84 protein-coding genes and 2 tRNA genes (2 of these 86 running past the window's edge) are annotated in these 115,343 nt (G+C 56.0%); 58 read left to right on the top strand and 28 right to left on the bottom strand.

What is annotated here, in order from left to right; all coding sequences use genetic code 11:
• On the bottom strand, positions 1 to 3,035 hold the 5' portion of the coding sequence (locus THTE_RS15090; protein ID WP_168175870.1) for a carbohydrate binding domain-containing protein. It extends 1,903 nt beyond the left edge of the window; the window shows 3,035 of its 4,938 coding nt (coding positions 1-3,035); it begins with the start codon at positions 3,033 to 3,035; the stop codon falls past the left edge of the window.
• Between the two features lie 322 nt (positions 3,036 to 3,357).
• Here THTE_RS15090 and THTE_RS15095 point away from each other — a divergent pair, with 322 nt between their 5' ends.
• Both THTE_RS15095 and lpxA read left to right on the top strand, forming a co-directional pair.
• A complete protein-coding gene (locus tag THTE_RS15095; RefSeq protein WP_168175871.1) occupies positions 3,358 to 5,067 on the top strand; it encodes a flagellar basal body P-ring protein FlgI in 1,710 nt (569 codons plus the stop codon).
• Positions 5,068 to 5,390: 323 nt separating this feature from the next.
• Complete coding sequence (gene lpxA / locus THTE_RS15100; RefSeq protein ID WP_095416214.1) at positions 5,391 to 6,260, top strand: acyl-ACP--UDP-N-acetylglucosamine O-acyltransferase; 870 nt, start codon at positions 5,391 to 5,393, stop codon at positions 6,258 to 6,260.
• A gap of 74 nt (positions 6,261 to 6,334) precedes the next feature.
• Here the strand turns inward: lpxA and thpR are convergent, their stop codons facing one another.
• A complete protein-coding gene (gene thpR, locus THTE_RS15105; protein ID WP_095416215.1) occupies positions 6,335 to 6,910 on the bottom strand; it encodes an RNA 2',3'-cyclic phosphodiesterase in 576 nt (191 codons plus the stop codon).
• Between the two features lie 279 nt (positions 6,911 to 7,189).
• Positions 7,190 to 8,539: a phosphoglucosamine mutase gene (gene glmM / locus THTE_RS15110; RefSeq protein ID WP_095416216.1), complete on the bottom strand. Its 1,350-nt coding sequence runs from the start codon at positions 8,537 to 8,539 to the stop codon at positions 7,190 to 7,192.
• Positions 8,540 to 9,443: 904 nt separating this feature from the next.
• On the opposite strand from glmM, the gene THTE_RS15115 reads away from it, so the two are divergent.
• Positions 9,444 to 11,267: a phospho-sugar mutase gene (locus THTE_RS15115; RefSeq protein ID WP_095416217.1), complete on the top strand. Its 1,824-nt coding sequence runs from the start codon at positions 9,444 to 9,446 to the stop codon at positions 11,265 to 11,267.
• A 73-nt stretch (positions 11,268 to 11,340) separates the two neighbouring features.
• Here the strand turns inward: THTE_RS15115 and THTE_RS15120 are convergent, their stop codons facing one another.
• On the bottom strand, positions 11,341 to 12,714 hold the full coding sequence (locus THTE_RS15120; protein WP_095416218.1) for a PFL family protein: 1,374 nt from the start codon (positions 12,712 to 12,714) through the stop codon (positions 11,341 to 11,343).
• A gap of 127 nt (positions 12,715 to 12,841) precedes the next feature.
• Positions 12,842 to 14,203, bottom strand: a complete 1,362-nt coding sequence (locus THTE_RS15125) for a Gfo/Idh/MocA family protein (RefSeq protein WP_157732143.1) — start codon at positions 14,201 to 14,203, stop codon at positions 12,842 to 12,844.
• A 192-nt stretch (positions 14,204 to 14,395) separates the two neighbouring features.
• On the opposite strand from THTE_RS15125, the gene THTE_RS18080 reads away from it, so the two are divergent.
• The 10 genes from THTE_RS18080 (at position 14,396) to nuoE (ending at position 31,387) form a co-directional block, all read left to right on the top strand.
• The gene (locus THTE_RS18080; RefSeq protein WP_157732144.1) at positions 14,396 to 14,836 is read left to right on the top strand and encodes a hypothetical protein; all 441 of its coding nucleotides are present in this window, start codon (positions 14,396 to 14,398) and stop codon (positions 14,834 to 14,836) included.
• A 377-nt stretch (positions 14,837 to 15,213) separates the two neighbouring features.
• The gene (locus THTE_RS15130) at positions 15,214 to 16,800 is read left to right on the top strand and encodes an efflux RND transporter periplasmic adaptor subunit (RefSeq protein ID WP_095416220.1); all 1,587 of its coding nucleotides are present in this window, start codon (positions 15,214 to 15,216) and stop codon (positions 16,798 to 16,800) included.
• A gap of 17 nt (positions 16,801 to 16,817) precedes the next feature.
• Positions 16,818 to 18,470, top strand: a complete 1,653-nt coding sequence (locus THTE_RS15135; protein WP_095416221.1) for an efflux RND transporter periplasmic adaptor subunit — start codon at positions 16,818 to 16,820, stop codon at positions 18,468 to 18,470.
• Between the two features lie 61 nt (positions 18,471 to 18,531).
• Positions 18,532 to 21,843, top strand: coding sequence for an efflux RND transporter permease subunit (locus THTE_RS15140; RefSeq protein WP_095416222.1), 3,312 nt, complete (start codon positions 18,532 to 18,534; stop codon positions 21,841 to 21,843).
• Positions 21,844 to 22,165: 322 nt separating this feature from the next.
• Positions 22,166 to 23,455, top strand: coding sequence for a TolC family protein (locus tag THTE_RS15145; protein ID WP_168175872.1), 1,290 nt, complete (start codon positions 22,166 to 22,168; stop codon positions 23,453 to 23,455).
• Positions 23,456 to 23,598: 143 nt separating this feature from the next.
• The gene (locus THTE_RS15150) at positions 23,599 to 25,071 is read left to right on the top strand and encodes a sulfatase family protein (protein WP_095416224.1); all 1,473 of its coding nucleotides are present in this window, start codon (positions 23,599 to 23,601) and stop codon (positions 25,069 to 25,071) included.
• Between the two features lie 156 nt (positions 25,072 to 25,227).
• Positions 25,228 to 26,505 (top strand): Gfo/Idh/MocA family protein, encoded by a 1,278-nt coding sequence (locus THTE_RS15155; protein WP_157732145.1) that lies wholly within the window; start codon positions 25,228 to 25,230, stop codon positions 26,503 to 26,505.
• A gap of 258 nt (positions 26,506 to 26,763) precedes the next feature.
• Positions 26,764 to 28,947 (top strand): NADH-quinone oxidoreductase subunit NuoF, encoded by a 2,184-nt coding sequence (gene nuoF / locus THTE_RS15160; RefSeq protein WP_207651728.1) that lies wholly within the window; start codon positions 26,764 to 26,766, stop codon positions 28,945 to 28,947.
• Positions 28,948 to 29,051: 104 nt separating this feature from the next.
• On the top strand, positions 29,052 to 30,821 hold the full coding sequence (locus THTE_RS15165; protein WP_095416226.1) for an NADH-dependent [FeFe] hydrogenase, group A6: 1,770 nt from the start codon (positions 29,052 to 29,054) through the stop codon (positions 30,819 to 30,821).
• A complete protein-coding gene (gene nuoE, locus THTE_RS15170; protein ID WP_095416227.1) occupies positions 30,818 to 31,387 on the top strand; it encodes an NADH-quinone oxidoreductase subunit NuoE in 570 nt (189 codons plus the stop codon). Before THTE_RS15165 ends, nuoE begins: the two co-directional genes overlap by 4 nt.
• 56 nt (positions 31,388 to 31,443) lie before the next feature.
• On the opposite strand, the gene THTE_RS15175 is transcribed toward nuoE, so the two are convergent.
• Positions 31,444 to 32,325 (bottom strand): hypothetical protein, encoded by an 882-nt coding sequence (locus tag THTE_RS15175; RefSeq protein ID WP_157732146.1) that lies wholly within the window; start codon positions 32,323 to 32,325, stop codon positions 31,444 to 31,446.
• A gap of 502 nt (positions 32,326 to 32,827) precedes the next feature.
• On the opposite strand from THTE_RS15175, the gene csrA reads away from it, so the two are divergent.
• The 3 genes from csrA to THTE_RS15195 all read left to right on the top strand — a co-directional run bounded on the left by csrA (position 32,828) and on the right by THTE_RS15195 (position 40,111).
• Complete coding sequence (csrA, locus tag THTE_RS15180) at positions 32,828 to 33,067, top strand: carbon storage regulator CsrA (RefSeq protein WP_095416229.1); 240 nt, start codon at positions 32,828 to 32,830, stop codon at positions 33,065 to 33,067.
• 378 nt (positions 33,068 to 33,445) lie between these two features.
• Positions 33,446 to 36,562, top strand: a complete 3,117-nt coding sequence (locus tag THTE_RS15185) for a flagellin N-terminal helical domain-containing protein (protein ID WP_095416230.1) — start codon at positions 33,446 to 33,448, stop codon at positions 36,560 to 36,562.
• Positions 36,563 to 36,985: 423 nt separating this feature from the next.
• Positions 36,986 to 40,111 (top strand): flagellin N-terminal helical domain-containing protein, encoded by a 3,126-nt coding sequence (locus THTE_RS15195; RefSeq protein ID WP_095416232.1) that lies wholly within the window; start codon positions 36,986 to 36,988, stop codon positions 40,109 to 40,111.
• 78 nt (positions 40,112 to 40,189) lie between these two features.
• Here THTE_RS15195 and THTE_RS15200 read toward each other — a convergent pair whose 3' ends face one another.
• Both THTE_RS15200 and THTE_RS15205 read right to left on the bottom strand, forming a co-directional pair.
• Positions 40,190 to 40,687, bottom strand: a complete 498-nt coding sequence (locus tag THTE_RS15200; RefSeq protein WP_095416233.1) for a hypothetical protein — start codon at positions 40,685 to 40,687, stop codon at positions 40,190 to 40,192.
• Between the two features lie 102 nt (positions 40,688 to 40,789).
• Positions 40,790 to 41,068 (bottom strand): ferredoxin family protein, encoded by a 279-nt coding sequence (locus THTE_RS15205; RefSeq protein ID WP_095416234.1) that lies wholly within the window; start codon positions 41,066 to 41,068, stop codon positions 40,790 to 40,792.
• Between the two features lie 302 nt (positions 41,069 to 41,370).
• On the opposite strand from THTE_RS15205, the gene THTE_RS15210 reads away from it, so the two are divergent.
• The 6 genes from THTE_RS15210 to uvrA all read left to right on the top strand — a co-directional run bounded on the left by THTE_RS15210 (position 41,371) and on the right by uvrA (position 51,238).
• Positions 41,371 to 41,607, top strand: coding sequence for a hypothetical protein (locus THTE_RS15210; RefSeq protein ID WP_095416235.1), 237 nt, complete (start codon positions 41,371 to 41,373; stop codon positions 41,605 to 41,607).
• A 208-nt stretch (positions 41,608 to 41,815) separates the two neighbouring features.
• A complete protein-coding gene (locus THTE_RS15215; protein WP_157732147.1) occupies positions 41,816 to 42,871 on the top strand; it encodes a serine hydrolase domain-containing protein in 1,056 nt (351 codons plus the stop codon).
• A 68-nt stretch (positions 42,872 to 42,939) separates the two neighbouring features.
• Positions 42,940 to 44,889 (top strand): YgiQ family radical SAM protein, encoded by a 1,950-nt coding sequence (locus THTE_RS15220; RefSeq protein ID WP_095416237.1) that lies wholly within the window; start codon positions 42,940 to 42,942, stop codon positions 44,887 to 44,889.
• Positions 44,890 to 45,296: 407 nt separating this feature from the next.
• A complete protein-coding gene (locus THTE_RS15225) occupies positions 45,297 to 46,850 on the top strand; it encodes an Hsp70 family protein (protein ID WP_095416238.1) in 1,554 nt (517 codons plus the stop codon).
• Between the two features lie 547 nt (positions 46,851 to 47,397).
• Entirely contained in the window at positions 47,398 to 48,258 is an 861-nt protein-coding gene (gene trxA / locus THTE_RS15235) for a thioredoxin (protein WP_095416240.1), read from the top strand.
• 94 nt (positions 48,259 to 48,352) lie between these two features.
• Complete coding sequence (gene uvrA / locus THTE_RS15240) at positions 48,353 to 51,238, top strand: excinuclease ABC subunit UvrA (RefSeq protein WP_095416241.1); 2,886 nt, start codon at positions 48,353 to 48,355, stop codon at positions 51,236 to 51,238.
• Positions 51,239 to 51,379: 141 nt separating this feature from the next.
• Here the strand turns inward: uvrA and THTE_RS15245 are convergent, their stop codons facing one another.
• From THTE_RS15245 to THTE_RS15270, 6 genes are all read right to left on the bottom strand, one after another.
• Positions 51,380 to 52,360, bottom strand: coding sequence for a DUF1559 domain-containing protein (locus THTE_RS15245; protein ID WP_095416242.1), 981 nt, complete (start codon positions 52,358 to 52,360; stop codon positions 51,380 to 51,382).
• A 61-nt stretch (positions 52,361 to 52,421) separates the two neighbouring features.
• Complete coding sequence (locus THTE_RS15250) at positions 52,422 to 52,889, bottom strand: hypothetical protein (protein ID WP_157732148.1); 468 nt, start codon at positions 52,887 to 52,889, stop codon at positions 52,422 to 52,424.
• 291 nt (positions 52,890 to 53,180) lie between these two features.
• A complete protein-coding gene (locus THTE_RS15255) occupies positions 53,181 to 57,401 on the bottom strand; it encodes a hypothetical protein (RefSeq protein ID WP_095416244.1) in 4,221 nt (1,406 codons plus the stop codon).
• A 616-nt stretch (positions 57,402 to 58,017) separates the two neighbouring features.
• Positions 58,018 to 58,869: a succinate dehydrogenase iron-sulfur subunit gene (gene sdhB / locus THTE_RS15260; protein WP_095416245.1), complete on the bottom strand. Its 852-nt coding sequence runs from the start codon at positions 58,867 to 58,869 to the stop codon at positions 58,018 to 58,020.
• Positions 58,870 to 59,033: 164 nt separating this feature from the next.
• Positions 59,034 to 61,004, bottom strand: coding sequence for a succinate dehydrogenase flavoprotein subunit (gene sdhA / locus THTE_RS15265; protein ID WP_095416246.1), 1,971 nt, complete (start codon positions 61,002 to 61,004; stop codon positions 59,034 to 59,036).
• A gap of 213 nt (positions 61,005 to 61,217) precedes the next feature.
• Positions 61,218 to 61,976, bottom strand: coding sequence for a succinate dehydrogenase cytochrome b558 subunit (locus THTE_RS15270; protein WP_095416247.1), 759 nt, complete (start codon positions 61,974 to 61,976; stop codon positions 61,218 to 61,220).
• Positions 61,977 to 62,373: 397 nt separating this feature from the next.
• Here THTE_RS15270 and THTE_RS15275 point away from each other — a divergent pair, with 397 nt between their 5' ends.
• The 28 genes from THTE_RS15275 to sucD all read left to right on the top strand — a co-directional run bounded on the left by THTE_RS15275 (position 62,374) and on the right by sucD (position 91,681).
• Positions 62,374 to 62,757 carry a response regulator gene (locus THTE_RS15275; protein ID WP_095416248.1) on the top strand — a complete coding sequence of 128 codons (384 nt, stop codon included), beginning with the start codon at positions 62,374 to 62,376 and terminating at the stop codon, positions 62,755 to 62,757.
• A gap of 383 nt (positions 62,758 to 63,140) precedes the next feature.
• Complete coding sequence (locus THTE_RS15280; protein ID WP_095416249.1) at positions 63,141 to 63,389, top strand: hypothetical protein; 249 nt, start codon at positions 63,141 to 63,143, stop codon at positions 63,387 to 63,389.
• A gap of 75 nt (positions 63,390 to 63,464) precedes the next feature.
• On the top strand, positions 63,465 to 64,034 hold the full coding sequence (gene nusG, locus THTE_RS15285) for a transcription termination/antitermination protein NusG (RefSeq protein ID WP_095416250.1): 570 nt from the start codon (positions 63,465 to 63,467) through the stop codon (positions 64,032 to 64,034).
• Positions 64,035 to 64,489: 455 nt separating this feature from the next.
• Positions 64,490 to 65,236 (top strand): sugar transferase, encoded by a 747-nt coding sequence (locus THTE_RS15290; RefSeq protein ID WP_237260158.1) that lies wholly within the window; start codon positions 64,490 to 64,492, stop codon positions 65,234 to 65,236.
• Between the two features lie 12 nt (positions 65,237 to 65,248).
• A complete protein-coding gene (locus THTE_RS15295) occupies positions 65,249 to 66,142 on the top strand; it encodes an XrtA system polysaccharide deacetylase (protein WP_095416252.1) in 894 nt (297 codons plus the stop codon).
• Positions 66,139 to 67,335: a TIGR03087 family PEP-CTERM/XrtA system glycosyltransferase gene (locus tag THTE_RS15300; RefSeq protein ID WP_095416253.1), complete on the top strand. Its 1,197-nt coding sequence runs from the start codon at positions 66,139 to 66,141 to the stop codon at positions 67,333 to 67,335. Before THTE_RS15295 ends, THTE_RS15300 begins: the two co-directional genes overlap by 4 nt.
• Positions 67,336 to 67,397: 62 nt before the next feature.
• Positions 67,398 to 68,216, top strand: coding sequence for a glycosyltransferase family 2 protein (locus THTE_RS15305; RefSeq protein ID WP_095416920.1), 819 nt, complete (start codon positions 67,398 to 67,400; stop codon positions 68,214 to 68,216).
• Between the two features lie 52 nt (positions 68,217 to 68,268).
• Positions 68,269 to 69,564 carry an O-antigen ligase family protein gene (locus tag THTE_RS15310; RefSeq protein ID WP_095416254.1) on the top strand — a complete coding sequence of 432 codons (1,296 nt, stop codon included), beginning with the start codon at positions 68,269 to 68,271 and terminating at the stop codon, positions 69,562 to 69,564.
• Positions 69,551 to 70,579: an ABC transporter permease gene (locus THTE_RS15315; protein WP_095416255.1), complete on the top strand. Its 1,029-nt coding sequence runs from the start codon at positions 69,551 to 69,553 to the stop codon at positions 70,577 to 70,579. Before THTE_RS15310 ends, THTE_RS15315 begins: the two co-directional genes overlap by 14 nt.
• 62 nt (positions 70,580 to 70,641) lie before the next feature.
• Positions 70,642 to 71,877: an ABC transporter ATP-binding protein gene (locus tag THTE_RS18085; RefSeq protein ID WP_157732149.1), complete on the top strand. Its 1,236-nt coding sequence runs from the start codon at positions 70,642 to 70,644 to the stop codon at positions 71,875 to 71,877.
• Entirely contained in the window at positions 71,877 to 72,512 is a 636-nt protein-coding gene (locus THTE_RS15325) for a class I SAM-dependent methyltransferase (protein WP_095416256.1), read from the top strand. The genes THTE_RS18085 and THTE_RS15325 overlap by 1 nt, the downstream gene beginning before the upstream one ends.
• An 85-nt stretch (positions 72,513 to 72,597) precedes the next feature.
• Positions 72,598 to 73,821, top strand: a complete 1,224-nt coding sequence (locus tag THTE_RS15330) for a glycosyltransferase (protein ID WP_157732150.1) — start codon at positions 72,598 to 72,600, stop codon at positions 73,819 to 73,821.
• Positions 73,822 to 73,836: 15 nt separating this feature from the next.
• Positions 73,837 to 74,745 (top strand): glycosyltransferase family 2 protein, encoded by a 909-nt coding sequence (locus THTE_RS15335; protein ID WP_095416258.1) that lies wholly within the window; start codon positions 73,837 to 73,839, stop codon positions 74,743 to 74,745.
• Between the two features lie 4 nt (positions 74,746 to 74,749).
• The gene (locus THTE_RS15340; protein WP_095416259.1) at positions 74,750 to 75,667 is read left to right on the top strand and encodes a sulfotransferase family protein; all 918 of its coding nucleotides are present in this window, start codon (positions 74,750 to 74,752) and stop codon (positions 75,665 to 75,667) included.
• A gap of 85 nt (positions 75,668 to 75,752) precedes the next feature.
• Positions 75,753 to 76,658: a glycosyltransferase family 2 protein gene (locus THTE_RS15345; RefSeq protein WP_095416260.1), complete on the top strand. Its 906-nt coding sequence runs from the start codon at positions 75,753 to 75,755 to the stop codon at positions 76,656 to 76,658.
• 43 nt (positions 76,659 to 76,701) lie between these two features.
• A complete protein-coding gene (locus THTE_RS15350) occupies positions 76,702 to 77,916 on the top strand; it encodes a glycosyltransferase (RefSeq protein ID WP_095416261.1) in 1,215 nt (404 codons plus the stop codon).
• Positions 77,898 to 78,833, top strand: coding sequence for a glycosyltransferase family 2 protein (locus THTE_RS15355; RefSeq protein ID WP_095416262.1), 936 nt, complete (start codon positions 77,898 to 77,900; stop codon positions 78,831 to 78,833). Before THTE_RS15350 ends, THTE_RS15355 begins: the two co-directional genes overlap by 19 nt.
• Positions 78,834 to 78,923: 90 nt before the next feature.
• Positions 78,924 to 79,544: an acyltransferase gene (locus THTE_RS15360; RefSeq protein ID WP_095416263.1), complete on the top strand. Its 621-nt coding sequence runs from the start codon at positions 78,924 to 78,926 to the stop codon at positions 79,542 to 79,544.
• Positions 79,545 to 80,102: 558 nt separating this feature from the next.
• Positions 80,103 to 82,232: a hypothetical protein gene (locus THTE_RS15365; protein WP_168175873.1), complete on the top strand. Its 2,130-nt coding sequence runs from the start codon at positions 80,103 to 80,105 to the stop codon at positions 82,230 to 82,232.
• An 81-nt stretch (positions 82,233 to 82,313) separates the two neighbouring features.
• Positions 82,314 to 82,907: a YqeG family HAD IIIA-type phosphatase gene (locus THTE_RS15370; RefSeq protein ID WP_095416265.1), complete on the top strand. Its 594-nt coding sequence runs from the start codon at positions 82,314 to 82,316 to the stop codon at positions 82,905 to 82,907.
• 53 nt (positions 82,908 to 82,960) lie between these two features.
• Entirely contained in the window at positions 82,961 to 83,908 is a 948-nt protein-coding gene (locus THTE_RS15375; protein ID WP_157732152.1) for a UbiA family prenyltransferase, read from the top strand.
• Positions 83,909 to 83,911: 3 nt separating this feature from the next.
• A complete protein-coding gene (locus tag THTE_RS15380) occupies positions 83,912 to 85,033 on the top strand; it encodes a glycosyltransferase (RefSeq protein WP_095416267.1) in 1,122 nt (373 codons plus the stop codon).
• 100 nt (positions 85,034 to 85,133) lie between these two features.
• Positions 85,134 to 86,336: a glycosyltransferase gene (locus THTE_RS15385; RefSeq protein ID WP_095416268.1), complete on the top strand. Its 1,203-nt coding sequence runs from the start codon at positions 85,134 to 85,136 to the stop codon at positions 86,334 to 86,336.
• A gap of 179 nt (positions 86,337 to 86,515) precedes the next feature.
• Positions 86,516 to 87,508, top strand: a complete 993-nt coding sequence (locus THTE_RS15390; RefSeq protein WP_095416269.1) for a GTPase — start codon at positions 86,516 to 86,518, stop codon at positions 87,506 to 87,508.
• A 111-nt stretch (positions 87,509 to 87,619) separates the two neighbouring features.
• A complete protein-coding gene (gene polX / locus THTE_RS15395) occupies positions 87,620 to 89,350 on the top strand; it encodes a DNA polymerase/3'-5' exonuclease PolX (RefSeq protein WP_338064583.1) in 1,731 nt (576 codons plus the stop codon).
• Between the two features lie 135 nt (positions 89,351 to 89,485).
• On the top strand, positions 89,486 to 90,679 hold the full coding sequence (gene sucC / locus THTE_RS15400; protein ID WP_095416271.1) for an ADP-forming succinate--CoA ligase subunit beta: 1,194 nt from the start codon (positions 89,486 to 89,488) through the stop codon (positions 90,677 to 90,679).
• Entirely contained in the window at positions 90,679 to 90,816 is a 138-nt protein-coding gene (locus tag THTE_RS18090) for a hypothetical protein (protein WP_157732153.1), read from the top strand. The genes sucC and THTE_RS18090 overlap by 1 nt, the downstream gene beginning before the upstream one ends.
• Complete coding sequence (gene sucD / locus THTE_RS15405; protein WP_095416272.1) at positions 90,800 to 91,681, top strand: succinate--CoA ligase subunit alpha; 882 nt, start codon at positions 90,800 to 90,802, stop codon at positions 91,679 to 91,681. The genes THTE_RS18090 and sucD overlap by 17 nt, the downstream gene beginning before the upstream one ends.
• Before the next feature lie 62 nt (positions 91,682 to 91,743).
• Here the strand turns inward: sucD and THTE_RS15410 are convergent, their stop codons facing one another.
• A complete protein-coding gene (locus tag THTE_RS15410; RefSeq protein ID WP_095416273.1) occupies positions 91,744 to 92,598 on the bottom strand; it encodes a sigma-70 family RNA polymerase sigma factor in 855 nt (284 codons plus the stop codon).
• 533 nt (positions 92,599 to 93,131) lie between these two features.
• Between THTE_RS15410 and THTE_RS15415 the strand changes: the two genes are divergently transcribed.
• Positions 93,132 to 93,219: transfer RNA gene (locus tag THTE_RS15415), tRNA-Ser, on the top strand.
• Here the strand turns inward: THTE_RS15415 and THTE_RS15420 are convergent.
• The 7 genes from THTE_RS15420 to THTE_RS15450 all read right to left on the bottom strand — a co-directional run bounded on the left by THTE_RS15420 (position 93,185) and on the right by THTE_RS15450 (position 100,779).
• A complete protein-coding gene (locus tag THTE_RS15420) occupies positions 93,185 to 94,564 on the bottom strand; it encodes a tyrosine-type recombinase/integrase (RefSeq protein WP_095416274.1) in 1,380 nt (459 codons plus the stop codon). The two genes, THTE_RS15415 and THTE_RS15420, sit on opposite strands and share 35 nt — an antisense overlap.
• A 238-nt stretch (positions 94,565 to 94,802) precedes the next feature.
• Complete coding sequence (locus tag THTE_RS15425; protein ID WP_095415426.1) at positions 94,803 to 96,629, bottom strand: phage major capsid protein; 1,827 nt, start codon at positions 96,627 to 96,629, stop codon at positions 94,803 to 94,805.
• 3 nt (positions 96,630 to 96,632) lie between these two features.
• Positions 96,633 to 97,022, bottom strand: coding sequence for a hypothetical protein (locus tag THTE_RS15430; RefSeq protein ID WP_095415425.1), 390 nt, complete (start codon positions 97,020 to 97,022; stop codon positions 96,633 to 96,635).
• A 335-nt stretch (positions 97,023 to 97,357) separates the two neighbouring features.
• The gene (locus THTE_RS15435; protein ID WP_157732154.1) at positions 97,358 to 97,921 is read right to left on the bottom strand and encodes a hypothetical protein; all 564 of its coding nucleotides are present in this window, start codon (positions 97,919 to 97,921) and stop codon (positions 97,358 to 97,360) included.
• A 204-nt stretch (positions 97,922 to 98,125) separates the two neighbouring features.
• A complete protein-coding gene (locus tag THTE_RS15440; protein WP_095416276.1) occupies positions 98,126 to 99,619 on the bottom strand; it encodes a hypothetical protein in 1,494 nt (497 codons plus the stop codon).
• Positions 99,616 to 100,434, bottom strand: coding sequence for a bifunctional DNA primase/polymerase (locus THTE_RS15445; protein ID WP_157732155.1), 819 nt, complete (start codon positions 100,432 to 100,434; stop codon positions 99,616 to 99,618). Before THTE_RS15445 ends, THTE_RS15440 begins: the two co-directional genes overlap by 4 nt.
• Before the next feature lie 120 nt (positions 100,435 to 100,554).
• The gene (locus THTE_RS15450; RefSeq protein WP_095416278.1) at positions 100,555 to 100,779 is read right to left on the bottom strand and encodes a helix-turn-helix domain-containing protein; all 225 of its coding nucleotides are present in this window, start codon (positions 100,777 to 100,779) and stop codon (positions 100,555 to 100,557) included.
• Between the two features lie 750 nt (positions 100,780 to 101,529).
• On the opposite strand from THTE_RS15450, the gene THTE_RS15455 reads away from it, so the two are divergent.
• On the top strand, positions 101,530 to 102,870 hold the full coding sequence (locus THTE_RS15455; RefSeq protein WP_095416279.1) for a BNR repeat-containing protein: 1,341 nt from the start codon (positions 101,530 to 101,532) through the stop codon (positions 102,868 to 102,870).
• A gap of 147 nt (positions 102,871 to 103,017) precedes the next feature.
• On the opposite strand, the gene THTE_RS15460 is transcribed toward THTE_RS15455, so the two are convergent.
• The gene (locus tag THTE_RS15460; RefSeq protein ID WP_095416280.1) at positions 103,018 to 104,070 is read right to left on the bottom strand and encodes a glycosyltransferase family 2 protein; all 1,053 of its coding nucleotides are present in this window, start codon (positions 104,068 to 104,070) and stop codon (positions 103,018 to 103,020) included.
• Positions 104,071 to 104,224: 154 nt separating this feature from the next.
• On the bottom strand, positions 104,225 to 104,350 hold the full coding sequence (locus THTE_RS18555) for a hypothetical protein (RefSeq protein WP_257789933.1): 126 nt from the start codon (positions 104,348 to 104,350) through the stop codon (positions 104,225 to 104,227).
• A 487-nt stretch (positions 104,351 to 104,837) separates the two neighbouring features.
• On the opposite strand from THTE_RS18555, the gene THTE_RS15470 reads away from it, so the two are divergent.
• Entirely contained in the window at positions 104,838 to 105,302 is a 465-nt protein-coding gene (locus tag THTE_RS15470) for a DUF1844 domain-containing protein (RefSeq protein WP_095416282.1), read from the top strand.
• 195 nt (positions 105,303 to 105,497) lie between these two features.
• Here THTE_RS15470 and THTE_RS15475 read toward each other — a convergent pair whose 3' ends face one another.
• Complete coding sequence (locus THTE_RS15475; protein ID WP_095416283.1) at positions 105,498 to 106,130, bottom strand: response regulator; 633 nt, start codon at positions 106,128 to 106,130, stop codon at positions 105,498 to 105,500.
• A 357-nt stretch (positions 106,131 to 106,487) separates the two neighbouring features.
• Between THTE_RS15475 and THTE_RS15480 the strand changes: the two genes are divergently transcribed.
• The 4 genes from THTE_RS15480 to THTE_RS15495 all read left to right on the top strand — a co-directional run bounded on the left by THTE_RS15480 (position 106,488) and on the right by THTE_RS15495 (position 110,714).
• Positions 106,488 to 107,900 (top strand): sigma-54-dependent transcriptional regulator, encoded by a 1,413-nt coding sequence (locus THTE_RS15480; RefSeq protein WP_095416284.1) that lies wholly within the window; start codon positions 106,488 to 106,490, stop codon positions 107,898 to 107,900.
• A 272-nt stretch (positions 107,901 to 108,172) separates the two neighbouring features.
• Positions 108,173 to 109,372: a prenyltransferase/squalene oxidase repeat-containing protein gene (locus THTE_RS15485; RefSeq protein ID WP_095416285.1), complete on the top strand. Its 1,200-nt coding sequence runs from the start codon at positions 108,173 to 108,175 to the stop codon at positions 109,370 to 109,372.
• A gap of 57 nt (positions 109,373 to 109,429) precedes the next feature.
• Complete coding sequence (locus THTE_RS15490) at positions 109,430 to 109,717, top strand: gamma-butyrobetaine hydroxylase-like domain-containing protein (RefSeq protein ID WP_095416286.1); 288 nt, start codon at positions 109,430 to 109,432, stop codon at positions 109,715 to 109,717.
• Positions 109,718 to 109,865: 148 nt separating this feature from the next.
• Complete coding sequence (locus tag THTE_RS15495; RefSeq protein WP_095416287.1) at positions 109,866 to 110,714, top strand: glutamine amidotransferase; 849 nt, start codon at positions 109,866 to 109,868, stop codon at positions 110,712 to 110,714.
• Positions 110,715 to 110,742: 28 nt separating this feature from the next.
• Here the strand turns inward: THTE_RS15495 and THTE_RS18095 are convergent, their stop codons facing one another.
• A complete protein-coding gene (locus THTE_RS18095) occupies positions 110,743 to 110,880 on the bottom strand; it encodes a hypothetical protein (protein ID WP_157732156.1) in 138 nt (45 codons plus the stop codon).
• 666 nt (positions 110,881 to 111,546) lie between these two features.
• On the opposite strand from THTE_RS18095, the gene THTE_RS15500 reads away from it, so the two are divergent.
• A tRNA-Asp gene (locus THTE_RS15500) sits at positions 111,547 to 111,620 on the top strand.
• A 191-nt stretch (positions 111,621 to 111,811) separates the two neighbouring features.
• Here THTE_RS15500 and THTE_RS15505 read toward each other — a convergent pair.
• Together THTE_RS15505 and THTE_RS15510 are read right to left on the bottom strand one after the other, a co-directional pair.
• Positions 111,812 to 113,932 carry a PPC domain-containing protein gene (locus tag THTE_RS15505; protein ID WP_095416288.1) on the bottom strand — a complete coding sequence of 707 codons (2,121 nt, stop codon included), beginning with the start codon at positions 113,930 to 113,932 and terminating at the stop codon, positions 111,812 to 111,814.
• 267 nt (positions 113,933 to 114,199) lie between these two features.
• Positions 114,200 to 115,343 carry the 3' portion of a DUF1501 domain-containing protein gene (locus tag THTE_RS15510; RefSeq protein ID WP_095416289.1) on the bottom strand. 221 nt of this gene lie beyond the right edge of the window, so 1,144 of the gene's 1,365 nt are visible here — the last part of the coding sequence; its start codon lies off the right edge, out of view; it ends in the stop codon at positions 114,200 to 114,202.

Raw genomic sequence — 115,343 nt, forward strand, 5'->3', positions numbered from 1 at the left:
TCCAGGCCGCACCATCGGACGGTCGGCGCCCCCGCGTAGCGGTCGCTGGGAATATATTCCAGTCGAGGCGGAAGTAGGGTGGCGCTGCCGCGCCAATCGCGGAGGTGCTGCTCGCTGAGTCCTTTCAGGACGGGGTGGTCAGGTACCCGCGGAAACACCTGACGCAGTCCATATTCGGCGATTCGAAAGCCCAAGCGCTTTTCCATGACTTCGGCCGTCTGTTCGAAGACGAGCACCCTCAAGCCGTCGCGGACAGCCCGGATTGAGGGCGCGGGTCCATCCACGGTAAGGGCCTTCTTTCCGATGATCAGCAGATCGAGTGCCGAGGGATCGTCGTCTGCCGAAATCGTCTGAAATCCAATTCCGAGGCGTTTCAAAAGCTCACTCGTCTCTCCCACCGGGTCAAACACCCCGATCTTTGCCCCTTTTGCTTTCATTTCGTTTGCCAGGGTTTGCTTTTCTGGTGATGGAATCACCTCCAGTGGAAACACGTCAGTTTGACGCTCGCCGGTGCTGAAAATAAACTCGGCAGAAAGGAGATAAGGTCCAGGGGGTGACGTTGGCGGGAGGGACACCTCAACAGATTGACGACTCTGGCGGCCGGTCTCAATCTCCACCTCACCCGATTGCTCCGTGTGGAACACAGAGCCGACCGCCGCGCTGTTGCTGGGACCGTCCGATTGCGGGCCGGAGAGTGCCCATCGCCACTTGCAGGTGACTTTTTGCCGGCAGTTGTTGATGATAACGAGCTGTTTGCGCAGGGTTTCTCCGGGACTAAACACGTGGTCCCGACTGGTCACTGAGGATTGGGGACCCGCGATATACGCAAGCAGAGGCATATTGTTCCGATACATCGCCTCAGCGGCCAGGGTGGGCACCCAATCCTCTCTACCGTACGCGAGGTCCATTCGCTCATAGCGATCTTCCAGATAATCAGGGCTGTAGCCTGGTCGCTGAAGGTTCTCCCAATCGGTGGGAAGCTCTGTGCGTTTATTACGGTCCAGGCCGGGACGCATTTTCCAGTAGATGTGGTGCTCCCATGGGGAAATGGCCGACAGCTCCCAGGTCCGAAACGCGCGCCAGGCATCTTCCAGATACTTGGCCAGAATTGGGTACCGTTCATCAAAATCGCTGGATCCAAGCTGGTGGGGATAATCCCAACGATGCCACAACCGACCCTCTCGGAATTGCCGAGCTTCCCACCGGAGATTCCGTTTTTCCTGTTCGCTGATTTGGTAGGCACGGTCGCCAAGAAACTGAGCGTTCCATTCGGCAAGACAGATATCCCATGGTACAACAGCGCTACCAAATTCGCGTTGACCTTTGTACCATCCTCGATACATGGCCCAGTCCCACGTGAAGGGAGCCCCGTATTCACACGCGAAGAACGGCTTCACCCCTGTGGTGGACCAGTGCTCGAACCAGTCGCAAAGCTCCTGAATGGGTACCCAATTGGGGTAAAAGTTGCTGGTGTGCATGGTGCCCAGATTACCCGAGGAATGGTGGTAAACTGGGCGAGTGGGATCCAGCTCCCGAATAATCGCCTCGGCCCGCAGTGCCCGTCGCGCGTTGTTGAGTGACCAACCGTCGCGTGGATCGTGAATGCCGTCGATAAGGTCGGGATTCATATCCTCGTTGTAGCCCGTCGCGTTGTGACTGGTAGCGTACATCACAACGGAGGGATGGGAGCCCGCCACGCGGGTATAGAATTCCGCGTGCTGGCGATATCCGTTTGTCTTTTCAGCGTCGGGCGATTGCCAATCGTAATGGGAAAAATGCGGTTGAGAGAGCGCCACCAGCATTCCCACATCGTCCGCCGCCCGGAGAAGCTCCTCGAAACTCAGGTGGGAGCCCGGTAAACAGTCGTAATTGTGAGTATAAACAAAGTTGATGCCAAAGCTCTTCAAACGACGAAGGCTTTCACAGGCTGCCTCGTAGGTACACCATGCCGCACCCACCTGGGCGTTGTCGAGCGGGACGGCCGACAGAAAGATTCGCGTTCCATTGAGATAAAAATCCCGCCCGTCAATCCAGAATTCACGGAATCCCCAGCGCATGGGCCACCACTCGTCAAGCACCGTGTTGTGCTCGTCGAGCAGCGATAGCCCCACATCGTACTGATTTTGAGGTGTGTGGATGTCCCATACTTTGCTCGGCCGCCACATGTCGTCGAAAGCAAGAAGGTTGTTATCGAGCTGTGCGGCCTGGAAAAGTGGTGAAAGGGCCTCGTGCACCGTCTCGCCGCCATCTCGGTAAACAACCTTAATGCGGTACTGCTGATCGCGGTTGGGACGCTGCACGGAGGCCACCACGCGAACGCTTCCATGTCGGTAGGAACTCTCAAGCCGGGCGAATCGAATGATCGGACCCCTGGGACGGCTCACCAAAAAAACGTCGCCGCACAGTCCGCGGCGAGCGACACTCCCCCGGACCTGCCTCGCCGCGTTGCTGTCTGTGTAGGCCATTAACACTCCCTTGAGAGGTATCGCCTCGACAAGGATGGAGAGCGTGTAAGTTTTTCCGGGCTCGCAGAACTGGGTGAGGTTGACTTCCCCGCCCGGAAAAACAATCTCATCTACTTTTTGGCCGTTAATGAAAACTGTGGCCAAGGAGTTGACGTATTCCGCTTGAAGTACGATCTCGCGATCGACCCACTCTGTGGGGATTGTGAAAGTTCGCTGGTACCAGGCCGCGGCAATATCCCGCAATCGGACGTTGGCCCATCTCGGATGCGGATACACTACTTGGCAGTCCTTCTGCATGTAATCCGTGATCCCAGGCCAGGGGCCGGGAACCTTAAAATAGCCCCACCCTTGGGTAGGGACGCTTTCCGCGGTTCCTGTTGCCGGTTGCCATTGCCATAGACCGTTGAGAGAAACCCGTTCGCGAGTTGCCGTATTCTGCTTGTAAGCCTTTTCGATATCCCAGACCGCTTTGACCCCCGGAGGGAGCACTGCGACTTCCGCTTTCCCCAGGCAAACACCGACCCCGAGCAGAGAAATAATGACTGGCCAGAGAACGTGCCGGGACGCCATGGAAGACCTCCTTCGAAGGACCATCTGGTGTGTTGCGGCGAGATAGCGGCGAGAACGTCAATCTGCCCAGTTAAGCTAACCTCCGGATTGTGTTCACACAACTGGTACCACGCGGTGGCAATTTTCTAAAGGCGACTTGGGTGAGTGGGTGAACGTCAAAGCAATTGGCATTGAAAGAAAAACAGCCGCACGTTTACAATGACGTCCTGTCATCGGGAGGGGAATTGAGCACTTCACGCAAACCTAAACGCAAACGCTGAGGGAAGCCAACACCCCGACTTTAGATGGGCGGGGCCAATGACACCCTGGCATGGATGCCGTTATGAGAACTCGTTCGTTGTGGTTCATCATGGCAATTCCGGTGATTATGGGGTTGGCCCCCTGCATCATCGGATGCTCTCTCTGGATGACGGGGTCAAAAACTCCCGTGCTCGGTGAAACAGCCGAGGTCAAAACCCCGCGACTGGTGGGGGACCTTGCTGTTCCCTACGGGCTGCATTCGATCGTCGTGGAGGCGATCGGTCTGGTGACCGGTCTCAATGGAACCGGGAGCGATCCCTTACCGTCGCCTGAGAGACAGTTTTTGCTGGCAGAAATGCAACGCCGCGGCGTGCAAAATCCCAACACGGTGCTGGCTTCCAAGAATACATCGCTCGTTTTGGTTCGGGGTTACCTCCGGCCGGGGATCCAAAAAGGGGACGTGTTCGACGTCGAAGTCCGGGTGCCTTCGCGTAGCGAGACCACCAGTCTTCGCGGAGGGTTTCTACTCGAAGTTCCTCTCCGAGAAATGATGATTCTTCGCGGAGCTGTTCGGGAGGGCCACATCCTGGCCAAGGCGTCCGGGCCTGTGCTTGTGGATCCCTCCGCCGATCCCGAGAAGGATCCGGTTTATGCGACGCGCGGACGGATTCTGGGTGGCGGCGTGGCTGAACGCTCGCGGACTCTCGGGCTGCTGCTGAAGCCCGAACACCACTCGGTGGCCAATGCAGCCCGGATTGAAAGTGCCATCAACCGCCGTTTTTATATCGTGCAGCGGGGGCTTCAGGAAGGTGTGGCCAGGGCAAAGACGAACGAATATGTGGAGCTGAAACTTCATCCGCGATATAAGAATAACATTCCTCGATATGTGGCGGTTGTCCGGGCGATTCCCTTGCGTGACAACGAACAAATTCGCCTTCAGCGATTGCGGGAGCTTGAGTCCGAGTTGCTCAATCCGGCCACCGCATCACAGGCAGCGCTGGAACTGGAGGCACTGGGGGGACCTGCGGTCGATGTTCTCAAAAAGGGCCTCACCGCCTCGTCGCCGGTTGTACGATTCCACGCAGCGGAAGCACTTGCTTACCTGGACTGTCCGGAAGCAGCGCCTGTTTTGGGGCAGATCGCACGGGATGAACCCGCGTTTCGGGTGTACGCCCTTGCCGCTCTGAGCGCACTCAACGATTTGGAATCGGTGGAGATCCTCCGTGAACTGCTTAAATCTCCCAGTGCGGAAACCCGTTACGGCGCTTTCCGGGCGCTTGTCGAGTTGAATCCCAACGACGCGGCCGTCGCTGGCGAGAAACTGGGAGATCAATTCTGGTATCATGTTGTGCGGACGGAAGGGCCGCCGATGGTCCATGTGACGAAGAATCGCCGGGCTGAGGTGGTCCTTTTTGGGGACAACATTCGTCTGAAAGGACCATTTGCGGTGGAGGCGGGCAACCGCATCATGGTCACCAGCCAGGAACCCGGAAAGGTTACCGTTTCCCGATTTGCCGTCAATGAAGCGGATCAGAAACGATTTGTTAGCGATAGCCTGGACGAAATCATTCGGGCTGTCGTGGAATTGGGGGGCACGTACCCCGACGTCGTCCAGATGCTTCAGGAAGCCCGTGTGGCAGGAGCCTTGGAGGCACGCTTCGAAGTGGACGCTGTGCCGGAAGCAGGACGACGGTATGAAGAAAAAAATGCTCCCAACGAGTCGGACGTTGCCCCCAGCACGGTCGCCGACCATGACGTGAGTGATGACGATTCTGGTGGCACAGGTGGTTAAAACGGCGGAAGAGACGGCAATACAAAAAAGCTATTGTTGGCCAAGGGTGAGGTGGTTCTGAGAGAAGTCGAAAAGCGACCATCGACCAACGGGTGGAGTCGGACTGACGGCTCAAGCGGTGACAAGCCAAGACGTGGAGATTGTGGCGAAAATGTCAAAAGAGGTCGGAACTAGACTGAACTACGCAGGGAGGCCAATCCGATACATTCTCACGAGACCCTACAATCGATACTTTCGGTAAGCTTGGATGCGATCGGATCGGCATCCCTATCGCCGAGGAATAGTTCACGGCCCACCGGGATCGGGAGGACACGGAGGTCAACATGGCAACACGGATACACCCAACAGCGGTGATCAGCCCGCTGGCTGCGATCGGCTGCGACGTGGAAATAGGTCCTTTTTGCGTCGTGGAGGAAGACACCCAAATCGGCGACGGTTGCCGACTGGAGGCGCGGGTTACAATCAAGAAAGGCACCGTCCTCGGCGATAACAACTGGATCTTCGAAGGTGCGGTTCTCGGCGGGATCCCGCAGCATGTTCACATTCCGGAGCGGCCGGGTAAGGTGATTATTGGCTCCGGCAATGTGATTCGCGAGAATGTCACGATTCACCGCGCGCTCGACGAAGAAGATGCAACTTTGGTGGGCGATAATAATCTCCTTATGGTCAACGTCCATATCGCCCACGATTGTCGCATCGGTAACAACACCATTTTCGCCAACAACGTCATGCTCGCTGGACACGTTACCGTGGGCGATCGGGCCTACGTTTCCGGCGCGGTGGCCGTCCACCAGTTTTGTCGCATCGGCTCGTTCGCCATGGTTGGCGGACAGGCCCATATCAACAAAGATGTGCCTCCCTATGTCACGGTGGACGGTTTGAGCAGCTACGTTGTGGGGCTCAATCAGATTGGCCTTCGACGGGCGGGGTTCTCCACGGAGGCCATCGAGGAGCTAAAACGAGCCTATCGCGTTATCTATCGAAGTGGGCTACTCTGGAACGACATCCTGGAACAGTTGCGGATCAACTTTTCCACCGGTCCGGCTGCCCTCTTCTATCAATTCCTGGCGACGACCACCCGGGGGATCATTCCCGAGCGGCGGACGCCCACGGGGGCAACCCTGAAGTTGCACAGGGCGGACGATCAGGCCGATGAAGACGAAGGCCAGCGGCGAATCCGGGTGACAGGCTGATTGCTGTAAACTGCCGGCACGGAGTTGACGCACCCACGGCGGAGCCCGAGCCTGCTTCATTCAGCCCAATTCTGTTAGCCTCTCAACTCCGCGTGGCCCATCGGTTCGTAGACCGGACCCGTCGGAAGGAGTTCACTCGAGAAGATCACCAGTTGATCGACGGTGGTGGGACCGAATTCCACGTCCTGGTACTCGCGGAGCATGGCGACCAGGTGTTCCACTGCCCGCCCACTCTTGCGGACGCGTCCCAGAGTGAGATGGGCATGAAACTTTCTACCTTCGCGGGGGAAACCGATTGCACTCAGAGCAGACTCGACCCGCTCATTGAGGGCCTCCATCTCCGCGGCACCGAGATCCACCCCAAGCCAGATGACCCGCGGCCGTTCCAGTGATGGAAATGCACCCACGCCCCTAATTTCCACGGTGAACGGCTCCACGGTGGCCACGCACTCTTCCACGGCCCGGCACACGTGATAGACATCCCGGTAGTCCACGTCACCCAAAAACTTGATCGTCAAATGCATGTTTTCGGGGGCGACCCACGTCACGTCTGCTCCCGATTGTCGAAGCTGCTTGATCAACTTCGACGCGCGGCTGCGGACTCCCTCGTCCACTTCCACTGCAATGAAGGTCCGAACTTTGCTCTTCATTGACGTTGTGCCCTCCTCGCTTGACGCCGTAGGCCTCTCCAAAACGGTAAAATTTCACCTCATGCGGCTTTCCAAAAGCTCTATTTTCACTCCACCCTCACCGTGCAAATGCTCGGCGGTTTGCCTTAGTTACTCCATTTGAGGTGGAACATACTTCAATAGCGGTACCGAGAAGCCTCCCGGTAGGCAAATCTGCCCTCAGACCCGATAGAAAAACCAGCGGCCTTTGTTGTCCCATTTTTTGTATTTTACGCATTATCTTCAGATTTCGAATACAACTCAGTCAATCAGCGGCGTCACGGCCTGCTTGACACTTTCGCACAGTTCCATCGCTTCCTCTTCGCGCGGGGCTTCAGCGATGATCCGGATGATTGGCTCGGTATTACTGGGCCGGATAAGCACCCACCGATTGGGGAAGTCGATTCGGAGCCCGTCCATACGGTCTGTCCGGCCGTCGCGAAACCGGCGTGTCACCGCCTGATAAGCCGCCTCCAGTTTCTCGGGGGGAAAGCTCATTTTTGTCTTGACGATAGCGTACCTTGGTAACTGAGCGACCAGGTCTGCGACAGTGCATCCTTCCTCCGCCATCGCATCGAGGACGCACGCCATCCCTACAAAACTATCTCGAATGAGAACCACGCGGGGGTCAATCGGGCCTCCGTTTCCTTCACCGCCGAAAACGGCATCGTGGGCCAGCATTGCGTCCACAACGTTGGCCTCGCCCACCGGGGATCGAAAGAAGGGCACACCATACTTGGCTGCGATATCCTGATTCATGCGACTGCTGGCGCAGTTGGTAACGACGGGGCCTTTACGTGACTTCAAGCGGTGGTGAAGACACAGGGCCAGCGTGTATTCTTCGCCGATGTAGCGCCCTGATCCGTCGATGATCGCCAGCCGGTCCGCGTCGGGGTCTTGACAGAATCCGACGTCAGCCTGGCACTCACGTACGACCTGGCAAATGCCGACAAGGTTTTCCGCGAGCGGCTCCGGTGGGTGCTCAAAGGCACCGTTGGGAATTTCGCCCCTCGGAACAACCTCGCAGCCGAGTTCTTTCAGGAGAGCCAGGCCAAGCTGGCTGCCCGCCCCGTGATTGGAGTCCAGTACCACTCGGAATCGCCTCCGCGATATCTTTTCCACGTCGACGGTACTGAGAATCGCATTGAGATGGGGGCTGATCGTGTCCGGACATGTTTCGACGCTGCCAATTCGATTGAACCGCACCCAATCGAATTTTCCGCTCCGGAAACGTTCCAGCACCTCCTTGCCCGCCCGATCTGGAATCACGCGGCCTTCCGGGCTGAGAAGCTTAAGACCGTTATATTCGGCTGGGTTATGGCTCGCTGTGATCTGAATGGCACCTGCAGCCCGATAGTGCTGCACCAGGACACCAACTGTCGGTGTTGCGGCGATGCCCACGTCCAGAACGCTCCTCCCGGCAGCGGTGAGCCCGGCAATGACGGCGGCATGAAGCATTTTTCCACTTGGCCGGCCGTCTCGTGAAACCAGAATCATCCCCGGAGGAGCGGAAGCTGCCCAGGCCGCCGCGAATTTCAGAGCGACCTCTGGCGTTAAAGATTCTCCCACGACTCCGCGGACTCCGGAAACACTCACGATAAGCTCACTCACGGGAGCCTCCCCTCCAAAAGACCGGTGAATTCACCATGCAAACACCCATCCCGAACTCGCTTCGGCCACCAGCCAACTTGTTCCCCGGCCTGGTTCCACTTAAAATGCGGTGAGTGGCCTGGGGACAAAAGCAGGGCCTATGCAAGACGCTGTAGACTCATGTTATACGAAAAAAGGTGGATGGTTGTACAGTTCAGAAAACTTGGCTGGGGAGGTCAAAAAAAGTCCGACCGATACGTTGATTTTAAGGCCGCGACCAAACATCAACCAGTTACATCGAGCTAATGCCTCAAGAGTGGTAATTCGGATCGAAAAGAAGGGGCACTGGAACGGTCTCACAGGGAGGGATTGCGCGTCCGGACAGGCGGGAGCGATGTGCGATTGAAGGAGCACGGCCAGGGGAGGAGTTAACGATTTCTCGCGAGTGAAGATCGGTACCGGTGCGTTCGCCAGTAGGTGCGTTAATCCAGGGGGCATCGTGAGGTCTTCAGCAACTCTGGCGGGGGCAGCAATTAAAATGGATTGCGTAATTTAAGCCAAACCAGCATAACGTTGTAAAAAGGATCGCGGACGATGGCTTGCAATATTAGGTTGTTCCGTCGCGGGTTGGCTAACACTGCCCGGCAGCCATCGCTTCTTCTTGCCCCAAAAAGGCAGACCGGAATAAGTGGGGCTCTCAAACGGAAGCGATCTAAGCTCTTCGTCCAGGTTCCTCAGTCCAGCCGGCTTCGTGCGGTTGCCGGCCGAGAATGGAACATCTCGATTTGCTTCCTCGGATAAGTCTCACTGCGAGAGAGTTTTTGCTCGATCGGAGTAGGGGTGCCATTTCACCTCACGTGAGACCATAGTCTGAGGAAATGGCAAGACATACTGACTCAAGAAGGTAAACGTTGAGGTGGTCACCATGACGTTGGCGCAGGACGTCGTCCAGAAGTATTTGAGTCAACTTCAGCAGGCGTTATCGGAAGGAAAGATTTCTCAATCCGCGGCCAGTAACATCGAGCGATGGCTGGTGGAGCCACGATATGCCGAGTACGCCCCGCAGGTCGCTCAATTGATTGACGAGGGACAATGGAAACTGCTTGACGACGTATTCTGGCAGGTCATACCGTTTGGCACCGGGGGCCGGCGCGGGCGGATGTTCCCGGTTGGCTGCAATGCCATCAACGACCGCACAATTGGGGAAAGTGCCCAGGGGGTAGCGGACTACGTGAAGAGTGTTTTCGCCGGACAGCAACTGGCCTGTGCCATCGCGTATGACACGCGGCATCGTTCGCGACAGTTTGCCGAGCTTTGCGCGGGCGTCATGGCGGCCAGCGGCTACAAGGTTTATTTTCTGGACGGCTTCCGCAGCACGCCTGAACTTTCATTTGCCGTCCGTTACAAGGGCTGCCAGTGCGGCATCATGGTCACCGCGAGTCACAATCCCCCAAGTGACAACGCCGTGAAGGTCTATTGGTCCAGCGGCGGTCAGGTGCTGCCGCCGCACGACGAGCGGATGATCAAGGCGGTGATGGCTGTTCAGGACATCAAGAGAATGCCATTTGAGGAAGGAGTCCGCTCGGGCCAGATCGTTTGCTGTCAGGAGGAGGTTGATCGGGCATTTGTGGAGGCCATTCTTCGGCAAAGCCAGCCCGGGCCGCGCAACTTGCGAATCCTCTATTCGCCCTTGCATGGGGTGGGTGCCACGGCAGTGGTGCCGGCCCTTAAAGCGGCCGGTTTTGAGGATGTTCACATTTACGGTCCTCATGCCGAACCCAACGGTGACTTCCCGAATGTTCCGGATCACATCGCGAACCCGGAAAACAAGGCGGTCTTCGAGCCGTTGATTGCCGAGGCTGTTAAAATCGGCGCGGACATCGCTCTGGCCACGGATCCCGATTGCGACCGGCTCGGATGCGCGGTTCCAATTCACCCAGATCGTGAATCGCCGTGGACGACGCTCACCGGAAACCAGATCGGTGCCCTTCTCACCGATTACGTCATTCGCAAAGCACAGGAACAGGGGCGACTCAGTGCGCGTCACTATGTCGTGGAAACACTCGTCACGACGCGACTGATCGGAAGGATTGCGCGGAAGTTTGGGGTGCGGGTCATAGACGACCTCATGGTGGGTTTTAAGTGGATTGGGGCGACCATCGATTACGAAGGGCCGGAATACTTCTTACTCGGCGCGGAGGAGTCGTATGGTTTTCTCATCGGCGACCATGCTCGGGACAAGGACGGGGCTGTCGCCGCCATGGTGCTGTGTGAGCTCGCCGCGGAGCTGAAAGCCAGCGAAAAAACGCTTGCCATGCGACTCGATGAGTTGTTTACCACTTATGGGTTGCACGAGGAGACGGCTTTTTCCATCGCCCTCCCGGGCCAGGAGGGGATGCAGAGAATGTTCGAACTGATGAACCGGTTCCGTACCGATCCGCCGAAGTCTCTAGGGGGGAAAACCGTGGCTCGGGTACGGGATCTCAATCAGCCGCTCGGGCAATATGAAGATGAAATGGAACTGGCGATGGCGGCCGCACGCCGGGGCAACGTGGTTGTTCTCGAGCTTGACCAGCATGGTCATCAGTATGTCGCGGTGAGGCCCTCCGGCACCGAACCCAAGTGCAAGTTTTACATTTTCAGTTACATCCCACCGGAGGACCTGACAGACCTCGCGAAAGACAAGATCACGTTGCGCCAGCAACTGGACGCCATTGCCGGTGATCTCCGATCTTACGCCACACGCTGAGATCGCGTGGGGGCGAGGCCCCTGTCCAGCACCACGCGGCACTGCGAAACCATTCCTTGGTGAAAGACGACCATCAGTTACCGAGGGATTGAAGCGGGGCTGGGATGCGCCCTCCGAATTGAATGAACCGGGCAGAAGCGCCCGCGTTACGGACCTCGATGACCGGCGCCGCCCCAAACAAGCCGCCAAAGTCCACCCAATCACCAGCCTTTGCTCCCGGCACCGGAATGAGGCGGCACGCAGTGGTCTTGTCGTTGATGACTCCGATGGCCATCTCGTCGGCAATCAGAGCAGAAATCGTCTCTGGTGGGGTGTCACCCGGGATGGCTACCATGTCCAGACCCACTGAACACACCGACGTCATGGCCTCGAGTTTTTCCAGGACGAGAGACCCCGAGCGCACCGCTTCCGCGAGGGCCGCATCTTCACTGACCGGGATAAACGCGCCACTCAGGCCCCCTACTGAGCTGGAAGCGAAGAGCCCGCCTTTCTTGACGGCGTCATTGAGCATCGCCACAGCCGCGGTCGAACCAGGAGCACCAATGCGATCGATGCCCAGCGTCCTGATGATCTCGCCCACACTGTCACCCACCATGGGAGTCGGCGCGAGTGAAAGGTCCACGATTCCAAAGGCCACGCCGAGTTCTGCCGCCACTTCACGGCCGATGAGTTCCCCTACCCGGGTGACGCGGAAGCTCGTGATTTTGATCTCCTCTGCCAGGTCGCCCAGCGTGACTTTGTCTCCCCGTTCCAGCCTGCGTTTGAGGGCGCTTCCCACAACCCCGGGGCCCGAGACGCCAATATTCACCGTGGCTTCTGGTTCCCCTGAACCCAAATAAGCACCGGCCATAAAAGGATTATCTTCCGGAATATTCGCAAATACGACCAGTTTGGCGCAACCGAAGCCCTTTCGGTCGGCGGTGAGCTCGGCCGTTCGTACGATGATCCGGCCCATTTCTCGCACGGCATCCATATTGATACCGGCTTTACGCGAGGCCACGTTGACCGAGGCGCACACTTTTTGGGTGGAGGCGAGAACTTCGGGAAGACTATCGAGGACCACCTGGTCGCCCGACGAGATTCCCTTGTGCACCAGGGCCGTGTATCCTCCCACAAAGTCCACGCCGCAGGCGGCGGCCGCCGCATCAAGGGTTCTGGCCACTTGTAGCGCGGCTCCTTTCCCATGACCCGCCAGGAGCGTGGAAACCGGTGAAATGGCAAGACGCTTATTGACCACCGGGATTCCATACTTGGCCCCCACGCGGTCGCATATGTCTACCAGTCGGGATGCCCGGGCCGTGATCTTTTCTTTGAGTTTGCGGCACATGTGATCAACATTGGGAGCCGCGCAGTCTTCCACGTTTAAAGCCAGAGTGACCGCCCGGACGTCAAGATGCTCCGCGTGAAGCATCCGTATGGTGGATAGGATTTCGTCAGTCCGCAACATGGAAGTTCGTTCCCCAGGCCCTGGACAATCGTTGAGAATCGTCGTCAACAAGGGAGGGGAACCCAGGACAAGCCCCGGGCTCCCCTCGATTGAGTACACTCTTTTGCTCTGTCTTTAATATGCAGTTTCAGAATGCCTTTGTGAAGCCAGGCATCGCGACGGGGTACCGCCCGTTTTCATCCGGCTGAACAGGAGCGGGATCATCCAGGCTGGTCCACTTTTCCAGATCCGGTGCCAGGACGAGATTGGAATTGAGGGCCTGCTCCCAGGTCACCTCCTGACCCGATTCCACTGCCATCCGCCCCATGATTGCCGTGAGGCAGGACTTGGCACAGCGTTCCGTCTCGTTGTAAGGTTTGTCGTTTCGAATGGCGTCGAAGAGCAGGTCGAGTTCCCGCTGGTAGTGATTGCAGGGTGGCCCTTCGTATTTCCAGATTTCATTGTCTGCCGTTCGCAGATGACCTTTATAAAGCCGCGGATCAGGAATTCCCTCGCCGAGCACGGCTGACCCGCTGGCCCCATGGATCACGTCTCCGAAGAAGCCCCAGCAATTGGCCATGTGCCGTCCCTGGGCAAACATCCGCGTACCGTCTTTGAAGGTGTACTCGGCAGCATAGTGGTCGAAGAGTTGGTCTGGCTCTGTCCGCACCTGACGTCCTCCCTGACCCTGACAGGAGACTGGCCAATCTCCTTTGACCCAGCAGCATACGTCAATATTATGGATGAGCCAGTCCACCAGAAAGCTTCCGTTGAGCCAGGTGAAGCAACTGTAATTGCGAATCTGATGGGCCAGTTCGCTTTCGCCGGGCTGTTTCGGCCGGAATCCCACCGGGCCATGCATCCGGTACGCCCAGGCGGTGACCACTGTGCCGATGGCTCCATCGTGAATCTTTTCGATGATCTGTTCCAGCGGCAGATAGTGCCGGCTCATCAGACCGCCTGCAATTTTCAGATTCTTTTGATCGGCAAGCTTACCCGCTGCAAGCACCCGCCGAATTCCAGGGGCATCCACAGCGAATGATTTTTCCATGAATACATGTCGGCCCTGCTGAACCGCGTATTCCAGGTGGATCGGTCGAAACGCAGGCGGCGTGGCCAGCAGGACCACGTCTCCCGGATTGAGGGCGTCGATGGCTTTTTTATATGCGTCAAATCCCAGAAACTGCCGCTCCGGAGGAACATCGACTTTGTCGGCAAAACTCTGTTTGAGGTTGTTCAGGCTGGCCTTGAGGCGGTCCTCAAACACGTCTGCCATGGCAATTAGTTTGACCGGACCGGGGGTCGAGAGGGCGTTGGCAGCGGCCCCAGTTCCTCGCCCTCCACATCCTACCAGGGCCACCTGAATGAGGTGACTTTCCCCTGCGTGCACCATCCGGGCGAGGGATCCGGTTGTCAGGAGCGCCGAGGCGAGCGCCGAAGTCTTCAAGAAGGTTCGTCGGTCGGGACCACTGGTGTGGCACTGCGTGATGTTGGGGGCGCGAGTACTCATGAATGGTATCCTTTCTGACGCAGACAACAAAAAACGGGAGACGGCACGTCCAAGCGAATCCACAGAATGTTTGGCATTCTGAGAATACTTATTCAGCCGGTGCGCGTCAACGCGCCGAGATTTTGACTTGATTTTTGTCGTGACCAACTGGAAAATACTTGGTGAGTTGGTGGCGTTCACCGGTGCTTGCAAATGAACAGTGAATTTCGACCACGTGGACTGATCTGGGTAACTTTGCTGCTGTATTTGGGCAGCACCGGTCTCGTATTTGAACACGCCGCATCGGTGACCACGGCTCTCCCCATTTGCGTAACGAGGCTGCTTGAAAAAGATCATTTGCTTTTTGAATGTCAGGAGTCGTGTGGTTCTGGCGAGAAAAACTCGGGACGTGCGTGGCAACGGGCCGTGGCCGCGGTAGGTCAAAAGCAGTTTGCTGATCGAGATGGGGTAGATCGCGCTCATTGTTCCTGTACATGTGGCGTGTGTGTGGTGGCCACATGCCTCTATACTCCCGCGGCGGCTGCAGCAGTGAGCTTTCCCCTTGAAATCCACTGGGCTCATCTCGTCTTGAGGGAGCGACGCACTGATATTCGAGCCGAAGAGCTTCTGCGGCCTCCACGGTCTCTTTTCTGAATGGACGCCGTGAGAGGGGACTACTCTGCGAGCGTCTTGATCGTCCGGTCAATGCACCTTCATTCTGCGCCGGAATGCTCTTACCCTGTGGACATCGCTGATGTCAGCGTGGTGGCGGCTCGGCCCCATAGTCTGAATTAATCGGCACTGCCCACGAGCGCTTACCCAGTCACCACGTAGTCGGCTTGAGAATGGCGAAGGCGGCATGCAGTGCCGTAGTAGTTCGCGTTCCTTTCGGTAGCCAGGCGGTGATTCCTGGCCAAGCACGGCGTGAGGCAACTCCATTTTCAACTTGAAATACCGCTCATAGCTGCCCCTTTGGTGATACTCAAAACATATCGGCGTAAATTCGTACCAAGCTGATAGGGAAACATTCTGTGACCGAGAAAGCGATGCCATCGGACTCATCGGGGACTACGGTTCGACGATGGGCTTCCCGAGTGATGCGGGTGGCACTTCATTTGCTCGTACTGGGAGGCCTTGCCGTCCTCGGAATCTGGGGCCATGAGACGGGATGGCAATTTCAAATTCAATCAGCACAACCACAGCAGCCCAACGTCACGCGATATGCAGAGACCTCGCGGCTTAAGGTGCACTGGGTGCCTCGCGACGTTTTGGCTGCGAAATACTGCGCAACTCATGCCCTGTATTTGTGTCCCTGTCCGGGCCAGGAAAAGAGTTCGCATGATCTGCACACCCACGCTCAAGGTCAGCCCGCGCCAGGTCATCCGGACCCTTTCCAGACGAACGCACACGGAGCCGACGCTGACCCGCCCGCGTGGGTGGGAGCTATTCTGGAGCTTGAGTCCCCTGGCCAGTTGGAGGGACGCACCATTTCGACGGAAATAGTCACGGCCCAGCCGTTTCGCGAAGTGGTGCACGGCTACGGACGACTATCCTTTTTTCCCGCCGATGAGGCGGAGCTGAGGACGCCCCTGTTCGGGACAGTGTGGCAACGACGAAAGAACCCGTATGAGTGGGTCAACGCAGGGGAGGTCATCGCGCTGATTGATTCCCCGGAATTGGTTCGATTGAAGGGGGAGTATCTCCAGGCCTGGATCGAGCACAAAACAGCCAAACAAAAGGCGGAGAGCCTGGCGCAGGCACCTGTTTCGCATCAGGAAAAGCAATTAGCGGCAGCGGAGTTGACGGAAGCGAACCTCCGGCTCCGGGCGGCCGCGGAAACCCTCATCAGTTACGGTTTCCCGCGTCCCGATCCTTTGCCCGACACGGAAGACTGGACCCAGGTCCGCGAAGGCCTGTGTTCGCTGGGTTTGGAAGATTGCGGGCGAGAGCTGGGTGACAGTCCTCCGGCCTCTTTGCTGCCGCTGCGGGCCCCATTTTCTGGTATTCTGGTCGAATTTCCCGTGACTGTGGGGCAAGTGGTTGAACAAAACGCGCTGGTGTGTCGTTTGGTGAACCCGGCACGGCTGCTGCTTGTGCTTTCCTTACCAGGAGAGGACGCTGTTCGTGTTCGTCCAGGCCAAAGGGCGGTCGTGCATACCGAGGGGTCACAAAAACCAGAAGAAGGCTCCGTCGTCTGGATAGAGCCTGTGGACAATCCTGACAAAGCTAAGGTCTCTGTCCATCTCGAGGTGAAAAACCAGCAAAAAATCTTTAAGGCGGGTGCCTGGGGAGAAGCGGAGATCCTCGTCGGCGAGGCGAGTCAGGTTCTGTGTGTGCCAAAAGAGGCTCTCCATCGCGATGGGGCAGCGTGGTGTGTGTTTGTGGTCGACCACAGCTCCGGGGAACCGCCAGGAGGAAAACGTTTTCAGGCTCGCATGGTTCGGGTGGGCAAGTCGTGGGGAGATCGCTGGCCAATCGTCGCCGGGATTCTGCCAGGGGAACGCGTGGTTGTGCAGGGAAGTGACGTGCTCTGGAATGAGCTACGCCACATGCTAACTTCCCGGTCTCAGCAGGATGGAGAAGGTCGCGAACGCCTGGCAACCGGCGAGACGGACTGAAGCGAGAGGCGGGAAGCATGAAACTCCAGCACAGTACGTCCGATTCAATGGGAACCGAACGTGATCAAAAAGCGCGGGTGCGTCAGGCACACCGAAGGCGGACGATCCCGGCAATTCTGAGCTTTGCAGGACTCTTTATCCTGGGACTGACGATTTCAGCAGTGCTGCTCCGAAGCGGCATCGGCCCCCACGTAATCCGGCAACTCCAGATCGTGGTGACCCGCATAAGTCACGAAAGGAGTGACGTGGACCATGCACACGGGGGATGGTGCGCAGAGCACCACGTTCCAGAAGAACTCTGTCTGGGGTGTTCACCTCACCTTTGGCCGAAGCCGCGCTTCGAGGGACCATGGTGTGCGAAACATCGTGTTCCTGAGTGTCCCCTCTGCCATCCTGAGGTCTCTGAACTGTCCACCACTTCGGATGTTTTGCCGGTAGACTTTGAGAGGGCCTCTCGGGAGTCAGATAGTCCGATCAACCCTGACTGTACCCTTCATCGTCGTCTAGTTCAGATTGCCTCTGCAGACGTGTTGATGCGATTGGGTGTGGAGGTCGCGCCGGTAACCCGAGGCACGCTGCGAGAGGCCATCGAGGCCCAAGGACGCGTGGAACTCGGTTTCGGAAGCGCAGTGTGTATTAGCGCACCTTTTTCAGGTATAGTTCGCCACATCACCCGGCAGGAGGGAGATTCTGTGAGAAGAGGTGACCCCCTCCTCGAGCTGGAAGCCCCTGAGTTGGCTAACTGGCGCGGCGATGGGCGGAAGGCTGCTCAACTGGTGCAATTGCGGCGTGCTCAGATGGAACGATTCACGTCGCTCAAGGGACTCACGATTTCAGCGCGCACAGTGGATGAAGCCATCGCGCAATGGGAGCAGGCGTGTTTGACGCAGTGGATCATTCAGGAAAAACTCAACTGGGTTTCCAGGACTGCCGCTCAACCCGAGGATGATCCATCCCGTACCACGCAGCTTGGGGTTGGCCCGAGGCCGATGTCGGCTTCTTCTCAGTTTCTTCCCCCAAGCGAACATTCATCGGGCGGAGATCCATTGCTGTCGCTTCATTCGCCGTTGGACGGTCGGGTGTTGTCATGCTTTGTGGGCCCGGGGCAGCATGTCGTTGCGGGGCAGCCCTTGATGACCGTGGGTGATCCAAACCAGCTCATGCTCACCGTGTGGATTCGTCCGGAAGATGTCTCCCGGGTTCGCCCAGGCCAGCAGGTCATTTTCCAGCACAGTGGTCATGTTACACCGGACAGGGGTGAGGTTGTCGCAGTGAGTCCTTTAATCGACGAGCGCACCCGCTTGGTGGCCGTGTGGACAACGCTGGATCCAGCCGAAAAGGAGAATCACGTGGGAACAGCAGGTCGGGCGGAAATTCTCATTGCCGAAGAGCGGGACGTCATCATGGTGCCGGAATCGGCCATCCACTGGGAGGGTGACTGTTTTGTCGTGTTTGTTCGCGACCTAGATTTCGACCAATTGCCTTACAAAGTCTTCCATGTCCGCAAGGTTCGCATTGGAAGAAAAACTTGGCACGGGGGGCAGGAAATGAGGGAAATCCTCGCGGGGCTGCTGCCGGGCGAAGTTGTTGCCACCACTCGTAGCTTTGTGCTGCGGGGGGCGCTCTTGGAAGAGCGACTGGGGGCCGGTTGCGCCGAGCACAACGACTGATTCCGGGGACAAACGGATCACCGGGACGCGCCAGGAGCGGAGATTGACAAGGTAGAATCACATGCTTGAGCGGCTCATAACATGGTGCCTGCAAAACCGTTTTCTTGTGGTACTGGCCGGAGTTGTGATCGCCGGTGTGGGCAGCTTTTCGCTGCTCCATTTGGACGTCGATGCCTTTCCCGACACAACCCCAGTTCAGGTTCAGGTGAACACGGTGGCTCCCGCCCTTGGCCCCGAAGAGGTGGAACGTCAAATCACAATCCCGCTGGAGCAGGTATTTGCCGGTCTTCCGCAGTTGCAGCTCCTGCGATCAATCTCCAAGTTCGGCCTTTCCCAAATTGTGCTCACTTTTCGGGACGGAACAGACATGAAGTGGGCACGCCAGATGGTCGCCGAGCGGTTGACCATGGTTGAGCTTCCCGAGGGAATCGAGCGTCCCACGCTGGGGCCGATCTCCACCGGATTGGGAGAGATCTTCCATTATGTGGTCACCCTTAAGAATTGGGATCCGGCAAATGCCACGCCGGATGAGCGAGTCCAAAAACTCACGTACCTGCGGACACTCCAGGACTGGGTGATCAAACCCAAGCTGCTGGCGGTTCCCGGCGTGACTGAAGTTAACTCCTGGGGAGGATATAAGAAGCAATACGAAGTCCGCCCTGATCCCCAGAAACTTCTTCATTTCAATGTCACACTGGAGGACGTCATTCGAGCCCTCGAAGCCAACAATCAGAATGTTGGAGCCGGCGTCGTCCGCCAGTACGGGGAGAGCGTCTTGGTCCAGGGCATAGGCCGGATTACAAACGAAGAACAACTCCGGCAGATTGGCGTGATTTCTCGAGATGGCGTGCCCGTTCGTATTGGCGATATCGCCGAGGTCACAGTCGGTTACGAAATTCGCCGCGGAGCGGTTACGGCGAATGGTAAGGGAGAGGCTGTCCTCGGCCTGTGTTTCATGCTGATGGGAGAAAACAGCCACGAAGTGTGCGCTGCCATTCGGAAACGGCTGGAGGAGATAAAGGCCATTTTGCCCCCGGACGTCGATGTCCACACTGTTTACGACCGTACGGAATTAGTCAATTACGTCCTCGAAACTGTGCGGAAAAACGCGTTTGAGGGCGCTCTGCTGGTAATTGCCGTGCTGTTCCTTTTTCTGGGCAATCTCCGGGCGGCCGCTATCGTGGCTCTGGCCATCCCCCTTTCCATGCTGGTTGCGTTTACAGGAATGCTTAAATTCGGAATCGCGATCAGTCTTCTCAGCCTGGGAGCGATCGACTTCGGCATGGTGGTGGACAGTTCCGTGGTGATGGTGGAAAACTGCGTCCGCCATGTCGCCAAGGGCGATCTCGGGCGTGGGTCGATGGTGGATCTCGTTCGGCAGGCTGCCATTGAAGTCCGGAAACCCACGCTGTTTGGCGAGATGATCATCATGATCGTTTATCTTCCGATTCTTGCTCTCGAGGGGATAGAAGGAAAAATGTTCCGCCCCATGGCTCTGACGGTCATATTTTGTTTGTTTGGAGCCCTCGTGCTGTCTCTGACGTTGATGCCCGTGTTGGCGAGCATCGTGCTCCCGCACCGCATCCAGCATCGAGAGCCGCTGGCGATCCGCTTGGTGAAGCTTGTCTATAGGCCTTTTCTCAGCTTTTCCACCCATTATCCGGGCGTGGTGTTGGCCATCGCGATTCCGTTTGTGGTTTTCGTGCTGGCTGGAATCGGCCCACGACTGGGCAGCGAGTTTTTGCCGAAGTTGTCCGAAGGGTCTTTTACCATCAATGTGGTGCGGTTGACTGGCACAAGCCTGGAAGACTCCATTTCGCTCAACACACGTATGGAAAAAATGCTTCTTGAGACATTCCCCGACGAGATCAGGGAGGTCTGGAGCCGCATCGGAACAGCCGAAGTTGCAACCGATCCCATGGGCATTGAACTGACGGATATCTACGTGATGTTGCGACCACGTACGCAATGGAAAAAAGCCCGTACCCAAGACGAATTGCGTCAAAAAATCGAAGAAGTGCTGCGCGTCATCCCCGGTCAGCGATTGGCGTTTTCTCAGCCTATTGAGCTCCGCATGAATGAACTCATCCACGGAGTGCGGAGCGACCTGGGGATCAAAATTTTTGGGGACGACTACGACATACTTCTGGAAAAGGCGGCTCAGATAGAAACCATTCTCAAACAGATCCCGGGCAGCGCGGATGTGGCCACGGAACAGGTAACGGGCCAACCTGCTCTGGAACTTTCCGTCAGACAGGATGAAATTGCGAGGTATGGTCTTTCGGGTGAGGCTGTGTTGCGATCCGTACAGGCGTTGAGCGGGTACAAGGTCGGAACAGTGGTGGAGGGCGACTATCGCTTCCCGCTGGTTGTGGCCTTTCATCCCTCATACCGCGAACACCCAGATAAGCTTTCCCAACTGATCCTGAAAACGCCCGCTGGCCACAGCATTCCCCTTGCACGCCTGGTGGAAATTCATCGCCGGGAAACCCCGGCCACAATCACGCGTGAATGGGGACAGCGTCGCGTCACGGTAACGTGCAATATCCGTGGGCGAGACATGGGAAGTTTTGTGGCAGAGGCACGCCGTCGCATTAACGAGGAGGTGTTACCGACATTACCTTCAGCAAGGTACTTCATCACGTTCGGGGGGCAATTCGAAAACTTCGAGCGGGCTTTCATGCGGCTGGCACTCGTTGTGCCGCTGGCACTGGGACTCGTGCTATTCCTTCTGTACCTGACGTATCACAACATTATTGACGTGCTCAGGGTGTTCACCGGGGTGCCGTTTGGCTGGGTGGGAGGTGTGCTGGCCCTGTGGTTTCGGGACATGCCCCTGTCGGTCTCGGCAGTGATCGGGTTCGTCGCTCTTTCCGGAATCGCCGTGCTGGACGACATGCTCCTCGTGAGCACGATTCGTCAGCTGCGTCAAAATGGGCTGAGCGTCTCACAGGCGGTGCAGGAAGCGGCCATCATCCGCTTGCGGCCCGTGCTCATGACGACTCTGGTGGCCAGTTTGGGCTTCCTGCCCATGGCGCTCAGTACTGGTCAAGGGGCGGAAGTCCAGCGGCCTCTGGCGACAGTCGTTATTGGGGGCGTTATTGGGGCGATGGTGATGTCACTGCTCGTGCTGCGGGCGCTTTATCTCGTGTTCGACGGCATAGCCCATGCAATCTTTCAGTTCTGCACGCGCGTCCTTGGAGTAAATCCGGAGGCAACTGCTCGTTGGTTGGGACTCGACGTGGAATTGTCAGCTCAGCAATCTCGTTTTGGGGCACCGCGGGAGGATGCACCGCAGGCAACTGATTCCCGGGCTCAGGACGCCGTCGCAGCCAGTGCTGGCAGGGGTTCCGATGTCCAGGATTTGGCCTAAAGCCCCACTCTGAGAGAGCTCAAATCGTGATCACGTCGCGCCTTTACCGACTTTATCGACGGCAAGATCAACAAAAAATGTCGAATGAGCCGAATAAACGTTATGGCTAGGTTTCTCCGATAAAGGCCAGGCCCGGAAAGATAGCCAAATGACCCGATTACAGCAAAGAACGGCGCATGGGTTTCTCTTGTTGGTTTCCTCCTGTTGTGGGGGCCTGCGGTTGCTCGCAAAGCTTTCTTTAATTTATCGCTTCGTAATTCTCTTGCCGCTGATGTGCATTGTGACGGTACAGTTTTGCTGCTCCGCTTGTTTTTCGCAGTCTGTGCAAAACTTCCAAGATTCTCAAGGTTTTGTAGTCGTTGCCGACCAAAAAAACGACGCTCAACCTGCGTCCGCTCAGGCGTTTACAGTTGCCGAGGCCCTCCGGCTGGCGGAAAAGAGCAGTCCTCAGTTAAGGGACGCCATTTGGGCCGTTTCTGTGGCTCGGGGGAAACTGCTGCAAAGCCGCCTGTATCCCAATCCGACCCTTTCCATAAGTGGCGAAGAGCTTGGTGATCCAGAAGGCCCGGGAATTTGGACCGCCCCGTTTGTGAGCCAGGAACTGGTAAGTCCGGGCAAGAGGAATCTGGACCAGGCCATCGCGCACTGCGAATTGGAGCGAAGCCGGTGCCTGGTGGCGGCCGAATGGAGGAAACTGGTAGCGGCCATCAGGCGGGCATACTGTGAAGTCCTTCTGGCGGAGAAACGGGCGCAGACATATCAGGAGTTGCTGGCTGTTGCCGAAGCCTCTTTGAAACAAAGCAGGGCTTTATTGGAATCGCGACAGGGCACCCGTTTGGAAGTCGTTCAGTTTGAGCTGCAGGTGGAACGGTTGCGTGCCCAGCAGGAAGCCGCCGAGCGCCAGATTCCTTTTCAGAGAGAAAAGCTCGCGGCTGCGATTGGATCGCCAGTACCCCCTCACGTTTCTCTTGAAGACGTGTTTTCGCTTCCTTTGCCCGAATATGATTGGAATTTACTCCTGCAGCAGGTTCTTGCCTCGCACCCAGAGGTTTCAGCAGCACAGTGGGAAGTGCAACGGGCGCGTTATTTGAGTGAACGGATGCGCAGGGAAAAATGGCCGAACGTCACCGTGGGAGCGGGTTATACCCGGCAGAACGAAACCCATGGAGACGACTGGACGCTGGGCATCAGCGTGCCCCTGCCGCTGTGGGATCGAAATCAGGGAAACATCCTGGCAGCCGATGCACAGATCAGCCAAGCGCTTGAGCGCGTACGACAGGTGCAAGAGGAGCTGCGCGACCAACTGGCCACGGCTTTTCGGGAATACTCGGCTGCCCGCAAGAGAGTCCAGCGGTATGAACAAGATATATTGCCTCGTGTGCGAGAGGCTGTGGAACTGGCGATGCAGGGATACACAGGGGGCGTTATGGAGTACCTGCGAGTCCTCGAAGCTCAGCGGTCCGAAATAGAAACAAGATTGGATTACCTGGCAAGCCTCGGGGACGCCTGGCAGGCCGCGGCACAGATATCGGGTATTGCAGGGGAAAAGGCCTGGCCAGGGACGCGCCACAACTCGTTAGCCGCTCAGGCCGAAACATCGGTGAAACGGTAGGTCTGATTGACTCCTTTTACCAGTTGCATCCTCCCGCATTTCCTCTGGTTCGGCTTGCTAGCACGCTCTCCGTGAGGCCGTTATAATGGGCGTCAGTTTGTCCTGGATCCAGCCTCCCACTTCACGGAGATAAGGGAATCGCCATGATATCACCGCAATTCTTGCTTTTGATTGGCTGCACCATTTCTGCCGCTTCTGCCGCGGATCCCGTCGCCCATCCCAACGTTGTCTACATCGTCACAGATGACCAGCGATATGATGCCATGAGTTGTGCGGGGCATCCGTTTCTGAAAACTCCTCACATGGACCGGCTGGCCTCTGAGGGGGCGAACTTTGTGAATGCTTTCGTGACCACCTCTCTGTGTTCACCCAGTCGCGCTTCTGCGATTTCAGGTTTGTATGCCCACACGCACGGCGTCATCAGTAACTTCACCGAGTTTCCCGACGATTTGCCCAGTTTGCCGAAACAACTCCAGGCGGCTGGTTACGAAACGGCTTACATCGGCAAGTGGCATATGGGGGAGGAAAACGATGCCCCGCGACCGGGATTCGACTACTGGGCCAGCCACAAAGGCCAGGGAAAATACTTTGATAATGAATTTAACATCAATGGTCAGCGGGTGATGTTGAAAGGGTATTACACGCAGCGCATTACAGAGCTTGCTGTCAACTGGCTGCGCCGTCCCCACGAAAAGCCCTTTCTCCTTATGATCGGACACAAAGCGCCTCATACGCCATTTACACCGGAGCCAAAATACGAACATCTTTTTGACGATATTGAAATCCACTACCCGGCCAGCGCCTTCGCGCTCGAGGGAAAACCGGAATGGGTCAAGGAACGGCTAATCACGTGGCACGGCATTTATGGACCGCTGTTTGGCTTCCGCGAGAAATTTCCGGATACGCGACCGGAAGGGGAAGCCGATTTTGCTCGGATGGCGCGCGCTTATTTCGCTACCATCAAGTCGGTGGATGACAGTCTGGGTGAGATTCTCAAAACTTTGGAGGAAACAGGCCAGCTCGACAGGACAATTGTTGTGTTTACCTCGGACAACGGTTTTTTACTGGGTGAATATGGCATGATGGACAAACGGACTATGCATGAGCCAAGTATTCGCGTACCGTTGTTGGTACGTTATCCGCCTATGATCAAACCAGGCACGGTGATCAAGGAGATGGTTCTGAACATTGATACAGCCCCCAGTCTTCTCGATCTGTGTGGTGCACCGCCGTTGCCAAAAACTCATGGACGCTCATGGCGACCCCTTTTGGAAGGAAAGACCGAAGGTTGGCGAAAGAGCTGGTACTACGAATATAACTACGAAAAACAATTTCCCTACACGCCTAATGTCCGCGGCGTTCGCACGGAACGCTGGAAATACGTCCATTATCCTACCGGTGATGGTAGTCCGGATAAACACAAAGCGGAGCTCTACGATTTGCTCAATGATCCGGAGGAACGGCATAATCTTATCGACGATCCCCGCTATCAGGGAGTGCTCGAAGAACTCAAGCGGGAATTGAAGCGGCTCCAGCTCGAAACAGATGCGATCCCGGACAGAATGCCTGTTGATGAGGGAATTAAAACCGAGTTGCCGGAGCAGTCGATCCGATAAACCGTCGTTTAATATCCTCCAGCCAATCACGACAAGCGGAATTTGGTATGTCGACAGTCCGGAGTTAATGCCAGAAAGGAACTTGTGTGAGCTTTTTTGGCCCAGGTTTGGGCCCGGGCCTGAAAGAAAAGGATGATCGGGGAAAGGGTTTTCACAATGCGCTTACAAAGGCGGTCATTTTGCAAAGTGATCGGCGGTTTGACGGCCACCATCGCCTTGCCCAGTGTTATTGCTCGTTCTGCTTTAAGCGAAGCCAGTCGGCCGGGAGCAAACGATCGGATTACCATCGGTGTTATTGGGACGGGGAACCGCTCCCGCCTGCTCATCGAACAGTTGCCGGAGCAGGGGCAGATTCTGGCTGTTTGCGATTGTTACCTGGAGCGGGCGGAACAGGTCAACGCCGAAAAAGGCGGAGGGCGATGGGCGGTCTATCAGGACCATCGGCAACTTCTCGATCGAAAGGATATTGACGCGGTTATCGTAGGAACGCCGGATCACACCCGCGTCCTGGTGTGCATTCATGCCTGCCAAGCAGGAAAGGACATCTACGCCGAAAAGCCACTCACGCTGTACATCCGCGAGGGACGCGTGCTTGTCAACGCCGTGCGGAAGTACGGTCGGGTTTTCCAGGTTGGAAGCCAGCAGCGCTCGATGGCAATGAATCGGATCGCGTGTGAGTTCATTCGCTCGGGAAAACTCGGCAAGATCCGCGTGGTCCAGGGATGCAACTATCCCGGACCACGGTTTTATCAAGGGCTACCGGAAGAGCCGATTCCTGACAAACTTGATTGGGATCAGTGGCTCGGCCAGGCACCGTACCGGCCCTACAACCGTCAACTCCATTTTGGTTGGATGGCCTGGTGGGATTATTCAGGCGGGGAGATGACCAATTGGGGTGCCCACGGCCTCGATCAAATCCAGTGGGCCCTTGGAAAAGACGACACAGGTCCGGTGGACATCCGTCCGCAGGGGGCTGCGAAAGATATGAATGCCCCCGTTCACATGAAATATGCAGACGGTACGCCCGTCCGACTGGAACTCGCGAACGGTCCGATGGGTGGTGCCATCTTTTCGGGCGAGTTCGGCAAGATTGAAATCAATCGAAATAAGTTTACTTGCAATCCCCCGGATCTCATCAAGGATCTGCCTCCCAAGGAGGAAATCGAGAAATGGCGAGATGAAGTCGCTCTGTGGCAGGCCAAATATCACATGGAAAACTGGATGGAGTGCATCCGGACGCGGGAGAAACCCGTAGCGGATGTGGAGATCGGGCATCGGTCGATCACAATTGCCCATCTTGCCAACATTGCCCGCTATCTGGGTCGTCGCCTCCAGTGGGATCCGGTTCGCGAAGTGTTTATTGGGGATGACGAAGCGAACAGCCTTGTGGAACGACCGCAGCGGCCGGGATACGAATTGCCGAAGGAGATCTGATCTTCCCCGTGAACTTGGCATTTTAGACGGGCGTAACACTAATAAAGCAACAACTGGATGCTGTCCGCCAATGGGAATAGGTGGAGGAGCGGGAAGCCTGGGCTGGGGCCTGCCCCGTCGGAACAGATTCCGCCTGGCGTGACACTTTTGTTCTACGCTGTTTCGCTCCTGGCAAAACGACGAGCGGCGGTTTATTTGACCAATACAAGACTTGGATAGTGATCTTGGTCCTGAATTCCGTGTGGGTGAGGAAGACCCGTGACACAAGCAGTTTGGGATGCCTACAACTCGCTGAAATCCCGTGCCGAGAGCGTCTATCAAGAACGCGTTGGCAAGGGGCGGATTTTTATCCAGGTCGGTTCCGCCACATGTGAGCACGCGGCCGGTTCTCTGGAGGTGGCGGAGGAGTTTCGCAAACACATCGCGGCCTCAGGACGTGATGATATCGTCCTGCGTAAAACGGGATGCACCGGCCGCTGCAGTCGCGAGCCGATCGTCAGCGTGTTCCGTATGGGCGAAATGCCCATCAAGTATCAGCTCGTCAATCGCGAGTTGGTGCACAAGATCTTCACGCAGCATGTGCTCGGCGGGGAGCCGCTATTGGACCATATTCTCGATGGCCCCATCGAACGGTTGTCCAAATATGAGATTCTGAACTGTGGGTCGCTCAGATGCGGTTGGAAAGGAGAACAGATCTGCGGTGGGCCCATGGCCAATCAGTTAAGGGCCATGGGGATCTCGCCGGAGGTCTGCCGTGTGACGAACGCGAGTTGCTTCGGGGCCTGCAGCGCGGAACTAGCGGGCAAGTGTACCCATATACTGGTTCGCCCACAAAATGTACTCTACCGGATCTCTACCCTGGAAGATCTCCAGGAGGTCGTTCGCGAACATATTCAAAACGGGCGGATTGTGGAGCGTCTGCGGGTGAAGGAGGAGCCCGTCAGCCAGGACTTTTTCGAACTGTATGGCGAAATTGCGTTTTTCAACCGCCAGACCCGGATCGCTCTTCGGCACAACGGAATCATTGATCCTACCAGTATCGAGGAATATTTCCACTATCGGGGCTTTGAGGCGCTGGCCCGCGTGCTAGCGGAAAATGATCCTGAGAAGGTGGTCGAGGAAGTAACGCGCTCTAAGTTAAGAGGCCGAGGAGGGGGTGGGTTTCCCACCGGCCAAAAATGGGCCCTGGCGCGAAAGTCCCGTGAAAAAACGCGGTACATTATTTGCAACGCAGACGAGGGCGATCCCGGCGCCTTCATGGATCGGAGTATGCTGGAATCCGATCCGTTTAACGTCATTGAAGGCATGATTATTGGTGCCTTTGCCATTGGATCACACCGGGGATTTGTCTACGTTCGCGCAGAATACCCGCTGGCAGTGGAGCGGGTGGAAAACGCCATCCAGCGCTGTCGGGAATGGGGCCTTCTCGGAAAAAACATTCTCAATTCAGGATTCGATTTTGATATCGAAATCCGCCTTGGGGCGGGAGCTTTCGTGTGCGGCGAGGAAACGGCGCTCATCCATTCGATTGAGGGAGAGCGAGGACAACCGCGTGTTCGGCCGCCCTATCCAACGGAAGTGGGCCTTTGGGGCAAGCCCACCGTGATCAACAACGTGGAAACGTTTGCCAACGTTCCTGCCATTATCATCTACGGTGCGGACTGGTTTGCCCGAATCGGTTCCGATGCCAGCGGTGGCACCAAGGTGTTTGCTTTGGCGGGAAAGGTCAAGCAGACTGGCCTGGTGGAAGTGCCGATTGGCATAACGCTCCGAGAAGTGGTCATGGAGATTGGCGGGGGCTCACCAAGCGGGAAAGCTGTCAAAGCTGTGCAGACAGGCGGTCCGGCTGGCGGTTGTATCCCGGCTTCGATGCTGAATCTGCGAGTGGATTTTGACACTCTCAACAAGGCCGGATCGATAATGGGCTCTGGCGGCATGATCGTCCTCGACGAGGACGACTGCATGGTGGACATTGCCAAGTTCTTCATGGCGTTTTCGCAGGATGAATCCTGCGGAAAGTGCACGCCCTGCCGGGAAGGCACAACCCGGATGATGGAAATCCTCGAACGGATCACCACGGGCAAAGCCGACGAGAGCGATTTGGTGAAGTTGGAACGATTGGCTCATTTGGTGCGAAAAGCCTCCCTGTGCGGGTTGGGGCGGGCGGCTCCCAATCCGGTACTGAGCACGCTCACCCATTTCCGTGACGAGTACCTGGCTCATGTTCGGGATAAACGCTGCCCAGCCAAGAAATGTGTGGCTTTAATTCGCTACGAAATCGATCCCGAAAAATGTGTGGGATGCACCGCGTGTGCCAGAAATTGTCCGGTGGAGTGCATATCCGGCGAGCGTCGAAAGCCGCATGTTATCGACCAAACGCGGTGCATCAAGTGCGGACGTTGCTTCCAGGTCTGCCGCTTTGACGCGGTGCTTCGTTTGTAACGCTGGTTGGTCCATGCTTGGAAGCATGAGGGGACGTTCGACCCGTCCAGAAATCCATTAAACGGACGTTCAAACTTTTAGCCCGGTGCAGGATAGCAAGGTATATGATGGCCAAGCGTCCCAAACAGATTTCGGTGACAATTGACGACACGCCGGTGAAGGTACCGGAAGGCACAACGATTATGCAGGCTGCGGAAAAAATTGGCATCCGCATTCCGCGCCTGTGCTATCATCCGGATTTGAGCCTCGCGGGGGCATGTCGAGTCTGTGTCGTGGAAGTCGAGGGTCTGCCGGGGTATGTGGCCTCGTGCAGCCTTCCGGTTTGGGAGGGGATGGTTATCCGCACCAATTCGCCGGAAATCAGGCAGGCCCGGCGCGACATTGTCGAGCTGATTCTGGATAATCACCCGATGGATTGCCAGACCTGCGAGCGCGACGGAAACTGCGAACTTCAAAACTTGGCGTATTCCCTGGGCGTTCGCGAGCGTTTGTTCGCGGGACGGCGCAAAGAGTTTCCGATTGATGATTCCAGTGTGGCAGTTGTCCGTAATCCCAACAAGTGCATTCTCTGTGGGCGGTGCATTCGGGTATGCGCGGAAATCCAGGGGGTTTATAACCTCAGTCAGCACGGTCGAGGCTTTACCACGGTAGTCGGGCCAGCCCATTTGGCCAATATGGATGACTCGGTGTGCATCCAGTGTGGTCAGTGCATTAATGTGTGCCCGACAGCGGCATTCCTGGAGAAATCGAGCACCGACATTGTTTGGGAAGCCCTAGCCAACCCCGACCTCCATGTCGTCGTGCAGACGGCTCCATCCATCCGCGCCGCCATCGGCGAGGGCTTCGGCTATCCTCCCGGTACACCCTGCACGGGAAAGATGATCACGGCTCTTCGTCTCCTCGGTTTTGATGCCGTGTTTGACACGGACCTGGGGGCTGACCTCACCATCGTGGAGGAAGCGCACGAATTTCTGACGCGGTTGGAATCGGGCGGTCCGCTTCCCATGATCACCTCATGCTCGCCGGGCTGGATCAATTTCCTTGAGAAGTTTTATCCCGAGTTGATCCCGCATGCCTCTACCTGCAAGTCCCCGATGAGTATGCTCTCGACGCTGGCGAAAACCTACTATGCCGAACGGAAAGGCATTCCTCCGGAAAAGATTTTCATGGTGGCGGTGATGCCCTGCGTCGCGAAAAAGTTTGAAGCCCAGCGGCCTGAACACCGCATGCCCAACGGTCGGCCGTACACTGATGCCGTGTTAACCACCCGCGAGCTTATCTGGATGATCAAATGCTACGGTATTGATTTCACCAAGTTGCCGGACGGGGAATTCGATGCGCCTTTGGGGATCGCGTCCGGTGCTGGCGATATTTTCGGAACAACCGGCGGTGTGATGGAGGCAACGCTGAGGGCGGCTGCACGGATACTCACCGGGAAGAAACCCGATCGACTGGAGTTCACTGAGGTTCGTGCCGTCGAGGGCCTCCGAGACACATACGTCGCGATCGGGGAGCGGAATCTCCATGTCGCCGTCGCCAATGGGCTGAATAATGCCAAGGAAATCCTCAACAAAGTTGTGTCAGGAGAGGATCATTACGACATCATCGAGGTGATGGCCTGTCCGGGCGGCTGCATCGGTGGTGGTGGACAACCTTATCCTCCCGAAGGCTATCACATCCTCGATCCCGCACTGCTGCGGAAGCGCGCCAGCGCCCTGTACGCTATCGATAGTGCTAAGCAACTGCGTGAATCCTACGAAAACCCCGCTCTGGAAGAGCTTTACGAAACCTATCTGGGAAGCCCTGGATCAACCCGGGCGCACCAGCTTCTCCACACGAGTTATCGACCGCGATTGCCGAGGGGTATCCGATGAACACACACCACACCTGCACGTCCACGACTGACAACTGGCCCGAGGTCAAAGCCGTTTCAGAACGGATTCTCGGAGAGGACCTGGTTCAGTTTATCGAAGAATGCCGAAAAAGCCCGGAGCCGCACAGTCAGCTCATTGCGGTTTTACACCGGGTCCAGGCCAAGTTTGGCTATTTGGGCGCCAGTCATTTGGATGCGGTCGCCCAACTGATGCAGATTCCGGCGGCGAAAGTTTCGGGCGTTGCCAGTTTTTATCATTACTTTCGTTTGCAACCACGGGGAAAATTCATCATCAATCTTTGCTTGGGCACCGCATGTTACGTGAAGGGGGCCGATCGACTTGCGGAAAAGCTTAAAGACGAACTAGGAATTCATTTCGGAGAGACGACCTCCGATGGACTTTTTACTCTGGAGGGGGCCCGTTGCCTTGGCGCGTGCAGTCTCGCTCCAGTTCTCACGATCAACGACGAAATGCACGGTACAGTCACGCCAGATCAGATTCCCATCATTCTCGACCGCTACATCAAGCGCGCCCGAGAAGAAACCCAGACAAGCCCGCAAACTTAACCTTCCTTTGTGGAAACAACCTGGAGCGGGAATAGCCACGTCCGAAAATCGCGGATTCACGCTCTTGCGGGCGTTGAGTCGTGAAGCACGCTTCGTAAGCCCACTACCAGATCCCAGTGCTGTGTGGGCTTCGGTAACACGCATATCCGCGGCCAGTATTGGATGAACTGGTAGTCCTCGCAAATGGGAAAGCCTGCCAGAAGCACCCAGCCGCAACCGCGAGGGGAGGCTCGATACGACCTGACGATGAGCCGCCGAATCTGACGAAGTTCATCGGCATTCGCCGCTTGCACGTCGTAAATAGCTGCCCTGACAGGATGCCAGTTCACTAGGGCTGCTTCTGGTGTTGTCATCAACACCTCAACGGGCCACCGCTCAAGCATCTGCCTGATCCAGAGGAGCTCATCGGGATACGTTCCAATGAGAGCTATCTGAAGCGGCGCTTCTATGTGCGGCAAAGTAGGAATGGGTAATTGTGAGCGGGCTAAATGGATTTCTTCTTCACCTGCGGTTGGGGGCAGTGCGCTGAGGGGATTGGTTTCATTCTGCAAAAGCTGAAGAAGGTCCTTCGCTACAACACGCCATTGAGACCACGACAGCCGCAGGACGCCCGGCAAAGGTGTGCCCGTGCGCGGTTCACTCTCGCACCAGGGCCCATGGACGACAAGCCAGCGAGTGAGGGGTGTCAACCGGTGGAGAGTATATCGGTCAGCTTGGGAAAACTGGCCGGGCCGATCCTGGAAAAGAATCAACCAGTCGGGAAATATCTGTCTGGTTCTTACGGTGTCGATAACTTTTTCCAAGGCGGAAAAGGTGTGTACCGCTATCGACGCGTCTCCCTCAGCAGTGAGCGGTAGAGCAAGTTCAGACTGGCAATCTGAAACAAAGAAAACCACGGTTTTCATAGCGAAAACTATGACGGGTGCACCGGTTGACACATCTCCAGTTTCCTCCGCCGATGGGGACACTGACGTCCACACGGGAAGGTGTGGGAGTGGGGATTCAACTCAGAGGGTCCTGACGGTAGGGGAGATTGATGTATTGCCCCTACCACAAATTGCGTCCATGTCATCTCAGCAGTCTTTGCACAAGTGGGGATGGATCAGGCGCGCCAGCGTATGTCACATCCCGCAAGTCCACAGTTTATATCCAAACTGGGGGACCTCTATCAAGGGATTTAAACCGTCATGGGACGAGTGAACCTTTGACGGGGACGCAGCTCAAGAGCACGACCCGCCCGATGCGCTCATCACATTCCATACAATCGTTGCTCGGCAAGTGTCATTCACCCCACTTGCGAATTGTGCCGAAGCGATAAGTCAGAGGATATTCGGGATCGAGGAGGAGCAGCGCTGACGTGCCCTGTGGGGCTCGGCGAGTGCAGCGTCTTGAAAGTTGGAGCATTTCGGACGGACAAACCATGATACAAAGGAGTGTACGATGCTTGTCCTTTCTCGCCAGCGCGACGAGAGTATTATCATCGGGGACAACATCGTCGTGACGGTGGTCGATATTCGCGGGGATAAGGTGCGTCTGGGTATCGAGGCGCCCCCGGAAGTGAGTGTTCATCGTCGCGAGGTGTACGAGGCTATTCAACGCGAAAAAAGGCAGAAAGCCGCTCAAACGCCGTCAAAAGCCGAATCGCAAACGCCCTCACAGGAGGAAAAAAACAACCGGTAAATAACGGTTGTACAGGCTGTGCGGATGTTACGGCCACGAGACGAAAACTTCCCACGTCTTGTGGCCGGTTTCGTTTTTGTAACCTACATTTTTCTGCCGAAGCGAACAAAAGAGGAATCGATTTGGGTTTGGCAGGCCGGTGTAAATTACCTAAAGTGCCTGAACATCCCAGTCGATGTGCCTCGATAGAGCGATGAATGGACGAAAAACGGTTCATCCGTCTTCCACGCTGAGAACGGTGTGGAGGGGAGCTCATAAGGGATCAACACCGGCCTTTGAAACCCGCGCTAAACCGGTCCAGTTGCTCCCATTGTGAGCTAACGGTTAGGAAACAGAGTTTGGCTTGGTCCTCTTACGTTAAGGAAAAGGGTAACAGACATGACCCGGATTAACACGAACATCAGCTCGTTGACGGCTCAGAAGACTCTGGCTCGTTCTCAGGCTCAATTGCAGGAAGCTCTTACCCGCTTGAGCACCGGTTTGCGGATCAATGTCGGCAAAGACGACCCGGCGGGATTGATTGCAAGCGAGGCTCTCCGGGCGGATATTACGGCTGTTCAAAAGGCTATCACGAACAGCCAGCGGGCGAATCAGATGATTGCCACGGCCGACAGCGCCCTGGGCCAGGTCAGCCAATTGCTCAACGACATCCGGGGATTGGTTTCCGAGGCAGCCAACAAGGGTGCGATGAGTGCGGAGCAGATCGCGGCGAATCAGCTTCAGATCGATTCTTCGCTGGAGGCAATCGACCGAATCGCTAAGGTGACACAATTCCAGGGTCAGCGGCTCCTCGACGGTAGCTTCGATTTCATCACCTCCGGCGTGGACAGCTCAAAGATTACCAGTCTGCAGATCGATCAGGCCAACTTCGGGTCGCTATCCAAGATCGACGTCAATGTGGATATCGTGTCGCAGGCGTCCAAGGCCCAGTTGACGTACAACTATGGTGCATTGGCCACCGACGTGGTCCTGGAGATCGCCGGAAAAGACGGTGCTGAGGCTTTCAGCTTCGCGGCGGGAAGCTCGATCCAGGATATGGCTAAGGCAATCAATCTCGTGTCCGACGCGCTGGGAGTTCGCGCCGTTGTGCACCAGGAAGCGACGGCCGGTCGGGTTACAGCCTCCAGCTTTGGGTCGAATAATGACGTCATCATTACCGCCAACCAGGCTGGCCAAGCGGCCGGTGATATTCGGATCAAATACACGAAGAACAATAGCGCAACCACCCAGGTGGTTTACACGCCCGCCAGCGGCGGCACGCCGGGGCTCATCGAGGTCAAGCTTGGCACGCGTCAGTGGGAGGCGGCGAGTGGGGTGTTGGATCCTTCGGGGACGAACAATGCGATCAAGATTACGGCGAAGGTGAAGGGGGAGGAGTTTAACGGGGTGAATGTGCAGTTGACGATTGGTGGATTGCAGAGTGTGAGTTATGATCATACGACGAAGACGTTGAGCATTACGGCGACGGCGACGGATACGGCGCAGGACATAGTGAATTTGATCAACAATGATGCGGCGGTGGGGGCGTTGTTTACGGCGGCGAATTATGGGGAGTCGGATGGGAGTGGGACGGTAGCGGCGGCGAGTGTGACGTTGAGTGGGGGGGTGACGGGGGGTGATGTGATTGCGACGGCGAACGATGTGGTGGCGGCGATCAACAGTTCGGCGGCGAGTGCGGTGGTGACGGCGAGTTTAGCGGCTGGGGACAATGGGTATGGGGTGGTGAGTCCATTTCAGGAGTACGCGTACTATGGGAGTGTGGAGGCGAACAATCGGTTGCAGTTTTTGGGGCCGGAGGGGAGTCGGAAGATTCGGTTTGTGTCGAATCCTGGGGAGAGTTTGAGTGTGGATTTGACGACGGACCCGCGGGTGGAGGGGTTTTCGTCGGCGATTGTGCAGGGGGTGAATGCGAACAGTACGTTGAAGATTACGGCGCGGTATAAGGGGGAGGCGTATGATGGGGTGCAGATTGTGTTCAATGACAGTACGGACAACACGGTGGTGTGGGATGCGGAGAGCAAGACGCTGACGTTCAATGTGGACATTAGTGGGGGGTTTACGGCGCAGCAGGCGGTGAATTTGTTGAACAATGACAGTTATGCGGGGAAGTATTTTCGGGCGGAGAATTTTGGGACGAGTAATGGGAGTGGGGTGTTGAGTGCGACGATGACGGGGACGACGAGTGGGGGCGTGGTGAGTGAGGGGACGGTGATAGTGCATTTGGCGACGACGTCGGACGGGATTGTGACGACGACGGCGCAGGATTTGATTAATTACTTTAATGATCCGGCGAATGCGGGGTTATTGAGTGGATTAGGGATCAGTGTGAGCAATGTGGCGGGGAGTGATGGGAGTGGGAAGCTTGCACCGACGGTGAGTGATTTGGAGTTTGCGACGAGTGGGACGCAGTTGCAGGAGGCGCAGGCGAGTGGGACGACGTATGCGGTGAATGGGGCGAATGCGCGGTTGACGTTGACGGCGGTGGCGCCTGGGGCGGACTGGAATGGGGTGCGGTTGGTGTTTGAGGACACGGCGACGGCGGGGAATGAGACGGTGGTTTGGGATGCGGCGACGAAGACGCTGACGGTGGGGATTCAGAGTGGTGTGAGCACGGCGAACCAGGTGATTGCGGCAATCAACAATGACGCCGTGGCCAGCCAGTTGTTCACCGCCAGCCTCGCCACAGGCAGCAACGGCACTGCTGCTGTGACCGACTCCGATTTCGCCGTGCTCTCGGGAGGCGTTGTGGACGTTGGGGCCCAGTACGGGGTGGCCCTGGTGGGCAACAGCGATGCCGAAAACATTGGTCTGACTTTTGAGGCGACCGACTACGGGAGCCAGGCCTTTGTCTCGGTGAAGGCACTCAGCGGCACGTTCGTGACGACGGACGCCAGTGGGCGAGTAACAGATCGGGCGGTGGGTGCCGACGCTCGGATTCGGGTCAACGGCTACGAAGCCGTCACCTCAGGTCTCACCGCGTCCATCAACACGGCCTCGCTGGATCTGACCTTCACCATCGACCCGAACGCCGCGGCCGGAACCAGGACGTCGTTCTCCATTGTGGGTGGCGGTGCGCTCTTCCAGCTTGGTCTGGATGTGGTGTCCAATCAGCAGGCGCGTATTGGAATTCGCAGTGTCAATACAGCCAAGCTGGGCGGTGCCCGAGGTCGGCTCAACGAGCTTCGATCTGGCGGTGCCAAGTCGCTGGCCAATGATCCGATCGGCGCAGCCGCTGTGGTCGATGAAGTGATCTCGCAAATCACCACTTTGCGGGGTCGGTTGGGGGCGTTCCAGCGGACTACTTTGGAAACGAATATCAGCGCCCTGAACGACACGCTGGAGAATCTGACCGCGGCGGAAAGCGATATCCGCGATGCTGACTTCGCGGCGGAAAGCGCGAAACTCACCCGTGCCCAAATCCTGGTCCAATCGGGTACGTCGGTGCTGGCCATTGCGAACCAGAATCCGCAGGCAGTTCTCGCCTTGCTGCGGTAATTCGGGTGACATAGACAAACCCTCTCACGCTTGATGCGTTAGAGAGGGATGGGGAAGAGGAACACGGCCGATCAGTCCAGATCGGCCGTTTCTGTTTGCGCAGGGGTGCAGTTCGAACACCACGGCATTCCTCTGACGACCACACATTATCAGGTTGGGCCCACAAAGTTTCCTTGGTTTCGCTACCTTATTTCCGATAAGGATCGCAACATCGGAAAAACTGCGCGTTTTGGTCAATTGGCTTCAACCCCTTCAAGTCATCCTTTCGATAAAAGCGAAAGAGGGTCACGCAGACGGTTCCGCGAGGAACTCCTGCCATGGAAATCGGGAGTTGAGCCCCACAGCCAGCGCGCCCTTGGAGATAGACGCCGGCGATCATAGCCACGTGCATTGCAAGTACGGAGTCAGGAGGAAGGGAGTCCCATGACCCGGATCAATACGAACATCAGCTCGTTGACGGCTCAGAAGACCTTGGCTCGTTCTCAGGCTCAGTTGCAAGAGGCACTCACCCGACTGAGCACGGGTTTGCGGATCAACTCGGGCAAGGACGACCCTGCAGGCTTGATTGCCAGTGAAACGCTGCGAAGCGACATCACGAGTATTCAGCGGGCGATTGTGAACAGCCAGCGGGCCAGCCAGATGATCGCCACAGCCGACAGCGCCCTGGGCCAGGTCAGCCAATTGCTCAACGACATCCGGGGATTGGTTTCTGAAGCAGCCAACAAGGGCGCGTTGAGTGCGGAGCAGATTGCGGCGAATCAGCTTCAGATCGATTCTTCACTGGAAGCGATTGACCGAATTGCGCAGGTGACGCAATTCCAGGGACGGCGGTTGCTGGATGGTAGCCTCGATTTCGTGACGGAGGGAGTGGACAGCTCAGCGATTCGGGATTTGCAAATTGATCAGGCGAATTTCGGTAGCAACAACGAAATTGGCGTCAACGTGACTGTCGTGAAACAGGCAACCCGAGCAGAATTGCGTTACGCCTTTGGGGCCGTGGCCAACGACGTGGTTCTGGAGATCGGTGGTAAGCAGGGTTTTGAAGCGTTCACCTTTGCAGCCGGAAGTTCCGTCGAGGACATGGCCAAGGCGATCAATCTTGTGTCCGACGCCACGGGGGTGATCGCAGAGGTACAAAAGGAAGCCACCGCAGGACGCGTTGTGGCGTCGAGTGTGGGGGCACACAACGACGTGATCATCACCGCCAATCAGGCGGGCGAAGCGGCGGGTAACGTCAGAGTCAAGTACACCAAGAACGCCACGGCTGCTACGACGGTCAACTTCACGCCTGCCAGTGGAAGCAGTCCGGCGGTGCTGGAGGTTCGCCTTGGCACCCGTCAGTGGGAGGCGGCGAGTGGGGTGTTGGATCCTTCGGGGACGAACAATGCGATCAAGATCACGGCGAAGGTGAAGGGGGAGGAGTTTAACGGGGTGAATGTGCAGTTGACGATTGGTGCATCGCAGAGTGTGAGTTATGACCATACGACGAAGACGTTGAGCATTACGGCGACGGCGACGGATACGGCGCAGGACATAGTGAATTTGATCAACAATGATGCGGCGGTGGGGGCGTTGTTTACGGCGGCGAATTATGGGGAGTCGGACGGGAGTGGGACGGTTGCGGCGGCGAGTGTGACGTTGAGTGGGGGGGTGACGGGGGGTGATGTGATTGCGACGGCGAACGATGTGGTGGCGGCGATCAACAGTTCGGCGGCGAGTGCGGTGGTGACGGCGAGTTTAGCGGCTGGGGACAATGGGTATGGGGTGGTGAGTCCGTTTCAGGAGTATGCGTACTATGGGAGTGTGGAGGCGAACAATCGGTTGCAGTTTTTGGGGCCGGAGGGGAGTCGGAAGATTCGGTTTGTGTCGAATCCTGGGGAGAGTTTGAGTGTGGATTTGACGACGGACCCGCGGGTGGAGGGGTTTTCGTCGGCGATTGTGCAGGGGGTGAATGCGAACAGTACGTTGAAGATTACGGCGCGGTACAAGGGGGAGGCGTATGATGGGGTGCAGATTGTGTTTAATGACAGTACGGACAACACGGTGGTGTGGGATGCGGAGAGTAAGACGCTGACGTTCAATGTGGACATTAGTGGGGGGTTTACGGCGCAGCAGGCGGTGAATTTGTTGAACAATGACAGTTATGCGGGGAAGTATTTTCGGGCGGAGAATTTTGGGACGAGTAATGGGAGTGGGGTGTTGAGTGCGACGATGACGGGGAGGACGAGTGGGGGCGTGGTGAGTGAGGGGACGGTGATAGTGCATTTGGCGACGACGTCGGACGGGATTGTGACGACGACGGCGCAGGATTTGATTAATTACTTTAATGATCCGGCGAATGCGGGGTTATTGAGTGGATTAGGGATCAGTGTGAGCAATGTGGCGGGGAGTGATGGGAGTGGGAAGCTTGCGCCGACGGTGAGTGATTTGGAGTTTGCGACGAGTGGGACGCAGTTGCAGGAGGCGCAGGCGAGTGGGACGACGTATGCGGTGAATGGGAAGAATGCGCGGTTGACGTTGACGGCGGTGGCGCCTGGGGCGGATTGGAATGGGGTGCGGTTGGTGTTTGAGGACACGGCGACGGCGGGGAATGAGACGGTGGTTTGGGATGCGGCGACGAAGACGCTGACGGTGGGGATTCAGAGTGGTGTGAGCACGGCGAACCAGGTGATTGCGGCAATCAACAATGATGCCGTGGCCAGCCAGTTGTTCACCGCCAGCCTCGCCACAGGTAGTGACGGATCTGGTGCCGTCACTGTGTCGGATTTTGCTGAACTTTCCGGTGGTGTTGTCGATGTTGGCACCGCTGACGGGGCACCCCTCATTGGAAATGAAGAACAGGCGACCACAGGACTGGTTTTCAAGGCGGTCGAGTTCGGGTCAGATGCTTTCGTCTCTGTGAAGGCCCTCAATGGGACAAGCTTCACTGTAACGGACCGCGACGGAAACCAGGCGACGCGGAGCGCGGGAACGGACGTGCAGGTTCTGGTGAACGGGATTGCGGCAGTCGGCAAGGGACTTCGGGCGTCTATCAATACAGCCGCGCTCGATCTGTCATTCAGTGTTTCAGAAAGTCTGGCAGACGGCACAATGACCGCATTCCGCATTGTGGGCGGTGGGGCGCAATTCCAGCTCGGCCCCGATGTTGTCTCCAACCAGCAGGCCCGCCTGGGTATACAAAGTGTGAACACGGCAAAACTCGGGGGGGTTGCCGGCCGGCTATTCGAATTGCGATCAGGTGGTGCGAAGTCCCTTACCCGCGATGTGAACGGCGCAGCCGCTGTGGTTGAAGAAGTCATTGCCCAGATCACCACACTGCGCGGTCGATTGGGAGCGTTCCAGCGAACCACACTGGAAACCAATATAAGTTCCCTCAATGACACGTTGGAAAATCTGACAGCGGCGGAAAGCTCAATCCGGGATGCCGACTTCGCTGCCGAAAGCGCAGCATTGACCCGTGCGCAAATTCTCGTCCAATCGGGTGTCTCGGTTCTGGCTATTGCCAACAACAACCCGCAAGCGGTGTTGGCTCTCCTTCGCGGTGGGTGAACAATGAAACTGCTCGCCGCATAGGGCCATATTACTGACAAAGTCGGGTTAATCGCGTGAATGAAGCGAGAGCGGCAGTTAACCGGACCCGTCAGAAGCTCGGGCATCTCCGGTGTTCTCCGCGGAGATGCTGGAGCCACCGCCCCGGAGATGTTTACCATTTCCGTGAATCCGCTTCAGTTTATCTGCGAGGAGTGACAGCCGGACCTGTTCCAGGTCGCTGCGGTGCTTGAGCTGATTAAAATGATAAACGCCAACAAGAAGATCGCCCGTGGCAAGGACTACCAGCCAGATGGTGAGAAGGGCGGTCGCCAGCCAATAGCCGATGGCCCAGACGGGGTGCTCAGTATTGGAGAACATCAATCGACCCGCCCAAAGGAGCAGGCCAAGCACGATCATAAGAAAGCTGATCTGGGCACGCCGGTAAAATCGCCGACGAAGAAACTCCAAATCGGAGGATGTAGCCCTCTTTGAGAGCACTGACCAAGCACGGGCCTGCCATGCCAACAAAATAACCCCTGCGGCTACGATCGCCCAGGGGAAAGTCACGTCACTCCATTCTGCCCAGCCGCTCATACTTGCAATCCCCTAAAAGCGGGGAGGCTCAATCGCAGTTCGCCATAGCCGAGGCGAACTACCCGTCGCCCAGGCGAACTACGGATGTCGTTGAGATTGGCGTCAGGCTTCGCAAAGGGGTTTCTTTTTTTCCGTTATTTTCGGACACTGGGGAGCCATTTCCGCGTTAATCTTGATGTACTCTTTCCATTCCTCGGGAACATTGTCAGCCAGGAAAATGGCGTCCACCGGACATTCGGGGACACACGCCTCGCAGTCGATGCATTCATCCGGATGGATGTAAAGCATCATCTCCCCTTCGTAGAAGCACTCCACCGGGCAAACCACCACACAATCCGTATACTTGCACCCATAGCATGGTTTACAAACGACGTGTGTCATACCGATTTTCTCCGCAATTGCAGACAGATCAACGAACCGTTGGACGCCGCAATATTGTATCTCTGACGGGTTCGCAGGAATTTCCCCTCCCGCGACGAAGCGCGCTTTATGTCATATTATGGAGGCAAAAAATCAATGTCAAGGAACGAGTGCGCTATTGCGGAAATAGGGGCAAACCCATCCAAATGCCGCTCGCGAGACGCCCTTTGCCGGCATCGGATTGTCGCGGCTGGATCGCTACAAATTACTGAATACGCGAATCTCAGACCAGATCGTTTTATTCTAAACCGAGAGGAAATGCCATGCATGCCAGGCATCGGACGCCGCTAATAAAACGCTTCCTTGCGGCCGTCTTCAGTCCTGAGTTCTGCGAAAAGTGGTGCCCAATCTGTGTGCGGGCTCGAAAAGGAGTTCGCTGGGCCCGCTGGGTTCAGCGATTGGAGCTCGCTTTGACAGCCGGTGGCTGCCCGTGGGGACGCGCCCGCCAGAAAAAATACGGCGTGCCGCCCAACCTGCCGATTGGCAAAGGGGTAGAATGAAACTGCAAGGCTTACCCGTTTTTCCATCGCCACGTGGAATTTGTTAGGAGAAGACATTTTTGTGGTTCAAACAATGATACGGCGAAAGCCCGCTGGGCAAGGTTGGCATATAATCCTTTATTTTTCTGCGGTTTTGATCACGTGCAGTTTCCTTCCAGTGAGACCGGCACTCGGAAAGGATGATTTGCCGGCTCGGCTGGAGGGTGCGGTGCGTCCTTTCATCGTCAATCACCAACTCGCGGGCTGCGTGATGGTTGTGGCTGACAAGCATAAGATAATCCATACCATCACACTTGGCTGGGCGGACGTCGACGCGAAAAGGCCAATGCAGGCCGATACCCTTTTCTGGATTGCGTCGCAGTCGAAACCGATCACGGCCACCGCGTTGATGATCCTGGTGGATGAGGGCCGTGTTCAGCTCGACGATCCGGTGGAAAAGTATCTCCCGGAGTTCCGCGGACAGTGGTTGATTGCGGAAGCGGCTGAAAACCGCGTGCTTCTCAAGAGGCCTTCACGGCCAATCACTGTTCGGGATATTCTGTCGCACACAAGTGGACTCCCGTTTCGATCCGCGCTGGAGGTACCCACGTTGGATGTGTTCCCGCTGGCTGCCCGGGTACGAAGCTATGCCATGACGCCGCTGGAATTTGACCCTGGTCGCCGCTATCAGTACTCCAACGCCGGTATCAATACGGCTGCAAGAATTGTGGAAGTGGTCACCGGAAAACGGTTCGAAGAATTTCTCAAAGAGCGGATCTTCGAACCACTTGGAATGAAAGACACAACCTTTTGGCCTGACAAAGAGCAACTTTCCCGGCTGGCCAGAGCATATCGGTATGATGCTCAGTCGAAAGAGCTTGTATCCGTTCAAATCGACCAACTGGCCTATCCACTCGATGACAGGCAAAACCGGTATCCGGTTCCAGCGGGCGGATTGTTCTCTACGGCTGCTGACTTGGTAAAGTCCTATCAGATGCTTTTAAATAATGGCACGTTTGAAGGAAAACGGCTTATATCGGAAGACGCCGTGCGAGAAATGACATCGCGTCAGACCAGGCCGGAACTTGATAACAGTTATGGATTGGGTTTTGTGGTCAATGGTCCGGTGTTTGGTCACGGTGGCTCGCATGGAACCAACACCCTCGCGGATCGGCGGAAGGACGCGATCCTTGTGTGGCTTGTCCAGCATGCGGGGCCAGAGGCGCAAGAAGCTTTTCGCCAGGTGGACCAGATTTTCAGTGAATGGTCTCCTGATCGCGGTTAAAAACATCACAGTGGTGGAGCATTTTTCTGGGTTTATTTGAGACACAATATTAGGCGAGTAAAGATACTATGCCGGCTATTCCAAAGAAAGACCTCACGAACTTCCTCCCCATGACCCGAGAGGAAATGGAAGCTCGGGGTTGGGACTATGTGGACGTGGTATTCGTAACAGGCGACGCCTACGTGGATCACCCGAGTTTCGCCATGGCCTTGCTGGGGCGGCTGATGGAGGCCGAAGGATACCAGGTGGCGATTCTTAGCCAGCCGGACTGGCATTCATGTGAGCCCTGGAAGAAGTTTGGGCGTCCGCGGCTGTGCTTCGCAGTTAGTGCTGGGAATATGGATTCCATGGTGAATCATTACACGGCGAACCGCAAAGTGCGGAATGATGACGCGTACAGTCCTGGAGGCCGAATTGGTTTGAGGCCGGATCGCGCCACGCTCGCATACTGCCAACGCGCGCGGGAGGCCTACAAGGGCGTGCCGGTGATTGCGGGAGGAGTGGAAGCCAGTTTGCGTCGCATCGCCCACTATGACTACTGGAGCGACAAAGTACGGCGATCCATTCTTCTCGACTCCAAGGCCGACCTTCTCGTCTACGGAATGGGTGAGCGTCCGCTTTTGGAGATTTTGCGCCGACTCGCTGCCGGAGAGCCTATCAAAAATATCCGGGACGTTCGGGGTACGGCCTACCGGCTGGGTGCTTCAGAAAAGCCTCCGGAGGATGCGATCTATCTGCCGTCCTACGAGGAGGTTGTAGCAAGCAAGGAAGCTTTTGCGCGGATGACCAAGATGGCTCACTTGGAAACCAATCCTTACAATGCCCGGCGCCTTGTGCAATACCATGATCGTGAAGCTGTAGTCATTAATCCACCGGCGTTTCCATTAACGGAGGAGGAGATGGACCGGGTGTACGGGCTTCCTTTCCAAAGGCGGCCCCACCCTCTGTATGGCGACGAACCCATTCCCGCATTTGAAGTAGTCAAACACTCCGTCCAAATTATGCGGGGTTGTTTTGGTGGGTGCACATTTTGTTCCATCACCGCCCACGAAGGTCGGATTATTCAAAGTCGGTCACCGCAGTCGATTATTCAGGAAATTGAAAGGTTAAAACAGGACCCCGAATTCAAAGGCGTCATCAGTGATATCGGCGGTCCAACTGCAAATATGTATCGGATGAATTGCAGCCGTCCGGAGGTTCGGGAAAAATGCCGCCGTTTGAGTTGTATCCATCCGACAATATGTAAGCTTTTAAATACCAGCCACGGACCGCTCATTGAACTCCTCAAGCAAGTGCGACATGTGCAGGGTATCAAAAAGGTGTACGTGGCTTCGGGAATCCGCATGGATCTGGCTCAGTTAAGCCCTGCTTACATGAATCATCTCGTGCGTTATCACGTGGGCGGCCACCTTAAAGTAGCCCCCGAGCACTGCGATCCCGATGTATTACGCCTGATGAAAAAGCCAAGCATCGAGGATTTTGAAAGATTTGCGAAGAAATTTCACGAACTTTCCCGCGCTGCGGGAAAGGAACAATATCTGGTGCCGTATTTTATTTCGGGTCACCCTGGCTGCGATCTTAAGGCGATGATCCGCCTTGCGGAGTTTCTCAAACGCACTGGGTATCGCCCCCAGCAGGTTCAGGACTTCATGCCCACGCCCTTTGATATTGCCACGTGCATGTATTACACCGGTATCGACCCGATGACCGGTGAAAAAGTCTACGTTCCGCGTGGCGAACGCGAGCGAAGGCTCCAGCGGGCACTCCTTCAATTCTGGAAACCGGAGAATTATTTTCTCGTTCGCGAGGCCCTCCAACTGGCCGGCAGAACAGATTTGATTGGGAGTGGCCCTCAATGTCTCATCCCGTCGCGCCCGCCGAAAGAAGCCCTCGTCGCCCGCCGAAAAAGCCAGCACGAGAGAACAGGGGCTGAGCATCCGACCGGAATGAAGGCCACCGTGGCGGGCTATCGTCCGCACCGAAAGACGTTTCGGCGTAGAACGACCAAGAAAAGCTGATCCGCGTGGGGGAATCCGAAATTTGCCACGGTGTCGGCTGCCTCTCGACCGGTCCGCTGGCGACTCCGCTTTGACGCGCTCCATCGCGGCTTCTGGTTGTGAAACTGCAAGTCTCCCAGGTACGGCTGCAACCGTGCGGAAAAATGGAGGCTCCGTCATGTCCTAACGAGCTTACCCGGGCCACTGCAGCGTCTATCTGTGATGAAATGCAGATGCTCTTGAGAGCACGCCGTCGCGGCCATCGCTTCATGAAAACGAGTACAGTGGGAAAGGTTCCCATGTGTTCCTATACTGGAAGTAGGGTGTAATGGTAGGACTTTCCCGAGCCGAAAAACTCTCCGGGCGAACGGGCTGCCGGTTCTGCAGGGGTATCAACATTATTCGATTCGTTTTGGTATTAAAGTCCTATGACTATTTCAGGTGAGCGAATTCCCGCAGTGGGTATTGATCTGGGCACGACTTACTCCGTCGTTGCCTACTTGGATGCGCAGGGCCATCCGGAAACGATCGTCAATGCCGAAGGGGAACGACTCACGCCGAGTGTCGTGTACTTCGACGGGGAAGAGGTGATCGTCGGCCGCGAAGCCCTCAAAGCTTTTGCCCGCCTGCCGAGTCAGGCGGCCGAATGTTCCAAACGGGATGTGGGCTACAAGGTCTATCACAAGGCCCTACAAGGCAAGTACTACCCGCCGGAAGTAATTGAGGCATTTATTCTCAATAAACTCCGGCAGGATGCGGCGCAGCAGCTTGGCGAATTCAGTCATGTCGTTATCACCGTGCCTGCCTATTTTGATGAGGTGCGGAGGAAAGCGACCCAGGACGCCGGTTATATGGCAGGGCTCGAAGTGATGGATATCATCAACGAGCCGGTGGCCGCTGCTCTGGCTTTCGGCTATGAGTCCGGCAAATTGAATACGCCATCAAGCGACATCAAACCCGAAAGGGTGCTCGTGTACGATCTGGGAGGTGGCACTTTCGACGTGACGGTGATGGAGATTCGAGGCTACGAGTACGTGACGCTATCAATTGATGGAGATGTGCGACTCGGCGGATGGGACTGGGATCAACGTTTGGTTGACCTGGTGGCGGAAAAAATCATTCGTCAGATCGGGTTCGATCCCCGGGAAGATGTTCGCCTGTGGGGCAAATTGTGGTCGGCCTGCGAGGAAGCCAAGCGGACTTTATCGGTCCGTACAAAAACGGTCATACCATTTGAGTATCGAACTAAGACGGTGGACGTCGAGGTGCGTCGGGAGGAATTTGAGGAGGCCACCCGGGACCTCCTCGATCGCACGCGATTTACAACGCTTCAGGCGCTTAAGGCAGCCGGTCTGGATTGGGGGGATATCGATCGGGTTCTCCTCGTGGGGGGATCAACACGGATGCCGATGGTCCGCAATCTTATCCGCGAACTCTCCGGTAAAGAACCGGATACATCCATTTCCGCGGATGAGGCAGTGGCCCTTGGGGCGGCCCTCCACGCCGGGTGGCTACTGGGAAAGGCACGGGGTGAACGGCCGCGGTACAAGGTCCGGAATGTCAACTCACACAGTCTGGGAGTGGTGGGGTGGGACCCGCTCACACGGCGTCGAAGAGTGGGAACGATTATCCCGCGCAATACGCGTCTTCCGATTATCGCCAAAAGGAGGTTCCGCACGCACAAGTCTGATCAGCGCTCCATTCTGGTTGAAATCGTCGAAGGAGAAAGTCCCGAGCCAGAGGACTGCTGTCAAATCGGCAAGGTGCGTGTCCACGATTTGCCGCCCAATCTCCCAAAGGGGTGGCCGGTGGAGGTCATCTTCCAGTATCGGGCGAACGGCAGGCTGAAGGTCCGTATCCGCGTGCCGGAGGTGGATCGCGAAGTTGTGGCGGAGTTCCAGCGGGAAAGGGCTCTGACAAAAGAACATCTGGACGGCTGGCGCCGATTTATCAGTGGTAAAGAACCAACGGATTACCGATGAATTGTTCGTCGCCCATAGGACAAACGGGTCTGCACGCTGCGTCGCCGTCATTCTTCAAAGGAAGTTGCGCGTCTTGTTCACGGGCAGGTGGAGGGATCTACTTGTCAGATCCGTTTCGCAGTGTCACACTATGCATGGCCTCCCGGCGGGCACGACAAGCATGCCCCCGCGAAGCATTTGTCCTGGAAAGCCGCTTTTCAGGTCACATTCCAAGGTTTGGACCGTCCATCTCATCGACCGGGCTCCGCGTGCTTGGTTGCATTGCTGGTTAAACGGCAGGGGCGATTCATGAATGGGCCCTACGACACGTTGGGCCCGTGGCGTGTTGCCGGTTTTTCCAAAAGTGGGGATGGCTCAGTTGCTTGTGAGGGTGCTTGAGGCACAGCAATGGTGGTATGATAAAGTTTTGCGTCGCTGGTTGATCGGATGTCAGTTTCGGCCTGTGGAAACAGACCTTGGAAGCGCGCTATCGCGTGCCCTCCATTTGGCGTGCAACCAGCGCCAACTTGGAAAGGCGCCAATGTGAATTTACCAGAGAGGATGCAAGATGAGCGAGACCTGCCCGTGGATTATCTCAACGACCACTGCCACCTTCGAACAGGACGTCCTGGAACGTTCCAAAGAAGTTCTCGTGGTGTTGGACTTTTGGGCGCCGTGGTGTGGGCCATGCCGGATGTTGGGACCCCTGCTTGAAAAACTGGCTCGAGAGAAAAAAGGGGCTTTCGTCCTGGTGAAGGTCAATACGGATGAAATGCCGGAACTGGCAGCCGTGTTTCACGTCCAGGGGATTCCAACCGTCTTTGCACTGCGCGATGGACGCGTGGTGGACTATTTTACCGGAGCATTGCCGGAATCCGAGCTGAGGGCTTGGTTGGATCAATTACTTCCGCAGGAAGACGAAGCGCTAGTGGCACAGGCCGATGCCCTGGCCGATCGTGATCCAAAATCAGCGGAGGCCAAGTACCGCGAAGCTATTTCGCGGAATCCGAAGTCCATTCCCGGGCGGATCGGTCTGGCACGACTGCTCGCAAAGCAGAAACGGTACGATGAAGCCAAATCCTTGCTCAACGAACTGAGCGATCTGGGAGCGACGTCGGAGGAAGTGGAAAAGCTGCGGGCGGAGTTGGAACTTGCGGACTCGGGTGAGACAACCGATTTGCGATCCTTGGAAGCCCAGGTCGTGGCCAACCCAGGGGATTTGAATCTCCGCCTGAAATATGCCCGTGCCCTGGCTGCCACCCTCCGTTACCAAGAGGCTTTAGAGGAAGCACTCCGTGTGGTGCAAACAGCCCAGGGTGAGCCGAAGGAAGAAGCCCGAAAATTAATGCTTCAGATCTTCAGCATCCTCGGGGCCATTCATCCTCTGACAGAAGAGTATCGCCGACGTCTGACAATGGCACTGTTTTGAAAAAATTAGAAAACAAGCGTGTTTGGCAAACTGGGTTGCGTGTCGTCGCTATTTTGAAAACCTGTTTTAGGGCATCGCTGGACCGGTATTGGTTATGCCCGACAAGGATGAGTTGAGCGTGGAGGCAACTCTCATCAATGTCCGCGGCGCGCGGGTTCACAATCTCAAAAACGTGGATGTTTCGATTCCGCTTGGCCGTCTGGTCGTGATCACCGGTCCGAGCGGTTCGGGGAAAAGCTCCCTGGCGTTTGACACACTCCACGCCGAGGGACAGCGCCAGTACCTGGAGACACTGACGCCGCACCTGCGGCGGTTCATTCCACAGCTGGAACGCCCGGATGTGGATTGGGTGGAGGGACTACCGCCGACGGTGGCCATCGATCAACGGGGCGGTCCCCCACCACCTCGAAGCACCGTGGGAACTCTCACTGAAGTGTATGACCTCCTGCGCCTTCTGTACGTGCGGGTGGGCGAACTCCAGTGTCCTAAATGTTTGGTGCCGGTCGTCAGTCAATCGCCCCAGGAAATCTGTCAGGCAATTCTGTCCCTTCCCGAAGGCACACGCCTCATCCTTTTGGCTCCTATTCCAATCAAGAAATCGCGAAAGGCTCCGGAATTAGTGGCCACAATCCGCAAATTGGGGTTCCCGCGGGTTCGGCTTAATGGGCAATTATGCGATCTGGACGACCTCACGCCCAAAACTCTCGAGGGACAGTGCCGCGTGGAAGTAGTGGTCGACCGCGTGATCATCAAGCCCGCCGTCGAAACGCGGCTGCGTGAATCGCTTCATACAACCCTCAGAATTTCGGATGGGCAGGCGATTGTTTCTTACGAAGTTGCGGGAGAAGGCGGTGAACCCGTTTGGGTGGACCAGGTTTTCAGCACTGTTCGGCGTTGCTCTCGCTGCGGTGAAATTTACCCCGAGGTCGATCTTCGAACTCTCAGCTTTTTCAGTCCTCACGGTGCGTGTCCGCAGTGCGAGGGCCTTGGTGTGGTGGATCGATTTGATCCCAACCTGGTGATCGACTTTTCGCGAGGATTGGAAAACGGGGCGGTGCGACTGTGGAAAGATGCCCGCGCTAAACTGAAGCATCATGCAAAAAAGATCGAGCGACTCATGAAGCAGGGCGGATTTGATTGGTCAACGCCGCTGGAAAAAATTCCCGAAGAGTTCCGTGCAAAGCTCATTTTTGGGGCCCGACCTTCCGATCAGAATTCGGACAGATCCCCGGCAAATTCACAACCCACGCGTCGAACCCGAAGCACAGAATTCGTGGGCCTTCTCCAGCTTCTGGAAGTGGAATATGAGCTGTTGGCAGAAGACTGGCAGCGGCGTGAATGGGCGGCGTATCGGTCCCAGGTGGCCTGCCCATCCTGTCAGGGGGCACGTCTCGGTGCGCTTGGACGCTCTGTGATGATCGAGGGGGTACCCATTCACGCCCTCTGTGCATGGACGATTCCAGAGGTGCGTGCCTTTCTGGAAAGGCTAAGTCTTCCACCGTATCAGCAGAGCGTGGCAGCGCCGATCATTAAGGAGATCGTGCATCGGTTGGATTTTCTCAATCAGGTGGGACTCGATTATGTCACGCTGGATAGACGGGGCGAAACCTTAAGCGGGGGGGAACTTCAGCGAGTACGCTTGGCAGCCGGGTTAGGCGCCGTATTAAGCGACGTATGTTACATCGTGGATGAGCCATCGATTGGGCTTCACCCGCGGGACAATGACCGCCTCATTGCCAGCCTCCGTCAACTTGTCGATCGTGGAAACACGGTCATCGTGGTGGAGCACGATGAAGCTATCATCCGGGCGGCAGACTGGGTGATTGATATGGGACCTGGCGCTGGACCGGCTGGAGGACAGGTTGTCGCGGAGGGAACGGTGGCCGACATCATGACTCATCCCCACTCTATGACGGGGCGTTACCTTGCCGGCCAGGAGGTTATTCCCATTCCCACCGGGCGTCGTCAGCCACAACCAGGGCGTGAAATTGTTCTCGTAGGGGTCACCACGAACAACCTCAAGAATATCACGGTTGAATTTCCGCTCGGACTGTTTATCTGCATCACGGGTGTGAGTGGTTCTGGAAAGAGCTCGCTCCTCAGTATGACTCTTGCCCCAGCCTTAAAACGGGCGCTCCTCGGCCTGGGAAGCAGGGGCGCCGGATATCAGGAAATACGGGGCTTCGAAAACGTAGACAGGGTTGTGGATGTCGATCAAACACCCATTGGCAGGTCGCCTCGCAGTAACGTGGCGACCTATACTGGGGTGTTTGACGAGATCCGACGGGTCTTTGCCACCACACGTGATGCCCGCCGATTAGGATTTCGGGCTGATCGATTCAGCTTCAATAATCCGGCCGGTCGCTGTCCCGTATGCCAGGGATTGGGGCAACAGAAGATCGAGATGGATTTTTTGCCTGATATGTACGTGACCTGCCCGGCGTGTCTCGGCCGCCGATTCAATCCCCAAACCTTGGAGGTTCGTTACCGGGACAAGACCATCGCCGACGTATTGGAGATGTCGATAGAGGAAGCCCTGGACTTCTTCGAAAATTTTCCCGCCATCGAAACGGTTCTGCGATGCCTGCGGGAGGTCGGGCTGGGCTATCTTCAGCTTGGGCAAAAAGCCGTGGCGCTGTCGGGCGGGGAAGCCCAGCGAATCAAGCTGGCAACCGAGTTGGCTCGAGGACGCCAGGGAAAAACGGTGTACCTTCTCGACGAGCCGACCACCGGCCTTCATAAGGATGACGTACGGCGGCTTCTCTCCGTGCTGCATCACTTGGTCGACGCAGGAAACACTGTGGTCGTGGTGGAGCATCACCTGGACCTGATCAAATCGGCCGACTGGATTATCGAACTGGGGCCCGAGGGGGGCCGCGAAGGGGGCAACGTGGTGGCGATGGGAACGCCCGAGGATTTAGCCCGTCATCCGAACAGCCCTACCGGCCGCTATTTGGCTCCAATTCTAAAACGGAGCTAGCATACGATCGGCTGATTGAGGTGGTCGCGCGGCGGAAGAAAGAGTTTTAAACCGACGCGGAATCGACAAAACAAACGGCCCCGTTCGCAGAGGATCGGGGCCTGATTATTCACTCTTAATCCGGCCAAACCGGATCGGATTTCAGTATCCGCCGGTGTTGGTCTCACCACCATCTCGGGTGGATAGGGCGCGATAAACGGCCAAGTCAATCGTATCCGAAATAAACCGGACCGTACCGTCACCGAACCCAAAATTCCCACCACCGGGATGAAAACTTCCAAAGGCCCCGTTATTGGAGCCGTAGACCACCCCTTGTCCCGGTGGGGTGTTGAGGGGATTGTCGGTAGTCCGCAACGAATCTGTGTGTCGCCCTGCGATCCACCAGCGATTCACACCCTCAGCTGTGTGAGATTTGATCACTTCACCGACGAAAAATGTATTGCTCAACCCATCCGTGCAGTCAGCATATTTCAGAGAGCGAATGTACATGAACATCCCCGTGTTACCGGCTTTAACAGCTCCGCTAATGCCCTGGCTGGGGCCGATCGAACCAGAGCACAGCGCGTAACAACCCGTAGAATAGACGGGCGTCGGATTGTTTACCGAATAAAGTGGCTCGTCCGTGGATGATGGGCACACGAAGACCTGCGGCCGGGTGCGGAAGAGTTGATCGTAGTTGGGAATAAGATTCAACCAACCCGTTGTTGAAGGACCAATACCGCAGTTTGCCGGTGCGATGGCCCCCAATTGGAAACCGATTTGGTCGTAAATGTTTTTCGCTTCCAAATAGGGAAGCAGCATGACGAAGCCGCTGGTCCCTTGGCGCTTGTAATCCGGCACAGCATTGGCACCTGAAGTCGGGGCGAGGCCATAGTAATCCGAACAGTCTGACCCCATTCGACCCGGAGGCAGAGATTTCACGGCCTGCTCGTAATTAGCCATAGCAAGCGTGATCTGCTTCAAGTTGTTCGTGCACTGGGATCTGCGTGCCGCTTCCCGGGCGGCCTGTACGGCCGGTAATAGAAGGGCAATGAGAATCCCAATAATGGCGATCACGACGAGAAGCTCCACAAGTGTGAAGCCAGGAGACCGCGATTGGCGACACTTTGTGACGTACAGCATACAAGACCTCCACTCAACAACAATTACGGGAAACGGGAACAACGAACCGCAGGTAAGGCGATCAGAATTTGTTTGGATCGTCGGAGATCGGGACTGCCTGGACCCTCTTGAGTGGGCCGGTGATATCGATCCGGAGCGAGTCGGTCGGCTTGTCGATGGTCACAGTCAGACCACTTGTCTCAGGATCGGCATATTTTTCATCAATGAGCGAGACACTTTCCTGTCCGACCATCGCGTTGAGGATGATAGCGACTTTGTGCGTACCGGGCACGCAGCCGTCACCATTCTCGAAAGTCGTCAGTGTGAATTTTCCGGTTTGAGGGTCAATCTGACCGGTGGCGGGCCGAGTCCCTTCAGGCACCACCCGTATGAAGCCCGGCACCCCCGCTGCAAGCGGTTGACCGTCGATAAAAACCTGTCCAGACACTTTAACGAGCCTGGGTCTCCCTTTTCCGCAGCCGAGAATCAATGGGGCGAGGGCCAAAAATAATAGTGCTAATGCACCAGCGCGACCAACACGTAGACACATCCGTGGCTTCTCCTCGCAACTAGCAAACGCGGATGAACAAGGGGACTACAACCGGTGGGCGGCGTGCATCCAATCGGGGGAGTGATCGGACGGGTACACAACCACACAATATGCTCAGGCGTAAAGTAGCAGTCAAGATGTCAGACTTTTTGGTGAAAAAATAAACAACTTGCGCGTGTGTTGACAAGGTAATCAATGCTTGCCGTTTTGTGTTCCAAAGTAAAGAAAAAAGGTCGCCGGTCTTGCGACCGACGACCCGGCTCGGAGGAGGGACGTCAGCTTGGCTGCGTGTTATTGCGTGATGCCGAGCTTTTCTTCCTCTTCTTCTGCGATGATGATCCGCGGCGTGACCATCATCATGAGGCTCTGGGTTTCACGCCCGACACCCACGTTCTTGAACAGGCGGTTGATGTAGGGGATCTTGTCGAGCATGGGCACGCCGAACTCGTTACGGCCTTCGCTCAATCGTTTGATTCCACCGAGGAGGACGGTTCCACCGTCGGGGACGCTCACGGTTGTCAGCACGTAGAAGGAGGCAACGGTCGGCAACTGAACGGTGGTGCCGGAGCGGGTGGTGCTTCGCGAATTGGCGTTCTTCGTATTGTCGTTCGGTGTCTGCTGATTTCCTTCAGCCGACGTGCTTTCCGTGGTGGTTTCGGACCCTGTGAACGTGAACTCGTTCACGTCCTTGATCCGTGCAAAGTAGGGGATGATCGTCATCCGCACGAACCGCCGGTCCTGTGAGACCACAGGTTGCACCGTGAGGAACGTCCCTTCATGAACCATGGTGACCACGGGTTGCTGAGCGGCCGCGAAGTCTCCGACCACCGGGATCACGCTGATCACGAAGGGGCTGGTGGACTGGTCGGCCACGATGCCGTACTGCCCGTTGAAGAGCGTCACCTTGGGGGCTTGCAGCACGTTGGACCGCCGGTCACCCTGTGCAGCCTCGATGAAGAAGAAGGCCTCGATATCACTCAGGATCGCGAATCCGAGCTGGGCACCCGCGGTCGGGTCATAGCCGCCAAATTGAGGAACTGCGAGGCTGAAGCTCCCCTGGCGGAACGGGATGTCGAGGTCCGCGCTGAACACGTTGGGCGCTGACAGACCCACCGTTACACCCTTGCCGCTGTCGCGGTCACGCAGATCGCGGATGTCAAGCTGTTCTTCGGCGTCGCCAGTGGGATCACCCTGCTGTACGATCTGCCCAAAGCGAACACCGCGACGGCCGTCGATCTTGTCGTCGATGTCGAAATCGAAGTCCACGCCGATCCGTTCGAAGAAGTTATCATTGAGGGTGATGAATCGAACTTCCACCGTGACCTGAAGGTCCTGCATGCGGCGGAGTTGCTCCAGCAGATCGGAGATCTGCTCATGAACCTCCTGGGTTTGGCTGATGACCAGGCTCAGGTTCGTGGGGAAGGGAGAAATTGAACCGGGGCCGCCGACCGTGTCCCACGTATCGGGAGCGACCGTGGTTTCGATGAGGTCGATGAGGCTTTGGAAGTCGGCGAGAGCAGCACCACCCATTCCCCCAGGGCCGGTTGTGATCGGGGCATTTGTCCCGCCGGGAGAGGCGTGTGCTGCGGCCGTGGACATCTGGGCGAGAATCGAGGGGTTGACACCGGCCGTCGCTTTGGAGCCGTCGCGGGTCGCAACCACGGCAACGGGTGCTAGCGGTGAGCCCGTCTGATTGACCCCCAGTTGGGCCAGAGCCGTGCTGTAGGAATCTGCAAGTGTCTTTACCTCGCCCCTGAAATTGGGGATGGGAGAGACCAGGTCGGCGACGTTGTACACGACTGGATACACGGTGCCTCGGCGGTACTGCTCGCTTGTGATCTTGAGGACATCGTCCTTGATCACGTAGGACAGATGGAGCGGCTCAAGCACAAGGTTCAGGGCACTCTTGAGCGAGATTTCTTGCGTCAGGCTGATCGTCACCGGCGTGTCCGTGGTGACGCCTTCCGAGGCCAGACCGGCTGGATCCACGTGGATGTTGACGTCCACCAGCTTCGCGAGGTAATCCAGCACCCGACCGAGAGGTGCGTTCTCGAACTGCAGCATAACAAGTGTGTTGAGCTTCTGTTCGATTTCCAGCTCCCGGGCGGAGCGCTGACGACCGGCCTCGGCAAGCTTGGAGCGGCGCTTCGTCAGGTCGGCCCAGGACTTGGCGTCTGGCATCACGTAGGGATTGGAGTCATCGAAAGGTATCGACGCCTTGTCCACCGATGCCAGTTGGGCCAGGAATCCCTGCTCCTTCTGATCCCGAATGGCCATGCTCTCGCTGTACTGGCGGATAAACCGGGCGTTGAGTACGAGTTGCTTGGTCACCGGATTGTCGGGATCCAATTCCGCCGCTTTCTTGGCCACGACCTCGGCCTCAGCAAACCGCTGCTCGCGCATGAGTTGGTTGTATTGCTCTACGAGTTCGGCGAGCTTACTCTGACGATCGAGGTTGGATTGCTGCTCCGCGGCAATTTTCTGGGTAACCTCTTGGTTTTTCTTCTCACGCTCGATGCGTGGACGATTTTGTTCCAGGTAATACTGGAAGTCTGCGATCTGACGATCGAGTCTCCGCAGAAGCTGATCCCGGGTGTTGAGATCCAGTGTCGCGTTATCTACAGTCTTGCGAGCTTCCTGCAGGATTTGCAGAGCCTTTTCGGGATCCTTTTCCCGCAGGCTCAGCGCTTGCGACTCCTTGAGGGAAATATCTGCCACAAGCTGCCGGGTGGCAAGCTGCTGCTGCGTCATCGCATCCGGTGCGGCCAGGCCAGGATTGGTCGCAGCCTGGGTGACGGCGCGGGCGGCCTCCTGCTGGAGCACGTCCTGGACCCGCTGGACCGTGACAGGATCCATTTCGTTGAAGTACGCTGTGGACTGGCGGAAGTACTCCATCGCGGTGGCATGGTCACCGCGTCGCAGCGCCTCTTCCGCCTGCCGCACGAGCGCCATCCCACGACTTTCACCGGCAGGAGGAGCGGTCGTTTCCGGACTAAACGGGCTGCCCGGTGTGGCCGGTGCCTGCTGGTAAACGCCTGCTGGGATGTTGCGGGTCATGTCACGAGTCGGATCGTAAACCGCAGCCGCTGCCACATTCCCATTGTAGGCACCCGCGGCAGGAACCACGGCTTGCGCGCCGACCGGCTGCACACCGAGACGCTGTTTCATCTGCTGGATATCAGCGAGGAGACGTCCCGGAGAGTCTTCCTGTGGGCTGAAGGCACCTTCCGACACGCGGAGCATCGCCGCCTGGTTGGCCAGCGTTTCCGCCGTGCTCAAATCGCCGGCGGCCAGTGCTGCTCGAGCCTGCGCCAGAATCTGCAGCACCCGCTGCTTTTGTGCGGCCAGATCGCTCCCCTGGGCACGCCGCGTGCGCTCGGCAGAAATCCGCTGGAGAAGCGTCTCCGGCTTCATCTCGAACGGACTGAAGGTGATTCCCTGTTGAGCGGCCAATTGGGCAAGCCGTTCTGCTTCGTCCAGGTCACCCCACCGCAGCAGTCCGTCCGCCTCTTCCAACAGGAGTTTTGCATACAAGCGACGCCAGCCTTCAGTTTGCGACCGCTCGGCTTTTTGGGCCATCAGGTTTTCATGGGTCTGAATAAGTGCCTCGACCCGCTCGGGTGAGTCCTCAAACCGCCCGTAGGTAAGTCCGAGGGATCGCACCTGGTCAAGGTACCGTCGCGCTGTCTTGACATCCCCCAAAGCAAGTGCCCGTCTCGCCTCCAGCAGCCATTGATCACTCTGCATCTGGGCGGGTGACTTGCCTGACGTGTTGGCGGGAGGAGCAACCTGCGTGATTTGACCCACCGGGGGCAGGGGGTTGACCGACGGTGGAGTACTGGACGCGCCGACGGAGACCTGGCCGCCCATTTTTCGGATGTCCTCCGCCAGTTTGGTAGGTGAATCCTCTTCCGGACCGAAAGTTGCCGGAAGGGCAGCGGCCATCTGGCACCATTGCGCCGCTTCCGTCAGATTCCCACGGATCAAGGCCATCCGACCGTTGCGGACGTATGTCTTGGCCTGGGTCTTCGGATCCGGGGTGGACTCGGTGAGGTTCCGTGCACCAAAGGGATCCTGCACCTGACCGGCGGTGGTCCCCCGGCTTCCCCGGGCGTTTTCCAGAGCCCGGCGGACCTTTTCCGGGGTATCGCCCAGATACAACGGCGGATACTTCACTCCCAGACTCTCCGCTTGCTGGAGGAGTTGTTCGGCGCCGTCGTAATTTCTCTCGGCAATCGCCTGTCGCGCCCGAGCCAGTAAGTCGTCACACTGGCGGCGGAGCACTTCCGGACTGGATGAAGTGCCCACCCCAGGCGATTGCGTGGGGTTTTGGCCCCAGAGTTGCCCGTTCACCATCATGAACGCCAGGCAGATCGCTGCCACTCCGCGGAAGAACACAGTCGGTGCGTTCAAGCCAGTACTCCTTTCGAGATCACCCAGACTCCGTTCGGTACCTCGTGTTGTGTCCATCGGACCGCTATCGCTCCGTTTGATGAGAATCCGCACCGGCATACGGGATCGCCTCCATGCGATGCCACACACGCCGCAAATCCTCGCCTGCTCCGCCCTGCGGGAGTCCTCACCATCGGCGAGGAATGCCTGATTTCCGTATTGTTGTGAGTCGTTGTAGCGCGGGATAAATACAGATGCTACGTTACTGGGTCAAGAGTGATTGTTCGCAATTCTTACTTCCTGCGGCTCCCCGACACTCCATTTCCGCGACCTTGTGCGAGTGGCCGTCGTCCATGATCGTTGGACACGCGAATCATCGCAGCCGCTTCAACACGCTTCGGGCCTCTCCTGCGACCACGGATGAGCCGGACCCAAAGGCGAGGCGAAAAATAGCCAAGGTTTCATAATGGGTCAACACCAAAAATTCGAAGAGCTGGCAACAAGTCAGCGGTTCCATCCTCGTCTTGAAAAGTTGCGCTCCGGGACAAGCCATTTGGCCCAGTCTGACGTGGCAAAGCGAACTTGTACGGGCGAATCTCTGCTAGGCGGGCAAAACAGGCCGCTTTCTTGCAGCCTAACCGAACTCGACAAGCAGCAATTGGATCACGAAATCGCAGAACATCCAGCCTGGGCCGTGCGCCTGTCATCAGCACCGACCGCCGAAGATGTGGTAAAATCACCGCTCAAACCAGTTGCGGAACATATGAATTGTGGCGGCTCTTCCCATCCGGGCTATGGAGGTGGTCAGGGGGATTTCCTTCGGACACACTTTAACGCAATTTTGGGCGTTCCCACAGACCTGAATGCCGCCTTCGGAAATGAGGGCGTCAAGGCGGTCGCGACTGTTCATTTTGCCCACGGGGTGGCTGTTGAAAAGATCGATCTGCGCGATGGCGGCTGCTCCCATGAAATGTCGGTTGGTAATCTCGGCCTCACGCCGGCGATAATCGTCTTCTGATTCTCCAGGCAGCCGCTTGACCTCGATTTTCAAGTACTGCGGGCATGCTTCCATGCAGCAACCACAGCTCATGCATTTGCTGAGCACGTAGGCGATCTCCTGCATTTCCTGGGATTGCCGCAATGGGGGACCCAGGTCCAGATAGCTGTCCACAGGAATCCACGCTTTGATCTTTTTGAGCGTGGCGAAAATGCGGGTCCGGTCCACCACTAAATCGCGGATGACCGGAAACTTGGTCATCGGCTCCAGCCGTATGCCCGCCGGCCGATCTGCCAGGAGTTTATCCACCAACGCGGTGCACGCCTGCCGCACACGCCCGTTAATCACCATCGTACATGCCCCGCAAACTTCCTCCAGACAGTTGCACTCCCAGGCCACCGGGGGAACGGGTTTTCCTTCAGCGTTGACACCGAGTTGTGCGATCTTTTGAAGAACGCTGATGACGTTCATGTCCGATTCATAGGGAACACGAAAGCGCTCCCAATAGCTCGGTCGCCCGGGGCCATCTTGTCGCTTGACTTCTACGAGAAACTCACGTACTGGACTGGACGGTGTATGAGCAGCGGCCATAGGTCACTCTCGTGTGTTTGCCTTGACTACCTCGCCAGATGCCTCATCGATTACCAATCGTTGCCTCTCGATCACTATCCGGTATGACGATCCCAATCGTCCAATTCCAGCCCGGCAATCAATCCGATCTTCCCAGCAAATTAACCACGCGCTTTTGAAAACCGTCACACTCTGACCGCCTGTTGCTTGGCCCGGGTTCGCTCTTTCCAAACCTCTTCAATCACCTCTCCGCCTACCACGCCATACAAGCGCGGTCGTGGGGGAATGAGCGACGTATCAACCTCTTCGTACGAAATCTCTGGATCACCGTTCGGGCCGCAGACAGCAATGGTTGATTTCAACCACCGGCGATTGTTCTCCTCAAACCGATCACACCACTCTTCGGCTTGTCTTCGACGTTCTGCTGGATCAGTCGCGGTGATGGAAGGGAGCTGGAACTCCGGCTTGAAATGGGCACCTCGGCATTCGTCCCGCAGCCGCGCGCCTTTCAGAATCGCCTTGGCCAGAGGGAACATATCCATAAGCGCTCGCACAAAGACAACATTTTGATTGGTCCATAGCCCACGATCGGCGATCCCACACCGAGCGGCACGCTCCTGAAGCTCACACACCTGAGCGTACGCTCGATCAAGTTCGTCGTTGTGGCGCACAACGGTGGCTGCCCTCGTCATTACTTTTCCCAATTCCTGATGGAGGGCGTACGGATTTTCCCCATCTGCAGGGCGTGAGAGAAGCGATTCGAATCGCTGTCGATGTTCACGCTCGGCCAGTTCCAGCAACCGACTGGAGATTTTGCGCTGCCCATTCTGATGGAGGATCTCAATGTACGAAACAATGCTTGGCGCGACGATCAAACCGCTGAAGATACAGGAGAGCAGGGAATTTGCGCCCAGTCGGTTGGCGCCGTGATACTGGTAGTCGCACTCACCAACGGCGAACACGCCCTGCAAAGATGTGTGATGATTGCGCGGAGAGCCAATCCGTAACCCGCCTGCCTCCGTGCGTTCATAATCCACCCACAACCCACCCATCGAATAATGCACAGCCGGAAAGATTTTCATGGGCACAACACGAGGATCGACCCCCTGAAACTTCTGGTAAATCTCCAGAATACCGCCCAGCTTCCGGTCGAGGACCTCCCGCGGTAGGTGCGTGAGATCGAGGTATACGCAGAGCCGATCCTTCTCAACGCTCAGTCCCTCTTCGGTACAGACCTTGAAAATCTCACGCGTGGCAATATCTCTTGGCACCAGGTTCCCGTATTTTGGATATCGCTCTTCGAGGAAGTAATACCGTTCGTGCTCAGGGATCTCCTGTGGCGGTCGGGGGTCTTGGGGACGGCGAGGAACCCAGATCCGGCCTCCTTCCCCGCGGGCGGACTCGCTCATGAGCCGAAGTTTATCAGCCCCCGGAATTGCAGTCGGATGCACTTGGATAAACTCTGGGTTGCCATACTTGGCGCCGGCCTGGTAAGTACGACTCGCGGCACTCCCATTGCAAGCCATAGACATCGTCGATCGCCCAAAGATGACCCCGCATCCTCCGGAGGCAATAACCACCGCGTCCGCCGGCAGGGCGCGGATTTCCATGCTGACCAGGTCCTGAACTACGCATCCGCGGCAGATACCATTTTCGTCCAGTATGGGACCCAAATAGTCCCAGAATTCATACTTGCGGACTTTCCCGGCGACCTCCCAGCGCCGTACCTGCTCATCCAGGGCATAGAGAAGCTGCTGGCCTGTTGTGGCTCCCGCGAATGCCGTACGAGGGTACAGGGTGCCCCCGAATCGCCGCTGATCACGAAATCCTTCCGGGGTGCGATTAAACGTGACCCCCAGCCGATCCATCAGGTCGATGATTCGGGGGGCCCATTCGGTCATCTCTTTGACCGGTGGTTGATGTTGCAGGAAATCCCCCCCATACACTGTGTCGTCGAAATGCTTCCATTCACTGTCGCCCAACTGCCGGGTAAGATGGTTCACGCTGTTGATCCCACCCTGCGCACACACACTGTGAGAGCGTTTGACGGGCGTCAAACTCACGAGATCAACGCGGACGCCCAGTTCGGCAAGTTTCATCGTCGCGGATAGACCTGCCAAACCACCGCCCACAACGACAACGTGCATCTCATCCATCGTTCTCACCCAAAAGTGTCACGGCATTGAAATTAATTTGGAATGGCGATGCCGTACCGAGCCGCACCCGTGTGACAACCCGCATACCGCCACCTGTGCGAAGTGCACCCTTAGTTAGACCATTTCTACCTTCACTCCAGCCCTCTCCGCTCGCTCTGCTCTGGACTGCGTGGGCGTGTCTTTAACCTCCGAGCGAACCCCATCCGTCTTTCGCTACTCTGCCGGGACGCCTGGCATGGGAAGCGGAACCAACACTCGATTTGCGGTTTGGGGCGACTCCTTGGCTGTCGCCATCCCATACAGCGCAGTGACTGCGATACCTCCCAAAAACAGACCGACGATCAGGCAAAAGATGGAAGCCGCCCGCTGCGCGCGGGGGCTAATCCAGATCCCCCATGTTATTCCGAACGTCCAAATTCCATTGACAAAATGATAGACACAGGAAAGCACACCCACGGCGTATAGAACTTCAATAATGGGCGAAGCCTGGATTGCTTTGGCCGCTGTAATCACATTGGCAGGATCGAACTGTTTTCCCCCCAAGGGTTTGGCCACATTTTCCACCCACCAGTCGAACTTAAACCAACCATGCATGTGAAAGACATGCCAGAAAATGAAAAAGAATGCGATCACGCCCGTCCAACGTTGAAGTGTGTAGCGAAAATTCTCCAAATAGGGATACTGGCGGAGGTTCCGCTTCCCTCGTGAGACGATCATCATGCCGATCACCGCGTGGAAAATGATCGGCAGGAATATGAATGGCCATTCCAGGAGCATGATCGTGGTGGGTCCCAGGCTATGAATGAGACCCACTCGATACTGAAAGATTTCCACGCCGTCTGCTATTGACGCATTTGTGGCCAGATGGAAGATAAGAAACCCACCCACCGGAACCAATCCGGTGAATGAGTGAAGCCGCCGAATGGCGAACTCATGCTTTCCCATGAAAGATGCGAGATCGAACCATGCCACGGCCGCTTACCTCATATCACTCAAAAGTGGGGAACAATAGGCCACCCGAGCAGTATTAACCGGGAGACGCTGTGTCACTTATGCCAGACGATATAGGTGGATTGCAATCATTACCAGTATATGGCGAACGACCCCTGCTGAGCAATGAGACGACCACGGGCACAACCCTGGTCCCCGGATGCTGCCAAACTGACAGGGGACAAATTTTCCACGGATTGCCTGCACGCCATATCGCACAGCATGGAAATCCTACATTGGGATGGGTTTTCTCCGGTCTCCCGGCCGACCCATGTCGGTTTTGGACGCCATTCCATCCACTGTCAGATTGCGTTCTGGGTTGGCACGCTAGTTGCACGCCTAGATAGGACGTGAGGGAAAAACTGGGAGTGTAGCGGCCATGCGAATCTACCACCCCTGGCTTCTCGTCGCCGATGACGACCCGATTTTCCGCGAGACCGTCCAGCAGGTGCTAGAGGCGGAGGGATATCGCACTCTTCTCGCGTCCACTGGAGAGGAAGCCGTGGCCCTGGCCCGACAGCGGGATGTCCATGTTCTCCTTCTGGACTTTCACATGCCGCGGCTCACCGGCCTGGAAGCATTTCGCCTTGTCCGTCAGGTCAAGCACAACGTCCCGTGCATTCTCATGTCGGGGGCCATCGACCCCGAGACTATTGAACAGGCACGACGAGAGGCCGTATTTGAGATCCTCACCAAGCCGTTTTCCGCCCGCCAGCTTTCCACCGTTGTCCGAAACGCGCTTACCCAAAAATACGGGTTTTGAAATCTGAATTGACCCGACTTTCTTCTCAGCCACGCACCCGGGGCTCTCCTGTGACTGGCATGCCGGATCTTCTCGTGGGCTCTCTCCCCATTTAGAATCCGTATAACCCTCCGGCCCGTGAATTCAGGGGCCCGGTGCCCAGTCTCGACGAGTGGAAACCCGTCTTCCGGAACAGATGACAGACCGTTGGCTACTAGTCCCTCCGGGAATTAAACTGGGTTGTTTGGCGTGGGGACAGGCGTTTGAAAAGCGGACTTGCCCTGGGAGGTGACATCAATTTCTAGCGCCGGGATATCGGTAAGAGTGCGTGATTCAACGCGAGCAGTTCAAGAGGGCAATGTGGGCAGCCAACGATTTGGCGGACGGCAATTCAGGTTACAGGAATGTCGCGTGGAACCGCGGGAACCGGAATCACGGGTGCGCAACCCACGGGAACGGAGTATGCGCGGATCGCCGCCTCAAGCGTCAACTCGGCCGTCAAACATCGGCCAGATGGGGGAGCAGCCATGGGAACCGGCTGCTTCCGGCCATTCTCCGACGGCGTGCCTGAGGTTTTTTGGCCCAGTGGACTCAAACAGGCTGGCAAAGGCTTCCTGAAGCTTGAGATCGCCGGAAAAGGTCGCGCCTTTTAACATGATTTCGCCGAAATACTGAAAACAGGGACAGAAAATTGACACGCAAGCCCTTTGCAGGACCGATCTCGTACGATGCCCATTCGGCCGAAAGAGCCCGATATCTTCCCGGAAAACCTGCTCGACGAAAGTGTTTCATTGGCCCGAGAAGGCCGATGGTGGGCACTTTACACGAAGGCACGCCAGGAGAAAATCCTGATGCAACGCCTTCGCGAACTGCGAATTTCCCACTACTGCCCACTGGTACCTAAGCGTACCAAGACGCCTAAAGGTCGCATATTCACCTCGTATATTCCCCTCTTCTCGGGTTATGTGTTTCTCTGCGGACAAGACGAGGATCGTTATCGGGCTGTCACAACGAACTGCGTGTCAAGGTGCATTGAAGTACCCGACAGGGAGACGTTGGTGAGCGAGCTCCGTTCCATCCAACGGGTGATCGCTTCGGGGCTGCCAATTCTGCCGGAGTCCCGAATCACAGCAGGAACCCGCGTGCGAATTCGGTCAGGTCCCCTCGCGGGCATCGAAGGCGTCGTCATTTCACGCCACGGCGAGGAAAGATTTATCGTGATGGTTTCCTTCATCCAGCAGGGAGCGTCCCTCTTAGCCGACCTGGTCGAATTGGAACCAATCGCCGAAGGATGCTGACGGCCACGGCCTTCTCTTCCGTTGACATTGTTCTAAGCAGATTTGCGTAGAAACTTTAGCTTGGCCACGATGCGGGTACCCGAATGACTCTTCTGCCATTCACGCCCCTCGGCTCAAACGCTTCATGCTCCGACCGACCGGGTAGTGGGAAAAAAGGATGACTTGTCCGAAATGGTTGACTTGGCTGAGTCCACCATTTAAAGTGGTTAAGCGATAAGTGAAGGGTTTACCGAACGGAACGTTGGGGCAGATGGACTTGATGCTTTTTGATCCAGGCCGGTCAATTCTAGGCAGCAGGGAGTTCTGCAGCGATGAGCGTCTTGCCCCGGCGTGTCACTTCGTTTCCCAATCCCGGGCTTTTTGCTGACGCCGATTGCAGTTCGCTATCAGAAGCCCCAACCCGTCCGGAAGTCCCCGTTGTTCGCCCGTCTGCCTACTTTAGGTGGCAACCCGGCATGGCGTGGTTCCTCGCACTGGGTATTGCGCCAATTGTGTTACCAGTCACAGGGCTCCTCGTTCTGCTTGTCCGCTTAACGAGCCGCGGTCCTGGTCTGTACCGGCAATTGCGGGTAGGAAAAAATGGCAAGGTCTTCTGGATCTATAAAATCCGAACCATGTACTGCGACGCTGAAAAGGAAACCGGGCCGGTCTGGACGGCGGAAAACGATCCGCGGGTTACCCCTGTCGGCCGAGTCCTCCGGCGATTTCATCTGGACGAATTGCCTCAACTCTTTAATGTGCTCAAAGGAGAAATGACGCTCGTCGGGCCGCGACCGGAAAGACCAGAATTTGCCCAGGTGCTCGCCAGAGCGGTTCCAGGGTACTTGCAGCGGTGTGCTGTTCTTCCGGGCATCACTGGGTTGGCCCAAATCAATTTGCCCCCGGACTCTGATCTGGACTCCGTTCGCCGGAAACTGGTGCTGGATCTGGAATACATCGAGCGGGGAAATATCTGGCTGGATGCGCGGATCCTGCTCTGCACCGCGCTGAAACTGGTGGGCCTGCCGGGGTTGAAAATTGCCCGATGGCTTCGGTTGACCCGCACCGTCCGCATTCCTGATTGGATGCGAACTGAGGCGACACATGTGGCGAATCTCCCGAAGACCTACACTGATGCAGTGTCCCACTCGGTTTCCAAGCCGCACAACGGACATCGCCATGCATTTACCAGCCAATGGACACCAGTCCGAAAACCTCGTTAGTACTTTGTAGGTATGGCCGATGTCCTGAACATTGTCACGGTCGACGTCGAGGAGTATTTCCAGGTATCCAATTTTGAAAAAGCAATTCCTCGTGCAGAGTGGGACTCCTTTGCGTCTCGGATCGCGTTGCCCATCCAGAAGCTTCTGGAAATGTTCGCAAGCCGCCAAGTGAAGGCAACATTTTTCGTCCTTGGATGGGTGGCCCAAAGGCAGCCTCGATTGATTCGTGAGATTCACCTTGCAGGACATCAAATTGGGTCCCACAGCACCTGGCACAGACTCGTCTACGAGCAGTCGCCCGAGGAGTTCCGGAGGGACCTCAGGGAGTCCATTGCGATTTTGAGCGACATTACCGGTTCGGCGGTAACCGCTTATCGCGCGCCGAGTTTTTCCATCACGGAAAAATCTCTCTGGGCATTTGAGATCCTGGCCGAAGAAGGCATTCGTTACGACGCCAGTGTGTTCCCGATATATCACGATCGCTACGGCTTACCGAAGGCCCCCGTAATACCTTTTCAGATCCGGACTCAAGCCGGGCCAATTTGGGAAGTTCCGGCGAGTGTGGCGCGAATTTCAGCCCTTAATATTCCGGTGGCTGGCGGGGGATATTTTCGCCTTTACCCGTACTGGCTCACGCGTGCACTTTGTCAGAAGATCCAGCGCGAGGGCCGACCGGTGCTGGCATACATCCACCCGTGGGAGTTGGATCCAGATCAGCCGAGGATTCCCCGCTTACGTTGGTCTGCGCGGTTCCGTCATTATGTCAACCTTACCAAGACCGAGCACAAGCTATCCAGGTTGCTCGAGGATTTCCACTGGAACACGCTGGAAGCCGGTGTAAACCACTGGATCGCTCGCCACCCGGAACCAACGATGTTAAGCCCCTGCCTCTCCCCAGCGGAATGAATAGCAGGAAAAGGCTGCTTTACCTTGTTCATCGTACGCCGTATCCTCCCAATCGGGGACACCGGATTCGATCCTTTCACTGGCTTGACTACTTGGCACAACGATGTGAGCTGGACGTTGCCTTCTTGGCCGATGAGCCTATTACTGCGGAGACAGAGGAGGCCCTTCGGACACGCTGCCGTAACCTGGTTTGGTCGGTGATCACACCCTGGCAGCGCCGGACCCAGGCACTTTTGTCCCTCTTCCTGGGTGCCACCGCAACCCAAGGAGCCTTCTGGTCGAGAAAGTTAGATCGGCACATCGCCTCATTGTGCCACCGTCAACACTATGACGTGGTACTCGTCTATTGTTCGAGTATGGTACAGTATGTGCAAGGAAGATTTAAAAAAGATAGCGTGGTCGTCGATCTTGTAGACGTTGACAGCCAAAAATGGTTGGACTACTCACGCACAAGTAAGATGCCTCTTCGATGGCTGTATCGCGTGGAAGGCCTCAGGCTGCGTCGTCTGGAGTGTCGCCTGCCTGCACTTGCTTCTTTGGTCACCTTGGCCACCAATCCGGAATGTGATCTGTACAAGTCTTTTTGTCCGAATGCCCGCACCGCCGTCGTCGAAAATGGGGTTGATATTGATTATTTTTCTCCGTGTTTCGATGACCGAGAACCTACGATTGATCATCGTCTAACGTTTGTAGGTGCGCTGGATTATCCGCCCAATCGCGACGGTGTCATTTGGTTCATCGACCAGGTTTGGCCGATTTTGTCGCAACGATTTTCGAACCTCGAGTTTTATGTGGTCGGCGCAGGGGCTGACAGAAACCTCAAGCTTGCGGTTGCAGGTGTTTCTCGCGTTTTTCTCACCGGGGATGTACCCGATGTTCGGCCATTTCTGTTGGGAGCTGTGGCTATCATTCCGTTGCGGATGGCCCGAGGGGTGCAGAACAAAGTTCTCGAAGCCATGGCCATGGGTTGCGCGACGATCGCAAGCTCTCCCGCCCTGGAGGGCATTCCTGCGGTACCCGGAAGGCATGTTCTCAAGGCCGACACACCGGAAGAATGGATAAACACAGTCACCAGCGTTATTGAGAATCCATCTTTGAGAATGGCAATAGGAACGGCAGCCCGTGAATATATTCTCCAGCATTATACATGGCAAGAAAAGCTCAAACCTCTCGACGAGTTGTTACAATTGTAAGGCAACGTAGATGGCTTTGATGCTGTATCGCATATACACAATGGAGATTAATGAATTTCACAATGGATTCTGAGGTTTTGTGTCCCTGTTGTGGACGCGAGCTTGATCAGGATGTACGTAATAATCGCCGGTGGCTATTGTGGCAGTCGCTGGGCAAGCGTTTTGGCGTCTACGAGGTGCCCTCTCATATAAAGCTCTCTGTTGTCGTGCCGGTCTACAATGAGGAAAACACCATCGACGAGATACTCCAGAGGATTTGCCAGGTCCCTGTCACCAAGGAAATCATCGTGATAGATGACGGTAGCACGGATAACACTGCCGCGAAACTGAAGCAATGGGAAGAACGTGGGGATGTGCGGATTCTCCGACATGCTCGTAACCAGGGCAAGGGCGCCGCTCTGCGGACGGGTTTTGCTCATGTCACTGGTGACATTGTGGTGATTCAGGATGCCGATTTGGAGTATGATCCGGCTGAGCATCTCCGCTTGATTCAGCCGATCGTGGAAGGTGTTGCCGACGTGGTGTATGGCTCTCGGTTTATTTCCGAAGGGCCGCATCGCGTACTGTACTTCTGGCATTACGTTGCCAATCGAGCGATTACAACACTTTCCAATATGTTCACCGATCTCAACCTCACCGATGTGGAAACTTGCCACAAGGCTTTTCGGCGGGAGGTCATCGAGGCAATCCGGCCCACTCTCAAGGAAAATCGCTTTGGGATCGAAATCGAACTGACGGCGAAAGTGGCGCGGCGGGGATACCGAATTTACGAAACCGGTGTTAGTTATTACGGGCGTACTTATCAACAGGGAAAAAAAATCGGCTTTCGGGATGCGCTTCAGGCAATCTGGTGTATATTCCGGTATTGGCTGAAAGACTAATGTGGCGCCGAATATTCTAAAAGTACACTTCAGTCGTGAACCGCGGTGACTGATGCGCGGACTGGTTTACGTCTACCTGCTGACGTACCTTGGGGCAGCACTGTCCCTGTTCTGTCCATTAATTGGTTTATTTATTTATATTCACTACGCTATTTTAAAGCCGGAATCGCTGTGGTACTGGTCCGTTGGGGCGCGTGGGCCAGGACGGTACAGTTTTATCGTAGGCGTAGGAATGTTGGTAGGCTGGGGCATTCGAGGGCTCGGCGACTGGCGGCTAGGCCGATCAACTATTGTCGTGGCGATGTTGCTGGCCTTCGTGACCTGGGTTGCTGTGGGATATTTCTTCGCCCAAGAGCCGATTCTTGTCAGGAACTTTGTCGTTTCCCTGCTTAAAATAGTCCTGCCGTTTCTGGTAGGGATCACGTTGATGGAAAAGAAGGAGCACGTGCGTTGGCTCGCTTGGGTGATTGTCATCACGCAGGGATATTTGGCCCTGGACTTTAATCGCAGCTATTACCAGGGGGTCAACCGTATAGTCCTGGAGGCCTATGGCGGTTTTGACAACAATTGCATTGCGGCTGCAATGGTTGTGGGATCACTGCTCGCCTTTTTCCTGGGACTGGCGGAGACCCGGTGGTCCCTCAAGGTGATCGCGTTTGCCGCGTCCGCGCTCATGGTGCACACCATTATGTTTTCTTTTTCCCGGGGGGGGATACTGGGATTAATCGCCGGCGGAATAGCAGCATTCATACTAATTCCAAAGAGTTTTAAAACCACGGCAATTTCGATTCTGGCGGTTATACTTGCCCTTCGCCTCGCAGGGCCCGAAGTTCGCCAGCGGTTCATGACGACGTTCGTCGATCCTGAACAGCGCGACCGTTCGGCGCGAAGCCGGGTGGAACAATGGGGAGCGTGCCTTCGAAGTATTCGGGAGAACCCGTTTTTGGGTGTGGGTGCCAACCATTGGCCACTGCGGTCCCAGCAAATGGGGCTCCCCCGAATGCATGCGCATTCACTGTGGCTGGAAACGGCGGCGGAAATGGGGGTGCCGGGACTATTGCTGCTCAGCGGCTTTTATGGTCTGACTATTTACAGGCTGAGGAAATTAGTTAAGGAATGCCACAACCTTGACTTGTGGTCCCAGTACATGGCGAGGGGGGTGATTGCATCGCTTGTCGGTTTTGCCGTAGCGGTGAGTTTTATCAGCGTGGTATGGCTGGAGATTCCCTACTATACCGTTTTGCTAGGTGCCGCGCTACTGCGTGTCCATACAGAGGAGTGGGAGCACCGCTTTGAGCCGAATACTATTAACATTCCCGAGCATATGACTAAATATGCAAGTCTCTAATGAAGAGCTAGCGAATAAATCCGGCAATTTCGCCGGCCCAAACGGCCAACACCAGTCGGGTGACGGTCAACCGCAGGTTCGCCAGCCGCACTCGCAATCCACTATGACTCTCGACAGATCCGATCAGGTCTGGACGTGGTCGGCGGACGAGCATTTAGCTGGATTTGCCGTTTGGAGGGAAATGATATGGGAAATCTGTAGCTACCGCGAGCTTCTCGGGCAGCTTGTTCTGCGCGATATTCGAATTCGCTATAAACAGGCGATCATGGGATTTGCCTGGGCGTTGTTAATGCCGCTGCTGATTGTGGCGGCGGGATGCCTGGTGAAAATAGCGCTGGCCCACGCCTCAGGTGATAACGTCGATTTACCACGGGTCGCGGGAATGTCAATCAAGGCACTGGGGTGGGCATTTTTCGCGGGCTCGATTGGGTTTGCAGCGAACAGCCTGGCATCAAATATGTCCCTTGTAACGAAAGTCTATTTTCCCAGAGAATTATTCCCCTTCTCTGCGGTTATAACTCAGTTGATTGACACCTGCGTGGGCGGAGGTTTTTTGCTCATTCTACTCGGCTTCTTCGCCAGGATATCAATTTCCGTTCATTGGTTGTGGGCTGTGCCCGTTATGCTGCTTCTCATTGCAATAACGGCTGCAACGGCTCTTCTTTTAAGCTGCGCCAATGTGTTTTTCCGGGATGTGAAGTACATTGTACAGATTGTTCTTACATTTGGCATCTTCTTCACGCCGGTGTTCTATGAGCCGGAGCTTTTTGGGCCACATGGCTCGTTCATCATGATGCTCAATCCGCTGGCACCTATCTTGGAGGCTTTCCGCCTGGCGATCGTCGAACAGCATAATCTCTTGCTTCCTGTGGTAGCGGAATCGCATGACGGTGTACAATTCGCAACCTGGCACATCGGCTTTCTCGTCTACTCTGCCGTTATAAGCGTGGGTGGGTTTTTATGGGCTTGGAGATATTTTCACAAGATGGAGTTCCTGTTTGCTGAGTATGTGTGACAGATATATACAGTCGTCGTGTACTCATGACGGTGCACCTTGACGTGACGCAGTAGCCAGTTATGGAACTGCCAGTAGTGGAGGTCGAACACCTCGGGAAAAAATTTCGTCGCGGAGAGTTGTTCGACACGCTGCGCGACTTGATCCCCGGTACGCTGCGTCGCCTCCGGCGAAAAGATACCGAGCGCGACGATGCTTGGTTTTGGGCTCTGCGGGATGTCAGCTTCTGCGTCCATCGAGGGGAGGTGCTGGGAATTGTAGGAGCAAATGGAGCCGGGAAAAGTACTTTATTAAAGATTCTTGCGAGAATTCTGCGGCCGACTACAGGCCGTTTGATGGTGCGCGGAAGACTTCGAGCGCTCATTGAAATCGCCGCGGGTTTCCATCCTGATCTGACGGGAAGAGAGAACATTTACTTGAACGCGGCGATACTCGGAATGAAAATGAGTGAGGTTCGCGAAAGATTCGATGACATAGTTGAGTTTGCCGGCATTGGTCCATTTCTGGATACTCCTGTCAAGCGATATAGCTCCGGCATGTTTGCCCGTCTCGGATTCGCGGTGGCAGCCCATCTGGAGCCAGATATTCTGGTTGTCGACGAGGTTTTGGCTGTGGGGGATGCGGCATTTCAAGCGAAGTGCCTTGGAAAAATGCGTGATGTGGCCGGCGAGGGGAGAACGGTCATTTTCGTCAGTCACAACATGCGGGCAATTCAGCAGTTATGTCACCGCGCCATTCTTTTGGAGCAGGGTTGCATTGTTAAGGAGGGACCGCCCACAGAAGTTGTGGAGGCGTATTTGGCTCGTGCCCTGTCGCACGGGGCGTCGGGCGAGTGTGCGCTGTCGATGAATCCGGCAGCGCCGATCACGATATCGCATCTGAGACTGCTCAACGAACGTGGGAATGTAACAACCTTATTCTCGCGTAGCGAGCGCGTAGTTTTTGAGATAGAAGGATTTGTTAATGAAGTAGGACGGCGATACATTATTGCCCTTGATATTAAGACGATGGATGGTTTACTGCTATTTCGCACACATTCATTTGAACAGCCAGAATCGTATCGAATTCTGGACAAGAAGGGGCCATTTGTACTCAGATGTTATATTCCAGCCGAGTTTCTTCCCGCAGGACGGTATGAGGTGGGATTGGTTGTGGCAGAGCGTGGGGTCTGCGAATTCGAAAATCGCCACCGCGTCATGGCTTTCGATGTCTTCCAGGATAGTCCCTTAAGAGGATCGGATATTATGACGACTGTTGGACTTGTGACGCCAGATTGCGGCTGGGAAAGGGTTTGCTGATGCCCACGAGTGAGCCACGGACGCTTTCTATTGTGCATGATATTATTCTGCGCATCAAACCCTCCAGCGTCATTGATATTGGCGTTGGGCATGGCAAAACAGGTGTTCTTGTGCGAGAGTACACTGATATTTGGCACGAGCGATATGACAAACACTCGTGGACCACGCGAATTTATGGAATAGAGGCCTTCGCCCAGTATCGGAATGCGCTGTGGGATTATGCTTATGACGACGTGTACATCGGCGATGCACTATCCGTGCTGCCAGGCCTCCCTAACGTAGACTTAATTGTAGCGCTGGATGTGTGGGAGCACTTGAGCCGTGAATATGCAGAAAAGCTGTTGGAACTCTGCTTGAACAAGTCCCGGTTCTTGTTGTTATCCACGCCAATCGTCGTACGCGAACAAGGTGATGTATTGGGCAATGCGTACGAAAGGCATGTCAGCCAGTGGTCTCCGGCGGACTTTGAGGCAGTGGCCCACAGGCTCGTGGCTACAACCGGCCGGGACTGGATTCTGCTGCTCTCGTCGCGGGAAAGGATCCCCTACGACGTGTGGCGGTTGCACCGTCGCTGGGAGCATTTGATGCGCGGCGTAAGGTCTTTTTTCCTTTTGGTCAAGCACAAAAACTGGTGATTTTGAGTGTGGCAATATAATATCGTCTAGTACTATGCGAATTCTTTTTGTAGGACCGGGTGGGAGTGTTCACACAGCCCGGTGGATGTCTCAGCTTAGTGACGAACCATGGGAGCTGTTTTTGTTCCCTACAGAGCTCTATTATATTCGTCCAGAAACGCCGCGGGCCACCATTCTTGACGTGGAGGATCGGTTTGCGATAAACGCTCCGTCCTATATCGTCCTTCGAGATCGTTTCTATTCTGCGTGGGGATATAACTGGCCGTTACGACGGGGCCTGTACCGAGCTGGAAAATGGGCACGCCTCCTTGCGCCGGAATTTGACAATCCGGCTTGGCGATTGGCACGCGTGATCGACCGTTTACGCCCGGATATTGTGCATTCCTTCGGGCTCCATCTGGGAGGATACCTCACTCTAGCAGCCAAGGACTTTTGCCAACGTCCGTTTCCAATCTGGATCGCTACCAATTGGGGAAGCGATCTGTTTCTATTCGGGCGGTTGGAACGTCATAAAGAGCGATTATCCAAAGTAATGACGAATATTGATTATTACTGGTGTGAGTGTACCCGTGATGTGGAGCTGGCCAAAGCTTGGGGGGTCCCGCCGCAAAAGATTCTCCCACCCGTGCCGGTTGCAGGTGGTTTTGACGTAGAAGAGGCAGCGCAACTGCGGCAGCCGGGACCGGTGTCGGCTCGAAGGCTCATTGTGCTGAAAGGATATCAAGATTGGGCGGGACGAGCGCTGACCGCTATATACGCCCTACGACTTTGTCGAGAACGATTGCAGGGATATGAGATAGCGATATACACGGGTGGACGCGACCCAGAGGCCGTACAAATCGCCGGGGAATTGCTTGCCCAGGATGTTGGCATCAACGTTACATTTATTCCTCCACGTACTCCACATAAAACTATGCTGCGTTGGCACGGCCGAGCGCGCATCTCTATAGGATTGAGCATCAGTGACTCAATCGCTATATCGCTTCTGGAAGCGATGCTGATGGGATCATTTCCGATTCAGTCAAATACCGGTGCCGCTCATGAGTGGATACAGGACGGCTGCACCGGTTTTATTGTTCCTCCGGAGGATCCCTACGCGGTGGCCGAGGCTCTGCAACAGGCGTTAGCACGAGATGAGCTGATTGATTCTGCTGCAGCTGTTAACCTGGAAGTAATCAAAAGCCGGTGTGACCGACGCACCACTGGAGAGCTGGTCAAATCCGCATACAAACGCGTGATCGAGGAAGCTTCCATTAGCCTAAACCGTAGAAATCACGGTGCTAATGTCTCTGAAGCCGTCACGTCGTGACTATTACACTATTTCATGAATAACACACAATGGATAGTCGCGATTGCTACTCGGGGGCGGCAAGCACTTTTGCGGCGAACCCTCGAACATCTGGTCAAGTCCGGGGCGAGCAGTGATGGTGCAATGGTGGTCATAGCCGAGAACGGCGGTTCCACGGAGGCTTGGACGCTGGCTGACGAATACAGATCACATTGTGAAATTGATTATATTCATGTTGAAAAAATCGGTAAGACGCATGCGCTCAATGCAGTGCTCGACAAGTATTGTAATGCGTTTATATGGTTTATAGACGACGACGTGCGGGTGACCAGGGAAGCGGTTTTGGCATATCGCGACGCGTTTCTGGCACGATCGATTGGGCGCGAATTTTACGGGGGCCCTCTTGGTATAGATTGTGAGCGACCACCGGAACAATGGCTGCAACGCTATTTACCGCGTTCGGTGACCGGGTGGAAAAAAGGTGCGGGAGAGGACGCGACGAATACGTTTTTTCTCGGGGCAAACTGGGCAGCCTGGGCATCGGATCTTTTAAATTGCGGGGGCTTTGATGAAAGCCTTGGACCTGGGCAGACGGAAGTCGGAGATGAGGAGGAGATCCAGCGAAGGTTGGTTGATGCAGGACTTAAACCCGTGTATTTAGACTTTGCGATGGTCTATCATTGGGTGCCGCACGACCGCTGCTCGCCGAAGTGGGTGTTGCGACGTGCGTTCAACCTCGGTCGCCTGGAGGGACGGCGTAAGGATCTTTCCGGCCCTACGCTCCTTGGCAGACCTCGTTGGATGTACAGGGAAGCGGGTGTTCGAATGTGGCGGTGGGTTTGCAGTCGGTTCGCGCGGAATCCGGAGCAGCGCTTCCAAGCAGCGTACGAGCTTTTGTTTTTTCTGGGCTGGATGTTAGAAGCCAAGCAAGGAGACAAATCGTAGTCCAATGGTGAAACAGGATTCAAATAACGATCGCCACTTGCCTGCAGTCAGCGCGGAGGTACGCCGATATTTCGATTGGAGCCATCGCAGCCTCTGGACCAATGATGCCGAGCGAACACGACGGCCGGTTTTCATTATCGGAGTCCATCGGAGGTCAGGTACAAACTTTCTGGCCGACGCGATTCGCCTAACGTCGCGTTTCTCCCTACCGGTGCCACTATATGAAGATTATCTCCTGCAGTATTCCAACATGCTAATCGAATATGTCCGGTTAACAGCCAGAGAGCAGTACCAAAAACGGTTTGCTGAAAAACCTGCGGCATATTCTGAGTGCGAGCAGCTTATGACGAGGTCCATTGGTGACGGGCTTCTTAACTTTCTAAGATCATATGTGCCGGGGGAATATCGAATTCTGACAAAAACGCCGGACCCATGGAACTTGGTCAATTTTTTCACGCTTTTTCCCGACGCCCTTCTCATCATCATTGTCCGCGATGGCCGCGACTGTGTTGAATCGGCAAAATGGGCGTTTCCTGGCAGGTCCTACCTCTACTGGATGGCGACGTGGGCAGCAAATGCCCGCACTATTCTGAACTTCTTGAGAATACTTCCCCCTCGCTATGAAGGGCAAGTGATAGTCACACGCTATGAGGACTTATTATCCGGCCAACAGGAGATGGAAAGGATTCTCGAATTTGTCGGATGTTGTTCCCAGGAATATCCGTGGGACGAATTTCGCGCACTACCGGTGCGAGGCTCCACATTTTTCAGAGGCGAAAAGAAAACGCTGCATTGGCAGCCTGTTGAGAAAACCCAGTATTTCCAGCCTATCGGACGGTGGAAAAATTGGTCCTGGTGGCTGCGCTGGAACTTCAAACGGCTTGCAGGTGCCGAGTTAGCCGCTTTAGGATACACATGGTGACCTGTCGCGGTGAGTTAGCGGTTGGTGCGTAAGGCGAAAGTGGAAAGAGCGGTGCGAGAAATAGAATAAGTATCACATTTACGATATGCCACCTCGAATCAGCGTTGTTATTCCGGTTTATAACGGCGCTAAATATCTGCGGGAGGCACTGGCGTCCGTGATGGAGCAAACCTATAAACCGTTTGAGATCATCGTGGTTGATGACGGATCAACGGACGGGTCGGCAGATATCGCGAAGTCATTCGCTGAGAATATTATCGTCCTGTCGCAGGCAAATCGGGGTGAATCCGCAGCTCGGAACCTCGGAATCAATGCGGCTTCGGGCGACTGGATTGCCTTTCTCGATGCAGACGACATCTGGCATCCGAAGAAACTGGAGCGACAATCCGTCCATTGTACGGCGGAAACAGATTGTATCCACACTAATTTTTTTTACTTCGGTATTTGTGAGGGGAAAGTGGATGTATCAAGTATAGCCAAAGAAGTACGATATTCGATCCCGCATGTAGCCGTGCACAACCCATTTAGAATCTCCAGTGTTGTAATAAGAAAGGATTTGCCGGTTCGTTTTCCTGAATGGACCCAGGATGGGGAGGATCTTCTTTTCTTCCTTGACTTGTGTCTTAAAGCACGAATCCGGTTAGTGCCCGAATTTCTAACCGGATACCGAGTTCATGAAGAAGGGCAGAGCAGGAAACCTGACATGCTGATTCGTCGCTTCGCTGCGCTGATCGAATATTTCAAACGGCGTCCGGAAATCTGTGAGTGTGATGCGGATAAGGCTTTGACAGGCTTTGTAGATCAAATAGCACGCCAGGCAGTTTTAGCTCGATACACGAGACGGTGGGACGAGTATAGGTGTTTAAAAAGGTTTCTAAAGGAATACGACGGAACGCTTAGCCCACTAGCCCGGCAGGTGAGAAGAGAAATGGTCGGACCCCAGTTCCTATATACGTTAAAGGACGCGTTCACGAAGGTGTTTCGTGGTTAGAGCCGTGAATTTCTTAAATAAATGGTGATCACCTTGCTGATATATGATTTCGGGCCAGGCCAGGGTCCTGTTTGCAGCACACTCAGCCCAGCCAGGTGGGGCTGAGTATTGCCTGGATATACTTCTGAAAGGGATTGATCGCAGCATTTGGGATGCTGAGGTCGTTTTTGCGTGCGAGGGTCCCTTGGTCGATACTCCGCGATCCTTGGGTATACAGGCGAATATTTTGCCAATGAGTTGGTGGATGGGGTACGAGCCTTCGTTCTGGTATTGGCGGAATTTGGTACGATGGCCTTGGCGCGTGGCTCGGCTTGCGAGAAAGCTGAGAAAGCAAAAGTTTGACCTTGTCTATACAAATACTGCGGTCATTTTTGAAGCGGCATTGGCTGCGAGAGTTGCCGGTGTTCCGCATATCTGGCACGTCCATGAGATGCTCACACCGATTTATTGGCGCAGCCTTGTCCCACTGTATGTCATCCGTCGTTGTATTTCACGATGGGCTCGTGCGATTGTTTTTGAATCACAGGGCGCACTTCGAGTATTCGAGGAGGACTTCGAGCAATATCCGGCGAAAATCAGAGGAAAACGGACCTGCGAAGTTTATGTAGTGCCAAATCCATTGCGGATTGTTCCCCCATCGGTAACACGGCGAGACCGCTGCCGGGCAAGAGAGGCCCTGGGGATATCAGGAGGCGAGTTTCTCATTCTCTGGATTGGGCAATTCATTCCACGAAAAAATCCGAAGCTAATGCTGTCAGCTTACCGAAAATCGCAGATGCCGGGCAGGTCGATTCTTATCATGCTGGGCGACGGACCCTTGAGGACGGAGCTAATTCATGAGGTTAAGACGTTCGACCAAAAAAACAAGAGAGTAATTCTGGATGGTTTCAAGACCAATATAGAACAGTATTTGCAGGCCGCGGATGTATTAGTCCTAACGTCTTCTGAGGAGTCTTTTGGATTGGTGCTTCTTGAAGCGGCCGGCTTTTCGCTGCCAGTGATAGCTACCGACTCGGGCGGACCGCGCGATATAGTTGATCATGGAAAGACGGGCTTTCTCGTGGAGCCCGAGGATGACTTTGCAATTGCCCATAATTTGGCTGCCCTCGCTACGAACGGTGAAATGCGGGAGCGGATGGGACAGGCGGCGCGCGATCGCGTGCTGAACGAATTCACGGCGCAGCGATATGTGGCAGAAATTCAAGAGATCATGATAAGAACGATGCGACGGGAGCGGCAATGTCGCAACCGCTTGTAAGCGTTGTCATTCCGGTGCATAATGGGGAACGCTATCTTGAGACTGCCATCCAAAGCGCCCTGGGGCAAACATATACGCGTTTAGAGATCATTATTGTCAATGATGGATCGACAGATGGTAGTGGTAGTATTATACACAAGTATAAAGAGGACATTCAGATTATCGAACAGCCACAAATGGGGGTGGGGGCGGCCCGAAACCGGGGAATCCTGGAAGCGCGTGGAGAATTAATCGCATTTCTTGATCAGGACGATTGGTGGTTTCCTACGAAAATAGAAAAACAAATCAATGAGATGTTCCGTAGTGGCAGCGGACTTGTTCATACCAATACTCTTTACTTTGACGATTCTGCGCAGAAATTCTGCGAACCGCTGGACCCGCTTGTTAGGCCGGAGGAGTATGTTGGCTGGTGCTATGACCGCTTACTGCTGGGCAACGCAATCTGCAATTCCAGCGTGCTTGTACGCCGGGTTCTGTTTGCTCAAGTGGGCTTGTGTGACTGCCGCATCGAGGGAAATTCGGTTCAGGATTACGATCTCTGGTTGCGGTTGGCGCAGGTTACTCCGTTTGGATTTGTGGACGAGCCTTTGACGGTGTTCAGACTGCATCCTCTGCAAGGAACGAATAATCGGCGCTTAATGTTGCGTGAGCAGATCAAGGTTCTCCAGTGGCGACTCCACGCGTGTAGTCGGAATCAAAAGCGCGAGTTGCGGAGACGGCTTGCGGGCTTGGCGGATTTGCTCGGGCGATATGAGCTCGATTTCAGAAACCACGCGGCGGCCAGAGCGGCGTTTTGGAAGGCGCTCTTGTTTAGGCCGAGTATCCGTAGTTTAGGTCTGCTGTATATTACTTATCTACCACCCGCATGTGTGAAGTACGTGCGAGTCATTTACAGTATGTTGAAAGGTCAGCGATGATTGATGATCTCGAAGGAGAAAGTTTAAATGGAGGTATCGAAAAACTGAGACGCACACAAAGCAATAAATTATTGTGAGAATAACGTATAAATGAGAAAACTTCTCAAGCGCGGAATTCAGCTTGCCAGTCTTGTGCCGGCTGTTGTTCTGGTTGTTATCAGCGCGATTGCCAAGCCCGTTATCGGCCGGAGGCGTGCCTTTTTGGGACCAGCGCAGTTGGTCGCCCTAGTTCCTGGCATGCTGGGGATCTATCTGCGATGGGCATATTACTTCATGACTATAAAAAAATGTAGTTGGGATGTAACGATCGAATTTGGGAGCTTCTTTTCCTGTCCAGATGCCGAGGTGGGCGCGTTTGTCTATATCGGAGCCTATTCTATTATTGGGAGTGCGAGGATTGGTGATCGGGTTCGGATCGCTTCCGGCGTTTCGATTCCGAGTGGCCGTTATCAGCATCTGGTGCAGGACGAACAAAACCATTCACCAGTGCGCAGCTCCGATAGCAACGGCAGTTTTACCACGATCCAGATTGGTCATGACACCTGGATTGGTGAACGAGCGGTCGTCATGGCGGATGTGGGTGCCAGGTGTATTGTGGGAGCTGGCGCGGTCGTATGCAAGCCTATCCCGGATGATACAGTGGCTGTGGGAGTGCCAGCAAGAATTGTTCGCTCAATGAGCATGAATGACGATTTGACGTGTTCACGATAGCGCAATCGGATCGCGAAAGTAGAAGGAATATATAGGTGAGGGGCATTTGTGTCATTGGAACCTGACGAGTATAAAGCGAATTTGATAGTGAACTTACCTGCTGGTTGGGCAGGTGAGTCGTTGCGTATTCCTTTTAGATGCGGTGTGCCGGTGCCGAAGGGACGCATCTGTGGACCGGCGACTGCCTCTGTTTCAGGGCAGGGGGTGACCGATTACGGTTGTCTGGTGGAGACCCTGGCATGCTGGCCGGATGGCTCAAGCCGCTGGCTTGCTGTCGAGGGAGTTCTGAGTCTATCGCGGGTGGGAGGGCCGCGGCAGGTTGTGACCGTTGGGTTGAGACCGAATTCAGAAAACCATGCGCCTTACCACACGCAAATAGCCTGCGGAAACCAAAAAGATGCTGTTTTAGACGTGCTTAGTAATCGTCTCTATGTTGGACGGCCGGATACTCGTGTAAATATATCGATCTACATAAATGATGCAAAAAAGCGGAAGATTTCACTAGAAATCACGGGCCATGAACCGGTCAGAATTAAAGGGCCAGTTGAGAAGTTAGTTGTGCGGGGCAGGTTTGGCAAAAAGCGCGACTTACTACTCGTGGGGAGTGTGACTCACTATCGGCCACTCGCCGCAATGCTGATGACGATAACGCTTCGCAATAGCAGGCGGGCGCGGCATCGCGGGGGACTTTGGGACCTCGGTGATCCTGGGTCGATCCTCCTTTCGGAATTCGGCCTTGACATCGAGTTACCATCCGCAATTCGGACCTGGTATTGGGCCGATGGGTGGAAATGTTTATCATGGGATTGCCTGCCAATTAACCAATGTGATGACGATGGTAACGGTGAGTCCCGAGAATTATGGTCCGTGTTTCAGGCCTCAAGCGGCGGCGAAAACTGGAATAGTGTGAACCATATCGATGGCCAGGGGCAGGTGCGATTACCGTTTAAGGGGTACGTTTTACGCTTTGGCAAAGAAGAAAAAAGAGGTGATCGCATCACACCGCTGTGCGTGGCGGCCACGGATTTTGGAGCAATCGGTATAGTTCCTCGGCGCTTTTGGGAGGAATTCCCCAAGCGAATAAGTGTTTTTCCCAGGTCGGTGCGAATTGCGTTGTTGGCCGGTTACGATGAGCAGGTTCATGAACTTCAGGGAGGCGAGCAAAAAACGTTTAACGTCTGGGTTGTTTATCCAGATTGTAAAACACAAAACGTGCATGGTTTATTAAGCCAGTTAGTGGGCCTGTCTTTTTCAAGCGTTACTGTTGATCACATTCCTTCCGATTTCCCCGAGGTGCTGGCTCCGCTCCCTTGCACGAATCAGTGGGCGAATAGTCGATTGGCAGAATTCGCGGAAAAAGCCGCCTTTGGCCCAACTGGAATTCTCGCGAATCGGGAAAAAGTGGATGAATTCGGGTGGCGGCATTTCGGCGATACATACGCTGATCACGAGGAGACGCATTATCAAGGATCGTTGCCGCTTACCTCGCATTATAACAACCAGTTTGATTTGCTGTATGGATGCATTCTTCAGAGGTTGATCAGCAGGGATCCGCGGTGGGACGAGATCATCGTTCCGTTGGCAAATCACGTCATCGATATTGATATTTATCACACCGATCAGGATCGCTCTACATTTAACCATGGTCTATTCTGGATGACGGACCACTATCGAACTGCATATACAGCGACACACCGGGCATTTTCACGCTTCAACGCTAGCACCAAGCGGTATGGTGGCGGACCATGTAACGAGCATAATTATACGAGTGGCCTTGCATTATATTACTTTCTATGGGGCGATGAGCGCGCCAAAGAGGCGGTCCTCGAACTGGCGAATTGGGTTATTGCCATGGAGGACGGATCGCAAACGCCCTATTTTGTTGTGGACTGCGGCCCCACCGGACTTTCCACCATGACGAGTTCTCACGATTATCACGGACCGGGGCGAGGAGCGGCTAACTCCATCAACGCCTTGCTCGATGCGTGGTTGCTAACGGGGGAAAAAAGATATTTAGAATTTGCGGAAGTACTCATCAGGAGGACTGTCCACCCTGAGGACAACATCGCAGCTTTAGATCTGCGAAATGCCGAGCTGCGATGGTCGTACACGATGTACCTGGAGGTTCTCGGTAAATACTTGCGCATCAAACGTGCGTTTGGTGATATGGACACAATGCACGAGTATGTTAGACGTTCTCTCGTGAGATACGCAGAATGGATGGTTGACAACGAAGAACCATATCTGGCACGGGCGGAACAGCTTGAATATCCAACTGAGGCGTGGGCGGCGCAGGATTTTCGCAAGACAACCGTGCTCTTGTGTGCAAGCCAATATGCTGCACCGGAAGTTGCCGCCGGATTTCGTAACAAGGCAATCGCTCTGGCGGAGGCTGCTTGGCGCGACTTATTGAGGTTTCCGCGACCGCACAATGTTCGAGCTGCCGCGGTGATTTTAACGCAGGGAATCTGGCATCTGGCCCTCGAACAGTCAAGCACGGATGTTTGCTGCACCGCTCAGAATACAAATGGGCGGAATCTATGGCCCCGTGAGATGTTTATCCCACAACGGACTCGAGTGAGGAATAAGCTGAAAAGTCCGCGTGGTTGGCTGACGTTGCTGCTTCGGGTTACCAATCCTCGGACTATGGGACGCCTTTTATATTTACTGTGGAAATGGCGCAACTGATCGGTGATTAGTACTCAGCAATCCTTGTGACGTGACAGATAATCGGAACAAAATATCATAACGTGGCGAACAGGATGTGAGATGCGTGTGTGGTGGCTACCGGATTTTTATGTCAGGAGCGTTACTGATCTTTCTCCAGAATGGTTGCAGAGCGTGCATGTTAAAGGGCTTTGCATCGACGTGGATTGTACTTTGACGGACTATGTGTCAAATGATATTCCGGCGGAAGTTGCCGCCTGGCTGAGCCAAATAAGGCAAAGTGGAATAAACATCTGTCTCCTCTCAAATGGTGGAAAACGCCGAATAAGTCGGCTTGCCGACCGGCTCGGAGTGCCCTATGTAGCGCGGGCGATGAAGCCGCTTCCGTTCGGATGTCATCGGGCGGTGCGCAAGCTGGGGCTACCGCGTTCCGAGGTGGTGCTCGTGGGTGATCAACTTTTCGCTGACGTGTTAGCCGGTCGCTGGGCTGGGCTGCGCACCGTTCTGGTGGTACCGCGGGGGGCTGCTCGGGAAGCGTGGGTTACGAGATGGAAGCGCCCATTGGAGCGGTTCGTTTTAAAGTCGTTAACGCCTCAATCCCTGGCTCCCTATTCGCAGGAAACCGACTCAGGTGGCCAGACTACGGAAGAGGATAGTTCGGCGGACGATACTACTTCCGACCGTGGCCGTAATTGAGGTTTATATCCGCACAGATGGGTTTAGGCCGACTTATCGTCAATGTCATTCGCATGATTCGGCCCGACTACTGGCCGAAGAATTTGTTTGTATTCATCGGTTCGGCGCTGGCGGTCTTTTATCTGCAACAGGTAACACCTATTAACGGCTGCCTGTTGTCGTTAGGGTTTCGTTCCCTGGTCGCGTTGGTGATCGCTATTCTGGCCGCCTCTGCGAACTACATTCTGAATGAACTGTGCGATGCCAAAACAGACATCTATCATCCGATAAAAAATGCCCGAGCCGTCGCGGCTGGCGAGATAGCTCCGGTGTTGGCTCTCTGTCTCTGGGGTCTGTTCGCGGTTGCCGCAGTGGCGGTGGCAGTGCTGGTTAGCAGAGTGGTGGTTGTCACGACGCTGTTTTTTTTAGCCTCGGGCTTTGCGTATAATGTGAAACCCTTTCGACTGAAGGATATTCCCTATCTTGACATTATCGCGGAGTCCTTTAATAACCCGATCCGCCTGTTTCTGGGTTGGTTCGCCATATTAGATTCTTTTGTTCCACCGCTTTCAGCCATTTTCGCCTATTGGATGGGAGGTGCCTTTTTAATGGCAGCGAAGCGACTCGTGGAAATGCGGCATCTGGGCTCACCCACGCGCGCTGGACAATACCGAAAGTCGCTCGCCTACTATAACAAAGAAAATATAATCCTCCAAATGTTCTTTTATGCGACAATGACAGCATTTCTTCTCGGAGTTTTCATTGCCCGCTATCACGTTGAATTGGTGATTATAATTCCTTTGCTGGCAGCATGCTTCACCGGCTACGTCAAAGCCGCTATTTCGGCGCCGATCGGAAATGAGCCTGAGGCTCTCTATAAAGAAAAGTGGCTCGCAGTACTTCTGGGGTTGACCTTCATCATAGGTGCCATCTTGCTTTTTATCAACCTGGATTTCATGCGGCGCATTTTCAACATCCAGAAGCCTGTGCTCCCGCCGCTTTGGCCAACCGCGGGGATGTGACCAATGTCTGAGCCCTGCATCCTCGAAGTACTGCATAGTCTCGACTACGGCGGGGCCGAGGTGCTGGCCGTAAGATTGGCGCAGCGATTTTCAATAAAGTATCCGGTTGCAATCGCTTTGATCGATGGCCGCGGCCCATTGGAGAAACATCTTGACACTCAACGCATTCGGACCTGCGTGATCGGTCGCAAACCAGGGTTGGATTGGGGATGTGTTTTTCGCCTAAGGCGAATGCTGATGGAACGAATGCCCGCGGTGATCATCGCTCATCAATATACGCCGTTTTTTTACTGTTCGGTTGCAAGAAGCTTAGTGAAACACTTCCCGATTATTTACGTCGAGCACGGGCGATTTTATCCCGACCACAAAAAATTACGGCGTTTTTTGTTTAATCGGTTTCTGCTTCGCAAAAATGATGTGATCGTTGCCGTAGGCCACGCCGTTAAGCGGGCGTTGGTTGAAAAGGAAGGATTTCCGGCACGACGTGTGTCGGTAATCTATAACGGGGTGGATTCGCGGCGGTTTGACAGTTGTTTTGCGAAAAGGAATGACTACCGCCGCTTGCTCGGTGCGATGCCTGATGATGTCATAGTGGCGCATGTGGCGAGGTTCGATCCACTGAAGGACCATCTTACTGCTGTGAAAGCGATGCAGGACCTGCGCAATAGCGCAATAAAATTGGTCCTCGTGGGCGACGGTCCGACGCGAACGGAGGTGGAAGCGACAGTGCGGGATATGAAGTTGGGGGACTCGGTTCAGGTACTTGGATATCGAGAGGATATTCCCGAGATTTTGATGGCAAGCGATATTTTTTTGCTAACTAGCCTCAACGAGGGAATTCCCGTTACTATTATCGAGGCCATGATGGCGGGGCTGCCGGTTGTAGCAACGGAGGTAGGCGGCGTTTCCGAAATTGTTGTGAATGGTGAAACGGGTTTGCTTGTCCCTCCGGGAAACCCGGACGCGATAGCAAAAGCCCTGCGGCAACTTGCGACCGATGTTGATCTGAGAATTAGGCTCGGGCGAGCTGGCCGGCAACGGGCGGAAATACTCTTTTCAGAAGACCGCATGTTTGCAGAGTATGATGCTATTGTGAGTAGGTTTATTACTCCAAACGCGCAGTAATCATTAGAAAAGACTGTCACTAGTAACGTGGTTGATATTCTGATGTGTGATTGACGCCGGCTAGAATTAGAATCTATGACCACTGATCATTAAGAATCAAATGACGGCGGCCAGGGGAGCCAGAATTGGATCGTTTATCGTGTTTGCCGATGATTGGGGGCGACATCCCTCGAGCTGTCAGCATATTTTTCGGCACCTGCTCGACGAATTCCCCGTGATGTGGGTCAATACAATCGGCATGCGACCACCGCGCCTGGATTTATTTACTCTTCGGCGGGGACTGGAAAAAGTGGGGCAGTGGCTGAAAATCTTCGATGCGAGACCAAGTCCGGCGATTTTGCCTCGTCCAAATATTTGCGAGAAAACTCCCAGGGTTGTCAATCCGGTAATGTGGCCTCGGTTAAGGCAAGGCTGGGAGCGAGCGTTCAATCGCATGCTTTTGAAGTGGCAACTCGCTGCAGAGGTCCGCCGCTATCCGAGGCCGCGCATCTTGGTCTCTACGGTGCCAGTAGCAGCGATTCTGGTCTCGGCTTTGCAAGTCGATCGATGGCTCTATTACTGCGTGGATGACTTTCGCAACTGGCCCGAAATGGATAAGGAAGGAATTGGGGATTTAGAGCGAAGTCTTGTGGAAGTTGCTGACGTTATCGTTGCGGCTAATGAGCAGTTAAAAAAGCATATAGAGGAATATGGGAAAACTGCTGTAGTCATCACGCATGGCATCAATTGGGAGATTTGGTCTTCGCCGGCGTGCCAAGCAACTCCCGAACCCGTCTCCGATTGGCTTCAGCGGTATGAACGACCCTGGATCGTGTTTTGGGGTTCCATCAATTGGCAGGTCGATGCAAACGCTGTGGCAGCAATAAGTGAGCGGCTCAAGCGGGGGAGTATTCTTCTGGTGGGACCGGTTAACACACACGATCCGAAGCTGAAAGAAAGTGCACGGGTCACAATGCCTGGTCCCATCCCTCAGGTTATGCTTCCGGTCTTAGCTTGTTATGCAGACGTGCTCATTATGCCCTATCGCCGTGGACCTGGTGTCGATGAATCCGAGCCGTTAAAGCTGCGAGAATATTTAGCGACGGACCGACCCGTAGTCGTTTGTGACATACCCGCCACTCGTCGGTGGGCAGATGCACTCGATATTGCGGCCACGCCAGAAGAGTTCGCCGCGTGCGTGGATTTTCGGGTCAAAACGGGGGTCGATCCCAGGCAGTTGGAGGCACGGCGGCGCGTCCGCGGCGAGAGTTGGGCGGAGAAGGCGAGGCAGTTCGTCGAGGTTGCTTTCGACTCGCTGGGATAGTGGGCCGATGGATTCGGCCCCTGGCCGGATGGGGTGATGCATGATAAAGATAATAATGAATGAGCGAGAGGGGGCGGGCAGTACCATACAGCGGTGAGGATGCAGTTGTGCAGCCTTTGAATTAGATTGTGCGATGCCGCAAAAAGAGTGATTGATTCATCGCAGACCTTGAGACGGCGATGCCAGCGAATCTGACACCGCAATATCTGAAGGCCGAGGAGGAATATCGGCGGGCTTCAACTCCAGAGGAGGAGTTGAAGTGGCTGCAGATAATGCTTCAGGAAATCCCGAAGCATAAAGGGACGGATAAGCTCCAGGCGGAGCTGAAGAGGAAAATCAGTGAGGTCAAGAAGCAGATCCAGACAGAGCGGAGCACAGGGCGACGCACCCGGGGATTTCGCATTCCGCGCCAGGGGGCAGGAACGGTCGTCATTTTGGGTGGACCCAATGCGGGGAAGAGTGCCCTCTTGCGTGCGCTGACTCGCGCCACACCGGAGGTGGCACCCTATCCATTCACGACGAAGGTGCCTTTACCCGGGATGATGCCGTGGGAGGACGTGTTCGTCCAACTGATTGATACTCCGCCGATTACTGCGGACTTTATCGACCCGTGCATGCACGGGCTTATTCGGAGTGCCGATCTAGCCCTGCTCATGGTCGATCTGGGGGCTGATGAAGGAATCGTGCAGTGCCAGGAGGTCATTGACAAGCTGAATAAAACGAAGAGTCGTTTGAGCGCCACGTCTTATCTGGACGAAGAAGACGTGGGACTATCTTATACGCGGGCATTTCTTGTGCCGAATAAAATAGACTTAGAAGAAGCACCTGCGCGCCTCGAGCTTCTTCATGAACTTCTGCCGCTGGATTTTCCAGAGTATGTGATTTCCGCGGAAAAAGGCATCGGTTTGGAGCCGCTTCGGGAAGCGATCTACAAGGCGCTGGACGTCGTCCGTGTGTATGCCAAGCCTCCCTCTGCGAAAGAGCCCGATCTGGAGCGGCCATTCACATTTCGCCGTGGCAGCACCGTTGCTGACATGGCAGCAGAAATTCACAAGGATCTGGCGAAAAACCTGAAATTCGCGCGGGTTTGGGGATCGGCAGTCCATCCCGGGACGATTGTCAAAGGTGATTACGTGCTGCAGGATCGCGATATTGTTGAGCTTCATATGTAGTACCGGATTGTCACAAACCCAACGGATAGAGATCCACTATTCATAATGTACATGACATAGTAGCGATTAAAGCGCATAGCGTTGAAATTTCAGAACTTATGGGGAGTATTTGTGACTGTGACGAACGCGGAGATTGCGGCAGTTTTTGAGCAGATTGCGGACCTTTTAGAGTTCCAAGGGGCAAATCCGTTCCGAGTCCGAGCTTATCGCACGGCAGCCCGAACAATCAGCGAACTGACCGAGCCAGTAGCGGAGCTGGCTCACGCAGGCCCAGACGCACTCACCGAGTTGCCTGGTATCGGAGCCGATTTGGCCGACAAGATCACGACCCTCGTCAACACAGGGTCGTTGCCACTTTTGGAAGAGTTAAAAGCCCAGGTGCCCGAGAGTGTTTTGACTCTCATGCGGGTTCCGGGGTTGGGACCGAAGCGCGTTGCTGCAATTTATAACAAATTGAAGATTAAAACGCTTGAGGAGTTGCGCGAGGCTTGTCTTCAGCATAAAATCCGCGATTTGGAGGGCTTTGGGGCGAAAACTGAGGAGAACATTCTCAAGGGTATAGAGGCGGCGCTTCTCGCGACCCAGCGTATCCTGTGGTGTGACGCGGATCAGATCGTCCAGGAGATTCTTGCTCATCTGGAGGGAACCAAGGGGTTGCGCCGCCTGGCCCCGGCTGGAAGTTATCGCCGCGGTAAAGATACCGTCGGTGATCTCGATTTTCTGGCCGTTGCCGACGACCCCAATCCGGTTATGGATCGCCTGGCAAAGTACCGAGCGGTGAAGGATGTTATTGCTCGCGGCGATACAAAGATGTCGGTGGTGCTGCAATCGGGACTTCATGTGGACCTGCGGGTGGTTCCGGAAGAATCTTTCGGGGCGGCGCTGCAGTATTTTACAGGCTCAAAAGAGCACAACGTTATTTTGCGGGGCATGGCTAAAGACCTGGGACTCAAGATCAACGAGTATGGCGTCTTTCGGGGGGATAAACGTATCGCTGGACGCGAAGAGGAAGAGGTCTACGGGGCATTGGGACTGCCGTGGTTTCCGCCGGAGTTGCGAGAAGGCCGAAAGGAGTTCGAATGGGCAGCCGCCGGATCCCTGCCAGAGCTTATTACACTGGAGGACATCCGAGGCGATTTGCATATGCATAGTACGTGGTCGGACGGTCTGGCGACGATCGAGGAGATGGCTGAAGCGGCCAGGAAAAAGGGGTACCAGTACATCGCAATCACCGACCACTCTCAGCGCGTCAGTGTTGCCAACGGACTGAATCCGGAGCGGCTCCTTTCCCAGTGGAATGCGCTCGATCAGTTGGCAGGTAAATGGCGAAACTTTCGGATTTTAAAAGGGGTTGAAGTGGACATTCTGGAGGATGGACGTTTGGACCTCCCCGACGAAGTGCTCAATCAAGCGGATTGGGTAGTGGCCAGCGTGCATTTTGGCCAGAATCAATCCCGGGAGGAAATTACCCGACGGATAATCGGGGCTCTCAAACATCCTGCCGTGTGTGCTATTGCTCATCCAACCGGTCGGTTACTTCTCGAACGGCCGGCTTACCAGGTGGATCTCGACGCAGTGTTGCGCGCAGCCCGGGATTACGGGAAGATGATGGAGCTTAATGCGCACCCGCGACGCCTGGACCTCGACGACGTAGCCTGTGCGGCCGCCAAAGCGTACGGTGTCCCTATTGCAATTTCGACAGATGCGCATAGCATAAATGGACTCGAGGCTATGCGCTACGGGGTCCTTCAGGCCCGCCGGGGCGGACTGACGAAGGCAGACGTTGTCAATACCCTGCCCTGGGGAGAATTGAAAAGGCGGCTGCCTCGATACCGTAGATAAACCCGATTCACTCGGGATTCGTGCCGCGTAAGGCCGTCTGAAGGGATTTCCAATTGAGTAAGGGATGTTTCCCCGACCAAGCGTAAGCTGCGCGCCGGTGTTTCCTCATTTATACAGCTTCAGAAGTCACGATCTATGAAAATCCACGAGTATCAAGCCAAGGCGTTGTTCCGAGAGTTTGGGGTTCCCGTGCCCGCTGGCAAGGTGGCGGAAACTCCCGAGGAAGCGGGCCACCTCTTTGACGAGCTGGCGGTGCCACGGGCGGTTGTCAAGGCCCAGATTCATGCCGGAGGAAGGGGAAAGGGAACCTTTCGTGAGTTTCCCGACCAGCACGGGGTACAGCTGGTAATGTCTTCGGAAGAGACGCGGGAGGTTGCGGGCCGGATGCTCGGGCACACATTGGTGACGGCGCAAACCGGGCCAGAAGGACGGGTAGTTCGCCGCGTCCTAGTCGAGGAAGCGACTGATGTCACACGCGAACTGTACGTGGGAATGGTGGTGGACCGACAGCGAGCAAGCCCTGTCATATTGGCCTCGACGGCAGGTGGAATGGATATCGAGACTGTTGCGGCGACCCAACCGGAAGCCATTTTCTATGAACCCGTGGACATTGGTTTGGGCGTCCGCGCCTATCAGAGCCGCAAGTTGAGCCAGAAGCTAGGACTGGGTCAGGGCGATTTTGCTCGGCAGTTGGATTTGGTGCTCCGGGGAATATCGAGGATTTTTGTGGAAAAAGACTGTAGTTTGGTGGAAATCAATCCTTTGGGAGTCACTGCGGACGGGCGTCTTTTGGCAATGGACGCCAAGATCAACTTTGACGATAACGCTGCATTCCGACATCCGGAATGGAAAGAGTTGCGAGATGTCGATGAGGAAGATCCGATTGAGCTTCGGGCAAGCGAAGCGGGACTGAGCTATGTCAAACTGGATGGGGATATTGGGTGCCTCGTGAATGGAGCGGGTTTGGCGATGAGCACGATGGACCTGATCATGCTCCACGGAGGGCGTCCGGCCAACTTTCTGGATGTCGGTGGAGGTGCGGACCTCAACCAGGTGATCGAGGCGTTTCGGATTCTCCTAGCTGATTCTAAAGTCAGGGCGGTGCTGGTGAATATTTTTGGCGGGATCATGCGCTGCAGCACCATTGCTCAGGCCCTCGTGGAGGCGCACCGTACGGTAGGGATTACCGTTCCCGTGGTCGTTCGCCTGGAAGGGAATGAAGTGGAACAAGGGCGTAAGATTTTGGCAGAGAGCGGTTTGGCGATTATCCCGGCCAACGATCTGACGGATGCTGCACAGAAGGTGGTTGCCGCAGCAGCAGGCCGTTGATGACTCGGCTTTTGGGGGTGACGGGGCTCAAAGTTTTGCGGCAAACGAAGTTGTTCCGCGTGGGATGTGGTCTCACCATCGAGGAATACGTTTTCATAGCCCTTTTACACGGTTTCTTTTATGAGCATCTTGGTTAACAAAGGCACACGGGTCATTTGTCAGGGAATCACAGGCAAGGCTGGAAGATTTCACACCCAGCAGTGCCTGGCTTATGGCACCCAGGTCGTTGGCGGGGTCACGCCAGGGAAGGGAGGAACCACCGTCGACGGGGTGCCCGTATTCGACACTGTGGAAGAGGCGGTGCGCTCCACGGGTGCTGACGCGACGATGATATTTGTGCCACCACCCTTTGCGGCCGATGCCATCCTGGAAGCCGTGGATGCAGGAATTAAGCTGATCGTCGCGATTACGGAGGGTATTCCCACTTTGGACATGGTCCGCGTCATGCCGGTTGTCCGCCGAGCCGGGGCCCGACTTATTGGACCCAATTGCCCCGGAGTGATTACCCCCGGCGAATGTAAAATTGGGATCATGCCGGGTTACATCCACAGGCCGGGACGCATTGGGGTGGTCAGCCGATCAGGAACATTAACGTACGAGGCTGTGTGGCAGTTAACGCAGAGGGGACTCGGCCAATCGACCTGCATAGGCCTGGGAGGAGATCCCGTCGTGGGAACGAGCTTTATTGATGTGCTGGAACTGTTTGCCGCCGATTCCCAAACCGAAGGTGTTTTCCTGATTGGGGAAATTGGCGGAAATGCAGAGGAACTCGCCGCAGAATATATCGCCAAGCACTTCCCCAAGCCGGTAGCAGCGTTCATTGCGGGAAGAACGGCCCCGCCGGGCAAACGGATGGGCCATGCAGGGGCCGTCATCTCGGGTGGAAAGGGGACCGCAGATGATAAAATCAGGGCCTTGAAAGCGGCCGGCATCGAAGTCGCCGAAAGCCCGGCGGACATGGGCGAGGCAATGGAACGGGCATTGAAAAAGTGGCGGCGATGACGCCCGTTCGCGGCTGCCCAATCGCGGCAGCCTATATTTGACTGGCCTAACTTGACAGCGGATCACTGAGGGTCGCCTTCCAGAGCGCGGGCAAGCTTCTGAAGCGCCTCGGTTTCGATTTGCCGGACCCGCTCTCGAGTGAGACCCAGAATCTCCCCGATTTCCTTGAGGGTTTTAGGCTGCTTGTCGTCCAGACCAAATCGCATTCGCAAAACGGCAGCCTCTCGCGGGTCCATGTCTTTCAGTTTTTCCCGAATATGATTGAGGCTGTCGTGGGTGACGAGTTCTTCGTCGGGAGGACGGAATCGCTCGTCCTCCAGCATTTCCCCAAGCGACCATCCGTTGTCCGACTGATCTGTCTGCGGTGTCAGGTTGTAGATCCGAATCGCCTTCTTAATAATACCCAACTTCTTGCGAGGTATTCCCAGAACTCGGGCGACTTCTTCTGGAGTGGGTGTTCGCCCCAGCTCTTCGGCGAGCCGCGTGCTGGCTCTTCGCCATTTGGATAGCAGTTCCACCATATACGCGGGAATTCGCACAGTTTTCCCGCAGTTGATGAGTGCCCGCTTGATGGACTGTTTGATCCAGTAACTGGCATAAGTGGAAAACCGAGTACCGATGGCGGGATCGTATCCCTCTACCGCACGCAGTAACCCCAGATTTCCCTCCTCAATGAGGTCCTGCAGGCTGAGGCCTTTACCTACGTAGTTTCGGGCAATGTTGACTACGAGACGGAGATTCGCGCGAACCATTCGGTCTCTCGCTACCGGATCGCCATTTCCGATGGCGATGGCGAGCTCCATCTCCTCCTCAGGGGTAAGAAGGGGGGTTTCGTTAATCTCGCGGAGATACGACTCCAGTGGTGAATGCACATCATGATCCTCGGAGTACCGTCGTTTCGTCTTGGCCTTCTTCATAGGTGCTCAACTGACATTGGAACGACATTGAGACTCCCTGACCCAATCAACCTATCGACCCTTCACAGAGGTTTCCTGCACGTCGTTGGAAAACTGACAAGCTAAACCGACGCAATTGGTTGTACGGAATGTGATGACGACGTCAGGTTTGAGTGGTTGCGGAGATCGTGCCCGCTGTAGGGGAGGGCAGGAAAGACGGACTACCCAACTGGCTGGGCCCAGCCCGAGTCAGACGCCTTGCCATACCTGTGGAAACTGATAAACTGATGTTAGATGGAACTAGGTGCCCGATCCCCGCTCCGGTTGCACCAGCCTGGATTGGCTTGGGGATTAGACTCTCCGAGCAGGTGCGGCCCCAGGGGTGGAGAACCCCATGTGTATTTTTCGGGCCTCATTTGCATCATAGGGTGAAATAACGCTGATGGTGCGATGCCCCCCATGCGGGTCGGGTGCCAATGTCCCATCAAAGATGCCAGTAGAGGAAAAAGACACTCCATTACTGGGAAATAATGTCCCATGGTGGGGTGATGTACGGAGAGGTGGCCGAGTGGTCTAAGGCGCGGGTTTGCTAAATCCGTAGGGGTGTTCAACCCCTCGCAGGTTCGAATCCTGTCCTCTCCGCTAAGTTATGTTGTACCAATAAGTTACGACTCGCAGGGCGTTGCATAATGTCGCAATTGAACAGGCTTTGGGATTCAAAGTTCTCTATCTTGCAACCCCTTGCGGGAGCCTGCTGTGCCGTATTTTGTGCCACCCGTGTGCCGGATTCTGTGCCACTGTTCGTTTGAACACCAGTGGTGTCCGGCTGTACACGGTTCGAGTCCACTTTGGTCTTGGGCCTCCACTGGAGGGCTACCTGGTATGCCGCATCCGTGGGATCCACATAATGGCGTAACGCGATAGAGGGGGTATTGCCCAACCACTTGGTGACCACGGCCAGAGGAAACGCTTGGGCTAGATCGGATTCACACGAAGCCCGTAAATTGTGCCAGAGTCTTGGCCATGGTTCCAATCCCGCCCGGCGGATTATCTTCTCAAAGGTAGTTCGCAGGTTGCAGTTGATCCAGCCGGCCGGGCCTTGAGCACGGCGGCGGTATTCCTCCGGGAACACGTATTCCGCCCCGGGTAACGTGGCGTCCCAGGCCTCTTCCAGGTAGGGCTTCAGCAGAGGAAACATCGGTATGACGCGGTAGGGCTTCCCCTTACTGGCCGTCTTCGGTGAGGATACCACGATCCGGCCATCCGCCCAGTTGACGTCCGCCCAACGTAGAGAGAATGCTTCCGATGGGATCCGCAATCCACCGAAGCGGGCGAGGGCGATGAGAAGCCGCCACCATACGTTGGGGGCGTTCTCAATCAGCCGGAGTGTGTCCTCTACGCTCACGTAGACGCGCCGGCCTGATGGATCGCCTGCCCGATGCGTGACGAATCCAAAAGGATTGCCCTGGATCAACCCCATCCGCTGAGCGTGGGCAAAGAACATCCGGGCAAACTGCAGCCGCTTGTTGATCGTGGTATCAGCCAACCCCTGCCCCATCAGATACTGGCGGAAGGCCTCCGCTTTCTCTGGCGTGATATCCGCAAGCCGACACTCCCGCCCGAAGAAGTCGCAAAGGTTGCGGATCGTATGGCCCCACACGATCCTTGTAGCGGGGGCATACGTTGCGGTGCGAGTCGCTAAGTAAGCCTCCAGATACGAGCCAAGCTTTGCTGTGGCTGCCGAGTCAATCAACCCCGCCTTGGCCAATTTCTCTTTGAGGGCCTCACCGATCGTGTTCAACCAGGTTGCGGTGGCCTGCTGGACCGGTAAGCCGCTGATGCGGGAAGCCAGCAACGCCTCCACGTGGACACGGATGCTCTCCGCCGTCTTTTTGTCCACACGGCCAAGGCGAAGGGTTTTCCGCTTGCCATCGGGAGCCACAAAGAGGATTCGCCAGCCTTTGCCATCTTTTGCTACGCTTGCCATAGGATGCTCCTTTTTGCTTGTTGGCACTGTCAACTGCTATTGGATACACTAGGCCGCTACAAAGCAACCCACAGAGAAAACGTGGAAAGAAAGTGTGGTCGAAGGCCCGGTGGTTCCCGCCCGCCCTCGCGAGGGGATAGTGCTGGGTAGGACCCGTTGGGGTTGGAAGGGGAAAAAGAACCGCCCGAGAGTAACTCGGGCGGGTAAGCAGAAGGAGACGGTGACGGAGATGCCGGTGTCAGGCACCGGATGCTTTCACGGCACACCGCCAGTCCGCGGCAGCCGCTCCTATATCGATGTAGCATCGCCAGCCGGTGCCAAGCTTATCCGCTCCGGGGTCCACTGGTTCGATGGTTGGCCCCTGTTGGCCATTCAAGAAGGCCACAAGGAAGCTACCATCCGCAGGGCCGCAGAGCAGATACCAGGCAGCGGTGCTGTTACCAGGGAAGTACGTATTACTCAGCCGTGGCTCGACCTCTAACGCGATGTTCAGGCCAGCGAAGGGATTACCAGCAGGGAGCTGGTCTCCGCCCGAGCGGTAGAGTTCGACACTGTTGAGCACTTGCCGGGCGGTCGCCTCCAGTTCGGGTGGGACGAGAAGAACACGGGGCACCAGGTCCAGCGGCAAGCCGTCGGCGTCCGTTTGTTTGCGTAGGGCCGCGATGGCTTCGGCAAGGCTGGCGACACTCAGCCCAGATTCCGCACCAGTAATCAGGTTGCTGTGGGCAGCGGAGAAAAAACCGCCCGGATTACTGAGAAGCACCGTGTAAACCAGATCGGCCACCTTCCGCGCAGCGGCACGTCCGAAGATCGTGGGGATTTGGTCCAGGATCGCGATGTCATCATTGATGATGTGTTGGCGGTCCAGCATGAGCATTTTGGCGTAGGTGGTCACCTTGTAAGTGATGGTTTCCTCTCCCACATTGGCGTGCCTAATTTCGCCGTGGGCGGCCAGCTCTTCAAGTTTGAAGTCACCGGTCAAGCGGATACCAGTATGTTCCTTGAAATCCTTGGCCGACACAATCCGGGCAAAGGATTTCCATGTCGCGGGGGCTTGCTGGTAGGCATCGAGGGCGATTTTGTTGGCCGCCACACCCAGGGCAACGGGCAAGTCTGTCGTGGAGAAAGCCGCCCGAATAATCTCGTTGGTTCCCCGGGGGGCATAGCCCAAACTCATTTGACAAGCCATGCCGCAAAGATCAAGAGCGGTTCGCGGCTTGTAGCTGGCAGCCGCCGATAGAGTCTCCGCACCAAGTTCCTTTTCCGCCAATGACTCTTTACCAAGCAGTTTCAAGGCGGCGGCGGCAAGGATGGAAGCGGGTGTGTCCTTGACCTCAGCATTGAGTACTGGAGGAATCACCGGGCGGCGGCGGGTCTCAGCGAGAGCTTTCGCGGTCTCAAGTGGCAACCGGTTTTCGATGGCTTGCCTGAATGTGCTCATGTCATCTCCGCACACAGAGAGTAAGTCCAGGATATATTTCGCCTCGATCGTCTCACCAGGTGACGAGTTCTCAGGGGGAGCTGGTTGGTGTGTCATATTCCTCACTCCTGCTGCTAACGTGACCATCGTCTGTTTGTCCGCTCCCAGCGGGACAACTGAAACTTCCCGGAGGATTCCACCCTCGATAAGAAAAGTGTCTGATTCGACAGTGATTGTTTGCCCGTTGACCGTGATGGTATCCCCAGGCTTCAACGGCCGGTATTGGTTCGTTTCAACACCCACACTGGCCTGCAAGGGGACGTCATCTTTCAGTAGAGCAATGACGAGTTTGCCGGCGTCCGTGGCTTCTGTTACCGTACCGTCAATCACTAAGGTTTTTCCGTCGGTTTTAGGTATTCCCCAACCAATGGTGGCTTCGGTACGGCCTTCGTGATCCAAGAGCAGAGTAACCCGCTGCGGTAAATCAAGGCCCTGCAGATCGATGATGACCGGTCCCCACCCCGGCACAGTCATGATGCCCCCGGTGTAGGCCGTGATGCGTACCTTAACTGGCTTCTTTTCCTTTTCGGCCTCAACAATTAACGGGGCGGCTTTTAGTTGGAGGGTTCTTGTTGCGGTCGTCATTTCTCAGTTTGATTTTGCGTTGGCTAGTTGCAAAATCCGGTTTTTGTATTGGGGGTTTTGTTCTAAGAGGTGGTTCACGAGCGTGGGCTTTGCCCGCTTTGTTTTCACGCACCACTCAAAAAAGCACTCGGCCAGAGGGAGGGAGAAAAAGGTGTTTTCGGGCGTCACTGGCTCCCCGTCGCTCCACTTCCCTCCCGTGATCTCACGCAACCAATCCTCAATGTCCTGGCGGGTGATGATCAATCCACGCCCCTCAGCCTCACTGATAAGACCTGTTCCCAACATCGGCCAGCGGGCAGCCAACAAGGTTTGAATCTGGCTTTGCGTCAACCCATAGCGTTTTAATGCTAGGGTGGCGATGGCTTCGTATTCTTCATTGCTCAGGTACTGCATTGGCTTTCTCCTTGCTCTCACTGTCATTGTAGTGGGCCTCTGCCCTGTTTTGCGGGCTGTTGGGGGAGTCGCATTGTACGGGTACAGTGTTTTTCTTCCCCCATCCGCAACTCCGACACTTCAGATAGCGGATGCGATACAGGCCCACTTGCTTACTGGTTCTGACGATCACTTCGGCACCACATTGTGGGCATACTCTCCAGGCGTAACGTGCTATAACGATAGGGATGAGTGGGTGGGACATGAGAAGTCTCCTTACTGCTTTTCCAGGGGCGTTTTTTTGTGCGGGAACCTAGCTTCCCGATGCAAAATAGGGGTATCCGTGGGGTCCTTTTTCAGCCTCGCGCCGGCCTTTCCGGCTTGGTGAGGCACTCTTCCCGGCGGAGTGCCGCTTCCCTCACGAATCTTTCGGCAGCCTTCGGCCAATCCATGGGATCGATCTTGAGCAACCGGCAGGCGTCCAGTAGCAGGGCAACCGCGGAGTCGTGGAAAGTGTCGTAGAGTTCAAAGAGGGCCGGGAAGTCCGCGCGCTGTGTCGGCGTCCCCGTTGGCATGAGAACGTATCCCGGGCCGTATTCGCTTGGTTGCAACCGGATGGAATATCCCGCGTCCCAGAGTTTGTGAAGTAGCAGCCAACCGCCCACTTCCTCTTTGTGTGCCCGCAAGAGGGCTAGTTCCTCTTTGGTCAAGGCCTCCGGGGCTACGTGGAAGTGAAGTTCTCCACGTTCCCACGTGACGGACACTCCCGGGCGGTTGAGCACATGCAAGACGCCTTTGGGGGGAGTTCCGCATAGATTCACCCGCTGACCCGCAGTGGGGGCGGTCACCTTGCCAGTGGAAGATTCCCTCTGAGTGGTGGTACAATCTAGCCACGCTAGTGGGTCGAGAGAGTTTCTCATAATTTCTTCCCTCTTACTTCTGGTTTCCGCATTTCCGCTAGTCGTAACTCTTGTTGAAAAAATGACTTAAGTGGAAAGTGCTGCGAATTTCCGCTAGTTTCCGCTTTTCGGCTAGTTGCCACGTTCGTGCCTTGTGGAAATGCCGAAATTAGTGGAAAGTAAGGCCAATTTCCGCTTTAGTTCTGTTCAATTCACAACTTGCGCCTAGCGGAAAGTGAGAAACCGGGAGGAAGTAAAAACTTTTTCTGGTTCAGGGAGCACCCCCCGGCCGTGGTATTCCCCGATGATTCTCCAGGTGGCCGACTTAGGCCCTCCTCCGGGGGATACTTGCTCAATAGCTCCCTGTTCTGCTAGGGCGCGGAGGGCCTGTCGTGTCCACTGTGGGGTCATGCCACCAATGTCGGCCGCTTCCTTTGTCGAAAACTCCCCGTCCCCGACAGCCGCTTTCAGTTTTTCAAGCAAGCGTTCAAATGACGTGTGCACCTCCCGCCCCAGCAACCGAGCGGCGGGCCGTTGCAGTAGGCGATAGGCCACGTAGTAATCCGCCGGGTCGGCGATGATCGCCTCGCCATCCCGCTCGCGTTGGAACTGATGGGCGAGGGTACTCGCTCGAATCAGCGCCACACAGTGTCTTGCGATACGCCGGCACTCCGGTCTGTCCACCGGGAATTTTTCCGCGAGTTGTTCCGCAAACGGGATCACAACCTGCGGCGGGTGGCTGCCGATGAGCCGCTGAAAAGCCCAATGCTTCGCGATGAGCGTTTCGCAACCTCCACTTTGCGGCTTACTCGCATCGCTGAACACTTTCTTGACGACCCGGCTGGTCTGTTCCTCCGAGTCGTCGGAATTCAAGATCAGCATCCGCGACGCGTCCTCATCGAGAAGTTTGCTTTTTGTCGTGGATTCGCAAAACGCGACGGGGCCTTCCTGAATGACCACTTCCGTGGTCATCTGCCCATCCGGCCCGCGAGTGGCGACAGCCTTGACGAGCCGCCCTTCGCTGACCAGCTCTCGCCAGCTCCGGTTGGCGTCCACAACTTCGGGTGTTTCCCCCTGCGGGCGTTCACCCAGGGTCACGAAACGATGACGCAGGCTTCCCGGGGGAAGATAGAACCAACTCTGCGGGCTGGCCTGAGTCAACTTGATTGTTGCTTCGGGAGGGAAGAGCGCGCCCACTTTCTGTAACACATGCGATTTTCCAGTGGACGTGGGACCCACGATAACGGCCGCCAACGGGCTTGCCAGCAAACGGCTCACCCCCACGAGCCATACAGTCAAGGCTGTCTCGGCCTCTCCGGCAACACCCAGTGTGCAAACGTCGTCATAAACCTCCCGGAGTAATTCGGGGCTGTTTGCCATCCGCTCCGCCTCGGCGACGATCTCTGGCGGTGTTTTTTCTAACTCACGGCGGGCGATTTCAAAGGGATCAGTGGAATTGCCGTTGCCGCGGGCTGCCTGTTCTTTCGCCGCTTTATCCACTTCATCGGCTAGGTTAAGAAGCATGCCCTCGAACGCCCGGGCTAACTCCTGCCCCGGGCGCTGAAGCGTCTGCCCTAACCTCTCAAAAAAGCGTTTACGAGCGTTTGCGTTGTCAACATCAACTTTGTCACGGAACACTTCCGCCCCATTTTCCCATACCATGACGAGTCGGCGGACGGACCCGTTATGGGGAGTGACAACAAAATTCAGTGGAATCATTTGCGAAACCTCCTGCGATGAGCGATAGCGCGAGACCAGGCCCGGTGAAATGCCGGCGGAAGCGACACAGGCCCAGTTGGGTACTTTGAAATGGACTTTGCGATGGCCAGTACTTCCCGCTCAGGAAGCGGCGGGCGACAACGCGACTGATTGGCCGCCAAAAGAGCGGCCGCTATCTCATCCTGTGAAAAGCCCAGTCGGCGGAGTCGGCCCGCAAGACGCGTCAGGCCGATATTTCTTTGCCCTTCGCAAAGGATCGAACCCTCTCGGGCCATTTCTTCGGCGGACTTCGGATCGGGGGCGTGTTCGATGGCCTTCGCGGCGGCTTTCAGTGCTGCGTCCAGCCACTCCGGCGGCGGTGGGAGTTGATCGCGTGGCACAAGTGGCCGGATCCAGCGGTATGCTTTGCCGTTGACCAATGATGGTGGTGCCACCACATAGCCCCGTGGGCCTTTCGTATCGACCCCCGGGGCAATCACCCCAACTGAATTTCCCCAATCCGCCCTGAAGTAAAGATGAAAACCACCCCGCGGGGTTTGGACCAACGGGCACCCTGTGGCCTTCAGCTCCTGCCGGCGCTGGTCACCGGGCCACCCTGCCTCCAGGGCTGCTGGGTCGATGTCCAGCACAGAGAAGCCTTCTCCGGTTGCTATGCCCCAGTTGCACCCCGGAAACTCTGCCAGCCACTGGCGGACGGTCGCCTCGTCACGGGCGGCCCGTTCCGGCCATCCTGGTAGGAGTGGACGCTTACTGCCGCAGTGAAGAGGGTGGACCCGGTAGCCCAGGCGTTGGTAGGTGAACAAAACTTGGCTCACGGGACGCTCCTTTCCAGGCAAACTGGGGTTGCGTCCACGCGGCCCAGAACCTAAAATATAAACGTCGGTTTAGGTTGTGGGGGTGGACGCACCCCACGGCGGCGGCGTCGGTCACTGGGACTAGCGATCGACGCCCTTTTCTTTTGTGGTCTTCAGTTGGGAAGCAATCCACTCATCTAAGGCCCGCACGTCGTACCGAATTAAGGCACCCACCCGGACGTACGGGATTTCCCCTCGGCGGCGTAAGTTGCCCAAATGGCTGGTGCTCACGCCCAACCGCCGGGCTGCCGTTTTTTCGTCGATCAGTACTTGCTCGGGCTGGCTTCCTGTCGCGTTCTGTCGCATGCGTTTACTCCGTAAGCTGGAACCACGAAACTGAAACAAAACCAACGCTTTTCTGTCAGTTTAGCAACGCTGCGCGATACAAATTTCGCTGTGTCTGTATGTGGTTCCATATGTGTAACTGGCTACGTGGAAGCTGGCGGTTAGCGGAAAAGACGTCCCATTGAGTTTAGGGCTGCCCAACACCGGGGGCACATATTGTGAAACACCGACAGAAAAGGGGCCGTTCGAGGTTACAATTTTCGGACAAGATGTGTCAATGAGATGGCTTACTGTATTGCACCCCCCACAAGATGCAGGGCCACTTTTAGGTCCACCACCTTTGTGAGACGCGGAAAAAATCAGTGTTTTGAAAGTAAATTCGAATCCTCTCCAGGGCATTGATCCTTTTCCGTTTCTTTCCTATTGCGTGCTTTTCGATTTCAATAGCGTAGTTCTCAAAGCTTTCACGGGTGCGCCCTCGGGGGCGGCCCTTGTAAAACCTCGATTTAAAGCGATTTAAAGCCGTGCTTTTAAATTTAAAGCCGCCCTTTTAAAGAGAGGCGAGTTTATCGACATTTCCGACACAGGCGGCGGGGCAGTGCTCGCAACAATTCCCCTCTCGTGGCACGTGGAACGCCTGACTCGCATCATCTCTCAAGTTGATTGCCGATTCCGGACCTCTCCCCGGTCAACGATTTCCAGTTATACTCTGAGGAAACTCGACACCGGTCAGCCTCAAAAAGACACCTTTTTCGTGGAGAGGACGGATTCATGTCTGCGTTCTTCTGGACTTGCCTTGCGGTGGCGTGCGCGGCGAACGCACCTTGCGATCTTGTCACGGAGAAGTGGGAAATCCTGGACGCTTGGGAAATTGGGCCGGCTTGGGCTGGCCATCCGGTGGGCTTCTTTCTGCTTACAGTTCCGCCCTACCAGTACGTGGCCTTTTATGACGCCGAGCGACAACTGGTTGTCGGACAGCGGAAACTCGATGAATCACCTTTTCGCTTCAAAAAGCTGCCAACGTCGGTGGGATGGGACAGTCATAACAGCATCGTGATGGCAGTGGACAAACGCGGGTACCTTCATGTCAGTGGTAACATGCACGTCACACCGCTCATTCATTTTCGGATGACCAGGCCCCACGATCTGGAGAGCTTAATTCCCATCCACAAAATGGTTGGGGAAAATGAAGACCGCGTCACCTATCCTCATTTCATCACCACACCAAACGGTGATCTCGTCTTTTATTACCGCGACGGCGCCAGCGGCCGTGGACGCCAACTTTTTAACGTTTATGACGCGGAATCGCAGTCCTGGCGGCGGCTTTTGCCGGTCCCACTGTTGGATGGGGGAGAAGAAATGAGCGCGTATCCGTCGGGGCCGATTTTGGGCCCAGACGGGATGTGGCATCTCTGCTGGATGTGGCGGGATACGCCGGATTGCAGCACCAACCACGACATCAGCTACGCCCGAAGCCGCGATCTCGTCCACTGGGAAACGGTGGATGGCAGACCTCTCAACTTACCCATCACACCAGCGACGCCAGGTGTAATTGTCGATCCGGTGCCCATCAAACTGGGACTAATCAACGTCGGGCATCATGTAGGATTCGACAGCCAGCGCCGGCCCATCGTCACCTATCACAAATACGACCAGGCAGGCCGAAGCCAAATCTACAACGCCCGGTGGGAAAACGATCGATGGGTGATTTATCAGACGAGTAACTGGGAGTATCGATGGGAGTTTTCCGGAGGAGGAAGTATCGGCGCGGAAATCACAGCCGGCCCCGTCCAGATTGCAAAGGCGGGATACCTCGTTCAGAAGTTCAGTCACAGTCAGTACGGAAGCGGCACCTGGGTTCTGGACGAAAAGACACTGCGTCCGATTGACACCTGTCTGCACACTGTCCGCTTGCCTGCGGAGATTGCGCGACGGGAATCTGAATTTCCGGGAATGGAGGTCCGCCTGGCCTGGGACTCGGGGAAACCACCGGCCGAAGAATCTTACTTGCTTAAATGGGAAACCTTGCCGCCCAATCGAGACCGACCTCGTGCGGGGCCGCTGCCACCCCCAAGCACCTTGCGGCTGTATCATCTGAGGCGCATGCCATGACCAGGCCCTGCCAGCCGCAAAACATCGAGCACGTTGGCCGTGGAATGCGACGGATCTTGACGGATCTTTCCGTGCTTGACCGGAGCCGATTCCCCTGAGAGAAGTATGCACGAGGCAGAACTTCAGGGCAACCGCGATACGCAACGTCTAACCGTACGATCCCGTGCGGCCCGAGTTCAACCGTGGCGACGGCTCTGGAAATCGAACAACTTTGGCCTCGTGTCTATTTGACACCAAAGAGCGGACCAGATACGGGGCGTTCCTTCCCCCAGACATGGCCAGGCGGACCTGCAGTTCGGCGAGGAGCCCAACGGCTAGAAGGATCAGACTCATCCCCCAAGAGACAACCGCTGCTGCCAAAAGAGGGATGCCGAGGGGCAAACGCCCCAGGACGGTCCACACCAGTCCCGGCACCGCCATCATGGTCCCCAGGCATCCCACCATAGCAGATAAGGCTGCCATCAGGCGGATGGGTTTCCATCGATAGCGGGTAAGGAACACAATCAGGGGCAAGTCCGCCAGAACTGCGAAGAATCTGCGCAGTCCGTATTTGCTTTTTCCAGATCTTCTCGGCCGGTGATTCACGACAATCACGGTGCTTTTTGCCCCCAGGTCGCGGGCCAGGATGGGCAGGTAGCGGTGCATGTCGCCCACCAGTTCGAGATGCTCCACCACCCAGCGGCGCATCGCACGTATCCCGCAACCCAGATCGGGTGTGGGGGCACCTGTCAGTTTGCGAATCAGCCAGTTGGCGACCCGGGAGGGAAGTCGGCGACTCAGGTAGGAATCCTGCCGGTGCAGTCGCCAGCCATGAACGATGTCGTAGCCCTCCGCGATCTTCGCCAGAAAATGCGGGATGTCCCGCGGATCGTTCTGAAGGTCTCCGTCGAGCGTGATAATGACGTCCCCCTGCGAGGCGTCCATGGCCGCGCGGAGTGCCGCGGCCTGACCGAAGCGTCGTGTGAGAAAGATTACCTGGACATTGCCATCTTTTTCAGCAATCTGAGACAGCTTTTGAGGAGTTTCGTCGGTGGAACCATCGTCCACGTAGTAGATATCCCAGGGGCAGTTGAGGGATTGCAGAACCTCGCTCAATTCGTTGTGCAAGGTCTCAATGTTGCCCGCTTCGTTGTGAAGCGGAATCACCACAGACACCGAAGGCGGCTGGCGCGTTGTTTCACCGCACGCGGCAAAATCCATCGTTTCAGCTTCCTTGCCGAAAGCGTTTTAAACCTGGCCGGGGGCAGCAAGAATCTGACCGAGCCTCGGGCTAGTTGATTACTCCGAAATAGGGCATAGCGCCGGAGATTGGCCGGCGCCCGATCTTCGGGATTTTCGCCACAACGCCTCTGTGCTAAGCTTCATGCGGAACAGGGCGAGTATAGCGGAACTGGGCAAACTCGGGCAACGTCAAATTCTCGGTGACATCCGAGAGGAGCACGATCCGCCGCGGATTCCAAGATCGGTTAGGGCTTGTCATGAATCGCCCCCGATCGGCCGCACTTTTGTGTTGCAGGACCAATTCCTGAATTCTCCCTACCGGCGGGAATTGCCCGGGCGGGATCCGACGGGCTCCTTGCAAATGGTGGGCGCTTTTTGCAGAGCACGACGAAAAGAAGACGAAAAGAACTCGTCCTTTCCCGTATTTCCTGCGTTGCATCTACCACTTCCGGCGGGGAACTTCGGGTTTCCTCACTCTTGACTTGGATAGCTGGAATCAGAAACTGAAATTAAAGTGGCGACCAAATACGAGCGGGCCTGTCTACGCAGTCGCGTGGACTAATCGCTTGCGCGGGAGATAATTCTCTCTGTCTTGCACCCCGGAATGGCAGGTGGCAATGCAGGCAAGGACGCGGCAGCTTTCGTGAGAAGGCTCGCGGCAATGCTACGCTGGCCCTGCCGGAGCCCGGAAGGCCACCGATAACGCAGGATGGATTCAACTCACCGAGGCATCGGAGGAAGCAAACATGTGGGCAGGCGATTCACATGCCCAATCGGATCGGCCGGAAAAGCAATCCGGTCAGCCCGAAAAGTCGGCTGAACAAGTGGGATCGGCTGACGAGCGAATTGTTGTGGACGAAGAGTGGAAAGCCCGGGTGGAAAAAGAAAAACGGGAGACTCGCCAGCAGCGCCAGTCATCTTCGTCGCCCGGGGAGGGTGATCCTCCATTACCCCCGCCCACCCTCACCGGGTTGGCCAGCAGCTTTTCCATGCAGGCTCTGGCCGCCCTGGGGCTTTTGCCCGATCCTTTGACTGGCAAGGTCGAGGTACGGCTGAATCGGGCCCGGCACCTCATCGACACAATCAATCTGCTTTATGAGAAGACAAGCGGAAACATCACGCCGGAAGAGAAACAGGCCCTGGAACAGATGCTGCACGAACTTCGCCTTGCCTATGTACAGATTCAGGCGGCGCAACAGCGATCCTCTTGATCTTGCTCTCCTTCGCCGATGGGTGTTGAAAATACCCAGGTGTGAATACCCCAGCCACTTGAAGGTGGGGGCCGAGCATCCAGAAATAACAGGGACGCCCCCGGCTTCGCAGCTTTGCCACTGAATTTGCGATATCAGGGTGCTTGTCGTCTATTTTTGCGTTCCGCTCGAGAGGCGATCACTTTTGCCGGTTCGTTAGACGAGGCCTTTCCTTACCGCCCAAACGGCGGCCTGCGTGCGGTCGTTCACGTTCAATTTTCGTAAAATATTTTGCACGTGTTCCTTGACTGTTTCCACACTGATGTCCAGCGAGTTGGCGATCTCCCTGTTGGAAAGTCCCAGCGCGATATGCCGCAGCACCTGAGTCTCCCGCTGGGTGAGCTGGACCATATCATCCTCGATGGGCTGCTTGGATTGCATCGCCTGAATGACCTCCCCCAGTCGGCTATCGACCTTGGGCGGTTCGCCGGCTGCCGCGGCGTGAATTGCCCGAATGATCTCGTCCCGACCGGCCCCTTTGAGAAGGTATTCCGATACCCCAAGGGCAACGGCTCTCGCAGCGTAGCTTTGATAGTCATAGGTGGAAAGCAAAACCACCCGAGTGTCGAGGCCTTCTTCGCGAATTTTCACCAAAGTTTCCAGGCCGTCCAGGTCGGGAAAGCGAATGTCCAAAACGAGTACGTCTGGGCGGAGGGTCTTCACCTTTTCCACGGTTTCGGCACCAGTGGCCGCCTCACCGATAACCTCGATATCAGAGCCCTTGAGAAGCTCCTTCAGACCCCAGCGGATTACTTCATGATCGTCGGCTATGAGAACTCGAATCGCCATCTTACGGTCCCTCCAGGTTTGAGACCATTCGTTCCGCCTGCTTGCATAAGATATTTAGGCAATCCTTCCCATCAGGGGGAGTTTGCCCCCGAGGGCTATCTGAAAAATAATCCTACCACCCTATAGGCGTAAAGCAAACCACCACCAAGGTGAGTTAGGGATCGCCCCCCCAATTCTGATGGTATCCGACCACGCCGAGATTTCGCATTCTTCTCGAAAGAGTTCGCCATGTTTCCCAGATTGCGCATGTTGACTATCAGCCTTGCATAAGGTAGATACTTCTCGACGGGTTATCGGTCTTGGCTCTCATTGAGAGTTCCCCCCTCAAGGGTTGATCTCGATTCAGCAGGTGACCTCATGCCCAAGGCAGCGCTCTTGCTCGTTGACGATGATCGTCACCTTCTTCAGGCGATGGCCAACTGGCTGCGGGAGCAGGATTATCGCGTGGACACTGCCACGGGGGTACAGGAGGCGCTCCGCGAACTGGCGAGGCGGTCCTATGACGTTGCCGTTGTGGACATCCGACTTGGCGACGGCGACGGCTTTGATGTCCTCAGGTTCTGCCGGGAACGTTACCCGGAGATGCCAGTCATTCTCGTGACCGGCTACGGTTCCGTGGACCTGGCAGTGGAGGCGATTCGTGCCGGGGCGTTTGACTTTCTCACCAAACCCCTCATCGACGAGGAGCTCCAGGTAGCCATTGAGCGGGCGCTCAACCAGAAACGCGTGGTCGAAGAGAACAAAAACCTGAAGACTCAGCTCGACATGCGTTACGGCCTGGATGCCATCGTGGGGCGGGACCACCGGATGCTCCGCGTGTACGACGTCATCGAGGCTGTCGCCGACACAAAAGCGACCGTGCTCATTACCGGGGAAAGTGGCACAGGCAAGTCGCTGATCGCGCGTGCCATTCATCGACGGAGCAGTCGGCGGGACAAACCGTTCGTGGAAGTTGCCTGTGGAGCGTTGCCGGAGACACTCCTGGAAAGCGAACTCTTTGGCCACGTGGCGGGGGCCTTCACCGGCGCCACTGGGGACAAGATCGGAAAATTCAAGCAAGCGGATGGAGGCACGATTTTTCTCGACGAAATTGGGACGGCCAGCCCGGCACTCCAGGTGAAACTCCTCCGCGTTCTCCAGGACTACCAGTTTGAGCCTGTGGGCGGTACGGAGACGATTACGGTGGATGTGCGGGTTATTCTGGCCACCAACGAAGACCTGCAAAAGGCAGTCCAGGAAGGACGGTTCCGACGGGACCTCTATTATCGGATCAACGTCATCAACATCGAGTTGCCTCCGCTGCGGGAGCGTGTGTCGGATATTCCCCTTCTCGCGGAGCACTTCCTGAAACGCATCTGCGAGGAGATGGGACGACCACTGAAAACCCTCAGCGATGAGGCCCTGGCGGCCCTCCAGGCATATCGGTGGCCCGGCAATGTGCGTGAGCTTCAGAACGTCCTTGAACGGGCGGTCCTTCTTGGCCGAAAACCGGTCATCACCCTGGAGGACCTCCCCCCGGATGTCGCGGCGGCTCTTACCCCTGGACTGGGCCCTCCGGAAAAAGCTCCGTTAAAACAGGCACTCCAGCTTCCCGAACGGCAGATTATTCTACAGATGCTGGAGATGCACAACTGGAACCGGCAGGCGACGGCCAAAGCCCTGGGGATCAACCGCACGACGCTCTACAAAAAGATGAAGCGTCTGGGAATCGAGGAGCCCGAGTCAACGCGGGAAAAATCCGAGGAACACGGCTCAACCGTGTGTCGATGATCTCGACACGCGTGTCGATCGGCGCAACACAACCCAACGTGGCCGCGGAATTCGATCAGTCGTGTCACACAAACGCGGTCCATTCCCTATAATCTAAGTTGGCAATTGAGCGGAAGTTAAATCGCGATCCCCTGGCTAACTCTAAAAACAACTCGAAAATCGTTGGTATTTATTTTGCTTAGCTCCAACGCGATCGCTTTATTGAGCTGACCGACCTTGCCCAAGAGGGGGCATCTTCTGGTGGACTTGAATTTCAGAGGAAGGAAAAAACCATGAGCAAGCGTAGTTTTTCATTTTGGATTCTTCCTGTGGCAATTGCGATACACTCAATCACGCTATGGACCATTTCGTGCGGAGGCGTATACGGCGAAGAGGCGGCCGCCGTCAGGGTCGGTCCGGATCCGACAGCGTACAAAACCTGTGTGGATAAGGGCGTCAACTACTTGGTGACGCATCAGATGCCGGATGGGTCGTTTTCTCCGGAAACGGGGGTGGGTATTACGGCTTTAGCTGTGGCAGCCCTGGTGCGGAGCGGCCTGACTACTCATGATCCGCCGGTTCGCGCAGGCCTGGCTTATCTGGAAAAGCAGATCCAACCGGACGGCGGCATCTATACGCCCGAGGGCTTCTACAAAAACTACGAAACCTGCATTGCCATGATGTGTTTCCAGTGGGCTGATCCCGAGCGTTACAAAGACGTCATCGCCCGGGCCGAAAAGTTCGTTAAGGACATTCAATGGGATGAGAGTGAAGACAAAAATCCCAGTGATTATTTTTATGGGGGTGCCGGTTATGGCCGAAGTAAGAGACCCGATCTTTCCAATACAGCGTTTCTCATCGATGCCCTGCGCGCTGTGGGGCGTGGGCCGGACGACCCAGCTATCCAGAAGGCCCTCATCTTTGTTTCGCGGTGCCAGAATCTAGAGACGGAGTACAATACGACCCCATTTGCCAGTAAGAATCCCGATGGCGGTTTTTATTACACCTGCGCTGCGGGCGGGCAGAGCATGGCCGGTCAGACCCCGACGGGTGGCCTTCGCAGTTATGGATCGATGACGTATGCGGGTTTGAAGAGCCTCATCTATGCCGGTCTTACGGCGGATGACCCCCGCGTCCAGGCGGCCAAGCGGTGGATCGCGCAGCACTACGACCTCGATAGTAATCCTGGGCTGGGCCAGCAGGGGCTTTACTACTACTATCACACCTTCGCCAAAACGATGGACGCTCTTGGAGAACCGTTCTTCGTGGATGCCCAGGGAAGGCGGCACGATTGGCGGGCTGAATTGTTTGAAGCGCTGGCAAAACGTCAACGCGAGGATGGGTCCTGGGTCAACACGGCGGATCGCTGGATGGAGGGCGACCCCAATCTCGTGACGGCGTACGCACTGCTGGCCCTGTCGTACTGTCGGCCCACCGAAATCAAACCGACTGGCACCGGTTCCACCCAGTCGGGTGGCTCGGCGCGACCGTGAGTCGCAATTCAGTCGTCGTTCACATGCATCTGGTGTCAACCTGGCAGACAGTTCCGTATGTCTTCCCCAAGACCTCTCGCGCTGCGTTTAGAAGGTGGTGACCTCGTCATTGAATGGAATGACGGGGTCACCGCACGTTATCCTCCCGATCGGCTTCGTCAACTGTGTCCCTGCGCCACGTGCAAAGAGATAAACGCGCGAGGCAGTTCCGGAGAGGCTCCTCGGGTCACCCTCAAAGAAGTGACGCCGGTGGGCAACTATGCCTACAAAATCGGCTTCAGCGACGGTCACGACACAGGAATTTACACCCTCGAGTACCTTTACGAAATCGGCCTGCGGTCATAGTCGGCCGTCTTGGATGCTGATCTTTTTCTCTACCGGCTGATCGGTGGACCAAGCTTGTTATCGCGGCCCATTGGAAGAACAATGGAAAAGGGCCGTGACGGAGCGTAGTGTTCTCTTTCCGCGGGCAAATTCTGAATGAGGTCGTTTTATGCTTTCGCGCGTTTGCTACTTCGGCGACGATGAACTGACGGGACCAGCCGCTTATTTGGCCGGGGTCATGGAGTACTGCGGCTTTGAGTACGAGCATGTTCCAAGTCGGCGACGGGTTGCGGATGAGTTGCTTAAGGAACCGTTTGCCCTCTACGTCATCAGCGATTATCCATCGGTCGGGTTTACCCTGCCGCAGCTTCAACGGATCAAGGAACATGTCGAGCAGGGCTCGGGCCTCCTCATGATTGGCGGCTGGGAAAGCTACTTCGGACGCGTGGGAGAATACGTGAATCGCCCGATCGCCGAGGTATTGCCCGTCTATCTCAGTATGTCTGACGACCGCGTCAATTGTGCGCAGGGGTGCGTTGTTCGAATGGTAAAACGGCATCCCATCACGGACGGCCTTCCCTGGGATAAACCGCCGCTGGTCGCCGGGTTCAACCGTATCTTTCCCAAGCCGCAGGGCACCACGCTGCTCGCTGGCGACCGTCTTACAATTACCGACGATGCGAACGGGTTAGATGTGTCCGTGGCGGACACGGTGCCCTTGCTCGTTGTGGGGCGATTTGTGGCCGGCCGGACGGCCGCTCTTGCGTTTGACGTGGCCCCTCATTGGATCGGCGGAATGGTCGATTGGGGCGAGCACCGGATCGTAGTGCAGATTCCGGCAGGCGGCTACATCGAGGTGGGGGACGCCTACGTCCGCTTGTTGGGCAATATCATTGCCTGGACGGGCAAACTGCGGGAACTGCCCGACGCGTATCCAGAAGAAGACCTTTCCGCTTCGGCGTCTGTAACGGTCGTGGCAACCGATAGCGAAAACGGGCTTCCTTCAGCGAATGGCTGAATTGGCCGCGGCACGGTCGCGATATCTGTCAGTAGTCACTTCGCGAACCGAACCCGCGCAACCAGAGGGCCCCCACGGCAAGGCCCACGACGGCCACAATCAACCATTCGCGAGGACCGAGATAACCTAACCAGCGATCCACGAACGACAGGCACCGTTCAAGCATGGTACAACAGACCTTCCACACTCCGCTGTCAAAATCAGAACTAAGGCGCATATCGAGGCGCCCTGTGAAAAGTTTAACACACGTTTTTGCGAGGACAGAAAACCGTTTTATTTGTGGGGTCGCAACCCCAATTCGAGAGGGGCATCTGCCTGCCGTTTGGGTCTGGTGCGGGGCAGGGAAGCGGTTCACCACGGGTCGAATGTCCCCGGGACCTGAGTCATCCCCATTTGATGCCGGGAAGCGGCACGGATCTGGACCGCTCCTTGGGCAGGAGCAGGTTTCAGCCCGGTGGGACGTGCTCGTCGCGTCCATATTCGCCCGTCCATATTCGGAGGGACCTGCTTGTCAGGTCCGTGCCTGGCGGGACGTGCCTGTCACGTCCGCTTGTCAAGGTTGGATGATCGATTGTCTTTGCGCGGGCACGACAAGCGTGCCCCTCCGACGAATACTCGGAGGGACATGCCTGTCACGTCCGCTTGCCAACATTGGATGATCCACCCCAAGTCACTCGCCTTTCGGTAGGGGCCATTCATGAATTGTCCTACAACACCTTGCGCTGGTGGCATGCCATGGATTTTTGCAAAAATGGGAATGGCTCAGCGGGGGCGGGGCTTGACCAATCGGCCGCGCTGAGGAAAATTCTAAATAAGAAAGGACCAATGATACGGGGGCGTAGCTCAATTGGTTAGAGTACCGGACTGTCGATCCGGTGGTTGCGGGTTCGAGTCCCGTCGCCCTCGCTCAACAAGGGACTGCGTCTTAACCGGACGCAGTCCTTTTTGTTTGGAGTTTCAGCCCTGGCTACAATCAGACGCTGAGAGCTTGTCTACCACCTTTGGTGCCACTTGGTGCCCCCAAACTAGGGTATGCCGTGTGGCTAACGTTGGAGAGCTGGAGCCATCGACGAGCGGCGGTTGCCGCGTTCCAGGGATTATTCCTCAGCCGCGGCACACTCGGCCATCTTGGCGAGATAAAACTCGTCCGTCAGGAATTCGTTCTCATAGAGCACATTCAGCATCCGAACGCGACCGGCTACCTGGGATTTGCTGAACGGAGCCCGGCCAGCTTCCTTAATGGCCTTTCGAGCGGCCTCCACCAATTCCGGCGGGACCTGGGGCGGAGTACGCTTTGGCTGCGGCTGATAGGAAGGATCGTACACCTGGGCCACCAAGTCTCCCACGGGAAGCAGGTGCCGCCATAGAAACGCCTGCATCTTGTCCTCGGCGGCGACGGCCTCATGGACAATCTCCTGGTCGCCGATCTTGGCCTTCCCGATCACCGTGAGCGGTACCGCCCCGTTGGAGTCCTTCAGTGTAGTCTTCACTCCGAGCGAGACCATTTCCTGATTGGCCCGAAGAATCACCGGGGAATTGGCAAAACCTTCCGGCGGATCCTTCAGGCTGACCTGGATATCGCCCTCGAACCCGTCTTTCCGGATTGCGTACACCCGCAGGGCGGCGGTGCTTTGGCTACGAATGGCTAACGCTGACGGGATTACCCGGAGGGCAAAATCAGGGCGTGGTTCACTTAATCGCAGGCGATAAGCGTATTCCTCGCCGCCGTGTCGCGTTGTGTCCCCCAAGTAGACGAGATACGTTCCATCCGCCGGTAACTGGAACATGATGTAAGAGTCGGCGTGATACGTCATCTGGCCCATTCCCGGATCTTCATAATCATCGTTGATGGCGAGAAGTTTACCGCTCGCATCGGTAATCCGGAGCAAGGAGTCCAGCGGAGAGTTCAGCCGTCGTGCCATGACTTCCGCCACAAGCGTTTGGCCTGCCTTGCCTTCCACACGAAAAACGTCCCAGTCGCCTGGTTGATCAATCCGGCCGTTGATGATCGCCGGGAGGGAAACAGGTTGGGCCTGATCTGGCTGGTTATTGGGTTCTTTTTCCATCACTTCGGGGAGGGTGTCCCGCGCAAACGGCACACGATTGGAAACCAGGCCGTTTCGGACCGCGCGGACGAAATGAATCCCAGGCCCAGCATCTTGCGGCGGCATTTCCACCTGGGCGCCTTCCGTATTCCAACCTTTCACCTCCAGGGAAACGGGTTGCCCGACTTGGCTTCCCAGGGGAAAGATATGCGTGATGAAGGGCGCCTCGGCAATGGAGACCCGATAGACGAAATCTTCCCGGCCCCGGAAAAGGGCATCGGAGATGGTGAGCACATACTCACCGTCTTCCGGGACCTCGTAATAGATGACGGGATCAGGGTCGAATCGAAAGCTATCGCTGAATGCAACCTCGCGACCATTGGCGTCATAGAGAGTAAGTACCGCCTGAAACCAACCGGGTACCGCGTCCGCAATGTACGGAATCAGTTCTCGCGTGGACGCTTTAATCACCAATCGCTGACCCTTTTTGGCCTCGAAGCGGTAGGCGTCCACAAACCCAGGCGCGATCTGTCCATTCACCACGCAGGGGATGCTCACCTTAACTTCTTTCTCTTCCGGCGGACGGCGGATTTCAGCAGCCTGTTCATTGCCGAGGATCGGTTTGGGGCACGATTTAAGCGGCTTCCGGACCACCTCGGGGAATTGACTGACGTAAAACACGACTGGATTGGTTGGGCCCTGCGTGGTCACCAGCCGGATTTCGCGCGGACCTGGATCGGCATCGGGAGCCACCTTGATTTCCACGATCGCCAGATCCACGATCGACCGATTGGCCGGGAAATTCTGCCATTCGGCGATCCGTTCGCGCAGTCGGTCCATCATGCGTTGCGTGGCTTCATCGATCTTCTGGCCGGCTTTTTCCTTCTCCTTGGCCTGGTTTTCCAGGATTCGGAGCTGTTCCTGCATGACGGCGACTTCCTGATTGTTGAGATACCAGCGGTACTCCACGAGTTTCGCCTCCACCCCTTTTCCGGAGACAATCGCACCTTGAGGGATGGCAAGTCGCTGGCCGCCGAGACGAACCTGCACCGTCGTGCCCTGCTGGGCCCCCGCAGGATAGACATACCCGATGTAAGGCTGTGGCAGAGCGATGTGTTCCGTCAGAATCGCGATCAGCACTGCGAGGAAGAAAGGAAGGCATTTCTTTTTCATTGATGAATCGCCTCCACCACGATCCCAGGCCGTAGCCAGGTTCACAGAGTCAAAGCCACGTTCCAGTCCTGTTTGGAAATCGCCTCTCAATAGGTGACATCAACGGGCAGGGATCATCTGTGTTCAGGAAACCCTGTCCGCCAACGCTCGTCTTTGTCTTAAAGCGTGGGCATTCTGACACTGCCCCTGCCCGTTCCGCAGGCAGGTATTCCGCTGTTCAGGCCGTCTGACACAACAGGGGAGTGTCAAACCCTCATTTTTTCCCGGTCAGGCGATCAATTCCGTCAGCAGGCCCGCGGACTTCACGCGGTCATTGGGTTCTGGAAGCACGGGGGCATCCAGGCCTTCCGGGTGCGGGAGTTTGGCCGTGTAGTCAATACCACCGAGGGCGTAAATCGTACCCAGGAGGTCCACTGGGTAAACCGGCCGTTCCTTGACAGCAGCGCCCACTTCGTCCGAGGCGCCCACCACCCGGCCACCCTTGAAGCCGCCACCGGCCACAAGGACGGTGAACACATTACCATAGTGGTGTCGTCCGCCATTCCACGGTGGCTCCCAGGAAACCTTCGGCGTTCGCCCAAATTCGCCCGTGCACCAAACAAGTGTGGTCTCCAAGAGGCCGCGATCGTGGAGGTCCTGCAGGAGCATGGCCAGCCCTTCGTCAAGCTGCGGGCATTGCCGCCGCATGGTGGCGAAATGGTTGCTGTGTGTATCCCACCCGCCAGGATAGTTGATGACAATGTAGGGAACTCCGGCTTCCACCAGCCGTCGCGCGACAAGGCAGCACTGGCCAAACGTATGCCGGCCGTAGGCATCGCGGAGTTTCGGGTCTTCCTTGCTGAGGTCAAATACCTCTCGACCGGGCCCGAGGATCAGCTCATACGCTGTTCGCTTGCTCTCTTCCGCGAGGGCAATTTCGGGATGGTCCACGACCAAGCGGCCGAACGTGTTCAGCTTGTCCAGCAGCTCGCGTCGGGCCTTCTGACGGTCGTCGGTGATTCCCCGTGCCACGACACCCTCCACCTCGAACCGTGTCGCGTTCGGATCACCACCGGTCGCAAACGACTTGTAGTTGGGGCCCAAAAAACCCTCTTCCGAGAACCGCCCCGGGGAGCGGGTAAGAACGACGTAAGGGGGGATGATCCCCTTGTAGTCTTTGCCCTTAAAGTACGCGAACACGGCGCCGATGCTCGGATAGGCCAGGCGTTCTCCGGGCAGATGACCGGTCTGCATGATGTAGGCGGCCGTCTCATGCCCGTTGTTACCATGGGTCATACTGCGAATGAGCGAGAACTTATCGGCCTGCTTGGCCAGTTTGGGGAACAGGCCACTGAGCTGAATTCCCGGTACATTGGTCTCGATGACGTCCGTGAATTCGCCCAGATAATCCCGTCCTGTGCCGGGTTTCGGG

The organism is Thermogutta terrifontis, assembly GCF_002277955.1.
GTDB classification, from domain to species: domain Bacteria; phylum Planctomycetota; class Planctomycetia; order Pirellulales; family Thermoguttaceae; genus Thermogutta; species Thermogutta terrifontis.

Coding starts and splice junctions, on each gene's coding strand:
- THTE_RS15460 (WP_095416280.1), bottom strand. CDS start 104,070: ATGGATTTTGCCGCGTGCGGTGAAACAACGCGCCAGCCGCCTTCGGTG.
- sdhB (WP_095416245.1), bottom strand. CDS start 58,869: ATGGCCGCTGCTCATACACCGTCCAGTCCAGTACGTGAGTTTCTCGTA.
- THTE_RS15120 (WP_095416218.1), bottom strand. CDS start 12,714: ATGTTGCGGACTGACGAAATCCTATCCACCATACGGATGCTTCACGCG.
- nusG (WP_095416250.1), top strand. CDS start 63,465: ATGCCCATTCGGCCGAAAGAGCCCGATATCTTCCCGGAAAACCTGCTC.
- THTE_RS18555 (WP_257789933.1), bottom strand. CDS start 104,350: ATGACAAGCCCTAACCGATCTTGGAATCCGCGGCGGATCGTGCTCCTC.
- THTE_RS15495 (WP_095416287.1), top strand. CDS start 109,866: ATGCTTTCGCGCGTTTGCTACTTCGGCGACGATGAACTGACGGGACCA.
- THTE_RS15295 (WP_095416252.1), top strand. CDS start 65,249: ATGGCCGATGTCCTGAACATTGTCACGGTCGACGTCGAGGAGTATTTC.
- THTE_RS15125 (WP_157732143.1), bottom strand. CDS start 14,203: ATGAGTACTCGCGCCCCCAACATCACGCAGTGCCACACCAGTGGTCCC.
- THTE_RS15435 (WP_157732154.1), bottom strand. CDS start 97,921: ATGAGAAACTCTCTCGACCCACTAGCGTGGCTAGATTGTACCACCACT.
- THTE_RS15280 (WP_095416249.1), top strand. CDS start 63,141: ATGTCGCGTGGAACCGCGGGAACCGGAATCACGGGTGCGCAACCCACG.
- THTE_RS15150 (WP_095416224.1), top strand. CDS start 23,599: ATGATATCACCGCAATTCTTGCTTTTGATTGGCTGCACCATTTCTGCC.
- THTE_RS18080 (WP_157732144.1), top strand. CDS start 14,396: ATGAACAGTGAATTTCGACCACGTGGACTGATCTGGGTAACTTTGCTG.
- THTE_RS15370 (WP_095416265.1), top strand. CDS start 82,314: ATGCGTGTGTGGTGGCTACCGGATTTTTATGTCAGGAGCGTTACTGAT.
- THTE_RS15450 (WP_095416278.1), bottom strand. CDS start 100,779: ATGCGACAGAACGCGACAGGAAGCCAGCCCGAGCAAGTACTGATCGAC.
- THTE_RS15375 (WP_157732152.1), top strand. CDS start 82,961: ATGATTCGGCCCGACTACTGGCCGAAGAATTTGTTTGTATTCATCGGT.
- THTE_RS15440 (WP_095416276.1), bottom strand. CDS start 99,619: ATGATTCCACTGAATTTTGTTGTCACTCCCCATAACGGGTCCGTCCGC.
- THTE_RS15410 (WP_095416273.1), bottom strand. CDS start 92,598: ATGAAGAAGGCCAAGACGAAACGACGGTACTCCGAGGATCATGATGTG.
- THTE_RS15455 (WP_095416279.1), top strand. CDS start 101,530: ATGTCTGCGTTCTTCTGGACTTGCCTTGCGGTGGCGTGCGCGGCGAAC.
- THTE_RS15325 (WP_095416256.1), top strand. CDS start 71,877: ATGCCCACGAGTGAGCCACGGACGCTTTCTATTGTGCATGATATTATT.
- THTE_RS15290 (WP_237260158.1), top strand. CDS start 64,490: ATGGCGTGGTTCCTCGCACTGGGTATTGCGCCAATTGTGTTACCAGTC.
- THTE_RS15485 (WP_095416285.1), top strand. CDS start 108,173: ATGAGCAAGCGTAGTTTTTCATTTTGGATTCTTCCTGTGGCAATTGCG.
- THTE_RS15185 (WP_095416230.1), top strand. CDS start 33,446: ATGACCCGGATTAACACGAACATCAGCTCGTTGACGGCTCAGAAGACT.
- THTE_RS15340 (WP_095416259.1), top strand. CDS start 74,750: ATGGTGAAACAGGATTCAAATAACGATCGCCACTTGCCTGCAGTCAGC.
- THTE_RS15470 (WP_095416282.1), top strand. CDS start 104,838: ATGTGGGCAGGCGATTCACATGCCCAATCGGATCGGCCGGAAAAGCAA.
- THTE_RS15250 (WP_157732148.1), bottom strand. CDS start 52,889: ATGTGTCTACGTGTTGGTCGCGCTGGTGCATTAGCACTATTATTTTTG.
- THTE_RS15380 (WP_095416267.1), top strand. CDS start 83,912: ATGTCTGAGCCCTGCATCCTCGAAGTACTGCATAGTCTCGACTACGGC.
- THTE_RS15330 (WP_157732150.1), top strand. CDS start 72,598: ATGTCTCAGCTTAGTGACGAACCATGGGAGCTGTTTTTGTTCCCTACA.
- THTE_RS15095 (WP_168175871.1), top strand. CDS start 3,358: ATGAGAACTCGTTCGTTGTGGTTCATCATGGCAATTCCGGTGATTATG.
- trxA (WP_095416240.1), top strand. CDS start 47,398: ATGAGCGAGACCTGCCCGTGGATTATCTCAACGACCACTGCCACCTTC.
- THTE_RS15350 (WP_095416261.1), top strand. CDS start 76,702: ATGATTTCGGGCCAGGCCAGGGTCCTGTTTGCAGCACACTCAGCCCAG.
- sucD (WP_095416272.1), top strand. CDS start 90,800: ATGAGCATCTTGGTTAACAAAGGCACACGGGTCATTTGTCAGGGAATC.
- THTE_RS15355 (WP_095416262.1), top strand. CDS start 77,898: ATGTCGCAACCGCTTGTAAGCGTTGTCATTCCGGTGCATAATGGGGAA.
- THTE_RS15275 (WP_095416248.1), top strand. CDS start 62,374: ATGCGAATCTACCACCCCTGGCTTCTCGTCGCCGATGACGACCCGATT.
- THTE_RS15390 (WP_095416269.1), top strand. CDS start 86,516: ATGCCAGCGAATCTGACACCGCAATATCTGAAGGCCGAGGAGGAATAT.
- THTE_RS15255 (WP_095416244.1), bottom strand. CDS start 57,401: ATGCCGGTGCGGATTCTCATCAAACGGAGCGATAGCGGTCCGATGGAC.
- uvrA (WP_095416241.1), top strand. CDS start 48,353: ATGCCCGACAAGGATGAGTTGAGCGTGGAGGCAACTCTCATCAATGTC.
- THTE_RS15305 (WP_095416920.1), top strand. CDS start 67,398: ATGGATTCTGAGGTTTTGTGTCCCTGTTGTGGACGCGAGCTTGATCAG.
- THTE_RS15225 (WP_095416238.1), top strand. CDS start 45,297: ATGACTATTTCAGGTGAGCGAATTCCCGCAGTGGGTATTGATCTGGGC.
- THTE_RS15335 (WP_095416258.1), top strand. CDS start 73,837: ATGAATAACACACAATGGATAGTCGCGATTGCTACTCGGGGGCGGCAA.
- THTE_RS15385 (WP_095416268.1), top strand. CDS start 85,134: ATGACGGCGGCCAGGGGAGCCAGAATTGGATCGTTTATCGTGTTTGCC.
- THTE_RS15200 (WP_095416233.1), bottom strand. CDS start 40,687: ATGAGCGGCTGGGCAGAATGGAGTGACGTGACTTTCCCCTGGGCGATC.
- sucC (WP_095416271.1), top strand. CDS start 89,486: ATGAAAATCCACGAGTATCAAGCCAAGGCGTTGTTCCGAGAGTTTGGG.
- THTE_RS15420 (WP_095416274.1), bottom strand. CDS start 94,564: ATGGCAAGCGTAGCAAAAGATGGCAAAGGCTGGCGAATCCTCTTTGTG.
- THTE_RS15345 (WP_095416260.1), top strand. CDS start 75,753: ATGCCACCTCGAATCAGCGTTGTTATTCCGGTTTATAACGGCGCTAAA.
- THTE_RS15135 (WP_095416221.1), top strand. CDS start 16,818: ATGAAACTCCAGCACAGTACGTCCGATTCAATGGGAACCGAACGTGAT.
- THTE_RS15245 (WP_095416242.1), bottom strand. CDS start 52,360: ATGCTGTACGTCACAAAGTGTCGCCAATCGCGGTCTCCTGGCTTCACA.
- THTE_RS15475 (WP_095416283.1), bottom strand. CDS start 106,130: ATGGCGATTCGAGTTCTCATAGCCGACGATCATGAAGTAATCCGCTGG.
- THTE_RS15425 (WP_095415426.1), bottom strand. CDS start 96,629: ATGACGACCGCAACAAGAACCCTCCAACTAAAAGCCGCCCCGTTAATT.
- THTE_RS15490 (WP_095416286.1), top strand. CDS start 109,430: ATGTCTTCCCCAAGACCTCTCGCGCTGCGTTTAGAAGGTGGTGACCTC.
- THTE_RS18085 (WP_157732149.1), top strand. CDS start 70,642: ATGGAACTGCCAGTAGTGGAGGTCGAACACCTCGGGAAAAAATTTCGT.
- THTE_RS15220 (WP_095416237.1), top strand. CDS start 42,940: ATGCCGGCTATTCCAAAGAAAGACCTCACGAACTTCCTCCCCATGACC.
- THTE_RS15210 (WP_095416235.1), top strand. CDS start 41,371: ATGCATGCCAGGCATCGGACGCCGCTAATAAAACGCTTCCTTGCGGCC.
- THTE_RS15300 (WP_095416253.1), top strand. CDS start 66,139: ATGAATAGCAGGAAAAGGCTGCTTTACCTTGTTCATCGTACGCCGTAT.
- THTE_RS18095 (WP_157732156.1), bottom strand. CDS start 110,880: ATGCTTGAACGGTGCCTGTCGTTCGTGGATCGCTGGTTAGGTTATCTC.
- THTE_RS15165 (WP_095416226.1), top strand. CDS start 29,052: ATGATGGCCAAGCGTCCCAAACAGATTTCGGTGACAATTGACGACACG.
- thpR (WP_095416215.1), bottom strand. CDS start 6,910: ATGAAGAGCAAAGTTCGGACCTTCATTGCAGTGGAAGTGGACGAGGGA.
- nuoE (WP_095416227.1), top strand. CDS start 30,818: ATGAACACACACCACACCTGCACGTCCACGACTGACAACTGGCCCGAG.
- THTE_RS15140 (WP_095416222.1), top strand. CDS start 18,532: ATGCTTGAGCGGCTCATAACATGGTGCCTGCAAAACCGTTTTCTTGTG.
- THTE_RS15205 (WP_095416234.1), bottom strand. CDS start 41,068: ATGACACACGTCGTTTGTAAACCATGCTATGGGTGCAAGTATACGGAT.
- THTE_RS15480 (WP_095416284.1), top strand. CDS start 106,488: ATGCCCAAGGCAGCGCTCTTGCTCGTTGACGATGATCGTCACCTTCTT.
- THTE_RS15310 (WP_095416254.1), top strand. CDS start 68,269: ATGCGCGGACTGGTTTACGTCTACCTGCTGACGTACCTTGGGGCAGCA.
- lpxA (WP_095416214.1), top strand. CDS start 5,391: ATGGCAACACGGATACACCCAACAGCGGTGATCAGCCCGCTGGCTGCG.
- THTE_RS15155 (WP_157732145.1), top strand. CDS start 25,228: ATGCGCTTACAAAGGCGGTCATTTTGCAAAGTGATCGGCGGTTTGACG.
- THTE_RS18090 (WP_157732153.1), top strand. CDS start 90,679: ATGACTCGGCTTTTGGGGGTGACGGGGCTCAAAGTTTTGCGGCAAACG.
- sdhA (WP_095416246.1), bottom strand. CDS start 61,004: ATGGATGAGATGCACGTTGTCGTTGTGGGCGGTGGTTTGGCAGGTCTA.
- THTE_RS15115 (WP_095416217.1), top strand. CDS start 9,444: ATGACGTTGGCGCAGGACGTCGTCCAGAAGTATTTGAGTCAACTTCAG.
- csrA (WP_095416229.1), top strand. CDS start 32,828: ATGCTTGTCCTTTCTCGCCAGCGCGACGAGAGTATTATCATCGGGGAC.
- THTE_RS15430 (WP_095415425.1), bottom strand. CDS start 97,022: ATGCAGTACCTGAGCAATGAAGAATACGAAGCCATCGCCACCCTAGCA.
- THTE_RS15195 (WP_095416232.1), top strand. CDS start 36,986: ATGACCCGGATCAATACGAACATCAGCTCGTTGACGGCTCAGAAGACC.
- THTE_RS15360 (WP_095416263.1), top strand. CDS start 78,924: ATGAGAAAACTTCTCAAGCGCGGAATTCAGCTTGCCAGTCTTGTGCCG.
- THTE_RS15505 (WP_095416288.1), bottom strand. CDS start 113,932: ATGAAAAAGAAATGCCTTCCTTTCTTCCTCGCAGTGCTGATCGCGATT.
- THTE_RS15315 (WP_095416255.1), top strand. CDS start 69,551: ATGCAAGTCTCTAATGAAGAGCTAGCGAATAAATCCGGCAATTTCGCC.